General features: G+C 36.0%; 80 protein-coding genes and 1 tRNA gene (1 of these 81 running past the window's edge). 43 read left to right on the top strand and 38 right to left on the bottom strand.

The features are described 5' to 3' along the window. Positions 1-1,005: 1,005 nt before the first annotated feature. Positions 1,006-3,798, bottom strand: coding sequence for an excinuclease ABC subunit UvrA (uvrA, locus tag BLR30_RS05440; protein ID WP_089855873.1), 2,793 nt, complete (start codon positions 3,796-3,798; stop codon positions 1,006-1,008). Positions 3,799-4,244: 446 nt separating this feature from the next. Here uvrA (BLR30_RS05440) and BLR30_RS05435 point away from each other — a divergent pair, with 446 nt between their 5' ends. Next, the gene (locus tag BLR30_RS05435; protein ID WP_089855870.1) at positions 4,245-6,056 is read left to right on the top strand and encodes a TonB-dependent receptor plug domain-containing protein; all 1,812 of its coding nucleotides are present in this window, start codon (positions 4,245-4,247) and stop codon (positions 6,054-6,056) included. A gap of 75 nt (positions 6,057-6,131) precedes the next feature. Beyond that, the gene (locus BLR30_RS05430) at positions 6,132-6,854 is read left to right on the top strand and encodes a DUF2490 domain-containing protein (RefSeq protein WP_089855868.1); all 723 of its coding nucleotides are present in this window, start codon (positions 6,132-6,134) and stop codon (positions 6,852-6,854) included. Here the strand turns inward: BLR30_RS05430 and BLR30_RS17855 are convergent. The 13 genes from BLR30_RS17855 to BLR30_RS05370 form a co-directional block, all read right to left on the bottom strand. Next, positions 6,851-7,735 carry a hypothetical protein gene (locus tag BLR30_RS17855; protein WP_228400720.1) on the bottom strand — a complete coding sequence of 295 codons (885 nt, stop codon included), beginning with the start codon at positions 7,733-7,735 and terminating at the stop codon, positions 6,851-6,853. The genes BLR30_RS05430 and BLR30_RS17855 overlap by 4 nt on opposite strands. 24 nt (positions 7,736-7,759) lie before the next feature. Beyond that, the gene (locus tag BLR30_RS17850) at positions 7,760-8,902 is read right to left on the bottom strand and encodes a M48 family metalloprotease (RefSeq protein WP_228400719.1); all 1,143 of its coding nucleotides are present in this window, start codon (positions 8,900-8,902) and stop codon (positions 7,760-7,762) included. A gap of 7 nt (positions 8,903-8,909) precedes the next feature. Continuing rightward, entirely contained in the window at positions 8,910-9,356 is a 447-nt protein-coding gene (locus BLR30_RS05420) for a phosphohydrolase (RefSeq protein WP_089855866.1), read from the bottom strand. Between the two features lie 114 nt (positions 9,357-9,470). Then, a complete protein-coding gene (locus tag BLR30_RS05415; RefSeq protein WP_089855864.1) occupies positions 9,471-9,764 on the bottom strand; it encodes a hypothetical protein in 294 nt (97 codons plus the stop codon). Positions 9,765-9,924: 160 nt separating this feature from the next. Further along, positions 9,925-11,703, bottom strand: coding sequence for an acyl-CoA dehydrogenase family protein (locus BLR30_RS05410; protein ID WP_089855862.1), 1,779 nt, complete (start codon positions 11,701-11,703; stop codon positions 9,925-9,927). A 29-nt stretch (positions 11,704-11,732) separates the two neighbouring features. Then, positions 11,733-12,278 carry a hypothetical protein gene (locus tag BLR30_RS05405; protein ID WP_089855860.1) on the bottom strand — a complete coding sequence of 182 codons (546 nt, stop codon included), beginning with the start codon at positions 12,276-12,278 and terminating at the stop codon, positions 11,733-11,735. Between the two features lie 10 nt (positions 12,279-12,288). After that, complete coding sequence (locus tag BLR30_RS05400) at positions 12,289-13,467, bottom strand: thiolase family protein (protein ID WP_089855858.1); 1,179 nt, start codon at positions 13,465-13,467, stop codon at positions 12,289-12,291. Between the two features lie 186 nt (positions 13,468-13,653). Next, a complete protein-coding gene (tnpA, locus tag BLR30_RS05395) occupies positions 13,654-14,118 on the bottom strand; it encodes an IS200/IS605 family transposase (RefSeq protein ID WP_089855856.1) in 465 nt (154 codons plus the stop codon). 84 nt (positions 14,119-14,202) lie between these two features. After that, positions 14,203-16,596 (bottom strand): 3-hydroxyacyl-CoA dehydrogenase/enoyl-CoA hydratase family protein, encoded by a 2,394-nt coding sequence (locus BLR30_RS05390; protein WP_089855854.1) that lies wholly within the window; start codon positions 16,594-16,596, stop codon positions 14,203-14,205. Between the two features lie 20 nt (positions 16,597-16,616). After that, a complete protein-coding gene (locus BLR30_RS05385) occupies positions 16,617-17,066 on the bottom strand; it encodes a MarR family winged helix-turn-helix transcriptional regulator (protein WP_089855851.1) in 450 nt (149 codons plus the stop codon). A gap of 166 nt (positions 17,067-17,232) precedes the next feature. After that, positions 17,233-18,156 carry an ABC transporter ATP-binding protein gene (locus BLR30_RS05380; protein WP_089855848.1) on the bottom strand — a complete coding sequence of 308 codons (924 nt, stop codon included), beginning with the start codon at positions 18,154-18,156 and terminating at the stop codon, positions 17,233-17,235. A 91-nt stretch (positions 18,157-18,247) separates the two neighbouring features. Further along, entirely contained in the window at positions 18,248-19,219 is a 972-nt protein-coding gene (locus BLR30_RS05375; protein WP_175443606.1) for a FecCD family ABC transporter permease, read from the bottom strand. Between the two features lie 21 nt (positions 19,220-19,240). Next, entirely contained in the window at positions 19,241-19,795 is a 555-nt protein-coding gene (locus BLR30_RS05370; protein WP_089855845.1) for a TlpA family protein disulfide reductase, read from the bottom strand. Between the two features lie 31 nt (positions 19,796-19,826). Between BLR30_RS05370 and BLR30_RS05365 the strand changes: the two genes are divergently transcribed. Then, entirely contained in the window at positions 19,827-20,951 is a 1,125-nt protein-coding gene (locus BLR30_RS05365; protein ID WP_089855842.1) for a flavin reductase family protein, read from the top strand. After that, a complete protein-coding gene (locus BLR30_RS05360; protein ID WP_089855840.1) occupies positions 20,948-21,565 on the top strand; it encodes a SanA/YdcF family protein in 618 nt (205 codons plus the stop codon). Before BLR30_RS05365 ends, BLR30_RS05360 begins: the two co-directional genes overlap by 4 nt. On the opposite strand, the gene tamL is transcribed toward BLR30_RS05360, so the two are convergent. Further along, positions 21,562-24,159 (bottom strand): translocation and assembly module lipoprotein TamL, encoded by a 2,598-nt coding sequence (gene tamL / locus BLR30_RS05355; RefSeq protein WP_089855839.1) that lies wholly within the window; start codon positions 24,157-24,159, stop codon positions 21,562-21,564. The two genes, BLR30_RS05360 and tamL, sit on opposite strands and share 4 nt — an antisense overlap. Here tamL and BLR30_RS05350 point away from each other — a divergent pair. Continuing rightward, entirely contained in the window at positions 24,145-24,876 is a 732-nt protein-coding gene (locus tag BLR30_RS05350; RefSeq protein WP_089855837.1) for a TrmH family RNA methyltransferase, read from the top strand. The two genes, tamL and BLR30_RS05350, sit on opposite strands and share 15 nt — an antisense overlap. A 73-nt stretch (positions 24,877-24,949) precedes the next feature. On the opposite strand, the gene BLR30_RS05345 is transcribed toward BLR30_RS05350, so the two are convergent. From BLR30_RS05345 to porQ, 5 genes are all read right to left on the bottom strand, one after another. Next, a complete protein-coding gene (locus tag BLR30_RS05345; protein WP_089855835.1) occupies positions 24,950-25,447 on the bottom strand; it encodes a phosphoribosyl-ATP pyrophosphatase in 498 nt (165 codons plus the stop codon). Between the two features lie 3 nt (positions 25,448-25,450). Continuing rightward, positions 25,451-25,759, bottom strand: a complete 309-nt coding sequence (locus BLR30_RS05340) for a phage holin family protein (RefSeq protein ID WP_089855833.1) — start codon at positions 25,757-25,759, stop codon at positions 25,451-25,453. A gap of 79 nt (positions 25,760-25,838) precedes the next feature. Then, positions 25,839-26,186 (bottom strand): YtxH domain-containing protein, encoded by a 348-nt coding sequence (locus BLR30_RS05335; protein WP_042722316.1) that lies wholly within the window; start codon positions 26,184-26,186, stop codon positions 25,839-25,841. Positions 26,187-26,277: 91 nt separating this feature from the next. After that, the gene (gene cmk, locus BLR30_RS05330) at positions 26,278-26,952 is read right to left on the bottom strand and encodes a (d)CMP kinase (protein ID WP_089855831.1); all 675 of its coding nucleotides are present in this window, start codon (positions 26,950-26,952) and stop codon (positions 26,278-26,280) included. A gap of 174 nt (positions 26,953-27,126) precedes the next feature. Then, positions 27,127-28,119, bottom strand: coding sequence for a type IX secretion system protein PorQ (gene porQ, locus BLR30_RS05325; RefSeq protein WP_089855829.1), 993 nt, complete (start codon positions 28,117-28,119; stop codon positions 27,127-27,129). Positions 28,120-28,531: 412 nt separating this feature from the next. Between porQ and pyrH the strand changes: the two genes are divergently transcribed. After that, positions 28,532-29,239, top strand: coding sequence for a UMP kinase (gene pyrH, locus BLR30_RS05320; RefSeq protein ID WP_089855827.1), 708 nt, complete (start codon positions 28,532-28,534; stop codon positions 29,237-29,239). A gap of 149 nt (positions 29,240-29,388) precedes the next feature. Beyond that, complete coding sequence (gene frr, locus BLR30_RS05315; protein ID WP_089855825.1) at positions 29,389-29,943, top strand: ribosome recycling factor; 555 nt, start codon at positions 29,389-29,391, stop codon at positions 29,941-29,943. Between the two features lie 52 nt (positions 29,944-29,995). Here the strand turns inward: frr and BLR30_RS05310 are convergent, their stop codons facing one another. The 4 genes from BLR30_RS05310 to BLR30_RS05295 all read right to left on the bottom strand — a co-directional run bounded on the left by BLR30_RS05310 (position 29,996) and on the right by BLR30_RS05295 (position 35,580). Next, positions 29,996-30,634, bottom strand: coding sequence for a hypothetical protein (locus BLR30_RS05310; RefSeq protein ID WP_089855823.1), 639 nt, complete (start codon positions 30,632-30,634; stop codon positions 29,996-29,998). 103 nt (positions 30,635-30,737) lie between these two features. Further along, positions 30,738-32,198, bottom strand: coding sequence for an LptF/LptG family permease (locus BLR30_RS05305; protein ID WP_089855820.1), 1,461 nt, complete (start codon positions 32,196-32,198; stop codon positions 30,738-30,740). Between the two features lie 140 nt (positions 32,199-32,338). Next, complete coding sequence (locus tag BLR30_RS05300; protein ID WP_089855818.1) at positions 32,339-32,986, bottom strand: outer membrane lipoprotein periplasmic chaperone LolA1; 648 nt, start codon at positions 32,984-32,986, stop codon at positions 32,339-32,341. 74 nt (positions 32,987-33,060) lie between these two features. Beyond that, positions 33,061-35,580, bottom strand: a complete 2,520-nt coding sequence (locus BLR30_RS05295; protein ID WP_089855817.1) for an FtsK/SpoIIIE family DNA translocase — start codon at positions 35,578-35,580, stop codon at positions 33,061-33,063. 421 nt (positions 35,581-36,001) lie between these two features. Here BLR30_RS05295 and ccsA point away from each other — a divergent pair, with 421 nt between their 5' ends. The 3 genes from ccsA (at position 36,002) to BLR30_RS05280 (ending at position 40,611) form a co-directional block, all read left to right on the top strand. Continuing rightward, positions 36,002-39,247: a cytochrome c biogenesis protein CcsA gene (gene ccsA, locus BLR30_RS05290; RefSeq protein WP_089855815.1), complete on the top strand. Its 3,246-nt coding sequence runs from the start codon at positions 36,002-36,004 to the stop codon at positions 39,245-39,247. Positions 39,248-39,440: 193 nt separating this feature from the next. Beyond that, positions 39,441-40,307, top strand: coding sequence for an SPFH domain-containing protein (locus tag BLR30_RS05285; protein ID WP_089855812.1), 867 nt, complete (start codon positions 39,441-39,443; stop codon positions 40,305-40,307). Positions 40,308-40,425: 118 nt separating this feature from the next. Then, entirely contained in the window at positions 40,426-40,611 is a 186-nt protein-coding gene (locus tag BLR30_RS05280; protein WP_089855810.1) for a type II toxin-antitoxin system antitoxin, read from the top strand. Between the two features lie 70 nt (positions 40,612-40,681). On the opposite strand, the gene BLR30_RS05275 is transcribed toward BLR30_RS05280, so the two are convergent. Further along, on the bottom strand, positions 40,682-40,876 hold the full coding sequence (locus BLR30_RS05275; protein WP_089855808.1) for a hypothetical protein: 195 nt from the start codon (positions 40,874-40,876) through the stop codon (positions 40,682-40,684). Between the two features lie 136 nt (positions 40,877-41,012). On the opposite strand from BLR30_RS05275, the gene amaB reads away from it, so the two are divergent. The 24 genes from amaB (at position 41,013) to hisIE (ending at position 64,833) form a co-directional block, all read left to right on the top strand. Further along, a complete protein-coding gene (gene amaB / locus BLR30_RS05270; protein WP_089855806.1) occupies positions 41,013-42,563 on the top strand; it encodes an L-piperidine-6-carboxylate dehydrogenase in 1,551 nt (516 codons plus the stop codon). Between the two features lie 124 nt (positions 42,564-42,687). Then, the gene (gene lat, locus BLR30_RS05265; protein ID WP_089855805.1) at positions 42,688-44,013 is read left to right on the top strand and encodes an L-lysine 6-transaminase; all 1,326 of its coding nucleotides are present in this window, start codon (positions 42,688-42,690) and stop codon (positions 44,011-44,013) included. A 61-nt stretch (positions 44,014-44,074) separates the two neighbouring features. Continuing rightward, positions 44,075-44,305, top strand: coding sequence for a DUF2007 domain-containing protein (locus BLR30_RS05260; protein WP_089855803.1), 231 nt, complete (start codon positions 44,075-44,077; stop codon positions 44,303-44,305). A 157-nt stretch (positions 44,306-44,462) separates the two neighbouring features. After that, positions 44,463-44,975 (top strand): GNAT family N-acetyltransferase, encoded by a 513-nt coding sequence (locus BLR30_RS05255; protein WP_089855802.1) that lies wholly within the window; start codon positions 44,463-44,465, stop codon positions 44,973-44,975. Positions 44,976-45,090: 115 nt separating this feature from the next. Further along, on the top strand, positions 45,091-45,546 hold the full coding sequence (locus BLR30_RS05250) for a transcriptional regulator (RefSeq protein ID WP_089855800.1): 456 nt from the start codon (positions 45,091-45,093) through the stop codon (positions 45,544-45,546). 1 nt (position 45,547) lies between these two features. After that, positions 45,548-46,735 carry an efflux RND transporter periplasmic adaptor subunit gene (locus BLR30_RS05245; RefSeq protein ID WP_089855799.1) on the top strand — a complete coding sequence of 396 codons (1,188 nt, stop codon included), beginning with the start codon at positions 45,548-45,550 and terminating at the stop codon, positions 46,733-46,735. A 3-nt stretch (positions 46,736-46,738) separates the two neighbouring features. After that, positions 46,739-49,885: an efflux RND transporter permease subunit gene (locus BLR30_RS05240; protein ID WP_089855797.1), complete on the top strand. Its 3,147-nt coding sequence runs from the start codon at positions 46,739-46,741 to the stop codon at positions 49,883-49,885. An 80-nt stretch (positions 49,886-49,965) separates the two neighbouring features. Beyond that, positions 49,966-51,381 (top strand): TolC family protein, encoded by a 1,416-nt coding sequence (locus BLR30_RS05235; protein ID WP_089855795.1) that lies wholly within the window; start codon positions 49,966-49,968, stop codon positions 51,379-51,381. A gap of 197 nt (positions 51,382-51,578) precedes the next feature. After that, positions 51,579-51,652, top strand: a tRNA-Ala gene (locus tag BLR30_RS05230). Positions 51,653-51,676: 24 nt separating this feature from the next. Continuing rightward, positions 51,677-52,054, top strand: coding sequence for a hypothetical protein (locus BLR30_RS05225; protein WP_089855793.1), 378 nt, complete (start codon positions 51,677-51,679; stop codon positions 52,052-52,054). Positions 52,055-52,199: 145 nt separating this feature from the next. Further along, on the top strand, positions 52,200-52,769 hold the full coding sequence (locus tag BLR30_RS05220) for a C40 family peptidase (RefSeq protein ID WP_089855791.1): 570 nt from the start codon (positions 52,200-52,202) through the stop codon (positions 52,767-52,769). A gap of 96 nt (positions 52,770-52,865) precedes the next feature. Further along, on the top strand, positions 52,866-53,678 hold the full coding sequence (locus BLR30_RS05215) for a 2,3,4,5-tetrahydropyridine-2,6-dicarboxylate N-succinyltransferase (protein ID WP_089855788.1): 813 nt from the start codon (positions 52,866-52,868) through the stop codon (positions 53,676-53,678). Between the two features lie 28 nt (positions 53,679-53,706). Next, the gene (locus tag BLR30_RS05210; protein ID WP_089855785.1) at positions 53,707-54,876 is read left to right on the top strand and encodes a glycosyltransferase family 87 protein; all 1,170 of its coding nucleotides are present in this window, start codon (positions 53,707-53,709) and stop codon (positions 54,874-54,876) included. Positions 54,877-54,883: 7 nt separating this feature from the next. Further along, on the top strand, positions 54,884-55,813 hold the full coding sequence (locus tag BLR30_RS05205; protein ID WP_089855782.1) for a glycosyltransferase family 2 protein: 930 nt from the start codon (positions 54,884-54,886) through the stop codon (positions 55,811-55,813). Between the two features lies 1 nt (position 55,814). After that, positions 55,815-56,591, top strand: coding sequence for a polysaccharide deacetylase family protein (locus BLR30_RS05200; RefSeq protein WP_089855779.1), 777 nt, complete (start codon positions 55,815-55,817; stop codon positions 56,589-56,591). Beyond that, positions 56,588-57,685, top strand: coding sequence for a glycosyltransferase family 4 protein (locus BLR30_RS05195; protein WP_089855776.1), 1,098 nt, complete (start codon positions 56,588-56,590; stop codon positions 57,683-57,685). The genes BLR30_RS05200 and BLR30_RS05195 overlap by 4 nt, the downstream gene beginning before the upstream one ends. A 254-nt stretch (positions 57,686-57,939) precedes the next feature. Further along, positions 57,940-58,797 (top strand): ATP phosphoribosyltransferase, encoded by an 858-nt coding sequence (hisG, locus tag BLR30_RS05190; RefSeq protein WP_089855938.1) that lies wholly within the window; start codon positions 57,940-57,942, stop codon positions 58,795-58,797. Then, on the top strand, positions 58,797-60,074 hold the full coding sequence (hisD, locus tag BLR30_RS05185) for a histidinol dehydrogenase (protein ID WP_089855773.1): 1,278 nt from the start codon (positions 58,797-58,799) through the stop codon (positions 60,072-60,074). Before hisG ends, hisD begins: the two co-directional genes overlap by 1 nt. A gap of 2 nt (positions 60,075-60,076) precedes the next feature. Further along, complete coding sequence (hisC, locus tag BLR30_RS05180) at positions 60,077-61,108, top strand: histidinol-phosphate transaminase (protein WP_089855770.1); 1,032 nt, start codon at positions 60,077-60,079, stop codon at positions 61,106-61,108. Then, the gene (hisB, locus tag BLR30_RS05175) at positions 61,105-62,196 is read left to right on the top strand and encodes a bifunctional histidinol-phosphatase/imidazoleglycerol-phosphate dehydratase HisB (protein WP_089855768.1); all 1,092 of its coding nucleotides are present in this window, start codon (positions 61,105-61,107) and stop codon (positions 62,194-62,196) included. The genes hisC and hisB overlap by 4 nt, the downstream gene beginning before the upstream one ends. A gap of 1 nt (position 62,197) precedes the next feature. Next, the gene (hisH, locus tag BLR30_RS05170; RefSeq protein WP_089855765.1) at positions 62,198-62,782 is read left to right on the top strand and encodes an imidazole glycerol phosphate synthase subunit HisH; all 585 of its coding nucleotides are present in this window, start codon (positions 62,198-62,200) and stop codon (positions 62,780-62,782) included. Continuing rightward, positions 62,779-63,501, top strand: coding sequence for a 1-(5-phosphoribosyl)-5-[(5-phosphoribosylamino)methylideneamino]imidazole-4-carboxamide isomerase (gene hisA, locus BLR30_RS05165; protein WP_089855762.1), 723 nt, complete (start codon positions 62,779-62,781; stop codon positions 63,499-63,501). The genes hisH and hisA overlap by 4 nt, the downstream gene beginning before the upstream one ends. Beyond that, positions 63,494-64,246, top strand: coding sequence for an imidazole glycerol phosphate synthase subunit HisF (hisF, locus tag BLR30_RS05160; RefSeq protein WP_089855759.1), 753 nt, complete (start codon positions 63,494-63,496; stop codon positions 64,244-64,246). Before hisA ends, hisF begins: the two co-directional genes overlap by 8 nt. Further along, positions 64,243-64,833: a bifunctional phosphoribosyl-AMP cyclohydrolase/phosphoribosyl-ATP diphosphatase HisIE gene (hisIE, locus tag BLR30_RS05155; protein WP_089855756.1), complete on the top strand. Its 591-nt coding sequence runs from the start codon at positions 64,243-64,245 to the stop codon at positions 64,831-64,833. Before hisF ends, hisIE begins: the two co-directional genes overlap by 4 nt. A gap of 81 nt (positions 64,834-64,914) precedes the next feature. On the opposite strand, the gene BLR30_RS05150 is transcribed toward hisIE, so the two are convergent. The 6 genes from BLR30_RS05150 to BLR30_RS05125 form a co-directional block, all read right to left on the bottom strand. Then, positions 64,915-66,090, bottom strand: a complete 1,176-nt coding sequence (locus BLR30_RS05150; RefSeq protein ID WP_089855753.1) for a M28 family metallopeptidase — start codon at positions 66,088-66,090, stop codon at positions 64,915-64,917. 86 nt (positions 66,091-66,176) lie between these two features. Continuing rightward, complete coding sequence (gene rplT, locus BLR30_RS05145; RefSeq protein WP_089855750.1) at positions 66,177-66,521, bottom strand: 50S ribosomal protein L20; 345 nt, start codon at positions 66,519-66,521, stop codon at positions 66,177-66,179. A gap of 120 nt (positions 66,522-66,641) precedes the next feature. After that, positions 66,642-66,839, bottom strand: a complete 198-nt coding sequence (gene rpmI, locus BLR30_RS05140) for a 50S ribosomal protein L35 (RefSeq protein ID WP_002979658.1) — start codon at positions 66,837-66,839, stop codon at positions 66,642-66,644. A gap of 211 nt (positions 66,840-67,050) precedes the next feature. After that, positions 67,051-67,611, bottom strand: a complete 561-nt coding sequence (gene infC / locus BLR30_RS05135) for a translation initiation factor IF-3 (protein WP_083862283.1) — start codon at positions 67,609-67,611, stop codon at positions 67,051-67,053. A 78-nt stretch (positions 67,612-67,689) separates the two neighbouring features. Then, a complete protein-coding gene (thrS, locus tag BLR30_RS05130) occupies positions 67,690-69,609 on the bottom strand; it encodes a threonine--tRNA ligase (protein ID WP_089855747.1) in 1,920 nt (639 codons plus the stop codon). A gap of 162 nt (positions 69,610-69,771) precedes the next feature. Continuing rightward, entirely contained in the window at positions 69,772-71,316 is a 1,545-nt protein-coding gene (locus tag BLR30_RS05125; protein WP_089855744.1) for a hypothetical protein, read from the bottom strand. A gap of 147 nt (positions 71,317-71,463) precedes the next feature. Here BLR30_RS05125 and BLR30_RS05120 point away from each other — a divergent pair, with 147 nt between their 5' ends. From BLR30_RS05120 to leuB, 4 genes are all read left to right on the top strand, one after another. Next, positions 71,464-72,627, top strand: coding sequence for a 2-isopropylmalate synthase (locus tag BLR30_RS05120; protein WP_089855740.1), 1,164 nt, complete (start codon positions 71,464-71,466; stop codon positions 72,625-72,627). A 34-nt stretch (positions 72,628-72,661) separates the two neighbouring features. Continuing rightward, positions 72,662-74,044: a 3-isopropylmalate dehydratase large subunit gene (gene leuC, locus BLR30_RS05115; RefSeq protein ID WP_089855735.1), complete on the top strand. Its 1,383-nt coding sequence runs from the start codon at positions 72,662-72,664 to the stop codon at positions 74,042-74,044. A gap of 221 nt (positions 74,045-74,265) precedes the next feature. Next, positions 74,266-74,868, top strand: a complete 603-nt coding sequence (gene leuD, locus BLR30_RS05110; protein ID WP_089855731.1) for a 3-isopropylmalate dehydratase small subunit — start codon at positions 74,266-74,268, stop codon at positions 74,866-74,868. Further along, the gene (leuB, locus tag BLR30_RS05105) at positions 74,858-75,979 is read left to right on the top strand and encodes a 3-isopropylmalate dehydrogenase (protein WP_089855729.1); all 1,122 of its coding nucleotides are present in this window, start codon (positions 74,858-74,860) and stop codon (positions 75,977-75,979) included. Before leuD ends, leuB begins: the two co-directional genes overlap by 11 nt. 157 nt (positions 75,980-76,136) lie before the next feature. Here leuB and BLR30_RS05100 read toward each other — a convergent pair whose 3' ends face one another. The 6 genes from BLR30_RS05100 to BLR30_RS05075 form a co-directional block, all read right to left on the bottom strand. Beyond that, a complete protein-coding gene (locus tag BLR30_RS05100) occupies positions 76,137-76,325 on the bottom strand; it encodes a hypothetical protein (RefSeq protein WP_089855727.1) in 189 nt (62 codons plus the stop codon). A gap of 12 nt (positions 76,326-76,337) precedes the next feature. Continuing rightward, on the bottom strand, positions 76,338-76,943 hold the full coding sequence (locus tag BLR30_RS05095) for a DUF4230 domain-containing protein (RefSeq protein WP_089855724.1): 606 nt from the start codon (positions 76,941-76,943) through the stop codon (positions 76,338-76,340). A 3-nt stretch (positions 76,944-76,946) separates the two neighbouring features. Further along, positions 76,947-77,513, bottom strand: coding sequence for a TlpA family protein disulfide reductase (locus BLR30_RS05090; protein WP_089855719.1), 567 nt, complete (start codon positions 77,511-77,513; stop codon positions 76,947-76,949). A 1-nt stretch (position 77,514) separates the two neighbouring features. Further along, a complete protein-coding gene (locus BLR30_RS05085) occupies positions 77,515-77,982 on the bottom strand; it encodes a pyrophosphohydrolase domain-containing protein (protein WP_089855716.1) in 468 nt (155 codons plus the stop codon). Between the two features lie 219 nt (positions 77,983-78,201). After that, on the bottom strand, positions 78,202-81,132 hold the full coding sequence (locus BLR30_RS05080) for a reprolysin-like metallopeptidase (protein WP_089855713.1): 2,931 nt from the start codon (positions 81,130-81,132) through the stop codon (positions 78,202-78,204). 214 nt (positions 81,133-81,346) lie between these two features. Then, entirely contained in the window at positions 81,347-82,486 is a 1,140-nt protein-coding gene (locus BLR30_RS05075; RefSeq protein WP_089855710.1) for an acyl-CoA dehydrogenase family protein, read from the bottom strand. A gap of 192 nt (positions 82,487-82,678) precedes the next feature. Here BLR30_RS05075 and BLR30_RS05070 point away from each other — a divergent pair, with 192 nt between their 5' ends. Next, entirely contained in the window at positions 82,679-84,541 is a 1,863-nt protein-coding gene (locus BLR30_RS05070) for an endonuclease (RefSeq protein ID WP_089855707.1), read from the top strand. 79 nt (positions 84,542-84,620) lie between these two features. Here BLR30_RS05070 and BLR30_RS05065 read toward each other — a convergent pair whose 3' ends face one another. Then, the gene (locus tag BLR30_RS05065) at positions 84,621-85,001 is read right to left on the bottom strand and encodes an HU family DNA-binding protein (protein WP_089855705.1); all 381 of its coding nucleotides are present in this window, start codon (positions 84,999-85,001) and stop codon (positions 84,621-84,623) included. Between the two features lie 642 nt (positions 85,002-85,643). Between BLR30_RS05065 and BLR30_RS05060 the strand changes: the two genes are divergently transcribed. The 4 genes from BLR30_RS05060 to uvrA (BLR30_RS05045) form a co-directional block, all read left to right on the top strand. Beyond that, complete coding sequence (locus BLR30_RS05060) at positions 85,644-86,084, top strand: GPW/gp25 family protein (protein ID WP_089855702.1); 441 nt, start codon at positions 85,644-85,646, stop codon at positions 86,082-86,084. Between the two features lie 24 nt (positions 86,085-86,108). Beyond that, a complete protein-coding gene (locus tag BLR30_RS05055) occupies positions 86,109-87,986 on the top strand; it encodes a type VI secretion system baseplate subunit TssF (protein WP_089855699.1) in 1,878 nt (625 codons plus the stop codon). 34 nt (positions 87,987-88,020) lie between these two features. Then, complete coding sequence (locus BLR30_RS05050; protein WP_089855696.1) at positions 88,021-88,947, top strand: DUF3829 domain-containing protein; 927 nt, start codon at positions 88,021-88,023, stop codon at positions 88,945-88,947. A 189-nt stretch (positions 88,948-89,136) separates the two neighbouring features. Beyond that, on the top strand, positions 89,137-90,277 hold the 5' portion of the coding sequence (uvrA, locus tag BLR30_RS05045; RefSeq protein ID WP_089855693.1) for an excinuclease ABC subunit UvrA. It continues 1,688 nt past the right edge of the window; the window shows 1,141 of its 2,829 coding nt (coding positions 1-1,141); its start codon is at positions 89,137-89,139; the stop codon falls past the right edge of the window.

Genomic DNA, 90,277 nt, shown 5'->3' with positions numbered 1-90,277 from the left:
ATCAAATTAACTACCTGACACAAAATATTTCTTCTGTCTCTTAGCTTTTTGTTATCCTATGTAAAACGTAAATCTTTCTTACGCAAACATACGAGTCACAAAAGATGAGTTTAACTTATATTTAAAGTAGATGACTAGAAATGAAAAAGATCTCAATAGCTTAAAAAATCTTCGATTTTTATTCTTTTGAAAACTTTGAATATTCTGATTACTGCTTTATCGTTATCTTTTGTGACTTTTGACTCCGTCGAACCTTTGGTTTGTGGTTAATTCTGAAATTAGTTTAAACAAGTTTTTAAATAAATTATAAGGCGAAAGAATTCACTGTTTAATTTTTTTAAGATGCAGACGGTTACTATTTTGCTCCGGTCATTTAAATAGAAAACCAGTAATTCAAATTCATTAAAATTTTGGTGAAAAATCTTAGTTTTCACTTTTTTTATTACTCTGGATTTTATTGTATTTCGGAATTAAAAGATTTCTGTTTTAAATATTTGTATTTCAATGTGATATATCGTATTTTGAAGAGGAGTCAAGATAGTTCATAAAATTTATATGGATAAATTGTCTGATTTATCCATATAAATTTTATAAATGATGCAGGTAATTTTGCCAATTCATACGCATTATTTTTTATAATGATCTTTATGAATTAGAAAAAATAGATTAGATAAGTGTCCAAAATAGTCGAAAAATTAACTGAAATGGGAGGATTTTTTTTAGAAATTTTGAAGCAATAAGTTTTAAAAATTGGCAGACTGTTTAATTTTTTTATGCTTAAAAGTTCATTGTTTGTTTTTTTAAGAAGAAACTTTTTATTGAAAGCATTGATTCTCGATACAAAATTCTTTCAGAATTTCACTCGAATAGACGTATGTAAAATACTTTGATGCAGTTCAACAAGTATTAAGAATGAACAATAGGCTATCAACCATCAACGAAAAAACCATCAGCTGTTCTAGCATCCTCTAAAGAAAAAAGAGAGCCTTGCGACTCTCTTTCAGTTTATTTTTCCAGCTTTTCTTTAATGTATTTTGCGGTTTGAGACTTGGTATTTTTTGCCAGCTTTTCAGGAGTTCCTGCAAATACGACTTCGCCTCCGTGTTTTCCGGCTTCCGGACCAATATCGATAATATAATCCGCACATTTGATGATATCCGGCTGATGTTCAATAACAATCACAGAATGCCCAAGATCAATTAAAGCCTGCAATGATATCAGCAATTTCTTAATATCGTGAAAATGAAGCCCGGTGGATGGTTCATCAAAAATGAAAAGTGTCTTATCAGTAGTTACTCCTTTTACAAGGAATGATGCCAGTTTTACCCGTTGCGCCTCACCTCCCGAAAGGGTAGATGAGCTCTGACCCAGCTGAAGATATCCCAAACCTACTTCGTGTAAAGGTTTCAGCTTGGTTACGATTTTGGTTTCATCATTATCTGTGAAAAACGCCAATGCTTCATCTACAGTCATATGAAGAATATCCGAGATATTTTTTTCATCATATTTCACATCAAGAATTTCACTCTTGAAACGGGTACCTTTGCAAACTTCGCACTGTATTTCTATATCCGCCATAAACTGCATCGATACACTGATTACGCCTTCACCTTTGCACTCGTCGCATCTTCCGCCATCTACATTAAAAGAAAAATGTTTAGGCTTATATCCCATCATTTTCGCTACTTTCTGTTTGGCAAACAGATCCCTGATATCGTCATACGCTTTCAGATAGGTTACGGGATTGGAGCGTGAAGATTTTCCGATCGGATTCTGGTCAATCAGTTCAATATGTTTAACCAGTTTGTGTGGAAATTCAACCGAATCATAATCACCTTTCTTACCGCCCATTCCGAGTTGTAACTGGATGTCATTGGTAAGAATTTCTTTCATTAAAGTGGATTTTCCACTTCCGGAAACTCCTGATATAACCACAAGACTTTCGAGAGGGATGTCTACATCAATGTTTTTAAGATTATTCTGGCGTGCTCCCTTTATATGAATCCATTCTTTTGTTTTTCTTCTTTTTTCAGGAACCTCAATTTCCAGCCTTCCGGTAAGGTATTTTGAAGTGAGCGTATCGGCATCTTTTAATTCGTCATAATCTCCTGCGAAAACGAGTTCTCCACCGAGATAGCCCGCTTCGGGACCAATATCGATGATGTAATCTGCCGCTTTCATTACGTCTTCATCATGTTCTACAACAATCACGGTGTTTCCGAGATCGCGGAGGTTTTTCAGTACTTCAATAAGATTTTCCGTATCTCTGGAGTGTAATCCGATGGATGGCTCATCAAGGATATAAATAGAGCCTACAAGTGAACTTCCCAAGCTTGTCGCGAGATTTATTCTCTGGCTCTCACCACCGGAAAGCGTGTTGGAAGTACGGTTCAGGGTTAAATATCCCAAGCCAACTTTTAAAAGAAACTCAAGGCGTGTGGTGATTTCATACAGTAATCTCTTGGCCACTTCCTGATCGTGTTCAGATAATTTTAAGCTGTTCATTAAAGGAAATAGTTCATCTAAAGGCAGCTCGATCATGGACTGTATGTTGTGTCCGTCGACTTTTACCCAACTTGTTTCTTCACGTAACCTGAGTCCTTCGCAGGTAGGGCAGAGGGTTTTTCCACGATACCTGGAAAGCATTACCCTATACTGTATTTTGTACAGGTTTTCCTCAAGCATTCTGAAGAAATTGTCGATAGAAGGAAAGGTACTTTTGCCGTCACCTTTCCAGAGATATTTCTTCTGTTCTTTTGTTAACTGATGGTAAGGTTTATGAATAGGAAAGTCTTTGGCTTTTTTAATGAAATCTTTCTTCCATTCACTCATGCTTTCTCCTCTCCATGATGCAACAGCATCTTCGAAAATAGATAAGGCTTTGTTGGGAATGACGAGGTCTTCATCAATCCCTATTACTTTACCATATCCTTCGCACGTAGGGCAGGCACCGTAAGGATTATTAAAGCTGAAGAAGTGAACGTTGGGTTCCAGGAATTCTATTCCATCCAGTTCAAATTTATTAGAAAATTCTTTAATGGTTCCGGTATCTGTATTTTTTAAAGAGCAGTAACCGCGTCCTTCATAAAAAGCCATCTGAATAGAATCTGCAAGACGTTGCAGGAAACTTTCGTCTTCTTCGTAAGAGAAACGGTCGATCACAAGATTCATAACCATTCCTTTTTCGGGAGTGAATCCGAAGCTTTCCAGATCTTCGATGCCGGCTATATTTCCGTTGATCTCAAGCCGGGTAAATCCTGCGAGTTTAAGAACATTGAGGGTTTCTGCAAAGTTGTCGGCATTGTATTCCAATGGCGCTGTCAGTAGAAATGAAGTTTCTTTTTTGGAAGATTTAATGAAATCTACAACATCAGAAACCGAATCTTTCTTTACTTCCTCACCGGAAACCGGAGAAAATGTTTTACCGATTCTGGCAAAAAGAAGTTTCAGATAATCATAAATTTCCGTTGAAGTACCGACGGTTGAACGAGGGTTTGAGGAAATGACTTTTTGCTGAATGGCAATAGAAGGTGCAAGCCCTTTAATATCATCAACTTTAGGTTTTTCAAGTTTACCTAAAAACTGACGTGCATATGAGCTAAGACTTTCTACATATCTTCTCTGTCCTTCTGCATAAATGGTATCGAAAGCTAATGAGGATTTTCCGCTTCCGGAAACTCCCGTAATGACGATCAGTTTGTTTTTAGGGATGAGAACATCTATGTGTTTCAGATTGTTAAGATGTGCATTCTTAACGAAAATCTGTTTTTTTATATCTATATCTGTTGTATTGGCCATAGTAAAATTAAGACTAACAAAATTACGAATTTTTTGGCGGACTTTATGTTAATAATTCCGGCTAAGTTAGGCAGATTGTTTTTGTTGATAACAGGCTTAATTTTACACTAATACTTAAAACATTTCATTCAAAAACCTGATGAAATACAATCTATTCCTGATTAATATTATTATACAGTATTTTGATTTTTTAACATTATTTTATTTGAATACTATTGTTTTATTTGATAAAATTCTATAAAATTGCAATAATGAATTTGTAATACAGAAATGGAAGAAATTTTAAAAAAACTGTTTTACATTTTCAATTAAGGAAAAAATAATGAAATTACTTCCTGAAATGCAGTTTCCCCAACTGCATTTTTTTTATGACAACTATCATTTGTATGTGTTGTAGAAGTCTGTTACTTTTGGACTCATTAAATAATCGACTATAATTCTGACATATGATTAAAAAAGCAGGAAGTATTTTTTTTCTTGGAATATTGTTTTTTGCAAAGGCACAGGAGAATTCAACGGATATCGAAACTATTGAAATTCAGGGAAAACTGTTTTCGACACCTTATAAAAGTGCCAATCAAAATATATCTGTTATTACCCGAGAAGAAATCATCAATTCTCCTGCAAAAAGTATCGATGAAATACTGCAGCAGGTGACCGGAATGGACATCAGAAGGAGAGGAGCAAATGGTGTACAGAGTGATATAGGTTTTCGGGGAAGTTCTTCGGAACAGGTTCTTTTACTTTTAAACGGTATCAGAATGAATGATTCCCAAACGGGACACAATTCCATGAATCTTCCTTTGGATCTGGATGATGTAGAACGAATTGAGATTATAAAAGGACCTGCTGCCAGACGTTTTGGTCAAAATGCTTACGCCGGAGTCATCAATGTAATTACTAAAATCAATCCCGGAAAAAGAGTAAAGATCAATGCAGAAGCCGGAGATTATGAAACGTATGGTTTAGGGCTTAATGCTCAGCTGGGAAATGAAAAATTCTCGAATTCTTTACAAGTCAATTCTTCAGCTTCACAAGGATATATGCACAATACCGATTATGAAATCAGAAATATTTTTTACCAGAGTAAGCTGAATATAAAAGACGGAAACATAAGACTTCAGGCCGGTTTTTCTGAGAAAAAATTTGGTGCTAATGGTTTTTATGCTTCAAAAGCGGCAACAGAGCAATATGAGGAAACTCAGGCTTCAGTAATAAGCGTCTCGCATCAGCAGCAATTTGGAAGTTTAAAACTTAATTCAAATGTCTACTGGCGAAGAGGGCAGGATATGTACCTTTATAACAGGGAAAAGCCCGAAATCTACCGAAATATGCATATTGGAAATAATGTTGGCGGAGAGGTAAATTCTGCTTACAACTGGGGATTGGGAACAACAGGAATCGGAGTGGAGCTGCGAAAAGAATTTCTGGCAAGTAATAATCTTGGAGAAAGAAACCGTTTTGTTTCGCAGGTTTTCTTTGAGCATCACTTTTCTTTATTAGATAAAAAATTAAATATCAGCCCGGGAATTTCGTGGGCAAATTATTCTAAAGAAGGAAATTTTTTCTATCCGGGTTTAGATGTGGGATATAATTTTAACTCTAACAATAAGATTTACGGAAATATCGCAAAAGTTCACCGTATTCCGACATTCACAGATCTTTATTATGTAAGTAAAACGGAACATGGAAATGAAAATCTGTTACCTGAGAATGCATTGTATGCAGAAATCGGTTATCAATTTCAAACGAAAAGTGTTTTAGCCAAAATCAGTGGATTTTTAAGGGATTCGAATGATGCAATTGACTGGACGAAAATAGATACCAATGACGCTGTATGGTACGCACAAAATATCGGAGAAACAAATATTAAAGGAATTGAAGCGGAAGTAAATCACAGGATGAATGATTGGCTGAAATACACCGTTGGCTATACTTATCTTGACAATAAACTCAAAAAACCGGGAGATTTTGTGGCAAGATATCTTTTGGATAACCTGAAACATCAGTTCATTACAAAACTGGAAACAAAATTCCTGAAAAGCTTTACCAATGAAGTTATTTATCGCTATAATGAAAGATTAAATAATGGCAGCTATAATCTTCTGGATGATAAATTAAGTTTTGTTAAAAAAGACTTTTCGATATATATTCTTATTAATAATTTAACAAATACTTCATATACAGAAACATTTGATGTTCCGATGCCACAAAGATGGTTCCATATTGGATTATCTTATAATCTCAATATTAAATAATTGTTAATTGTTGGTGAATTAAAGTTAATATTAACAAATTGTTAATTCATTTACATTTGCAAAAATTTTTTTTGAATGAAATTACTATTAGGTTTAAGTTTGAGTTTATTTTTAAGTACAACATTTTTTAAGGCACAGGAACATATTTCAAGTTTTAATGCAGTAACGATAACCTATAAATTTCATCCCAAATTTTTTCTTTACGCTGAAGGGCAGTCCAGAGGAATTGAAGAATATACTTACCCTGATTATTACGAAATAAAGGGCGGATTAGGATATAATCTTACTAAAAATCATAAACCTTTTGTAGGGTTAGGAAGATATGCAACCTATAAGGAACATAGCATTAATAAAGAAGAATTCAGAGTCTGGCTGCAGGATGTTATTGATTTCAAAAAAGGAATTGTAAAGTTTGAGAATAGATTCCGAGTTGAAAAATCGTGGTTTTATGAGCCGCAGACTGATAAAAACTCTCAGAGAATGCGTTACCGTTACCGTCTTAATGTTTCTGTTCCTTTAAATGCAAAGAAAATTGGTCCTAAGACTTTATTTGCCAATGCTTATGATGAGATTTTTATTGTATCGCCTATAAAGCCTGCCTTTGCAAGAAACAGAGTCTATGGCGGACTTGGATATCAGATAGACGAAACCTTCGGAGTTTTAGGAGGATATCTTTGGCAAAGAGAGTTTGAAGCTAAAGGAAATAAAAACTTTCATTTCGTTTATCTTGCATTGAATATTAACATTGATGATACGAATCCTCCGGTTAAAACCTACCAGTTTCCGGGAGCGGATTAATCAACTTTCATAATTTTTACCTGAAAATCTATAAGCTGTTCTTTGTAATCTGTATAAGCCTTATGTAGTATCGTATGGTATTCGTTAATAAAAGTGAATATAGCATCTACTTCTTTTTGAATATACCTGTCATTATTGAAATAAATATATTCTGACTGAATAAAATTATTTATCAATTCTCTATTCTCTAATGTCAGAAGATCTTTGTATGCGGATTCTTCGATAAACTGTCTGACTGTCTCTTTAAACGGTTTTTCGTTTTTTAATAATGTATATCTGTGCTTGCGGATTTCATCGACAGGCAATGTGACAAGCATAAACTGCAGTCTTGGGATAAACTGGCTGATAGCATTTTCAAATGTATCATACTCCCGATCTATAGAAGCAAATTTGAGATATTTGTTTTTAAGTGTTTCTTTATCTACATCATCTGCAATGCTGTAATAATATCTGAAAATTTTCATATCGTTTGTTGCAAGACTGTTTTTCAGGTCATTTAATTCTCTTGAAAGCGCTGGAATTAAATTTTTTGCATTTTTTGATTTATAAAGAGTCCCGTTATATTTGAATGTTTTGACAATTTTTGGATTTGCAGCAATCTGATTTAAAGTAAAAAGATCTGATTCTGCTCCATTTTTCTCATGAATAAGAGATATCATTTCATCGCTAAAGAGTTCATCATATACTATATTTTCTGGAGTTTGCAATAGGTCTTCAATACTATCTAAAACAGGATTATGGTTTTCATAATAGCTGTTAAAGTACAGACTTACTTTCTGTAGAGGATATTTTTCATTATAAAGTTCAATAAATCTTTGATTATCAGTAATTACTTCGCCTACATTTTTAATGTTATTCAGGGTCAGATATTTGCTCGTCATTATTTTACCAATCTCATCGTAGCCTCAGATCAGGATACTTGCCAGTTCATTATTTTCAGGGCTGCTTTTTGTTTTGTTCTTACGGATTCTCTCAATTCTTCTGTGCGTTTCAGGATGAGATGCCCACTGATCTTCAATTTCTACTTTTGTTTTGTTGTAACGTGTAAGATCATCTTCATTAATTTTAGGTAGCCCATTTTCATATTGATGGTTATTCCTTTCACTGAAAATTTTCATTAAAGCAGTCTGATTCTCAAATAAATTTTCCGGAAGATATTTTCCATTACTTTCGGTGTAGAACAGAAATGAGCTATTGAACGCGGCATTGCTAAGATCAAGTCTTAGTAAAGAGGATATTTGCTCTTTGGGATTGGTGACATAGGTTGCAACTGCATCAGCGTGAAATTCCATTTCTCTTCTTAGAGAGGCATTATTTTGAAAGATAAAGTCTGAAGAGAACTTCAGGATATATTGAAATACACTGATAAAACCAACGGAGATCATTCCCGAAAGCTGAAATGCCCAATATCCGGACCCGTTTTTAATTGTCTGCTCATATTCTCTATTGTTGTAAACAGTATCAAAAATAATTTTTTCAGCCTGGTTTACATATCCTCCGATTTTCATACTTCTCTGCGAAAAATGCCCGAACTCATGTGCTAAAACAGCTTTAAGTTCACCCACTGTTGTAGAATTTATCAATCCGACTCCGATGGTCAGATTTTTTTTAACCGGTAAAAACATACTCCAGAAAAGGGAATTATAACTTACACTGGCATTCACATCCGGAGATAGAAATACTTTTCCAGGCATTTTTACTGATGTTTCAGCTACAATCTCATCAATAAGAGCAAAAAGTTCAGGCTGTTTTCTGCGATCAACTTCAACCAGATGGCGATTACTGTAATTATTTTTAATGAAAATAAATTTTATCAAAAAATAAAACACCACAAGTCCAATACTAAATAGTCCTAATGCAAGAACAATTGTCAGGTAATTAGCATGTAAGGTAATGATTTTTACGGCACCATATCCCAATAAAAAGATTAAGGCGAGAGAGATCAGAATTAAAATGAAATATACAATAAAAAATACTGTTATTGAGATAATTGCAGAGATCAACTTAGTTCGGTAAGCCGTAGAAATTGAGGGTAAGTTATTAGTCATTTTGTTTTTAATATTTTTCTATCAGATAATGATATGCTTTTAAGTATTTATTAAATCTCTTAATATCTTTTGGAGTAAGCTCCCGGTTTACTCTTCGCAAATCCATATTATCACGAAGGTCGTTTAGCTTTACAGCAACGGCAAGAGGAGAGCGTTCCGTTCTTCTTATAAAATCATCATATTCTTCTTCAGGATCAAATTTTGTAAGACAACTGATGGCGAAAATTATATACTCGGGAAATCCTTCGTTTCGGAGATAATCCAGACTGAATTCCTGCGGATGATCTTCAACAACATCATGTAGTACGCCCACAATTTTTTCGTCTAATGTTTTGCCGTATTCCATTACGCGCATTACGTGGCCGATGTATGGAACGTGATATTTGTCGGTTTGGCCTTTGTGTGCCTTGTCGGCTATTTTTATGGCTCGGTTGAGCAGTTCTTCTTTTGTCATTTTATCTAAAGTAGACTGCAAAAATAAAAAATGCCTACAGATTTTCAGACATTTTTTGATGAATTATTTTTGATATATTTTTAATCCGTTTTTCTTTACAGAAATCTTATTTTACTATTCTTTTTTAGGAGGCAATTCGGGCTCTGGTTTCTCAGGCTTTAATGAGTTGAGCATTTTATAATCTGTAGTATCTTTTCTTTTGTCTTTAAGGCTTGAATACATCGATTCATCGGGTTTTACAGAAGGTATTTCATACATTTTCTTTCGATGATCCTTAGGTTTCATATTCTGATTGCGGGGATCAAATGTGTGTACTTCCGCAGTATCCTTTTTAGGTAATACAAGTTTCTTTTGTTGTGCTGAAATCGACACTGAAATAATTATAAATGAAGCTAATACTATTTTCATCACTAAAAATTTTAAATAAAATGATACTTATAAATGATACGACAATTCAAGGTTTTATTTTATTACATTTAAAAATGATTTAGATGAAATTTTTCTTACAACAAAATAAAAGCGTCCCAAAAAATTGAGACGCTTTGAAATCAAATTTATATATAAAAGACTAATAAGCTCCTTTTTCGATATAATGAGCAGCAATTTTCTCTGTCAATGCCACGATATTAGGATGGTTGGTGTATTTCGTAAACCTTCTTAAACCTGAAAGCATCATTCTCTGTTCATCGCCTTCAGCAAACGAAACAATTCCTTCTTTTGCAGCAACAATTATTTTTTCTACTGCTTTATAAAGGTTTAATTGAGCCATTGCAGCTTCCACAGATTCAGGAGAGAAATGTTTTTCTGCTCTTAAAACAGCAGATTCTGCCATATAAATCTGGTTAAGAATTTCAGAAGCATTTAATAATAAATGTTGCTGTTTCTCAATATCCATCATATATTTTTGAAGCGCAGCTCCGGAAACCATTAAGAAAACTTTTTTAAGATTTGCAATAATTGATTTTTCCTCACTCATAAAAGCAGAATAGTCAGGAACATCAAATGAAGGAATTCCCATCAATTCTTTGCTGATCGCCATTGCCGGAGATAATAAATCTAATTCTCCTTTCATCGCTCTCTTAATCAGCATTCCAACCGCTAGTAATCTGTTGATTTCATTAGTTCCTTCATAGATTCTTGAAATTCTTGAATCTCTCCAGGCAGCTTCCATTGGGGTGTCTTCAGAGAATCCCATCCCGCCGTACACCTGAATTCCTTCATCAGCTGTATGTTGTGCTAAATCTGAAACGAAAACTTTAAGAATTGAACATTCCACTGCAAATTCTTCAACACCCTTCAGTTCTGCAGCCTGATGATCCATTCCACCGGCAACCAGTTCATCAATTTTATCCTGAATGTTTTTTGCTGCTCTGTAAGAACCAGCTTCGCTTACGAAAACTCCCGTTGCCATTTCAGCAATTTTCTTTCTGATTGCTCCAAAGGTTGAAATAGAAACTCCAAACTGTTTTCTCTCGTTGGAATATTGAATAGAATGGTTTAAAATTCTTCTTTGAGCATCCAGACAAGCTGCTGCTAATTTGATACGGCCAACGTTCAGCGCATTCAAAGCGATTTTAAACCCATTGTTTCTTTCTCCTAAAAGATTTTCGACAGGAATTTTCATATCATTAAAGAAAACCTGGCGGGTAGAAGAGGCACGAATACCCAGTTTATGTTCTTCCTCACCAAAAGTAAGACTTTCAGGATTTTCCAGTTCAGAACGATTGATTACAAAACCTGTGATATTTTTATCATCATCAATCTTTGCAAACAAAGTAAAAGTATCTGCGAATCCTGCATTGGAAATCCACATTTTCTGTCCGTTGATGATGTAATGTTTTCCATCTTCAGAAAGTTTGGCTCTTGTTTTCCCTGAGTTGGCATCAGAACCTGCATCCGGCTCAGTAAGGCAATATGCTCCGAATTTTGTTCCTGTTGCCAGATCCGGAAGGTATTTTTGCTTCTGAGCTTCCGTTCCGTAAAGAACAATTGGCAACGTTCCGATTCCGGTGTGTGCTCCATAAGCGGTAGCCAATGAACCGGTCACACCTGAAAGGTAATCGCAAGCAAGCATAGTTGTTACGAATCCCATTCCAAGACCGCCATATTCCTCAGGAACCGCAATTCCCAGCATTCCCATTTCACCTAGCTTACGCATTACTTCTTCCGTAAAGGCATAATCTTTTTTCTCGAAACGTTCTTTTTGTGGAACTACTTCTCTGTCTATAAATTCCTTCGCAGAATCGCGAAGCATTTTTTGTTCTTCATTCAGTTCTTCAAGACTGAAGATTTCGTTTGCAGGAACTTCCTTGATTAGGAATTCGCCACCTTTTACTATATTTCCCATTTAATACTTGATTTTTTATTATGTTTTATTTATTCTAAGATTTCAAACATATCAGGATGTTTTGACGAATACTTAAGTTTAATTTTTTGATTTAATTTATATTTTGAATTTTTATTTTCCAGTTCAAATTCAAACTTTTTTTCTTTAACACTATAATTTAAATACGCCACAGGTCTCTTGCCATATCTTTTAGGGATACTGTCAAGCTTTGCAATGAATCCAGTAATTTTATCGGTTTCTTTTGAGTCTAAAAATTTATACTTTCTTTGTTTTGACAATTCAAGTGAAATAAACAGCGTACCGAAAATCAATATAATTAAGAAGATTGTCATGAAACCACTTAGAAAAACATATTTTATTTTTTTCCAGGGATACCAGAAGAATTTTCCGGGATTTTCACCTGCCACCTTTTCATATATAGATAATGTTAGACCAACATAACTAAATAAAATTAAGACAAAGAATAACATTGACATCCAATAACTATTACCATAATCATAATTGTATCCAAAAAAATAGATAATTAATACGATTGAAATAATAATGAAGAGAGAAATTTTCTTGCCTATTGACATTCAATATAAGTTAAAGCAATTCAAAAATACTTGCTGCTCCCTGTCCTGTTCCCACGCACATGGAAACCATTCCGTATTTATTACCTCGTTTACGCATTTCATCAAGTAGTTGAACGGTCAGTTTTGTTCCGGTGCATCCAAGTGGATGTCCCAAAGCAATTGCACCTCCGTTTACATTTAAAATATCAGGATTTAAGCCTAATTCTTTTTTAATGGCAACAGATTGTGAGGCAAATGCTTCATTTAACTCGATTAACTCAATATCTTTTAATTCTAAACCAGCCTGTTTCAAAGCTTTTGGAATGGCATAAATTGGTCCCATTCCCATGATTCTCGGCTCTAATCCGGCAGCTGCGTAGGCAACTAATCTTGCTTCAGGTTCAAGACCTAATTCTTTCACCATCTCTTCACTCATCACCATCACAAATGCTGCTCCGTCGCTCATTTGAGAAGAATTTCCGGCTGTTACACTTCCTCCATTAGCGAAAACCGGTCTTAATTTAGCCAAGCCTTCCAGAGAAGTGTCTGCTCTTGGACCTTCATCTACTGAGAAGTCGAACTTCTTAGTCTGCATTTTCTGGTTTTCATCTAAGAAATTATACTCAACAGGAATCGGAACGATTTGATTTTTAAATCTGCCTTCCTGATTGGCTCTTAAAGCTTTCATGTGAGATTCAAAAGCAAATTGATCTTGCTCTTCCCTTGTGATATTGTACTGTTTTGCAACTTCTTCAGCTGTGTAGCCCATTCCCCAGTAATAATCCGGGTTGGTTTTAGCAATATCCGTTTCCGGAACCGGTTTGTAACCACCCATCGGAATATAAGACATAGATTCTGTACCACCTGCAATAATGCAATCTGCCATTCCGGCCTGAATTTTTGCAGAAGCAATAGCAATCGCCTCACTTCCTGATGCGCAATACCTGTTTACCGTAACTCCCGGAACTTTGTCTGTATTTAATCCCATTAAGGAAATTAATCGGGCTACGTTCAAGCCTTGTTCAGCTTCAGGCATTGCATTTCCTACGATGAGATCATCAATTCTATTTTTATCTAATTGCGGAAGTTCAGCCATTAATTTTTCAATCACGGTTGCCGCCATTACGTCGGGTCTTGTAAATCGTAAACTTCCTTTTGGAGCTTTTCCAACGGCAGTTCTGAAACCCTTTACTATATATGCTGTTTTCATATGTAGACTTTATTTTTTATAATGTCATATGGAATCGTCTAATCGTAATTATTATTTGTTGAAAAACCCATTAAGTACGATTTCATATTTTTTGTTTAATTAAATTTTTTGAGAGTTTGCCTCGTAGAGGTAAACTGTTCATAGCTTTTTGTTTTGTAAATCGTGGAGCTCCGTAGGAGCGACCTGTTAATTTTCAATCCATTCAAATAAATATTTTGAATCATATTCAATCGCAAATTTTTGTAATAGATCTAAGTATTCTTCTTTAAATGTTTTCTTTTTATGATGTTCTTCCTGATTTAAAATATATTTAACAACAGAATCAACACTGCTTTTAGAATAAGAAAATGCACCATAACCCTCTTGCCAGTTGAACTTTCCTCGCATCCATCCCTTTTCATTAATAAATTTTGATGAAGCAGCTTTTATATCTCTAACCAAATCTGAAATTAAAACTGTTGGCCCAATGCTTACAAGAATATGAACATGATCCGGCATTGCAAAAACAGCAAATAATTTTTGATTTCTATTAGTGACAATACCTGTTATGAACTTGTGCAATTCTTCTCTATTTTGCTTTGAGATTAGATTTTGTCTTCCTTTAACGGCGAAAACAATTTGAATATAAATTTGTGTGTAGGTATTTGCCATAAAAACTAACAGGTCGCCTCTACGAGGCTCATCAACTTTATAAATTATTATGATATTAACAGTTCGCTCCTACGGAGCTCTCTATTAGTTCCTCAACGGTTTACCATTCTGTAACATATACTGAATTCTCTCCAACGTTTTTCTTTCACCGCAAAGCTGTAAGAACGTTTCTCTTTCGAGGTTCAATAAATATTGTTCCGTTACAACTGTCTCTTCTGAAAGATTTCCTCCCACCATGACATTAGCTAATTTATCAGCAATCTTTTTGTCGTGTTCAGAAATATAATTTCCGGTTAACATTTGGTCGGTTCCAACATAGAACATTCCCAAAGCATCTTTACCCAGAACTTTCACTTTCTGTTCGATTGGCTGAGTATAACCGTGTTCTGCTAAACTTTTTGCCAGCATTTTTGCGGTCATGATCTGAGTTCTCTTATCAACGGCGACAATATCTTTTCCGTGCTCAAGAATTCCCATGTCGTAGGCTTCGTAAGCCGAAGTAGCCACTTTACCCATTGCGATATTCATGAAAGCTTCACGAAGACGGTTGTTTTTCACGTCATCTTTATGAAATTCCCTTGAAGTTCTCAGTGTTAATTCTTTTGTACCGCCACCGCCAGGGATTACACCAACTCCTGTTTCTACAAGTCCGATGTACGTTTCTGCTGCTGCAACCACTCTGTCGGCGTGCATCGTCATTTCACAGCCTCCTCCAAGCGTCATTCCGTGAGGAGCAACTACGACAGGAATAGAAGAGTAACGAACCCTCATCATTGATTTCTGGAAATAAGCAATCGCCATATTTAGATCATCCCAATCCTGCTCAATCGCCATCATGAGAATCATGGCTAAATTGGCTCCTACAGAGAAATTTGTGCCCTGATTTCCAACAACCAATCCGTCATATTCTTTTTCGGCTAAATCAATCGCTCTGTTCAATCCGTCTAAAACTTCGCCTCCTAAAGAATTCATTTTAGAACGGATTTCAAAGTTGATAATTCCGTCACCCAAATCTTCAATCGCAGCACCTGAATTACTCCAAAGTGTTTTGTTTTTTCTGATATTATCTAAAATAATGAAAGAATCTTGTCCTGGAATTTTATTGTATTCACCTGAATTTTTATCAACATAAATGCTTTGTCCTTCTTCATTAACTTTGTAGAACGTTTCTACATTTTTCACCCAGTCTGAAACTTCGTATCCTGCTTCTTTTGCCAGTTCAATACCTTTTTGAACGCCAACAGCATCCCAGATTTCAAACGGACCATTTTCCCAGCCGAAACCAGCTCTCATCGCATCGTCTATTTTATATATATCATCGGAAATTTCAGGAACTTTATTTGAAACATAAGCGAATAATGCACCCAGAGATTTTCTGTAGAGCTCTCCGGCTTTATCTTTTCCACCAATCAATACTTTAAATCGATCAATTGGTTTATCAATATTTTTAGTTAATTCTAACGTAGGGAAAGAAGATTTACCTTGAAGTTCGTATTCTAAAGTGTCAAGATTTAGTCCGTGAATTTCAGATTTTCCTTCTGCATTTTTTACCTTTTTATAGAAACCTTGTTGTGTTTTTGAACCTAGCCATTTATTATCAACCATTTTCTGGATGTAATCAGGAAGCGCAAAAACATTATTGAAATTATTGGCTTCAGCACCGCTTTGACGAACGCCGTTGGCAACCATTACCAAAGTATCCAGTCCTACAACATCTGCTGTTCTAAATGTCGCCGATTTTGGACGACCGATTACCGGACCAGTCAATTTATCAACTTCAGAAACCGTTAAACCTAATTTCTGAACATTGTGAAGCAAATCCATCATAGAAAATACCCCGATTCTGTTGGCTATAAAAGCTGGAGTGTCTTTTGCCAAAACAGTTGTTTTTCCTAAGAATTTCGCCCCATAATTCATGTAAAAATCAATTACTTCAGGAGCTGTATCATTTGTCGGAATAATCTCTAAAAGTGGAAGATATCTCACCGGATTAAAGAAATGCGTTCCTGCAAAATAATGTTTGAAATCGTCACTTCTTCCTTCTGTTAAAAGATGAATAGGAATTCCTGAAGTATTGGACGAAATTAATGTTCCCGGTTTTCTGAACTGTTCAATTTTTTCATAAACGGATTTTTTGATGTCTAATCTTTCAACAACAACTTCAATGATCCAGTCAGTATCTTTTATTTTCGGTAGATCGTCATCGAAATTTCCGATCTTTATTCTATCCGCAAATTTTGGGGAATAGAGTAGAGCCGGACTTGCTTTTTTCAGTTTTTCAAAGTTTTCAGAAGCGATTCTGTTTCTCACCGCTTTGTCTTCTTTCGTCAAACTTTTTTTCTGTTCTGCTTCAGTAAGTTCAAAAGGAACGATATCCAGCAATGACACCTGAACGCCAATATTGGCAAAGTGCGCCGCAATACCGCTTCCCATAATTCCTGAACCAAGAACTGTAACGTGTTTGATTCTTCTTTTCATTTGATTTATTGATTTGTTTATTATTTTCTGTTATTTAAATTGGTGGCAATTTTCATGATCTCGGTCATCACCTCTTTGAAAATTTCAAGTTTTTCAGGATCGATTTTCTCCATGATCTTTTTATTGAAATTAACAACCACTTCTTTAGACATATTTCTTGAATGCAATCCTTTATCGGTAAGTTTTATGATAACTTCCCGCTTATCGGTAGTCGTTTTTTCTTTATAGATATATCCGTTATCTTCAAGAAGCTTGATAATTCTCGTGAGAGACGTGGGTTCAATAGCCATTTTAGGTCCCAGATTGGTACTTCTGGTTCCTTCTTTTGGATCTATTTTAAGGAGAGTAAGCGCCTGAACAGCCGTAGAATCGTGTTCCTGAGCCATTTCCGTGTACATCTTAGAAACAGCCAGCCAGGTCTGCTTCAAAATTAAATCGACGTTTTCTATTTTCTCTTTCTTGTTATCCATTAATTTTCTATATCAAGGTTTTACCCAAATTTAGCAAATATTATGCATGCATAATATTTATTTACGTTAAAATTTGTTAATACCCTGAAAATAAAATGATTAATTAATATGATTAGCATAATACTATGCATGCATAGTATATTGAATTAATAAAAAAATAGAAAAATTAATAAATGGTTTTTAAAAATATAATGATTTCTTCAAATGATTCACATCGGTGGATTGACGAAAATCCTGAAATATTCCAGTACATATCGTTGAATTCAAAAGTAAAGGCAGAAAGATCTGCAGAGAAGTTTTTCTGAAGTAAAGAAAAAAGCATTTCCTTATAAACATAAGGAGCAATGATTTTCGGAGAAACAAAATTTTCATTGATTTGAAACAAAGTCGGACTTGTAAGTTCTTCATGCTGTACCAAAATATCTTCTACAATACCTGTATGTAGTTGGCTATCTTTGATATACCATATTTTATCTGCGAATTCCTTAGCCAGACGCCAGTCATGAGATGAAAACAGGATAAGTTTATTATGTTCCAACGCTAATTTCCGCAGAGTTTTAAGGATCATAACTTTATTCTTCTCATCAAGGTGTGTGGTCGGTTCATCCAAAATGATGAACGGAGATTGCTGAGTTAATGCTCTTCCTATAAATGCTTTCTGCAGGTTTCCGTCCGACAGATTTCTAAGTAAAGTATGCTTGTATTGATTTAAATCTAAATCTTCTATGATCTGAGAAACTTCTTCACGGTCTTCTCTTTTAAGCTCAAAATAGAAAGGGTAATGAATATATTTTCCTAAAGAAATCAAATCTTCAACCGTGTAATTCTGTGGAATCACAGCTTTTGAGAACACAGCGGCAATATTTTCCGCTATTTCCTTGACTGAAAGTTTTTTGATATTTCTACCACCAAGAGAAATTTCTCCTTTTAAAAGTGGAATCTGATGTAAAATAGATTTGATTAAAGTTGTTTTACCTACACCGTTATTACCAATCAAAAGACATACTTCTCCTACATTCAAATGTGCATTTGCATCTGAAATTAATGTTGTGCCGTAGCCAATATTTGCCTGTTTGATTTGTAGATGCATATTTTTAATCAGAGATAAAAATAGTTAATAAATTAAAAAGAAATTCAGCAGAGATTTAAATTAACAGTTTTAGATATATTTGCCTTATTACTCACACTTTATTCTGTCTCAAAAGCATTGTCAAAATTACAGGAATTCCAAAAACTGAGCTTATTACATTCAATGGAATTTGTGTTTTCTCGGCAATAATAGAGAAAAACAACATAATTAACATTCCTAAAAACATATTTAAAATCCATTGCTGCCAAAGCTTTGAGGGGTTGTAAATCAATCTGCAGAAATGAGGAATAATAATGCCAATGAATAAAATAGGACCTAAAAATGCCGTTACAGAGGCAGAAAGCAGGGAAGAGGATAAGATAATCAGTATTTTCAACCGGTTCAGATTAACTCCGAGACTGTGTGCATAAGAAGTTCCCAATGAATTTCCGATTAAAGGTTTTATGGTTTTAAAAGAAATAAATAAACCAGCTAAAACAAGCGCTGACAACACATAAATCTGATTCCTTGAAACCATGTTGTTAGCTCCGAAAGACCATAAAATATAATTTTTTAAACTTTGATTTTCGGCATAAAACTGAAGCAGCGAAACAATAGCTCCGGCAAAGGCAGACACCAGAAATCCAAATATCACCAGGTAAGATTTATCCTGAAATTTACCCGCTACTGACAATATAACAAGCATTAAAGCCATACTTCCCAAAATAGAAGATAAGCTCAGAAAAGTATTCTGAAGAAAATCCGGAAGTGAAATGTTGTAGGAAAAAAAGATGTAAAAGGCCACCGAAAGACTTGCCACTGAAGTAATCCCTAAAATATCGGGGCCGGCAAGCGGGTTTTGAAAATATTCCTGCATCAGAAAGCCCGAAGTAGGAATGGATATTCCCGCTAAAAGCATGACTAAAACCCGGTTGATACGAATTTCAGCGATAAGGCTATGAGGTGTTTCCGTAAAAAAATCCTGTATTCTTAACGTTAAAAATCCTGTGTTCAGATTAAAAATTGCAGTAAAGATTATTGCAATCAAAAACAGTAAACACAGAATTTTAAATTTTTTCGACATTATTTAAAACAGAAATTCAGCTTACTTTAGGAAAGAGTTAATCTTAGAATTCAGTACATCTTCAGTCATCATTCCCAACGTTTCATCTGTTTTATCACCTTTTCTCATGTAGGTAAACGGAATGGCGCTACCATCCCATTGTTTAAAATTTCCTGCAAAAAAGTCTCCTCCTAGAGCTTGGCCATCCAATAATACTGTATTACTACGGATTCCCTGCTCATCAACAAACTGAGGAACTTTTGTATTCCAGTCTTCTTTATTATCTAAGCTTATGAATGTAATTTTAACAGGTTTTCCGTTTAGTTCCTGTATTTTATTTTTAAAATGAGGAATTTCCTTTACACAAGGCCCGCACCAGGTTGCGAAAAAATTGGTAACGTACAGTGTATCATTGTTTTTACCTAAAAATGCAGACGTTTCTTGCGGGGTCATCATCTTCAATGCTGCCGGAGCATTTGAATTTTCTGATACGGAAGCAGAATCTGCCGTCATATTGCCGTCTTCGGTTTTTGGGTTCTCTTTTTTACAGCTGACAAGAGAAACGAAGAAAAGCATTGGTAAAATTATCTTTTTCATAATTATTTTTTATCTATTTTTGAATTGAAGTATGGAACAACAAATCTATAAGGGGAAACTTACAAAGTTTCATTGGCTAAAAATAACGAAAAAGGAAGAACTGACCAAAAATACTTTCTCACTGGAGTTTGAAATTCCTGAGAGCCTGAAAGAGAATTTTAAGTTTGACGCAGGGCAGTTCGTAAGTATAAAATTTCATTCCCACACCAAAGATGTTATCAAAGATTATTCGATGACTTCGGCGCCATTTGAGGAAAAGATTGCTTTAGGGATTAAAATAAATTCTCCGGAAAGCGATGCTTCAGCATTATTCAGAAATTATAATATTGGTGATGAATTACTGGTGAGCGAGCCGGGCGGAAGGTTTACGCTTGTTTCAAAACCAAGTGAGTTCAGAACTATTGTAGGTTTTGCTGCAGGAATAGGAATTACCCCGATTTTAAGTCATTTTAAAAATATTCTTCATAACGAACCGAGAACGAGACTTTTTCTTTTTTTCAGTAATAGAACCCGTGAAGATCTGATTTATCGGGAACAGCTGGACAATCTTGCCAGAAACTGTGGCGAAAGGCTTCAGATATTTTACTTCTATTCACAGGAAAAAACGTCAAACACTTTTTTTCACGGAAGGCTTGATGATAAAAAATTAAGCCTGATTATCAATCAAATCCTTCATCTGGATGATACGGATGAAGAATCTACCATCTGGGATGCTGTAGATGATGTTCTGATTTGCGGGAAAGGCGATATGATTAAAAAGCTTGCCAATGCGTGCTATCACCACGGAATTCCTAAGAAAAATATTCATTTCGAGCTTTTTGAGGAATATAATGACGATATTTACCCTGTAGAAAAAGAATTTCCACTTATCGAAAATATCAAAGTGGAATTTAAAATGTTTAATAAGGAATATTGTACAGAGCTTCCGGATAATAACGATAAAATTCTCCAACAATTACTGATTCAAAAATTTGACGTACCATATTCTTGTAAATCAGGTATTTGTGGAAGCTGTGAATGTGTTCTTGAGGAAGGGGAAGTAGAACTATTAGAAAACGAATATCTGACAGAAAAAGAAGAGAAAAAAGGACATATTTTAGCCTGTATGTCGATTGCAAAAAGCAAAAAAATAAAGCTTAACTTTGATCTTAGTTGAGAATAATTAAAAACATATTTAATCTTATATTCATATCAGCGGAAATAATGATTCTGCTGATATGTCTTGCTAATGCGTGGGTATTTGCACTCACGGATGGCAGAACTTATAATAAAATATCCAAAATTCCGCCAAGAGAAGTTGCGCTTGTTTTAGGTACTTCACCGAAAATGAGATCAGGCTCTTCTAATCCTTATTTTACAAAAAGAATGGATGCCGCTGCCTTGCTTTATCATCACGGAAAAATCAAAAAAATTCTTGTAAGCGGTGAAAAAAGCAGAGGATATGATGAACCTGCCGCCATGAAAAACTATCTGATCTATCAGGAAGGGGTGCCTGAAGAAATTATTATGGAAGATCCTAAAGGATTTAATACCTACAGAAGTATCCTGCGATGTAAAGATGTTTATAAAAAAGACAATGTAATCATTGTTTCCCAGGGATTTCATAACCTCCGGGCATTGCTTTTCGCAAGAAACAATAATATGAATGCTCTTGGATTTGATGCTCAGGATGTCACAAAGCCTGAGAGCTACTACAGAAACCAGTTCAGAGAGATATTGGCCAGAACAGTCGCCGTTGTATATTTTGCTTTGGGTATTTCTCCTGATTAGAATGGATAACCGAACGCGATATTCAGCGTAGGTTTAAACGGCTGGAAATATTTCAGTCTCCAACGGTCTCCTTCCGGTTTATTTGGGTCGTATATCTTATAAGCAAGATCAAGCCTTAACGTTATATAAGCAATATTTACCCTTAACCCAAAACCACTTCCGATGCCGACCTGCTTCAGGAATTTATTAAATTTGAATTCATCACCTGATCCTTCATTAGAGTTTTTTAAAGCCCAGATATTCCCGATATCAGTAAAAAGGGCACCTTCATAAGTATCATTAAAAGGAACTCTGAATTCGACATTAGTTGTCAGTTTCATGTTTTCTGTCATGAAAGTTCGAACCCGCTCGTCAATCTGCGAGTCTGCAGGACCAAGTCCGCCGAAAGGAACCCAGGCTCTGATATCATTGGCACCTCCGTTAAAGTATGATCGTATCACTGGCATACTGGAAGAATTTCCATAAGGAATGCCAATCCCCACAAACTGACGGAGAACCAGCGTGTTTTTATTGAATTTAAAGTATTTTCTTACATCAAAATCAAATTTTACAAACTGTGCGTATGGAACTCCGAAAATCGTTTTTTCTGGGCTGGTGACAACTCCTCCGTCGTTTCTTTTTTGATTAAAAATGCTGAAAATATTTCCGGCAAGCTCTACTTTTCCATTAAAATAGAAGGAATTCGGATAATCTTTTTTACCAATTTCGTTATACACAAAATTGTAGATGAAGGATGAAATTAGAACGTCCTGTGTCTGACGGTCTTTGTTTACCAATGTTCCCAAGAACGCTATAAAACGGTCAGCACCCTGCTGATCCAGGCCTGAAATATAATTTTGGTCAAGAATAATCAATCTGGAAACCTGATCTATGGTAAGTTGTCCGGCATTGAACTCCTGTGCTATACTCGGGTTTGAAACAAAGTAATCAGAGAATATTTCACTTCGAACAGCCTCGTCATTTACAAAATAATCGTAGTAAGCATCTTTGTTTTTCGTTAAACTGAGTTGTGTGTTAAACAGCGTCAGTCTGTGAGAGACCTTATCATTTACCGTGGCGAGATAATTTAATCCTGTGTTAAAATTTACCCTTCCCAAGCCAATATTATTCTGTACTGAAGCTCCCAGAACAATAGATGAAGTCGGGCTATATCTCTTAGGTAATAATTTGTAATAATCGAACGGCAGCAATAATCTTGGGAAATTCAAAGAAGCCTGGGCAGACAATTCATAAGCCAGAACTCTGCTGCTGATATCCTTTGTACTTCTTATGGACCCGAATGTTCCGGCTATACTGGTGGAAAGGTTTTCTGCACCTCCGAAAACATTTCTCGTCGTAAGATCTACGGAAGGAGAAACTCCGAGATTCAACAACTGGGAATAATTGATGTCTGTACCTACTTTCAGTTCGTATTTCGGAAGAGGTTTAAGAACATACATTACATCGATAATACTGTCGTTGGGAGAAGTTCCGCCGCCACGTCTTAAAGAATCTCTTGATTTAAGAATACTGAAATTATTCATAGCCAAAAGATTTCGCCTTGTAAGATCAAATTTTTTCTGATCATACACTTGTTTGTTTCCAATAGTAATAGCGCGCCATATTGCCCTCGAATCATATTGATTGTCAACCTTATGGAATCTTATGCCTCTTAAGCTGTCTTTCTTTGTATTTTTGGGATAATCTCCTACTTCATCCACAATAGCGACATCTATATTTCCGATAGTGGAAACTTTATAAGGGCTGTCAAGAGAGTCTTTATGAATTTCGAGAGTTAAAGGAACCTGCTTTCTGCTTTTAAGAGAATCTGCAACAAAATATATTTCGTCACCAAGATTATTGAATTTGTAATACCCATAATCTTTCATCAACTCATTGATTCTGTTCACTTCTTTTTCAAGAACCGTCTGATCCAGTATTTGTCCTTGTCTTACAAGACTTTCTTTTATTTTCTGCTGATAAATGTTTTTTACGCCCGGATCTGTGATATTGTAATAATATTCTTTAATGTAGGTAGGATCTTTGTGGGTGATAAAATAAGTTACGGCAGCCTTTTTGGCAGCAGAATCAAGATTATGCTTAAACTTTACTTCTGAATCCCAATATCCGCGGTATGTAAGTCTTTTTTCAATAGATTCTGCACTTTTTTCTGTCTTTGCCTGATCCAGAATAACAGGTGCCGATCCCCAATTGTGGTGCAGTCTGTCGAAAAACAGACTCTTGCCTACGCTGCTTTTCATATTGTATTTAACGAAAAGAGAATCCCTTAGTTTTTGATTTCTCAATTCATTAGGATAGGTCATATATTCGTTAAGCAAAGTATCATATTTCGGATTGGCAGCATTGTACAGCCACAAACTCAACGGCATAAAAAGAAACTGTCTTTTGTTGGGCTTTTGCTGTACATAGTTTTTAAGCTCACTGTCAAAAGGAGCCTTTTTATCTTCAAACTGAAAGTTATTGGAAACAAGCAGATATTCTCCGTCAGGAACTTTCTTAGTAGTACTACAAGCATAAAGGAGACCTACAAATGTTGCAAATGATATAATTTTATAATACTTTTGAGGAGAATTCTTATAATGCTTACAGCTCATACAATAAAAATTTTACAATCTTTGGATAGAAAAAAGTTCAGGCAAAAATACAATTTGTTTTTGGTTGAAGGTAATAAAACAATCACTGAACTTTTTAATTCAAACTTTAAAATTAAAGAAATATTTTCTACCGATCCTCAAAAATTGGACCGTCAGGATATTCCCGTAACTCATATCTCTGAAAATGAGTTGAAAAAAATCAGTTTTTTGCAAAATCCGAAAGATTCTGTAGCTGTTTGTTATCTGAGAGAAGAAAAAAAATTAGAGGACAGCGATCTGCAGTTGGTTCTTGACGGAATCCAGGATCCGGGGAATATGGGAACTATTATACGTCTGGCAGACTGGTTTGGTATCAAGCAGATTATCTGTAGTAAAGATACTGTAGATTTTTATAATCCGAAAGTCATTATGTCGAGTATGGGATCGTTTACAAGGGTTAATATTGTTTACGAAGATCTTACGGAATATCTTTCTCATACAAAAAATGTAAATATCGGAACGGATATGGAGGGAGAGAATATCTATTCTTTCGCAAGGCCTGAGAAAATGAATCTTATTCTAGGCAATGAGGGTAACGGAATGCGACCTGAAACAGAAAAGCTGTTAGAAAAAAGTGTTACGATCCCAAGGTTTGGAGAATCTCAGTCTACTGAAAGCCTGAATGTTTCTATGGCGGCCAGTATTATTTTAGGACAATTATTCAGAGTGAGAGAGTAATAAAGTTGGAGGGTTTGAGCGTAAAGTGATCGATATCAACTCTAAAACACTATAACTCTCCAACTTTAAAACTTCAAATAAGTTGTTCCATGCTTGAAACACTTTGATTTTTCTGGTAATTTTCTAGTTTCTTTCTTACAAACCTTAAGGCAATTGGAGCAAGATAAATTAAAGCGACTCCTGCTACTTTTCTTTTCCAGTTTGAGCTTTTAAGGCTTTTCCTTGCATAATTACCTACAATGGCAGTTACTCCGAGTTTAATTAAAGTATCAACGGCATCTCCTTTGAAGGCTGAACCCGCAATCCCCATTGCTGTATTTTTATTGATGAAGACATCTTTTATTTCTGAAGTGATCTGTTTAGCAATTACATCTTTTCTCAATACCACTTTTTCATCACCATCTTCATCTATTTTCTCCTGCAGATACTGATCGGTTAAACCATTGGTGAACGCACTCAAACTTTCCTTGGTATTTTTGAATGTCAGAAGATCTTCAAGTCCGTCTATTTCCTGCTTCAACAGCTTTTTCTTTCTTCTTAATTCTTCTAAGCTTTCATACTTTCTGCCCATAGTTTAATGATTTAAAAATTTAATAACCTGATCTGCCACATAATTTACGAGTTTCTTTTTAAATATCATAATCATAATCATTACGACAAGATAAAATGCCGCTACAATCAGAAACCCATACGAACTATTTCCTAATGCCTTCCCAATAAGAAATGCGATCCCAAAATTGAACAGGATAATGAAAAAACCAAAGGCCACCAGCATTAAGACAAGGTATGTGATAATTCCTGCCGAAAGAGACGATTTTTCCGTCGCTTCAATTTTCAGAAGGTCAATTCTTTTTGATGCGTATTCTTTAATAGTTTCAATCATTGTTTTTGTTTAAAGTTACAAAAAAAGGAACTTTCGTTCATAAAGTTCCTTCTTATAATTTATCTGGAAAATAAATTATTTATGATTTTAGATCATTCAATTCAGATTCTACATTTTTTACTACGTCTGCAGTTTTTGAAACAATCTGATCTTTATATTTGTCATATCCGTCTTTCACTGTGTGAGCAACGTTATTTGCTGTTTCTTTGAAAGTAGAAGAAATATTTCCGTACTGATCTTTTACTTTTTCAGAAACTTCTCCGTATTTGCTTTTAGCCTGATCTTTAAGATCATTAGCTTTATCTTTAATTTTTTTTCTGGTTTCCTTACCTTCTTCCGGAGCATAAAGCATTCCCAAAATTACACCCGCTGCAGCACCAGCAAGAAGTCCTGCTAAAATACCCGCTGTATTGTTTTTCTTAGACATTTTCGTTTTTTTTAATTAGTTAATAATACTAGTTTACTTGCACAGAAATGTACAATTAATATACCAAAGCAGCGGCAGATCTATTAAAATGTTAAAATTTTTTGATATGTGACAGAATACTTTCTATTGTCCCTTCTTTGGAAAGGTTAGTGTTGTCAATAACAATGGCATCATCTGCCTGCTTTAAAGGAGCTATTTCCCGTTCACTATCAATCTTATCACGGATAAGAAGGTTTTCTTTTACCTGTTGTTCATCTGCATCAATTCCCAGACTGATAAGCTCTTCGTAACGTCTTTTTGTTCTTTCTTCGATACTTGCCGTCATGAAAAATTTATAGTCCGCATGTGGCAGAACTACTGTCCCGATGTCACGTCCGTCCATAATAATGCCTCCTTTTTCTGCCAAAGAGCGTTGCGACTGTAAGAGGAAATCTCTTACTTCTTTCTGTTTTGCGACAAAACTTACATTTTCTGACACTTCATTTGTCCTGATTGCTTTCGATATATCGATATGATTAAGGAAAAGTACGAGTTCTCCATTGTCATTCTTAAATTCAAGATCAATTTGATCAAAAGAAGAAAACAACTTGTGTGTATCGATAGATCCTTCTTCATTCAGGCAGTTTTGAAGCGCAAACCAGGTAACTCCTCTGTAAAGCGCACCTGTATCAAGATGGATAAGCCCCAGCTTTTCGGCAATGATTTTTGATATAGAACTTTTTCCGGTAGACGAGTACCCATCAATCGCAATTACAGGTTTTTTCATACTGCAAATTTCAAGAATTTTTCTTAAAAATCAAGCAACCCTAAGACATTTCTTAGGGTTGCTGGTTTTATTTTAAATTAACTTGTTTAGATTTAAAATCTTACGATTTTATTTTGTTGCATAAAATACACTGTTTACGGTGATTAAAAAATCTAAAATTTTTTATTGGTTAAACTAATATCCGGCGTGGCTGGTAAGGTCTATAGAAACACCGATCTGATTGACATTGGAAGAATTATGATATCTTACATGGGCATAATCGATACGGAATCTCGATAATTTAATTCCGAAACCGGCAGAAAGCCCTGAAAAATTCCTCTGATCTGCGACCGCAAGTTCATTACCTCGCTTTACATTATATCCCAGCCTGATATTGAATCCTTTTTCAGGAAAAAGCTCTGCACCAAGAGAGAAATGGTCTGCGATTTTTCGTCCTGCATTGACTTCTTGGCCATTGACATTGTACTGAGAAGAAATGTCAAATTCCTGGAGATCGTGCGCCGTAATGGTAATCGCTAACGGAATAGTCTTTAAAATTCTCGTATATCCTAAATCTACTCTGAAAGGAAGGTTCTCTCTTGTTCCGTTGAAAGATTTAAACTGATACCCGAAGTTTCTGAATACTAAAGAGGCCGTTTCTTTATTCTTTTTATTATGATAGGTAATCCCGGCATTTCCCGAAATAGCAGAAGAGGTATAGCTGTCAATCTTGGAAGTGATAAAATTCAGTCCGCCACCGATCGTCCAGTCTTCTTCAAACTGATAAGCATATCCTGCTCCTATAGCAACATCGGACGCTTTAAAGGTGCCGTTTTCAAAACCGCTTTCATCGGTTCTTGGGATATCTCCATAGCTCATATAGCGTGCATTGATGGTTGCCATATGACCGTTGTCAAAATCTCTGGCATAAGCTATTGTTCCGTATTTTGAGTCTGCAAGATATGCCGTAGCATTTACAGAAAGCTGGTTGTCGGAATCTTTGTTCAGCAAAGAAGGGTTTGCAATTGCAAAGGAAACATCATGATCTCTTACAGAAATAGCATCACCGCCCAACGCAGCCTGTCTTGCAGATACAGGAATATTCAGAAACGGATAAACGTTTGTTCCTGTTTGTGCATAAGAAACAATTCCTGACAGAAATAATGAAAAAATGATAATTTTCTTCAATTCAGTTTATTATTAATGCAAAAATAATCCTTTTTCGTACTTGTCAAAATATTTATCGCACTATTTACTGGTAAATTTTAAGTTTTTTGAAAATAGTAAAAGGTTTCTGTTATTTAGTTATTCTTTGAATTCATTTCGTAGAATACTTACAAGCATTGAATAAATGTAATTAATCCTAGCCCGTATCCGAAGAGGTATAATATTTCGACAGGCTCAGCAGAAGTTGCAAGCGGGAAAGACTTCATAAAAACAGATACCGTTTTCGATGTAATTAAATTTTCCCCCTAAAAAAACAGCTTACCGCGCAAGATTTAAAAATTTAATCCAGAATTAAAAATCAACCTTATTAATGATTATATTTGCAAAGTCAAATTTCTGACCAACCAATAAATAAAGTTATTTAAAAATAAAGATGAAATATAAAAGAATCCTTCTGAAACTTAGCGGTGAGGCCTTAATGGGAAACAGACAATATGGTATTGACAATGACAGGCTTCAGGAATACGCAGCTGAGATCAAAAAAGTAGTAGACAAGGGCTGTGAGGTAGCTATTGTTATTGGAGGAGGAAATATTTTCCGTGGGGTAGCAGGAGCCGCAAAAGGAATGGACAGAGTGCAGGGAGATTATATGGGAATGCTCGCAACGGTAATCAACGGTATGGCTTTGCAGGGTGCTCTGGAAGATGCAGGAATTAAGACAAGACTTCAGTCGGCCATAGAGATGGATAAAGTAGCAGAGCCTTTCATCAAAAGAAGAGCAGTAAGACATCTTGAAAAGGGCAGAGTAGTGATCTTCGGAGCAGGAACAGGCAATCCTTATTTCACCACAGATACTGCGGCAACATTAAGAGCTATTGAAATTGGAGCTGATGTAATCTTAAAAGGTACAAGGGTAGATGGAATCTATGACAGCGATCCTGAGAAAAATGTAAATGCGGTAAAATATAATTCATTATCTTTCGACGAAGTTTATGCTAAAAATCTTAAAGTGATGGATATGACGGCATTTACTTTAAGCCACGAAAATAAATTGCCGATCATTGTTTTTGATATGAACAAAGACGGAAATCTTGAAAAAATTGTAGACGGAGAAAATGTAGGTACTTTAGTTGATTTGTAATTAGGTTGCAGGTAATAGATGTTAGGGCTTAGGTCGGGGATTATTTAAAAATTTAATTTATTTAAAGATTTAAGCATTAAAAAATATTACTCATTACCCATTACTTATCGCTTATAAAAATGTGTAACTTATCAAATTTTTATTATATAATGGAAGAATTAGATCTTATAGTAGAATCTGTACAACACGATATGGAAGCAGCTGTTAAGCACCTGGATCATGCATTTCAGAGAATCAGAGCGGGGCGTGCGTCCACTAATATGGTTCAGGATGTAATGGTAGAATACTACGGAGCCCTGACACCGATTAACCAGGTTGCGAATGTTTCTATTCCGGATGCGATGACGATTTCTATTCAACCTTGGGATTCTAAAGCGATTAACGATATTGAAAAAGCGATTATCAACTCTAATTTGGGGTTTGCGCCTTCCAACAATGGAATCAATATTATTCTTAACGTTCCGCCATTAACGGAGGAAAGAAGAAGAGAGCTGGCAAAGCAGGCCAAATCAGAAACCGAAGATACGAAAGTCGTGGTAAGAAATGCCAGACAGAGCGGCCTAAAAGAACTTAAAAGACTTGAGGGTGTATCTGAAGACGTAATTAAAGGTATTGAAGCAGATATTCAGGTTCTTACCGATAAATATGTGAAAATTTGTGATGAGCATCTGAAAGTAAAAGAAGCTGAAATTATGAAAGTATAATTTTCAGATTTTAAAAAAAATAATAAAGCGGCTTTTAGGCCGCTTTTGTTGTTTACAGGCAGTTAACGTCTTTTTTATCTTTATTTTTCAGAATCAGATCGTATTTTTTCATCAATTCCGAAATGTCACATTTTGTTTCTTTATTAGCAATACTTTTGGGATCCTGATTATTCCCTTTGGAAAGGATAGAATAATTTTTCTCAAAACACTGCGCCACTTTATAATCTAAAATATAAATTCTTTTTTCTTTAATATCGTCTTTCGTTTCGGGTTTTTCGGGCGTTCCTCCGTCAGCAAAATTCCAGACGGTTTCTTCGTTAAAAATAAAAAATACCTGATCGTCTTTTACAAAATACTTTGTTGCAGATGAAAAATGACTGTGTTCGGCGTAGAAATCCTTCACCATTTTAAGTTTATTATTCTGATAATAAAGCGTTACTTCACCTTCTCTTTCATTACAATTATAAGAAAATGTTGTTGAATCAAGCTTTTTTGAAGTCAGTAGATTATTGATATTTCCATATTCTTTTTTGATGTAAGCAATCGTTTTTACAGAGTCATTCTGAACCTTTAAAGAATCATTTTTTAGTAGTAAACTATCTCTTGAAGAATTACTATGTGACGTTTCTGTTTTTTCTTTTTTGCAGGAGACAATAAGTAGCAAGCACATACTAAGAATTGTAATTTTCATACTGTTCAATGTTTTGGTTGTGCCAATATATACAAAAAATATGCTGTTATAGTAAAAAGATCCGGAAAATTCCGAACCTTTTTAAGTAATATTTAAAATTAAATTACTGATATCTTTTATGTTCCTCTTTTTTAATGAACAATTTGGTGAGCGGTTTAAAGAATACCTTATATTTTTCTACATCAAACAGCTGAGAGTCTGTAAGCGCCTTGTATGTCATCCAGATTCCGAAAGGGAAAAGAACAAGATTAGGAACCCATGCGGCGAGATAAGGATTTATTTTTCCCGACCATGCCATGTTTTCAATTCCTACATTGATGACATAAAATATAATGAAAATGACAATTGCAATAATCACAGGAAGTCCCATTCCGCCTTTTCTGATAATAGAACCAAGACTTGCTCCGATAAGAAAGAAAATAATACAGGTGAAAGAATAGGTAACGATTCTCTGCTGGTAAATTACTACTTTACTGTAATATTTCACACCGGGATCGATTTCATTATTCTTAGATTCCAGCGTACTTTTAAGATTATCCAGTCTGCTGTAGGCATTATTGATGATATCAAGCTTTTTGTCACCTTTTACGGTGTCAAGTTTTATAATTTGTTTAGGCTTGGCTTTTTGCTTATTTTGCTTGGCATCCATATATGTTATAATGGAATTTGTCTGGTTCAGAACATCATTATTGATATTTGTAAAGAATTTATCATTGTCCTTTTTTGTTTTGTCAATTGTATTATTTAACTGATTGAATGTTTGAAAACGATAGTCATCCGTTATTTTTTCCTCTTCAATCGCCTTATTAATAATTTCACTCACATCAAAATGCGATGTCAGGGAATCAAATTTTATTGCCTGATCCGGTTGTTTCTGACGTACATTTTCAGCTTTCCCAGCAAAATTATCTTCATAAATATATCCGTTAAAAAGGACAAGCTTTAAGTAATTATTATTGGCAGCTGGAACAAATTTTCCTTTTTCTGCTACGATAGATCGCTGATTTTCATAATTTGTTGCTTTTTTATGGATAAAGACCCCTTCGATATTTTCCCCGTTTTCCCCGGATATTTTATCAAACTTCACCATATAACCCGGAATCTGGTCAATGAATTGTCCCGGCGTAAAGTTGAGTGCGGGTTTTGTCTGGGCAATATTGAAAAGCATATTTTTCGCTTTCCGCTGGAAATCCGGGATAATATTGTTGGAGAAAAAATAAAGCATGATCGACAGGACGGTCGTCACACCAAGCAAAGGAACCATGACTCTTGTCAGTGAGATTCCCGCGGCTTTCATGGCAGCTAGCTCATACCGTTCTCCAAATTCGCCGAAAGACATAATGCTCGCAAGAAGAATGGTAAGTGGCAATACCATACTGATAACGCTTACCCCGAGATAAAAAAGCAATTTCAGGATTTGAAAGCTGCTGAGCCCTTTTCCTATAAATTGTCCCAGCTGAACCCAGATGATATTCACAATAAATATGAAAAACAGCACGCTGAATATAAAGAAAAACGGTCCGAAGAAAGTTTTTATGATATATCGGTCTAGTATTTTTAACATTCGCCAAAATTAATGAAAAAGCCACAAAGTTTCCTTTGCAGCTTTCATATTTTATGAAATTTTTATCATATTTAAAATTGTTAAATTATTAACCATAAACTTTAAAAAACTTATAGTCTTATCTAATTTACAATTTGTTTTTAAAGTTCGGTAATAAGATAATTTTTAAATTTATTCTTATCAAATACAAACATTCCGGGATCAAGATTCTGATTTTCTTTATAATCTTTAATAGCAATTACTGCAACATCCTTGTTTGTGCCATGTTGCTCAAGTTTTACCATCTGCTTTTTTGTAGAGTCCACAAAAAGATATACATATTGTATTCCGTTTGCTTTCACGGGAGTAAGCTTAATAAAATCGGTATTTACACCATTTATTTTTTTCTTACCGTTATAAGTAACATTATAATCATTTCTGTAGGTCGAAAGATAATTGATAGGGGAGAACATAGAACCGCTTCCGTTTGGTTTGGCCACTGTTACTTCCATATCCTCAGTGTTGATGTTGTAGATCTTATTTCCGTCAAAAATCTGTTCGGTTTCCATGATCTTCAATTTGTACTTATCTCCTGCAGAGTAATAAATTCCGGGTTCCGTTTTTGAAACCTGTCCATTGGTTCCTGTTCCGAAAGAGAATTTAAAATATGAATTCTTTTTTGCATTATAGTTTGCGGTAACATCATCTAATATTTTTTTAGCCTTTGCATCAATTTTCTGTGCGTTGGTGAACCCTGCGGCACCAACAACCAGGCTCCCTACTATAATTTTTGAAACAATATTTTTCATTTTTTATTTAAATCTTTATAATCTTTAGACATTTTCAAACACTAAAAGTTAAACTGAAATACCCGTTTGTTCTTTTAGCTGCGCAAATCTTCCAAAAATTGTTCCAAAGAATGAAGATCACTAATCAGAACCTCCCTTGCCTTCGCTCCGTTAAATCCGCCTACGATTCCACTTGCTTCCAGCTGATCCATAATTCTTCCCGCTCGGTTGTATCCTAATTTCAACTGTCTCTGCAGCATAGATGTAGAACCCTGTTGTGTGGAAACGATAATTCTCGCTGCTTCTTCAAACAAAGCATCTTTTTCATTAGGGTCAAAAGCAGCAACACTTCCTGAAGAATCTTCAGAAGTATATTCAGGAAGGATAAATGCCGAAGCATAACCTTTCTGCTCACCGATATATTCAGCCAGTCTTTCAACTTCAGGGGTATCTACAAACGCACACTGAAGCCTTAATATTTCATTTCCGTTAAAATAAAGCATATCTCCTTTACCGATCAGCTGATCTGCACCTGGAGAATCGAGAATTGTTCTTGAATCTACACTGGAAATCACTCTGAATGCTGCTCTCGCAGGGAAATTTGCTTTAATCATCCCCGTGATAACATTTACAGACGGTCTTTGTGTGGCAACAATCAGGTGAATTCCCACGGCTCTGGCCAGCTGCGCAAGTCTTGCAATTGGTAATTCAACTTCTTTTCCTGCGGTCATGATAAGATCCGCAAACTCATCCACCACCAAAACAATGTAAGGTAAGTAGCGGTGCCCGTTTTCAGGATTAAGTTTTCTTTCAGTGAATTTTTTATTATATTCTTTTAAATTTTTACAAAATGCATTCTTAAGAAGATCATATCTTGTATCCATTTCAATACAAAGAGAATTAAGGGTATTGATTACCTTATTCGTATCAGTAATAATCGCTTCTTCAGCATCCGGAAGTTTTGCAAGGTAATGTCTTTCTATTTTTGAATATAAAGAAAGCTCCACCTTTTTAGGATCTACCATTACGAATTTCAATTCGCTCGGATGTTTTTTATAAAGCAGCGACGTTAAAATCGCATTAATTCCCACCGATTTCCCCTGACCTGTTGCTCCTGCCATCAGCAAATGCGGCATTTTTGAAAGGTCGGCCATGAAAATTTCATTGGATATCGTTTTCCCGAAAACCACAGGAAGATCCATATCCGTATTTTGGAATTTTTGGGAGGCAATCACAGAACGCATGGATACCATCGTAGGATTTTTCCTCGGAACTTCAATACCGATGGTTCCTTTACCAGGCATCGGAGCAATAATACGGATTCCCAATGCGGAGAGGTTCAGTGCAATGTCGTCTTGAAGTTTTTTAATGGCCGCAACACGAATTCCCGCTTCAGGAACAATTTCATATAATGTTACTGTCGGGCCGATGGTCGCTTTAATTTCTGCAATTCCTACGTTAAAGTTTTTCAGGAGTCCGACAATTTTATTTTTATTTTCTTCTAATTCTTCCTTATTAATAGAAATTTCCTCGTTTCCGTAATCTGTCAGAAGATCAACAGGTGGCATCTGAAAATTGGCAAGATCAAGCTTATGGTCATAAAGACCGTGCTTTTCTACCAATTCCTGGGATTTTCTGTCAGAATCATCCAGAATATCAATTACTGGAGCAACTTCTACTTTAAATTTAATATCATCGTCTGTCGTAACTGCTGTAGAAGTTGTGGATTTAACATCAAAAGCCTGCTCCGGACTTGAAACAGGAACCGAAGGCTTCGTATTAAGATTCAGATGCAAGGGTTGTGAAAAATCATTTTTATCTTCTTCAAAAGAAGTTTTGTTCGGTGTTACAATTGTTTCCACATCCGTAGAAAGAGGGGTGTCGACCGTTTCCCGATTTGACTTAGGGTTTACAATTTCCGTTACCGTAATCTTAGAAGGATTAATTTTTGTATTTTCAGCTTCTTCAATAAGTTCGTCATCCGCTTCAAAGTTTTCATCGGAATTAGGAAACATAGATTTTACTTTTCCAATCGTATTTTCATTAATGTCATTCAATTTTGACTTGATAGAACTTGGACGAAGATTAAATTCTAAAATAAAATATAAAGAAATACTTGCTACCAAAACAAGCCAAAGCCCGATTGTACCGATGATGGCGTTGAGGGAATCCATAATCTGATATCCATACACTCCGCTGAGAACGCCTTGTCCTTTGGTAACTGCACCGAAAAAAATAGGCAGCCAGCAGATGAAAAACAATGAATGTCCAACAGTTTTCCAGGGCTTAAACATTTTCTTTTTAAGAATGACTGTTCCGAAAACTAAAAACAAAAATGCAATGATAAATGAGGCTACACCAATGCTTTCGAAAATAAAAAGATTCCCGAGCCAGTCGCCGAGTTTACCGAAAAGATTCGAAGATTTTATGCTTTTATCCAGCATCGTTCCTGCCTGGCTCTGATCTGCCTTCCAATTCATCAGGTACGAAACGAATGAAAAGGTAAGAACTACGGAAAAAAGTATGAAGGTAAGCCCGAAAAATACCCGCGGCTTCGATAAAAATTTGCCTTTTTCAGGCGATTCCTGTTGCTTTTTTTGTGTGTTTTTATCCATAATATGTTGTGGCAAATTTAATGTTTTTCGACATTAAAAGAGACGGTTTAACGAAAAGAAAATTTATTTCTTTTGCTTGAAGAATTATTAATCGATTCACTGTTTTCTGTTACTAAAATATTTAAAAATAATAAATGTGATTTAATTTTTTAACCAACCTTCTATTACAATAAAACAATATAGAATATCAGTTTTTAGAGCGTAATTGCCGTAAAATTGCTTTAAAATATTGTAATTGTATTAATCATCATCAATTTTAAAAAGTAATCTGTGAATTGCTTGGTTTTTATCAATGAAAAAATTATTATTAAGAATCTTTCAAAATAACGATTCTGTGTCTTAAAGTGACAAAAAACAGTTTTTTTTAACGGCTTTGTTGTTTATCATCCTTATTTTTGCCTATCAAGTATATATTATTATCATGAAGAAGATCCAGGATATTCTTATCTCGACCAGAACAATGGCTGTGTTGCTGCTGGTGTACGCATTTGCGATGGCATATGCAACGTTCCTAGAAAACGACTACGGAACTCCAACAGCAAAAGCATTAATCTATGAAGCGTGGTGGTTTGAGCTTATCATGCTTATGCTTATCCTCAATTTTATAGGAAATATCGGAAGATACAGACTGTGGAAAAGAGAAAAATGGCCGATTTTGGTTTTTCACCTTGCATTTGTATTGATATTCATCGGAGGGGCTATTACACGTTACATCAGTTTTGAAGGAATAATGCACATCCGGGAAGGGGAAACTTCCAATGAAATCGTAACGGACAAAAATTTCCTTAAAATTCAGATTGAAGAAAAAGGCGATGTTTTAAATTATCAGGATATCCCTTATCTAATGTCACCTTTACATAAAGATCTGCAGGCAACGTATGATTTTCACGGAAAAGAAGTGAAAGTAATTGCAAAAGAATATGTTCAGCGAAAAAAAGACAGTCTTCTTGCTGATCCGAATGGTGCAGAATACCTTCATCTGGTATCCACCGGACAAACCGGAAGACAGAATATTTTCATCAAGCCGGGTGAAACCAAGTCAATTAACGGAACTCTGGTAACTTTTAACAGACCTATCGAAGGCGCGGTGGAGTTTAAAAATGAAAACGGTAAGTTATTCATCAAAACGCCTGTTGATGCAAGTTATATGACCATGGCAACTCAGGCTACGGGAAATACAAAAAAAGATGAATTCCAGCCTTTGGCTTTAAGAAGCTTATATTCAATTAATGAGCTAAAACTGGTTGTTCCTGAAGGTCTTAAAAAAGGAAAATTAATGGCAATTGAAGGTGACAGAAAGAAAGATCAGAATGTTCCCGATATGCTGACGGTAGAAATTCAGGGACCAAAAACAAAACAGCTCGTAGATCTTTCAGTAGAAAAAGGAAATCCGAATGCATACAAACAGGTAACGATGGACGGACTGAATATTATGATCGGTTTCGGACCCAAAATTTACAATACACCTTTCTCGCTTAAATTAGATGATTTCGTGATGGAAACCTATCCGGGAAGTTCATCTCCGAGTGCTTACGAAAGTCATATTAAAATTATTGATGAAGGAAAACAGACTCCTTTTAAAATCTATATGAACCACGTTTTGAATCATAAAGGTTACCGATTTTTCCAGTCAAGTTTTGATCCTGACAGAATGGGAACGGTACTTTCCGTAAACCACGATTTCTGGGGAACACTGATTTCTTATATAGGCTATACTTTTCTGTTCGGCGGAATGTTCTTTATGTTCTTCTGGAAAGGAACACATTTCTGGAAACTGAATAAAATGCTGAAAGATGCCAATAAAAAAAGAGTGGTGACCGTACTTTTATTGTTATTAAGTTTCGGTCTGAATGCACAGAAAATAGAAACACACGGAACTTCTGACGGAAGCAGAGAGCATATTCATGTAGAAGGTGAAAATCACAACCACGCTCAGGCTTCGGAAACTGTTAAACCACAAGGAGCGCAGCCATTCACAAAAATGAAAGTGGTTTCAGCAGATGAAATTATTGCAAGAAATAAAATCAGTGCAGAACATGCTGATAAATTCGGATATCTTTTAGTTCAGAATTTTGAAGGTAGAATTGTTCCTATCAATACAGAAGCTCTTGATATTTTAAGAAAACTGTATAAAAAAGACGAGTTTAAAGGGACAGACGGAAAATCTTTAACGGCAAACCAATGGTTTTTATCAGTGAATATCGATACTCCAAGCTGGACGATGGTTCCGATGATTAAAGTGGGAACAAAAGGTGGAGACGAACTGAAAAATAAAACAAAGGCAGACGATGAAGGATACACTTCTCTGATGAATCTTTTCCCGGCGGATGCCAACGGAAATTTAAGATATATTCTTGAAAGCGATTATAATACTGCCTTCCGTAAAAAACCGGCTGATCAGACAAATTATGACAAAGAAGTTATCGCAGTAAACGAAAGAGTTCAGATTTTCAACGAGTTTTTCAGCGGTCAGTTTATGAGAATAGTTCCCGTGAAGAATGATCCGAATCATACATGGCATTCTTGGCTGGATCAGAAAATGGAACCTGATGTAGAATCTCAGGAGGTGATGGGACCATATTTCGCGGAAGTTTTGCAGGCTCAGCAATCAGGAAACTGGTCAAAAGCAGATGCACAGTTGAAAAAACTTTCAGATTATCAGCAGAAATGGGGAAAAGCTGTAGTTCCTGCAAAATCTAAAGTTGATCTTGAGGTTTTCATGAATAAAGTAAATATCAATTTCAAATTATTGATTTTCTATACTATAATTGGAGGTTTGTTATTGATTTTAGGCTTTGTTGAATTATTTAAATCTAATAAAGTTTTAAATAAATCGATTAAAGTAATCATTGTTATAGGAATTGTAGGATATGTTTTCCATTTCTTAGGATTGATTGCCAGATGGTATATTTCAGGCCACGCACCTTGGAGTAACGGTTATGAAGCAATTATTTTTATTTCATGGGTAGGAATTACAGCAGGTTTATTACTGTACAGAAATTCAAATGCACTGATTCCGGCAGCCGGATTTATGGTAGCGGTTATCATGATGGGATTTGCGCACGGAGGATCAGCACTTGATCCGCAGATCACGCCGCTTGTTCCTGTGTTGAAATCGTACTGGCTGATCGTACACGTAGCGATTATTACATCAAGTTACGGTTTCTTTGCATTATCCATGATTATTGCAGTAATCAGTTTAGTATTCTACATTATTTCAAATAAGAGTACTTATAAAATTCATCACGATACGACTTTAAAGGAACTTGCAATTGTTTCTGAAATGTCTCTTACAATTGGTTTATTCGCCCTTACAGTCGGTAACTTTTTAGGTGGAATCTGGGCTAATGAATCATGGGGTAGATACTGGAGCTGGGATCCGAAAGAAACATGGGCTTTCATTTCCATTATGATATATGCGTTTGTACTTCACATGAGATTAGTTCCGGGGCTAAGAAGCAGATGGGCTTTCCATGTTGCAACCATGTTCGCATTCTGTTCGATGGTAATGACGTATTTCGGAGTAAATTATTACCTGAGCGGACTTCACTCTTACGCAGCAGGGGATCCAGTTCCTGTTCCGGCTTGGGTGTACATCGGACTTGGAACCATGCTGGCACTAGCCATTGCATCTTATGTTAAATTTAAAACTCTGACTAAAAAATAATTTTTTAATTTATAAAACAGAATCCCGGAAAGCAATTTTCGGGATTTTTTTGTTAAATCTTAGCCATTAGGGTTTTCATTTAAAATTAAGGTTTAATTTTTTTTTAATCTGAAACTTAAAAAAACATTAGACAATAAAAATTTTTACATATCTTTATGATATCAAAATAATATCAAATAAAAAAATCTATATCATGGAAAAAATCTTAAAACCAATTTCAGGATACCTTATGTTGGTAATCTGTCTGATATTGTTCATTGCTTCGGCTTATCTTTTTATTACAGGCGTTGAATACAGTGTTACCTTCGTGATTCTTGCATTCCTGGTATTTATTACCTCATGCTTTTTTTTAAAAGGATTAATGATTATTCAGCCCAATCATTCAAGAGTACTGAATTTCTTTGGAAAATATGTCGGAACGGTAAAAGAAAACGGCTTGTTCTTTATCAATCCGCTGTATTCATCACAGAAAATAAGTCTTCGTTCAGAAAATCTTCAGGGCCAAACATTAAAGGTAAATGACAAGATGGGAAACCCGATTGAAATTGCCGTGGTTATCGTATGGAAAGTCGGAGACACATATAAAGCAGCTTTTGATGTTGAACGTTATATGGATTTTGTAAGAATGCAGAGTGAAGCTGCAGTTCGACATCTGGCAATGAGTTTTCCTTATGACAATCTGGAAGACGATCATGCGCCGATTACACTAAGGGAAGGCGGAGACAAAATCAATGCTATCCTTGAGCAGGAACTTACAGAACGGCTTTCAAAAGCTGGCATTGTTATTCAGGAAGCAAGAATCTCGCATCTTGCCTATGCTTCAGAAATAGCGGGAGCAATGCTTCAGAGACAGCAGGCAACAGCAATTGTGGCAGCAAGAACCAAAATTGTGGAAGGCGCTGTAGGAATGGTAGATTTAGCTTTGAAAAAGCTTTCCGAAGAAAATATTGTTGAGCTTGACGACGAAAGGAAAGCTGCGATGGTAAGCAATTTAATGGTAGTACTGTGTGGTGAAAAAGCCGCAACTCCTATCTTAAATGCAGGAACTTTGTATAATTAGTAGTGAATAATTAATAATTAAAATTTTCGCAAAGTTTGTCATTTGATGAAGAAGAGATTCATTTACTTCGTTCTATTCAGAGTGACAGTGCGACAAAAAAGCATTAGAAACAAAAATAATGAAATCAGAAAAAACTCAGACTTCTTCCGAAAATAAAGGCAAAAAATCTTTTGTTTTAAGGATAGATGAGCCTACATACAAGCTTCTGGAAAAATGGGCAAATGATGAGTTCAGAAGTGTAAACGGGCAGATTGAGTATTTGCTGCATCAGAGTCTGGTCGATTCCGGAAGAAAAAAGAAATAATAAATCCAATGTTATTAACCTTAATAAAATGAAAAAGCAGAGAATTCTCTGCTTTCATTTTTCAATTATATTAATCAAATATCGTACTAAAATAGTTGCTGATTACCGTCCAGAAATTCTTTCCGAGAAAATAAATAAGCGTGGAAGTAATAATTCCTTTAACGGTAAAAAATATAATTCCGCCTATCCCAAACTTTTTAACAAGACTCTTCCATTTAGAGTTTTTCTTTTCGTCGTCAGGTTTTATCGACTTATTAGTTTCCATTTCTGAAATTCAAAAGATTACTATACAAAGATAAGTATGTTTATAATTAGTCCAAATAAAAAGTCGTTAAAAAAAATTAAATTTTGCAGTTCGCTTAATATTTTTAACTTTAGGGAAAACGAAAAGTAAATTTTTTATGTCTAAAAAAGTAAAGGATTTTGGGATTGAAAAAACACTCAAAAATCTAGGAATTAAGGATGAAAATAAGGGAACTTCAACAGGCGGAAAATACTTTGCAACAGGGAAAACGATAGAAAGTTATTCTCCGGTCGACGGAAACCTTATTGCTAAAGTAAAAACTTCCGGAGAGTCGGATTACAACAAAGTTCTTGAGGCTGCAGAAAAAGCTTTTAAGGAATTCAGACTCATTCCCGCTCCCAAAAGAGGGGAAATTGTACGGCAGCTTGGCCAAAAATTAAGACAATATAAGGATGATCTGGGAAAGCTTGTTTCTTATGAAATGGGAAAATCGCTGCAGGAAGGATTGGGTGAAGTTCAGGAAATGATCGATATCTGTGACTTTGCTGTAGGCGTTTCAAGACAACTTCATGGCTACACCATGCATTCGGAAAGACCGGGTCATAGAATGTACGAACAATATCATCCGCTGGGAATTGTGGGGATTATTACCGCGTTCAATTTTCCGGTAGCCGTATGGGCATGGAACACCGCTCTGGCATGGATCTGTGGAAACGTTACCATCTGGAAGCCATCAGAAAAAACACCACTTTGCGCAATTGCCTGTCAAAATATTATGAATGAAGTTTTAAAGGAAAACAATCTTTCTGAAGGAATTTCAAGTGTTTTGGTTGCGGATCATGAAATCGGACAAAAACTGGTAGATGACAAAAGAGTTGCATTGGTTTCATTCACAGGCTCTACAAGAGTAGGAAGAATGGTTTCTACCAATGTTGCCCAACGATTCGGAAAATCGATTCTTGAGTTGGGAGGAAATAACGCAATTATCATCTCAAAAGATGCAGACATCGATATGTCTATTATCGGTGCCGTTTTCGGTGCTGTAGGAACAGCGGGACAGAGATGTACTTCCACGAGAAGGCTTATCATTCATGAAAGTGTTTATGACGAAGTGAAAAACCGTTTGGTAAAAGCATATGGACAACTGAAAATCGGAAATCCTTTAGACGAAAATAATCACGTTGGGCCGCTTATTGACACAGATGCTGTAAATATGTATCAGGAAGCGATTAAAAAAGGTAAAAAAGAAGGGGCAAAATTCATCGTGGAAGGTGAAGTGCTGAAAGGAAAAGGCTATGAATCCGGATGTTATGTGAAGCCATGCATCGCAGAGGTGAAGAATTCTTACGAAATCGTACAGCATGAAACTTTTGCTCCGATTTTATACCTAATCAAATACAAAACTTTAGAAGAAGCCATCGCCATTCAAAATGATGTTCCTCAAGGTTTATCGTCAGCTATCATGACCCAAAATTTAAGAGAAGCGGAATTATTCCTTTCTCATGCAGGATCAGACTGTGGTATTGCCAATGTAAATATCGGAACTTCAGGAGCCGAAATCGGTGGTGCATTCGGTGGTGAAAAAGAAACCGGCGGCGGAAGAGAATCTGGTTCAGACGTTTGGAAATACTATATGAGAAGACAAACGAATACGATAAATTATACAACAAACCTTCCTTTAGCACAAGGAATTAAGTTTGACCTTTAAACAAAACATTACGAAATTCAGAGATTTTTAAAAATTAAAAATTGTCAATTTTTTTAACATAATAATCTCTTTGTTTCTGCATTATTAAAATTTTTATTATTAATCAACCCTAAGATTAATTAAAATGGAACAAACAATTGATATACAAGTAAACAAAGTAAAAGAAACAATAGGAAAGCATGTTTTAGCAGACGGATTCGACTTCGTGATGGATATTGAAAAATCGCACGGATCATGGCTTTACGACAAGCTTACAAACAAAGAATATCTGGATATGTTCTCCATGTTTGCCTCAGCATCCATCGGTTATAATCATCCTTATCTGGTTGAAAAATCGGACTGGCTGGGAAAAATGGCAGTTAACAAACCAACTCTGGCAGATGTCTACTCTGAAGAATATGCGCATTTTATCGAAGTTTTTGAAAGAGTAGTAATTCCTGAAGAGCTGCAATACGCTTTTTTCATCGAAGGAGGAACATTAGCTGTTGAAAACGCCATGAAAGCATGCTTCGACTGGAAAACCCGCAAGAATTTTGAAAAAGGCCTGGATGTAGAAGCCGGAATATGTATCCATTTCAGACAGGCTTTTCACGGAAGAAGCGGATATACTTTAAGCCTTACCAATACTTCTGATCCCAGAAAATATCAGTATTTCCCGATGTTCGAATGGCCGAGAATCCTTAACCCTAAACTTACATTCCCGATCACTGAGGAAAATCTGGAAGAAACCATCAAAAATGAAAGATTAGCTTTATTAAATATCGAAGAAGCCATTCTGATGAATCCTGACAAGGTTGCATGTATCATCATTGAGCCGATTCAGGCAGAAGGTGGCGACAATCATTTCAGAGATGAATTTTTATTAGGATTAAGAAAAATATGTGATCAGAATGAAATCCTTCTTATTTTTGATGAAGTGCAGACCGGAATCGGAATCACCGGAAAAATGTGGGCTTTCCAGCATTTTACAGCAAAACCGGATATCATTTCTTTCGGTAAAAAAACACAGGTTTGCGGAATTTTAGCCAATAAAGAAAAGTTTGATGAAATTCCTGATAATGTTTTCCATGAAAGCTCAAGAATCAATTCTACCTTCGGAGGTAACTTTATCGATATGCTACGTTTTCAGCTGGTAATGGAAGTTATCGAAAAAGAAAATCTTGTAGAGAATGCAAAAATTGTCGGAGAATACTTACTTGAAGGTCTTAAAAAGCTTTCGGAAAAATATCCTGAAAAATTAACCAACGCAAGAGGAAGAGGACTAATGTGTGCTATCGATCTTCCGACTCCTGAACAAAGAAATGCTATGAGAGATGAGCTTTGGAAGGACGGAATGATAATTTTATCCTGCGGTGATCTGTCTTTACGTTTCAGACCACATCTGAATGTTACGAAAGAAGAAATTCAGATTGCATTGGACAAAATAGAGAATAACATTCATAAAATTTAAATTGCGGATTTGTAATTTTCAAAAAAATGTCATAAATTTAGATACTCAAACGTAACAGAACATGGAAAGAAGTACAAGAGTATCAGTTTTTGAAAGTGACAAACCTGCAGAAATTCAGCTTATTAAGTCGAAACTGGATGATGCACAAATTAAAAATTCAGTAGAAAACAATTACCTTACTTTTACCACTACGCCTACGGCAACATCGCTGAAAGTAATGGTGAAACTGGAAGATGAGAAAAAAGCATTTGAAGTAATTGATGCTTATCTCCAGCAAAGTGAAAATCAATAAAAAACAATTTCATAATTTTAAATTTTACTACTTCGAACCGAAAATTAACTTTAATTAATTTTCGGTTTTTTTAGTGAATGAACTTTAAAAATATTACAAGATTATATTTAATTTATATTCTTAATAATTCTTTATTCTAAATAAAATAGTTGTAGCAATGGATTCAGAAATCAAAATGAGAAAGGCAGAAACGGAAGACAGAGATATAATCTGGAATATCTTGCAACAGGCCATAGAAAGAAGACGGAAAGACGGAAGTATGCAATGGCAGGAAGGATATCCCAATCTCAATACTGTAGAAAAAGATATTGAAAATGGTTTCGGATATGTAATGACTGTAAATGGAGAAATTGCCGTATATGCTGCATTAATTTTAAATGACGAACCTGCTTATGATAATATTGATGGCGCATGGCTCAGTAATGGAGAATTCGTTGTTGTACACAGAGTTGCTGTTGATGAAAAGTTTGCCGGACAGGGAATGGTAAAAAAACTGTTTGACCACATCGAAGATTTTACCCGATCTCATGGAATCCGGAGTGTAAAAGTAGATACAAATTTTGACAATATTGCTATGCTTAAAATTCTTGAAAGTAAAAGCTATACTTATTGCGGAGAAGTCTTTCTTGCCGGTGGAATGAGAAAAGCCTTCGAGAAGATTATAATTTAGCCCAAAAGTTAAATCTATTCTCATTGATTGTTTTTAAAGCAATAGATTTATAAACTCTATTATGTTTGTTCGTTTAGTTCAGAACTAATTTTTATTTTTGTCAAAATTTTATACAATGCATAAGAGTATAGAAATTGACGAAAAAATTTTTCAGGATGCCGTAAAATTCTACGGTGTAATTTTCAATTTACCCCCTTTAGCATCAAAAATATATGCGTATCTTTTATTTGATTATGAAAAGGTGGGTATAACTTTTGACGAATTCGTGGAAGTGCTGTCTGCAAGCAAAAGTTCTGTATCAACAAGTATTTCACTTTTACTGAATGCCGAACTCATTGTAGATCACAATAAAATGGATGAACGGAAAAGATATTTTTTTATCAATGACGGTTACAAGAAAATCAGATTTGAAAAAATAGTACAGAAAATGAAAGACGAACTTAAATTATTGGATGATCTCGATAATTTCAAGAAAAATAATGATGATGCTTACAATGAAAAAATAGAAGCTTACAAAGCGCTTTTAAATAAAAATATAATTAATATTCAGGAATCTCTTAATAAACTATAAAATGAATAACAAGCTGATTATACTTTCTGTTGCAGCCCTTTCTTTGGTGGCCTGCAAAAAAGAAGCTCCTAAGCAGGATGGCCCTAAACCATATCCTGTCGTAAATGTGGAAGCGAAAAATATAGTAGGTTATCAGATGTTTCCGGCAACCGTTCAGGGGAAGGTAAACAACGATGTACGTGCTAAAATTCAGGGATATATCACACAGGTTTTGGTAGATGAAGGACAATATGTAACCAAAGGACAGCCTTTGTTCCGCCTTGAAACCAATATTCTGAACGAAAATGCCGCTGCTTCCAAAGCTGGCATCGGTGCTGCTGAGTCTAATATCGCTGCTGCACAGGCTGCTGTAAATGCTGCAAATGTAGAAGTAAATAAACTAAAACCTCTTGTTCAGAAAAATATCATCAGTAATGTTCAGCTCCAGACCGCTCAGGCCAATTTAGCCCAGGCTCAGGCTCAGTTGAAACAGGCTCAGGCAGCTAAAAGCCAGGCTGTCGCCAATTACAAAGGCGTAGAAGCAAACATTCAGTATTCCATTATCCGTGCACCTATTTCTGGTGTGATCGGTAAGCTCCCTTTGAAAGTGGGAAGTCTTGTCGGGCCTTCAGATCAGACTCCTCTGACTACAATTTCAGATACTTCCGAGATCTACGCATACTTTTCAATGAACGAAAAAGAATATTTCGATTTCCTTGAAAAATCTCCAGGAGCTACCATGCCAGAAAAAATTAGAAATCTGCCGATGGTAGAACTGCAACTTGCAAACGGAAGCATTTATCCTGAAAAAGGAAGAATAGAAGCGATCACAGGACAAATTGATCCTACAACGGGGACTATACAATTCAGAGTAGCTTTTACTAATGCGCAGAAACTTCTAAGCAATGGTAACAGCGGAACGATAAGATTCCCTCAACGTTATGACAATGTATTGGTCGTTCCGGAAAGTGCAACCTACGAACAACAGGGGATTGTTTATGTATATAAAGTCGACAAAAGCGATACGGCAAGAAATGTTGTCATCAATGTGATCGACAGAATCGACAATATGGCTTTAATTAAATCCGGAGTTAATAAAGGTGAAACTGTAATCGCAGCAGGTATCGGAGGATTAAAACCCGGAACTGCCGTTAAAAGACAACCTGTAAAAATGGATAGTCTCGTTCAATCTATAAAACCGAAATTCTAAAAAATGATTAAAAATTTTATAAACAGACCGGTTTTATCCACGGTAATCTCAATTTTGATTGTGATTCTCGGGGTGTTAGGACTGATCGCGCTGCCGGTGACGCAGTATCCCGATATTGCTCCTCCTACAGTAAGTGTTTCGGCAAATTATACAGGAGCCAACGCAGAAACTGTTATGAAAAGTGTTGTAGTACCTTTGGAAGAACAGATCAATGGAGTGGAGGGTATGGATTATATCACATCCAGTGCAGGAAATGACGGTTCAGCTAGTATTCAGATATTTTTTAAGCAGGGTATAAATCCTGATATTGCTGCAGTAAACGTGCAGAACCGTGTAACAAGAGCAACACCATTGTTACCGAGCGAAGTAACGCGTTCTGGGGTTGTTACGCAGAAACAGCAGACCAGTGCTTTGATGTATATGTCATTCTATTCTGAGAATAAAGATTTGGATGATGTGTATCTTCAGAACTTTTTGAATATCAATATTATTCCGAACTTAAAAAGAATTAACGGAGTAGGTGATGCCAATGTTTTCGGGGGCAAAAATTATTCTATGAGAGTATGGCTGGATCCTGCAAAAATGGCTGCCTACGGAATAACTCCAACTGACGTTACCAATGCGATCAATGAGCAGAGTAGAGAAGCTGCTGCCGGCTCTATCGGGCAAAACAGCGGAAGCTCTTTCGAGTATATCATTAAATATGTTGGTAAATTTAACGATAAATCTCAATACGATAATATCATTATTAAATCTCTTGGTGACGGACAAAATCTGATGCTGAAAGATGTTGCAAAAGTTGAACTGGCAGGCCAGTCTTATACAGGAATAGGTGAGAATGGAAACAATCCTTCGATCAGTATGGGTATTTTCCAGACACCGGGATCAAATGCACAGGAAATTATTAAAAATATTAAAACGTATCTGAAATCAGCAGAAGGAAGTTTTCCGGAGGGGGTTAAATATACCTTTAACTTCGATACCAATGAATTCCTTGAAGCCTCGATTGATAAAGTAGTACATACATTGATTGAAGCATTTATCCTGGTATTCATTGTCGTATATATTTTCCTTCAGGATTTCAGGTCGACACTTATTCCGGCTATTGCCGTTCCGGTTTCTATTGTGGGAGCATTTTTCTTCCTGAATTTGTTCGGATATTCACTAAACTTATTAACTTTATTCGCATTGGTTTTGGCCATCGGTATTGTGGTGGATGATGCCATTGTCGTCGTTGAGGCCGTTCATGCCAAGATGGAACATGGAATTTCCGATGCAAAAAAAGCTACGGTAGAGGCGATGGATGAGATTACAGGAGCAATTATTTCAATTACATTGGTAATGGCATCTGTATTTATTCCGGTAACCTTTATTACTGGTCCAACAGGAGTTTTCTATCAACAGTTTGGAATTACGCTTATTGTGGCGATCATTATTTCAGCGATTAATGCATTGACTTTAAGTCCGGTTTTATGTTCATTATTCCTAAAACCTCATGATGCTCATCATACAGAATATAAAAATTTAAATTTCATTCAGAAGTTTTTTTATAAGTTCAATATTGCTTTCAGAACAACTACAGAACGTTACGGAAGAGGTTTTGTCTTTCTGTTAAGACATAAATGGGTGACTCTAATTATTTTTGCCGTTACCGGTGGAATATTATATTGGGCGAGTACCACAATGAAAAAAGGTTTCGTACCAACAGAAGACCGTGGAATTATCTTTACAGATGTTCAGCTTCCTCCGGGGGCTTCCATGGAAAGAACCTATAATGCTTTAAAAACGCTTCAGGCTAAAGCTTTAAAAGTTCCAGGCGTACAAAATGTTACCATTTCAACAGGTAGAGGTTTCCTTTCCGGAAACGGTAGCAACAATGGTCTTGCTTTTGTTAAATTAAAACCTTTTGACGAAAGAAAAAAGGACGGACAAACTTCGGAAGATATTACCAAGAAACTATTCGGTATTACAGGAGCGGTTCCTGATGCTAAAGTGGTATTTTTCCAGCCGCCGAGTGTACCTGGTTTCGGTAGTAGTGCAGGTTTCGAGATGGTTCTGCTGGATAAATCCGGTGGTGAATATGCCGATCTGGATAATAAAACCAACGAATTCATCGGTAAACTGATGCAAAGACCGGAAATTGAATTTGCGCAGACTTCATTTAATACAAAATATCCGCAGTATGAGATGCAGATCAACGTACCTTTGGCAAAACAGCTAGGTGTTTCTGTAAGTGATATCCTGGCAACAATGCAGGGCTACATCGGTGGTATTTATACAGCTGACTTTACCAAATATGGAAAGCAGTTCAGGGTAATGGTTCAGGCACTTCCTGAAAACAGACAGAATATCGACAATCTGAACGAATTGTACGTAAAAACAGGCTCAGGATTAATGTCTCCGATCTCTCAGTTTGTGACTTTGAAGAAAGCCTATGGCCCACAATCTGTAAGTAGATATAACTTATTTACTTCCGTAAAAATTACCGGTGCCAACTCTGCGGGTTATAGTTCCGGAGATGCCATTACGGCAGTGCAGCAGGTAGCAAAAGAATCTTTAAATCAGAACTATGACGTTCAGTTTACAGGATTAACAAGGGAAGAATTAAACTCCGGATCACAAACAATTCTGATCTTTGCTTTAAGTTTAATCTTCGTTTATTTCATTCTTTCAGCACAGTATGAAAGTTATATTCTTCCGCTGATCGTAGTTATATCTCTCCCTCTTGGGGTAATGGGAGCTTATTTCGGACAGAAAATAATGGGCTTGGAAAACAATATTTACTTCCAGATTGCCCTTATTATGTTGGTAGGTTTATTAGCTAAAAATGCCATTTTGATTGTCGAGTTTGCGGTTCAGAGAAGACATCACGGAGAGACAATTGTTATGTCTGCCATTAATGCGGCAAAAGCAAGATTAAGACCTATCCTGATGACATCATTTGCATTTATCTTCGGTTTATTGCCTTTGGTTTTAGCAAGCGGAATTGGTGCTGTAGGAAACAGATCAATTGCAACAGGTGCGGCCATAGGACTTTTAATAGGTACCGTGCTGGGACTATTTGTAATTCCTGTCTTGTACGTTATTTTTGAATATCTGCAGGAAAAGGTGAAACCTATCAAAAAAGAAGAAATCAATTTAGCAGAATAAATTAATTGGACAAGTTAGAGGTTGGATATTAAGTTTAATCTAACTTCTAACCTCTGATTTCTAACTTCTAATTAAAAGAAATGAAGAATATTTTAAACATCATAAAAGGACTTACTTTTTCAGTCTTGATTCTTTCTGCCATATCATCATGTATGGCCAGAAAAGAGTACAACAGACCCAATAATGCGGTAGACGAAAAGTTGTACCGTACCGATATGCTGCCTTCCGATAGTACAAATATTGCCAATGTTTCGTGGAAGGAAATTTTTACTGATCCAATACTTCAAAGACATATTTCAAAAGCGTTGGAGAACAATCTTGATATCAGAATTGCACTGCAAAGTATTGCTTCTGCTGAGGCTTATTTAAAACAAAGCAAAGCAGCTTATCAACCGACATTAGCGGTTGGTCCGAATTATACGTTCCAGACTCAGTCGATTAATACTCAGTTTGGACAGATCATCGGAGAAAGAAGATATGTTAATCAGTTTGACATCACGGCAAGTATCGGTTGGGAAGCAGATATCTGGGGAAAACTTAAATCGCAGGAAAAAGCTCAGTTTGCCGCTTATCTTGGTACTGTGGCAGCACACAAAGCCGTAAAAAGCGATCTTGTGGCTTCTGTTGCTTCGGCGTATTATCAGTTGCTGACGTTTGATGCACAGAAGAGAATTATTAATGAAACTATTGCCGTTCGTGAAAAGAATCTTGAAACGACAAGAGCCTTAAAAACGTCGGGAACATTGACGGAAGTTGCTGTGCAGCAGAGTGAAGCATTGGTTTTTAATGCAAAATCTTTATTAATCGATATCGATACGCAGATCCAGTTGTTGGAAAACACCATGAGCCTTTTAATGGGAGAACCTTCCCATACGATAGAGCGTTCAACATTGGAAAGCCAAAGTCTTCCTATTGATGTAAAACTTGGATACCCTGCGCAGTTGTTGGCCAACCGTCCCGATGTGATGAGAGCAGAGTATAACTTAATGAATGCATTTGAATTAACGAATTCAGCAAAAGCTCAGTTTTACCCTACTTTAAAACTTACAGGAAGCGGAGGAATACAGTCTGTAGACATCGATCATTTATTCAGTGTAAATTCATTATTTGCCAATGTTGTGGCTGGTCTGGCGCAGCCGATTTTAAACAGAAGAGCGATCAGAACCAATTACGATGTGAGTTTGGCCAATCAGGAAACTGCTTATTTAAACTTCAGAAAAGCCGTTCTTACGGCTGGAAAAGAGGTTTCTGATGCAATACGCGTATTTTCTGTTCAGGATTCTTTTATAGAATTAAAACAGAAAGAACTTAACGCTTATAAAAATTCTGTTGAATATTCTCAGGAATTGGTAAACTATGGAATGGCTAATTATCTTGAGGTTTTGAATGCAAGTGTAAATTCATTAAATGCAGAGTTGAATATCGCCAATGCAGAATACAGCAAAATGAAAGCTGCCATAGATCTTTACCAGGCTCTCGGAGGAGGTTGGAAATAGTTTATAAAGATTAAAAAGTAAAAAAATGCACATTAAACAGTTAATGTGCATTTTTATTTTAAACTGAAAATGCCTGAAAAATTGATAATTAGCTATAAATTTTATATTCTGGTTAAAGAAAATTTAATAAAATGTTTGTATATGTAGTTTAAATACTTACTTTTGTACCGCTTCAGAAAATGATCTGAGGAAAGAAAGGGGAATTAGCTCATCTGGCTAGAGCGTTAGACTGGCAGTCTAAAGGTGACGGGTTCGATCCCCGTATTCTCCACAATTTGTTTATAAAACAAAAACTATGAAGAAAATATTTTTACTTTTATTCACCGCTTTTTTGTTTATTGGCTGCAGCAAAGATGAGGACACCATCTATGACTTCATAGGAACCTGGGCCGGAACTTATGAAGGGACAGAAAAAGGCAGCTGGAATATCGTAGTGGCAACCGACGGAAAAGTAACCGGAACATTAGATGCTGAGCAGACTTCAGAAAATTACCTTATTTCGGGGTATCTTAGCGAATCGGGAGAACTGACTGCCACCATAGGATCACCTTCTGACGGTGAATTCAGAGGAACTCTGACAAGAGAAGATAAAAAAGCAAGCGGAACATGGGTAAACGAAGTTCCGACACCTTCCAGATCAGGCACATGGAAAGGTGAGAAAACATCAAAATAATAAAAATCACACATTATACAAAGCTATTCGGTCGAATAGCTTTTTTTATTTTATAAAAGGGTATTTATTTTCATGTAATGAATTGAGAAAAATTTAGTCATAATTTATTTATATTTGTACTGGTATTGCCGTAAAATGAAAGTATATGAAGATCTTGAATGATAAAAAATTAAATTTAAAAACAATTCATGTTTTACTCATTACATCTTTAATTACAGTTTCCTGCGGAAGTTCAAAAAATGCAGTTTCAAATAAAAGAACCATTACAAAATCAGTTCCCAAAGCAGAAAACCTCAGAAATCTGGAATCTAAATTTAATGGCAAAATTTCAGGATCAATTAACGAAATTCTAAAAGATGCCGAAAAATACCTTGGTGCTCCTTATAAATTCGGAGGAAACACATCGTCAGGTTTCGACTGTTCGGGATTTACCCTAAAAGTCTTTGAAGAAAACGATTATAAACTTCCAAGAAGATCTTCGGATCAGGCAGAGGCCGGAAATACAATTGATATCAAAGACGTAAAACCGGGAGATCTTTTGTTCTTTGCAACCGCCGGTGGTACCAGAGTTTCCCATGTCGGAATCGTCCACGATATAGGAAATGACGGAGAGGTGAAATTTATTCATGCTTCCACTACAAAGGGAGTTATCATTTCATCTCTGAACGAAAAATACTGGAATAAAGCCTACCTTCACGCTAAAAGAGTACTTTAAATATTCGACAACAATACATTCCCGCTATTGCTACAGACAGAATATTTTCCTTAACTTTTTTTGTATCTTTGGCGCAAATAATTTTAAACTAGAAACATGTCGTTACAACAAACTATTGAAAACATTTGGGATAATAGAGATCTTTTGCAGAATGAAGACAGCCAGAAGGCCATCAGAGAAGTTGTGTCTTTATTAGATTCCGGAGAACTTCGTGTTGCAGAACCTATAGAAAACGGATGGCAGGTGAATGAGTGGGTAAAAAAAGCAGTGGTAATGTATTTCCCGATTCAGAAAATGGAAACCATTGAAGTTGGTCCGTTTGAATTTCACGATAAAATTCCTTTAAAGAGAAATTACGCTGAGAAAGGAGTAAGAGTTGTCCCTCATGCGATTGCAAGAGAAGGTTCTTTTGTAGCTTCAGGAGTTATTATGATGCCTTCTTATGTGAATATCGGCGCGTATGTAGATTCAGGAACGATGGTAGATACGTGGGCGACAGTTGGAAGCTGTGCGCAAATCGGTAAAAACGTTCACCTGAGTGGTGGTGTAGGAATCGGTGGAGTTCTAGAACCTCTTCAGGCTGCTCCCGTAATCATTGAAGATGATTGTTTCATAGGTTCAAGATGTATTGTTGTGGAAGGTGTTCATGTAGAAAAAGAAGCTGTTTTAGGAGCTAATGTTGTTCTTACGGCTTCTACCAAAATTATTGATGTTACAGGATCTGAGCCGGTAGAAATTAAAGGAAGAGTTCCTGCACGTTCTGTGGTGATTCCGGGAAGTTACACAAAACAATATCCTGCCGGAGAATATCAGGTTCCTTGCGCTCTGATTATTGGACAGAGAAAAGAATCTACCGATAAAAAAACATCTTTAAATGATGCGTTGAGAGATAATAATGTTGCTGTTTAAGAGTAAATTTTAAACTAATATTAAAATTTTGAAAGATAAATTTCTTAAAATAATTCTAAACCCTAAATATATATTTGGGGTTTATCTTATTATATCAGTCGTTACTGCCATTTCGAAATATCTGAGGGGAGATTACGCCATCAACAATTATCTGATTTTTAAAAATGTTTTTTTTAACACCATCAATCAGAAAAATCTGTTTATTCATTATCCCGATCTTTATTTTGATTTAAATCACTACGGTGTCTTCTTCAGTGCGCTTATTGCTCCTTTTGCCATGATGCCCGACTGGCTGGGGATTTCTCTCTGGAATGTTGCCAATACTTTCATCTTTGTTTACGGTATTTATAAACTTCCGTTTTCCGATGCGAAAAAAGCACTTTTCGGGTTATTCTGTCTGCAGGAATATATTACAGCGGCTTTGAGCTTACAGTTCAATGTTGCTCTTACAGGTCTTTTATTGCTGTCTGCAGTGTACATTTATGAAAGAAAAGAAGTAAAATCGGTAACAGCAATTTTAATTGGGGTTTTCGTAAAAATCTATGGAATTGTAGGGCTGTCGCAGTTCTTTTTCATTAAAAATAAAACGAAATTTATTCTTTCAGGATTACTTATTGCTGTATTATTTTTTGTTTTACCAATGGCATACTCAAGTCCGAAATTTGTAATTCAATGTTATACGGACTGGTTTCAGTCTATTGTAGAAAAAAATAATGAAAATCAGGTTTTAGGAAATATGCAGGATATTTCGCTGATGGGCTTTTTCAGAAGAATTATTGGCGACGCATCTATATCAAATCTTGTATTTCTTGCGTTCGGATTACCGCTTTTTGCAGCGCCATATATTAGAATTAAACAATATAAACATTACGCTTTCCAGTTGATGATTCTTGCTTCTACATTACTATTTTTGGTATTATTCAGTTCAAGTTCAGAGTCTCCCACATATATCATTGCAGTTGTAGGCGTACTGATCTGGTTTTTCCTTCAGAAAGAAAGAACGCCGCTTATTATAGGTTTGCTTGTTTTTGTAATTATTTTCACTTGCTTTTCCACATCAGATCTGTTTCCAAAATTTGTAAAGGAAAATTATATCATTAAATATTCTTTAAAAGCTGTACCTTGCATTGTAATTTGGCTGAGGGTAATTTATGAGCTTCTTACCAAAGATTTCGAGAAAAATTACAGCCTGAATTAGTATTGTTATGAAGAAAATTTCCATCGTCATTCCTGCCCATAACGAAGAGGGAAATGTTGCTTTGGTTTATGAAAAAATCAACGCCGTTTTTTCCGGATTAAGCGATTATGATTTTGAAATAATCTTTATAAATGACGGAAGCAGAGACAGAACTCAGCAAAAACTGGAAGAGCTTTCTCAAGAGCATGAAAAGGTAAAGTTTATTGAATTTTCCAGGAATTTTGGGCATCAGCCAGCTGTAAAAGCAGGAATGGATTTTGCATATGGAAATGCTGTTATTTCAATGGATGGCGATCTTCAGCATCCGCCCGAACTTATTCCGCAGATGATCCGGAAATGGGAAGAAGGATATGATATTGTATTTACAGTAAGAAAATATCCTAAAGAAATTTCAATGTTTAAAAGGAAAACTTCTGATTTTTTCTACAAAATTCTATCGAAAATGTCGGATGTTGACCTTACCAAAGGCGGCGGTTCAGATTTCAGACTGATGGATGCAAACGCTGTGGAAGTGATGCGAAATTTCAATGAAGACGATCTTTTTTTACGCGGGCTCACGAGTTGGATGGGCTTTAAACAGACAGGAATTGAATTTACCGCTAATGAAAGACTTTCCGGACAAAGCAGCTACAATCTTAAGAAAATGATCACTTTTGCTTTTACAGGAATCACCGCTTTCAGTGTAAAACCTCTGTATATCGCAGCTTATCTGGGATTTTTATTTTCAGGAATTTCGGTTATTGGTTATGGAATCTATGTGATCTACTCATTCATTGCCAAAACGGAGATTTCCGGTTGGGCATCGCTGATTATGACCATCGTTTTCTTTGGAGGATTACAATTGATTATCTTAGGAATTATCGGAATTTATTTAGGCAAAATATTCAAACAGGTAAAAGAAAGGCCAAATTATATCATTAAAAACAAAAATTTTTAACATGGTTTTATTAAGTTTTGACATCGAAGAATTTGATATGCCATTGGAATATCAGGGTGAAATTCCCTTCGAAAAACAGATTTCCGTTTCGCAAACCGGGCTTGAAAGAATATTGGATCTCCTTAAAAAACATCAGATAAAAGCTACTTTTTTTTCAACCGTAGTTTTTGCGGAAAACAGCAAATCGCTTATCAAAAGATTGCTGGAAGAAGGCCACGAACTGGCTTCTCACACCTGGTTCCATTCAGAATTTGAAGAAAAACATTTGAAGGAGTCCAAAGACAGGCTGGAAGAATTATTTTCCACTCACATAACAGGTTTGAGAATGCCACGAATGATGCCGGTAAGCAAAAACGCGGTAGAAGAAGCTGGTTATACTTATAATTCGTCCATTAATCCTACTTTTCTTCCGGGAAGATACAACAACCTGAAAGTCTCAAGAACTTATTTTAAAGAAGGAAATGTAACACAGATTCCGGCTTCAGTTTCTCCGAATTTCAGGATTCCGCTGTTCTGGCTGAGCTTTCATAATTTTCCTTTATCGTTATATAAAAAAATAGCATTACATACCTTAAAAAAAGACAATTACCTTAATGTTTATTTTCATCCGTGGGAGTTTGCTGAAATAAAAGATGAATCGTACAAGTTGCCCGGTTTTACGGTTAAAAATTCTGGAATAGATATGGTTAAGCGTTTTGATGATTTTATTTCATGGCTTAAACAAAAGAATTACACCTTCGGAACTTTTCAGGAATTTCAAAAACAAATTGGCTTATGAAAATAGCTTACGATGCAAAACGTTTCTTCCATAATACATCAGGACTGGGAAATTATTCCCGTGACCTGATAAGAATATTGGCAGAATATTATCCTGAAAATGAATACATTCTGCTCAATAAAAACAAATCTGAAAGAGGAGAAAATATTTTGAATCATAAAAGTATCCGTTTTGTTGAGACGTCCAGAGGCAATATGTCGAGACAATTCAAAATGGGAACAGATGCTCAAAATCAAAATGCTGACATTTTCCATGGCCTTTCGGGTGAACTTCCTTTAAAATGGAACAAAAAACCGATTCGGAAAATAGTGACCATTCACGACCTTATCTTTGTCCGCTATCCGCAGTATTATTCATTTTTTGACCGTAAAATTCATTTATGGAAATTTAAAAAGGCTGCTGCTTCAGCAGATAAAATTATCGCGATTTCAGAACAGACTAAAAGAGATATTATTCAATTTCTAAATGTTCCTGAAAGCAAAATTGAAGTGATTTATCAAGGGTGTCACCAGGCATTTAAAGAAGAGCAGTCGCAAGAGTTTATTCAAAAAACAAAAGAAAAATTCAATCTTCCGGAACGGTTCATTTTAAATGTCGGAACCATCGAAGAACGTAAGAATCTTCTGAATATTGTGAAAGCGATAAAAGACACGAAAATCCCTTTAGTAATAGTCGGAAGAAAAACAAAATATTGTAAAGCGATAGAAACTTTCATCCGGAAAAATAAAATGGAAAAACAAGTTTTTTTCCTTGAAGGTGTTTCAATGAATGAGCTGGCGGTACTTTATAAACTTGCAGATATTTTTGTGTATCCGAGCTTTTTTGAAGGATTCGGAATTCCCTTAATTGAATCTCTTTTTTCTAAAACAGCAGTCATCACAAGCAACGCAAGCTGTCTTCCAGAAGCCGGCGGCCCGGATTCTGTCTATATTGATCCTAAAAATTATCTGGATATTCAGGCCAAAATTAAGTTTTTATGGCAAAATGAATCAGAGAGGAAACGCCGTGCTGAAAAGGGTTTTGAGTTCGTTCAGAAATTTAATGATAAAAGTATTGCAGAACAGCTGATGAGTCTTTATCAAAAAATAATATAAAAAAATTTGCACGTCTCAAAAATAATCTCTTACCTTTGCAATACAAATTTCAACAATGAAACCGAATTTTTTAACAGTACATCATTATCATCATCATCTCTGCTAAGACGGAATTGATTGATCGATAATTTATGTTAAAAATCAAAATATTTAAAAACCGTCTGAGTAAATAGACGGTTTTTTTGTTTCTGAATATCCCGGGAATTTTCTTCAATTCAACCAGTTTTTATTTGCTCAGGCTCAAAACCATAAAAATGAGTATATTAAAAATTGCCATTCAGAAAAGCGGCCGGTTGTACGAAGATTCTCTCCAGCTTCTCAAAGATTGCGGCATAGATACCAACAACGGAAAAGACCAGCTGAAAGTTTCGGTAAACAATTTCCCCATGGAGATCATGTACCTGCGCAATTCTGATATTCCGCAATATCTTGAAGACGGCGTAGTAGATGTGGCCATAGTAGGCGAAAACCTGTTGGCTGAAAAGCAGAAAAACAGCAATATAGTTCAGAAGCTGGGTTTTTCAAAATGCCGTGTTTCCTTAGCAGTTCCGAAAGATGTGGAAACTGATGAGCTGAGCTATTTTCAGGGAAAAAAAATTGCAACTTCTTATCCTAATACCCTTAAAAAATTCCTTTCCGAACAGGGAATTAATTCTGACATCCACGTAATTTCCGGATCAGTGGAAATCGCTCCCAATATCGGACTGGCAGATGGGATTTGTGATATTGTGAGTTCAGGAAGTACTTTGTTCAAAAACGGACTAAGAGAAACTATTACACTTTTGCAGTCTGAAGCCGTATTAGCAAAGACTTCACTATTAAGTAAGGAGAAGGAAATCATCCTTGAAAAATTTCTTTTCAGGATCAAAGCTGTCCTGAAAGCAAAAAATTCCAAATACATCCTGATGAATGTCCCTGATGATAAAATTTCAGAAATTTCCGCAGTCCTTCCGGTTTTGAAAAGCCCGACTGTTATTCCGTTAGCAGAAAAAGGATGGAGCAGCATTCATTCAGTGATCGATGAGGACAGATTCTGGGAAGTGATTGATCAACTAAAAGAGAAAGGTGCGCAAGATATTTTAATTATTCCAATCGATAAAATGGTTATATAATGAGAACTTACAGATATCCGAAAAAAACGGAATGGAAAGAATTGACTCAGCGTCCAATGATTCAGAGAGAAGAACTCTCCGATGTTGTTCAGAATATATTCGAAGCAGTACAGCATAATGGCGACAAGGCATTGCTTGAATTCATCAAAAAATTTGAGCAGGCAGACCTGGAAACGGTTGTTGTTTCAGAAATTGAAATCGAAAATGCCGAGAAAGAAATAAGTGAAGAATTGAAAGTCGCTATTTTAAAAGCTAAAGAAAATATTACGCGCTTTCATGCTGCTCAGAAAAGTGAAATCGAAAAGATTGAGACTGTAGAAGGCGTAACCTGCTGGAGAGAAAGCCGTGCGATTGAAAAAACAGGAATCTATATTCCGGGAGGAAATGCACCTTTATTTTCAACCGTTCTGATGTTGGCTATTCCTGCACAGCTCGCCGGATGCAGTGAAATCATTCTATGCACACCACCGGATCAAAGCGGAAATATCAATCCTGCAATTTTATATGCAGCCAAACTTTGCGGGGTCAGCCGTATTTTTAAAGTTGGTGGTGCACAGGCCATTGCGGCAATGACATTCGGTACACAAAGTATTCCTTCCGTTTACAAAATATTTGGCCCTGGTAACCAATACGTTACATCCGCAAAAGAATATGCCCAGCGTTTCGGAGTGGCTATAGATATGCCTGCCGGACCTAGCGAAGTGCTTGTTATCGCCGATAAAAACTCAATACCGGAATTCTGTGCCGCAGATCTTCTTTCCCAGGCAGAACACGGAAGTGACAGTCAGGTGGTATTCATTGCAACGGATGAGGAAATTTTTATGGAGACTATTAAAGAAATTGAAAATCAGTTGAAAGCCCTTCCAAGAAACGAATTTGCGGGAGAATCTTTAAAAAACAGTTACTTCATTTTACTGAACAGCATAGAAGAGGCATTGGAATTCAGCAATCTGTATGCTCCTGAGCATTTGATTTTGACGGTAAAATCTTTCGAAAATTATATCCCAAAAATCCAGAATGCCGGTTCGGTTTTTCTTGGAAATTATTCCTGTGAAAGTGCCGGAGATTATGCCAGCGGAACCAATCACACATTACCTACCAATGGATTTGCAAAAAATTACAGCGGAGTTTCACTCGACAGTTTTGTTAAAAAAATAACCTTTCAGCACATTACTGAAAATGGACTTCAAAATCTTGGAAAAACTATTGAAATTATGGCCGAAGCAGAAGGTCTGCTGGCACACAAAAATGCCGTATCCATTCGTTTAAAATCATAATAATGACAACATTTACAATCAATAATTTAGTACGAAAAAATATCCTTGATCTACAGCCTTATACAAGCTACAGAGATCAGCAAAATCCTGAAAATCCAGTATTGCTGGATGCCAATGAAAGCCCTTTTGGAGCACATAATCGCTATCCGGATTCAACTCAGAAAAAACTTAAAAGCAAACTGGCAGATTACAAGAATATTTCCCATAAATGCATTGCTGTCGGAAACGGAAGTGACGAGCTGATCGATCTGATCATCAGGATTTTTTGTGAACCTAAAAAAGATTCCATACTGGTGATGGATCCTTCATTTGCGATGTATGGATTTTATGCCAGTGTCAATGAAAATAAGGTGATAAAACTGAATCTTAATAATGATTTTGAAATCAACAAAGAATATTTTTTTGATGAAATAAAAAATAGTTCATCAAAAGTTTTTTTCATCTGTTCGCCTAATAATCCTACCGGAAATAGTATCGGCAATCTTGAATTTTTTATACGGAATTATGACGGAATTGTTGTTGTAGATGAAGCATATATCGAATTTTCTAAAAAAGATTCTGCTCTTTTGCTCCTGGAAAAATATCCCAATCTTATCGTACTTCAGACCTTTTCAAAAGCCTGGGGAATGGCCGGTGCAAGGGTAGGCGTTGCCTGTGCTTCCGAAGAAATCATTAAATTAATCAATACCGTAAAAGCACCGTATAATGTCAATAGCATCAGTCAGGAATTGATTATTAATGCGCTTGACGAGCAGGAAATTTTTAATGAAAATCTTAAAAATATTCTTACTGAAAGAGAATGGTTGGAAAATGAGCTGAAATCTGTTCCATGTGTTAATAAAATATTTCCCACTGATGCCAATTTTTTCCTGATCAGATTTAAGGATACTGAGGGTATATATCAGGCATTACTAAATGAAAATATTTTCACGAGCAAAAGAACACCGCATATTCCGAAATGCATTAGAATCAATGTCGGTAGCCGGGATGAAAATCTGAAACTTATTAATGTTTTAAAAAATATTAACTCATGAAAAAAGTATTATTTATAGACCGCGACGGAACGTTGATTATAGAACCGGAAGATTTGCAAATTGATACATTGGAAAAACTTGAATTTTATCCCGGCGTTTTTCAAAATCTATCAAAAATTGTCAGAGAGTTGGATTATGAATTGGTTATGGTAACGAATCAGGACGGTTTGGGAACAGAAAGTTTTCCGGTGGAGGATTTTACGCTTGCGCATGAAAAGATGCTGAAAACATTTCAAAATGAAAATGTTGTATTTCAGAATATTCTTATCGACAAAAGTTTTGAATATGAAAATCTTCCTACCAGAAAACCCGGAACAGGAATGCTCAATCAATACATTTACGGCAATTATGATCTTAAAAATTCTTACGTTATAGGAGATCGTATCACGGATATTCAATTGGCAAAGAATCTAGAAACTAAGGTTATTTTCATCAGTGATTCGGAAAATAAAGAAGCCGAGTTAACGACCACAAAATGGGAAGATATTTATCAGTATTTAAAGCAAATTCCGAGGAAAGCAACAGTTTTTCGTAAAACTAACGAGACCGAGATTGAAATCGAAATTAATCTCGATGGTAAAGGTAAATCTGATATTTCAACCGGGCTGCATTTTTTCGATCATATGCTGGAGCAGATTTCAAAGCACGGAAACCTGAATTTGGAGATAAAAGTTAAGGGTGACCTTCATGTGGATGAACATCACACGATTGAAGATGTAGGGATCGTTTTAGGAGAAGCTGTTTTTAAAGCGTTAGGAAATAAAAAAGGAATTGAACGATACGGTTTTTTACTTCCTATGGATGATTGCCTGGCGCAGGTTGCTGTAGATTTTGGAGGAAGATCGTGGCTGATGTGGGAAGCAGATTTTCAGCGTGAGAAAATTGGTGATGTTCCGACTGAAATGTTTTTCCATTTTTTTAAATCTTTCACCGATTCCGCCAAATGTAACCTGAATATAAAAGCAGAAGGAGACAATGAACATCACAAAATTGAAGCCGTGTTCAAAGCATTTGCAAAAGCGGTAAAAATGGCTGTTCGACAAACTGATAATAATTTTACGATTCCATCTACAAAAGGAAGTTTATAATATGATTGCGATTATTAAATATAATGGAGGAAATGTCAGCTCTGTTCAAAATGCACTTAATCGGTTAGATGTAGATTCTGTAATAACCGATGATTTTGAAACCATCCGTAATGCTGATAAAATTATCTTCCCAGGAGTTGGTGAAGCCTCATCAACAATGGATCTTTTAAGACAAAAAGGACTTGATAAATTAATTCCCACTTTACAGCAACCTGTTTTGGGGATATGTCTGGGAATGCAGCTGATGTGCGGTAGAAATGAAGAAGGAAATACTTTTGGAATGGGTATTTTTGATATTGAAGTTAAAAAATTCCCGTCGCGAGACTTGGTTCCTCATATGGGATGGAATACATTTCATAACATCAATTCTCCACTTTTTGCAGAAATAGGAACAGAAAATGATGTCTACTTTGTGCACAGCTATTATTGTGAATTATCAGCTTATACAACTTCGGTTTGCGATTATATTTTACCTTTCAGTGCTTCATTGCAGAAAGATAATTTTTTCGCGGTACAGTTTCACCCTGAAAAATCGGGAAGTATAGGAAATAAAATTTTAACGAATTTCTTAAAATTAAACTCATGAAAATTATTCCCGCTATAGATATTATCGACGGAAAATGTGTCAGGCTCTCAAAAGGAGATTACAATACAAAAAAAATATACAACGAAAATCCGCTTGAAGTTGCCAAAGAATTTGAAGATTATGGTATCAAATACCTTCATTTGGTGGATTTGGACGGAGCAAAATCAAAGCATATTGTCAATCAAAAAGTTTTGGAAGCAATTGCTAAAGAAACTTCCCTGGAAATTGATTTTGGAGGTGGACTGAAAACACAAAGCGATATTGAAATAGCCTTTAATTCAGGAGCAAACCAAATCACGATTGGAAGCATTGCTATTCAGAATCCTGAATTTTGTTTTGATCTGTTAGAAAAATATGGTCCGGACAAAATAATTCTGGGAGCCGATTGCGAAAACCGGAAAATAAAAACTTCAGGCTGGCTGGAAGAAAGTACACTTGATGTGATCGATTTTATTCTCCAATACAAAAATAAAGGAATTAAAAATGTGATCTGCACAGATATTTCCAAAGATGGAATGCTTCAGGGCGCTTCGGATGAATTGTACAGAGAAATTTTAGAAAAAACAAAAGTTCAGTTAATTGCAAGCGGCGGGATTTCATGTATTGAAGATGTCGAACAGATGAAAAATATCGGTTGTTCCGGGACGATTATCGGAAAAGCTATTTATGAAGGTAAAATCAGTTTAACACAACTCCAGAATTTTATTGAAAATGCTTAAAAAAAGAATAATTCCGTGTCTTGATATTAAAGACGAGATCACAGTAAAAGGAATCAACTTTGAAGGTTTAAGAAATGCGGGAGATCCTGTAGAACTTGCCAAAAGATACGAAAGAGAAGGCGCAGATGAATTGGTTTTCCTTGATATTACCGCAACTTTGGAAGAGCGTAAAACTTTTGCCGAACTGGTACAGAAAATTGCATCGGAACTTAGTATTCCTTTCACGGTAGGCGGCGGAATTTCGACTGTGGAAGATGTACGGAGACTTCTGGAAGCCGGAGCAGACAAAATAAGCATCAATTCATCAGCAGTTAAAAATCCAACATTGATTTCTGTTTTGGCTAAAGAATTCGGAAGTCAGTGTATTGTGGTTGCCATTGATACCAAGTTGGTGAACGGATCAGATTGGGTTCACATAAAAGGAGGAAGGGAGATAACGGAACTTAAAACAACACACTGGGCAAAAAAAGTTGAAGAACTGGGTGCCGGAGAAATATTACTGACCTCAATGGATGGAGATGGCACCAAAAACGGATTTGATCTCAGAATTACTAAAGATATCTTAGATCTTATTAATATTCCGGTTATCGCTTCCGGAGGAGCCGGAAAAACCGAAGATTTTGAACAGGTGTTTATGAAAACGAAAGCCTCAGGAGCTTTAGCCGCAAGTATTTTTCATTTTGGGGAAATCGGAATTAAAAATCTTAAAAGAGAATTAAAATCAAAAAAAATATCCTTACGATGAATATCAATTTTAATAAAAATAACGATGGTTTGGTGCCTGTTATTATTCAGGATGACAGAACTTTACAAGTGCTGATGCTGGGCTACATGAACGGAGAGGCTTTTGAAAAAACTTCACGGGAAGGTATCGTAACTTTTTTCAGCCGTTCAAAAAACAGACTTTGGACAAAAGGAGAGGAGTCCGGAAATTTCCTTAAAGTAGAGAATATTGAGTTTGACTGTGATAATGATACCGTTTTAATTAGAGTTATTCCTGAAAATGTAGTTTGTCATACAGGAAGTTTCAGCTGTTTCGGGGAGAAAAATTCTAAAGGGTTTCTATATGAGCTTGAGGCTAAAATCAGTCAACGGATTGATGAAAAAACCGAAGGTTCTTATACGTATTCTTTGTTTCAAAAAGGGATCAATAAAATAGCTCAAAAAGTAGGAGAGGAGGCTGTTGAATTGGTCATCGAATCTAAAGATACTGATGATGAACTTTTTAAAAATGAGGCCGCAGATCTTCTATATCATTATTTAATTTTATTGAAAGCCAAAGGAATGCAAATGCAAGATATTGAAGAGATATTGATCCAACGTAATCGATAAAATTTAATTATTTACAGTTTATTAAACGGTTTCGGCGGGCAAAGCCCGCCGAAACCTCATTTTTTTTATTTCTAAATTGAATTATTTTTCGATAATAACTTTCCGTACCGCAGTTTTCTCATCTGCTTTTATGTTACATAAATAAACACCGTTTGTCAATCCAGAAACATTGATTTTATTCTCATTTTCTTTATTTAAAATTAAACGGCCATTCATATCTGTAATTTCAACATTAAACCTTTTAATTTCTTTCGGAAGCTCAATATTAAGGTAATCTTTTGTAGGATTAGGATATATTTTCACAGATTCCAAAGAATTTAAAGTTGATTCTTGTGTACCCAATGATGCTGTTGTAGCCGTAGCAAAATGCTGTAATGCCCCTACAGCTGCTTTTCCCACGTTAAATACGTAAGTCGGATCTACATTGGCAAAAGTGTCATTTACGGTATGTTCATTATAGCTCCTTACATTTTCATAAAAACCTGTAATGATATCACCGTTTTGCTCGAATGGGATATAATCTGAAGAATAAGCATTCGACATGACAGTTTGTAATGGAGAGTAGAGTGTCGTACAGTTAGCCAATTGTTGAGTAAAAGCAAGCGACTGTGCATTATTTGTTGTTAGGCCAGACTGATCGCTTTCACATTTTATAGCGTTATTATTATTCCCGATTTTACCGCCTACCTGATCTAAATTAAAAACCAGTCTTACATTTAGCTGTCGGGTATTATTCTGAAAAACTACATTATCGGCATAGTGCGCACTTCCCTGTAATCCCTGTTCTTCACCGGAAAAGTGAATAAATTTGATAGAATATTCCGTAGGGATATCTTTTAAAATTCTGGCGGCTTCAAGAATGATAGATGTGCCGCTTCCGTTATCGCTCACTCCCGGCCCGACAATGGTGTCATAATGTCCACAGATAATCACATAGATATTCGGGTAAAGTGTTCCTGTTTTAGTAATAATTAAATTTTTAGAACTAATATTATTTCCAAAAGTAAAAGGATCTTCCGTGATCTGGTTGGCAGAATAACCATAAGACTGATATTTTGCTTTTAACCAATTCAGCGCATTGGTATTAGCTGTTGAACCCGTTGTTTTTACCCCAAGATTTTCAAACTCTTGAAGAAGGGTAGTTATATTGGTTTGTGAAACCTGATTGGCTCTGTTCTGATAAGCCTGAATAAAACTTTGTCCACTGAATCCAAATGAAATCAAAGACAAAAACAAAACGGTAACTGATTTTTTCACGTATCTAAAATTAATAGAAAGCAAATGTATAAATAAAAAAATCCCGGGCAAAGCCTGGGATTTATATTGATAACAAAAATTTTACATTATTTTACTTGATCTACAACTGCTTTGAAAGCTTCAGGGTGATTCATTGCTAAATCTGCTAAAACTTTTCTGTTAAGCTCAATGTTGTTCTTTTTAAGAGCTCCCATAAACTGAGAGTAAGACATTCCGTGCTCTCTTGCACCTGCATTGATACGCATGATCCAAAGGGCTCTGAAATTTCTCTTTTTCTCTTTTCTACCACGGTAAGCATATTGCATTGCTTTTTCTACCGCGTTTTTAGCTACAGTCCAAACGTTCTTTCTTCTACCGAAAAAACCTTTAGCTTGCTTAAAAATTTTCTTTCTGCGAGCTCTTGAAGCTACGGCATTTACTGATCTTGGCATAATTTAAATTGTTTTTTTGAAAAGGGCGACAATCTGTTTCATTGTACTTGGCTGCACCGTTTCAGGGTTAAAATGTTGAATTTGTTTGAATTCTTATAAACCGGATTAGATTTATAAAAACTACTTGATTGCTAATTGACGTTGAACGCTTTTTTCATCCACTTTAGCTACGTAAGAAGTAGTAGTAAGATTTCTCTTCTGCTTAGTTTCTTTCTTCGTTAAGATGTGGCTTTTGTAAGCATTTTTTCTTTTGATCTTACCAGATCCGGTAAGAGCAAAACGTTTCTTAGCACCTGATTTCGTTTTTAATTTTGGCATTGTTCTGCTTTTTATTGTTTTGTTATCAATATCTTTTTAAACTATTCCGGAATAGTCCGGATAATAGTCTGCAAAATTACGAAAAAAATATGAATTGCAGAAGGATTTTATCAAACTAAAAGTATGAATACCTCTTTACAATACATAGAAAACCTCAAAGCAATTTGAGGTTTATTATTTTTGATACAGATCAAAACTGATCTGAAATTGATTATTTAGCCGGTTTTTTAGGACTCATCATCATAATCATTCTTTTTCCTTCAAGCTTAGGAAGCTGATCTACTTTTCCAACGTGCTCAAGTTCCTGAGCAAGTTTCAAAAGTAAGATTTCTCCCTGGTCTTTAAAGATAATCGAACGTCCCTTAAAAAAAACGTAGGTCTTTAATTTTGAACCTTCTTCAAGGAATTTTTCAGCGTGCTTCTTTTTAAATTCGTAATCGTGTTCATCAGTCTGAGGTCCGAAACGGATCTCTTTTACTACCACTTTTACCTGCTTAGCTTTCAGTTCCTTCTGTTTTTTCTTTTGCTCGTATAAGAACTTTTTATAGTCCAGTATTCTCGCAATAAACGGTTCAGCCTTATCAGAGATTACTACAAGATCAAGCTCTTGCTCCTGAGCAATTTGTCTTGCCTTATCTGTAGGATATACTCCCGGCTCTACGTTATCGCCCACCAAACGAAGCTCTCTCACACGAATTTTATCGTTGATTAAGTGTAAGTCCTCCTGTACAGGACGTCTTTGTGGGCCCCTGTTGTTAAATCTTTGTGCTATTGTATTATAATTTTATTGGTTAATTCTATTTATTATTAACTAAAAGATTGATTATTACTGGTAATCGTTTAGTTAAATCTATATTGCTGCTTCTTTTTTGAAATAAGATACGAAATCTTCAAGAGACATCGTTCCTAAATCTCCTTCACCACGTCTGCGTACAGAAATTGTGCCATCTCTCTCTTCATTTTCTCCTACAACCAGCATAAATGGTATTTTATTTAATTCTGCATCACGGATTTTCTTTCCTGTCTTCTCGTTTCTTTCATCAATCTGACCGCTAATATCGTGATTTTCTAATAATTGTGAAACTTTTTTAGAATAATCGACATATTTCTCACTAATTGGTAGAATTATAAATTGATCCGGACTCAACCACAATGGGAAGTCTCCTGCAGTATTTTCAAGTAAGATGGCGATGAAACGTTCCATAGAGCCAAACGGCGCTCTGTGAATCATTACCGGTCTGTGCTTTTCATTATCGTTTCCGATATAGTGCAGATCAAATCTTTCCGGAAGGTTATAATCAACCTGAATGGTTCCAAGCTGCCATTTTCTACCTAAGGCATCTTTTACCATGAAATCCAGTTTAGGACCGTAGAATGCGGCTTCACCATATTCTACAACTGTTTTCAAACCTTTATTATTAGCAGCTGTAATGATTGCATTTTCTGCTTTTTCCCAGTTCTCGTCGGAGCCTATATATTTTTCTCTGTTTTCAGGATCTCTCAACGAAACCTGAGTCATGAAATCTTCAAAACCTAAAGATTTGAAAACATATAAAACCAGATCAATTACCGCTTCAAATTCTCCCAACAACTGATCCGGAGTACAGAAAAGGTGAGCATCATCCTGAGTAAATCCACGAACTCTTGTCAGCCCATGAAGCTCTCCGCTTTGCTCATATCGGTAAACAGTCCCGAATTCTGCGTATCTTTTCGGTAAATCTCTATAGCTCCATTGTGAGGTTTTGTAGATTTCACAGTGGTGCGGGCAGTTCATCGGCTTCAGCATAAATTCTTCACCCTCATTCGGTGTTTTAATCGGCTGGAAGCTGTCTGCTCCATATTTATCCCAGTGTCCGGAAGTTACATACAATTCTTTTGAACCGATATGTGGGGTCATTACAAATTCATAACCTCCTTTTTTCTGAGCATCAGAAAGGAAATTTTCTAATTTTCTCCTCAAAGCCGTACCTTTTGGTAACCAAAGTGGTAAACCGGCTCCAACTTTTTCAGAGAAAGCAAAAATCCCAAGTTCTTTCCCTAGTTTTCTGTGGTCTCTTCTTTTAGCTTCTTCTAATCTTTCTAGGTATTCAGTAAGTTCTTTCTGCTTTGGGAAAGAAATACCATAAACTCTTGTGAGCTGAGGATTTTTTTCATTTCCTCTCCAGTATGCTCCGGCTGCATTTAAAATTTTAACAGCTTTTACAATACTCGTATTTGGAATATGCCCTCCACGACAAAGATCAGTAAAATCGTCATGAGTTACGAAAGTAATTTCTCCGTCATTAAGGTTAGAAATTAATTCTACTTTATACGGATTATCTGCATAAACTTTCAATGCTTCTTCTTTTGAAACAGGATATAATGAGAAAGTTGATCCTTTTTTAGCATTCTCTAATACCTTTTTTTCAATTTTTTCGAAGTCTTTTTCAGATAAAGTTTCGTCACCGAAATCTACATCATAATAGAATCCGCTTTCGATGGCAGGACCAATGGTCAACTTAGCATCAGGATAAAATTCAAGGATTGCCTGCGCCAAAAGGTGAGCAGAAGAATGCCAGAATGCTTTCTTTCCAAGATCATCATTCCAAGTCAATAGTTGTACCGTAGAATCCGTGGTGATAGGCGTGGTCGTCTCTACTTGTTTATCATTAACAATTGCGGAAATGGTATTTCTAGCCAATCCCTCGCTTATAGATTTTGCCACGTCTAGCGGAGTAACTCCCGCTTCGAATTCTTTGACACTACTGTCTGGAAGTGTAATTTTTATCATTGTTTACTAAGAAATTTTAAGATGCAAAAATACGATTTTTTTAATTAGTACGCTACATATAAACATATTTGGAGTCAGATTTAATACTAAAATGACATAAAAAACGTTTTAAATGTTTGTGAATTGCTCAAGGCTTTAATTATTAATAAGTTAAAAACAGATCTAATTCTTTCTCTTGTACCGAACTTTCTCTTTAATAATTTCAATAACATCTACATTTCTCATTTTAGATTTTACCCAACCGTGAATGTCAATGTATAAAAGGGATCTTCTGTAATACTCATTGCCGGAAAAAAGTTCCAGTTTTTTATCAAATTCATGAAAAGATTTTATCTGTTTATCGGGCATTGCATCATTTAAATCTTTAAAGAATTTAATACTTTCAAAATGAAATTCATCAGGCTTCTTCATCTTTTTTACAAATTTCGATGTTGCTTTAATAAATTCATCATAATCTTCATCATTTCCGGACTCGTGTTTTGCCATTAAGATCAAAATCCTTGTATGAAACAGCAAATCTTCCTGTACATTTCCTTTTGAATCAATAACCTTTAAAGAATATTTTATTGACTCCTTAAACTTTTTACTGCCAAAAAACATAGCCGCCATTTTCAGGTATAAAATCATAAAATGGTGTTCATCGATTTTGTCGCGAAGTCTCTCCATTTTCAGCTCAATTTCAGGAATCAGTTTTGAACCGGAAAAGAACTCACCCTTTACGAAGTGAATGTTCATTAATGTATTGTAATGTGTCAGAAAAATAAGAGATTGCAGATTTTCATTTTGAGCAAAACTTGAAGACCGTACCCTGTCATTGAATTCCTTGAAACTGTTTTCCAGAATATCAATATTTCCATAGAGAAAAAGGATTTTCAGGAGATAAGTATTTCCTTTGATATACCACACAGGATGACTGATTATCATTTCTGGATTCCTGTGAAATAAATCAACCCACTGAAACGCATATTTCAACGTATATTTATATTCCTGCAACAACTGATTTTTCCAGACATGAGCTTTAAAATACCACAGTTTTTCTGTAAAATTTAATTTTTCAAAAGTGATTTTCTGAATCTGAGTATTAAAAATTTCCATGATCTCGGCGCGATCCTCATCGTTTTTTACATAGCCGTGCGTTAGCATTTCGCTGTATAGTTTAAGGGAAAGGTTTGATAATTCTGTAGCATAATGATTTTGCTTGCTGATCTCCGTAGACTGACGGATGAGTTCTTCTGCGCGACCTTCAATACTTCTTGTAATGAATTGTGATTCAATAACTTTTTCTAAATCTATGATTTCCGAGGCAATTGTTTTTTCGTCAAGTTCTAATGCTGACTGTTTCGTTTTATCTAAAATTTTCAAAGCCTGTTTATAAAGACCTTTCTGATACAAGATGTTAGCAAAATCCAGTTGCTCACGCAGTTGTATTCTGTAATTCTGGTGACTTGGGTTAAGTCTTAAGCTTACCAGAATCTGTTTGTAAAGATGAGCTTTCAGGTTTGAAAGTTGTTGTTTTGTCGAAATTTTCTTGTCAATGATAATATTTTCATCGTATTCCTTCATCTTATCAATTTCTGAAAACAGAAGAAGAAACTTTGCATCAACATTAATTCCAAGACGATTTACATACAGCCTAAATTGCCTTTTTTCTGACGTAGTTAATGATTTAATCAAAACAAATAAAAAATCTTTATGCAATTCTGCCATTGTAAATTTATAGAATTTAAAATATTGATAATTAGATAATTGTAATTAAAAAATAATATTTTGAGTATTGTATTTTTTATAAACTTTGAAAAGAAAAAAACGTTTCAACTCTCTAGTTTTGATTCAAAATTAAGTAAAAACTTCATTATGAATTCCGAAAAAGTTGAAATTTTTGATACCACGCTGCGTGATGGAGAACAGGTGCCGGGTTGTAAATTGAATACGGAACAAAAATTAATCATTGCAGAGAAACTTGACGAGCTGGGAGTAGATGTTATTGAAGCGGGGTTTCCGATTTCGAGTCCCGGAGATTTTCATTCCGTTTCAGAAATTTCAAAACTGGTAAAGAACGCAAAAGTTTGTGGGCTTACAAGAGCCAATCAGAAAGATATTGATACCGCTGCGGAAGCTTTAAAATACGCCAAAAGACCAAGAATCCATACAGGTATCGGAACATCCGATTCTCATATCAGATATAAATTCAATTCAAACAGAGAAGACATTATCGAAAGAGCAGTTCAGGCTGTAAAATATGCTAAAACTTTTGTGGAAGATGTAGAATTTTATGCCGAAGATGCAGGAAGAACAGATAATGATTACCTGGCAAAAGTTTGTGAAGCGGTAATAAAAGCCGGAGCAACCGTGTTGAATATTCCTGATACAACAGGTTATTGTCTGCCCGAAGAATATGGCGCAAAAATAAAATATTTAAAAGAAAACGTAAAAGGAATTGATAAAGCAGTTCTTTCTTGTCACTGCCACAACGATCTTGGGATGGCAACCGCAAATTCTATTTCAGGTGTTATTAATGGAGCGCGACAGATCGAATGCACTATCAACGGATTGGGAGAAAGAGCAGGAAATACGGCTCTTGAGGAAGTCGTGATGATTCTCAGACAGCATCCGCATTTACAATTACATACTGATGTTCAATCTAAAATGCTTAATCCTATGAGTATTCTTGTTTCTGAGTTAATGGGAATGCCGGTACAGCCGAACAAAGCTATTGTGGGAGCCAATGCTTTTGCACACAGTTCAGGAATTCATCAGGATGGAGTGATTAAAAACAGAGAAACATATGAAATTATTGATCCTGAAGAAGTTGGTGTAAGTTCTTCAAGTATTGTATTGACGGCAAGAAGCGGGCGGTCAGCGCTGGCTTACCGATTCAAACATATTGGTTTTGATGTTACTAAAAATGAACTCGACTTTTTATATCAGGAGTTTTTGAAAGTTGCTGACCGTAAAAAAGAAGTCAACAACGATGATTTAAGTTTAATTATCGAAAATGTGACGAGAAAAATAGGGTAAAGGATTGATTTTCTTTTAGATATATATAATTAAAATGAGCAACTATAAAAAAACACTTTTTGACAAAGTCTGGGATGCGCACGTAGTAGAAACAATTCCCGACGGACCTCAAATTATATACATTGATAAACATCTGATTCATGAAGTGACAAGCCCACAAGCTTTCGCAGAACTGGAATCCAGAAGTTTAGAAATTTTCAGACCGAAGCAAATTGTGGCTACAGCCGATCATAACGTTCCAACGTGGGATCAGGATAAACCGATACGCGACGATTCTTCCAGAAATCAGGTTGAACAGCTAACTGAAAACTGTAAGAAAAACAATATCGAACTGTATGGTTTAGGTCATCCCTATCAGGGAATTGTTCACATCATCGCCCCGGAATTAGGTGTTACACAACCCGGGATGAGCATTGTCTGTGGTGACAGCCATACGTCTACTCACGGCGCTTTCGGTTCTATTGCTTTTGGAATCGGGACAAGCCAGGTGGCGCAGGTTTTTGCAAGCCAGTGCTTACTGTTGAATAAACCGAAATCGATGAGAATTACCGTAAATGGTAAATTAAATAAAAACGTTCAGCCAAAAGATGTTATTCTCTATATCATTTCTAAAGTCGGAACCGATGGCGGAACAGGGTATTTCTGTGAATATGCGGGAAATATTTTTGAAGAAATGTCGATGGAAGGCAGAATGACCGTCTGCAACATGAGTATCGAAATGGGTGCCAGAGGAGGAATGATTGCTCCTGATGAAACGACATTTAATTACGTAAAAGGAAGAACCTTTGCACTAAAAGGTGAAGGATGGGAAGAAAAAGTAGAATACTGGAAAACTTTGAAGACAGATGATGACGCAACTTTTGATGCAGAATTTTCTTTTGATGCTTCAGAAATTTACCCGATGGTTACGTACGGAACCAATCCGGGAATGGGAATTTCGATCAGTCAGAATATTCCGAATCCGCAGAATGATTCTGAGGAAAAGGCACTGAAATATATGGGATTAAAAGCCGGACAGGCACTTTCTGATATTAAGGTGAATTATGTTTTCATCGGAAGCTGTACCAATGCAAGAATTGAAGATTTCCGGTCTGCAGCAAATTATATTAAAGGAAAAAGAAAATCAGAACATGTGCAGGCTTTAATTGTTCCGGGTTCACAACAGGTTGTAAAACAGATTTTTGAAGAAGGCTTAGATCAAATTTTCAACGAGGCAGGCTTCCAGATAAGACAGCCGGGATGTTCAGCATGTTTAGCGATGAATGATGATAAAATTCCGGAAGGTGAATATTGTGTATCGACTTCCAACAGGAATTTTGAAGGACGACAAGGGCAAGGCGCAAGAACAATTCTGGCAAGTCCGTTGACTGCCGCAAAAGTCGCTATCGAAGGAAAAATTTCGGTTTTTGAAAACTGATGATAAAGTGAATTTTACTTCGTAAATGAATTGTCAATGGTGAATTTTTAGATTGACTATTGACTCACAAGTGAAATTCACGATTCACTTTCCTAGCCCCGATAGAAACGGTTACCCCACAGCAGGTGAAGGCAAAAGCCATGGAGCGAGGAGTATGAGTGGATAGCGGGATAAGCTCCTGAAAAATTAATAAATAATTAAAGCTAATTGATTCAGAAAAAATGCAAAAATTAATCACAATAAAATCCACGGCGATTCCTTTGCCGGTAGAAAATATAGATACGGATCAGATTATTCCGGCGAGATTTTTAAAAAGTATCAATAAAAAAGGGTTTGGCGAAAATCTTTTCAGAGACTGGCGTTATGATGTTCACACAAATGAACCCAACATCGATTTCGTTTTAAACAATCCGAAATATTCAGGAGAAATTCTGGTTGCGGGAAACAATTTCGGTTGTGGAAGCAGCCGTGAGCATGCAGCTTGGGCGCTGACGGATTATGGTTTTAAAGTCGTTGTTTCCAGCTTTTTTGCAGATATTTTTAAAGGGAATGCATTGAATAACGGTTTGTTGCCGGTAAAAGTTTCTGAAAGTTTTTTAAAGGAAATTTTAAATGATATTACAGCAAATCCTGAAAAAGAAATTTTTGTAGATGTTGAAAAACAAACGATTACTTTTAACGACAAAACAGAAAATTTTGAAATAGATTCTTATAAAAAAATATGCCTGTTGAACGGTTACGATGATATCGACTTTTTAATCAGTAAAAAACAGGCTATTAATGAGTTTGAATTAAAAAAAACACAAAAAGTTTATGAAAACTAACTTTAAAATTGCAGTGCTTCCGGGAGATGGAATCGGACCGGAAGTAGTAAATGAAAGCATTAAAATTTTAGATGCGATCGCGGAAGCTTTTCACTACGAATTTGAATTTAAGTACGGATTGATGGGTGCTGAAGCGATTTATAAAACAGGAAACCCGCTGCCGGATGAAACGCTGCAAATTTGTAAAGAATCTGATGCGGTGCTTTTCGGAGCGATCGGAGATCCTTCTTTTGATAATAATCCTGACGCAAAAGTACGTCCTGAACAGGGGTTGCTGAAGCTTCGTAAAGAACTTGGCCTTTTTGCAAATATTAGGCCTTTAAAAACATACAGTTCTCTGATTGAGAAGAGTCCTTTAAAAAAAGAAATTATTGAAGGGACTGATATTCAGATTTTCAGGGAATTAGTGAGCGGAATTTATTTTGGCGAAAAATTTACCGATGAAGAAGCTGGTTACGCTTATGATATTTGTAAATACAATCGTGATGAAATTTCCCCGATTGTTCACATGGCTTTTCAGGAAGCACAAAAGCGCAGGAAAAAATTGACTTTGATTGATAAAGCGAATGTCTTGGATACTTCAAGGCTGTGGAGAAAAATATGTAAAGAAATTGCAGTAGAATATTCTGATGTTGAACTTGATTTTATGTTTGTTGATAATGCTGCCATGCAGCTAATTCTGAATCCAAAACAGTTTGACGTTATTGTAACAGAGAATATGTTTGGTGATATTATTTCGGATGAAGCAAGCGTAATCGGCGGTTCTATCGGTCTCCTCCCATCGGCTTCGATAGGTAATGGAAATGCACTGTTTGAACCCATTCATGGTTCTTATCCGCAGGCAAAAGGAAAAGGAATTGCCAATCCGATTGCTTCTATTCTGAGTACGGCGATGATGCTTGATTATTTAAAACTTGAGCAAGCTGCAGAGAAATTGAGACAGTCTGTAGAACATGCCATTGAAAATAAATACGTAACGGTAGATCTGAATGCTGAACAACCTTATTCTACAAGTGAAGTAGGAAGTTTTATTGCAGATTTTATTAAATATTCCGAGAAATCATATTACAATTTTGAAAATGTAAAGCTCGGAAAATCTACGATTGTGTGATTTTATCAATACAAATTTCGCTTCGCTTAAAATTAGATAATAGTGAAGAAGTCCATAAATTCATAAGGCGGAGCGAATTTCTTTCGGTTTGATTTTTATTTGTATATTTTTTTTCTGAAAAAAGGTTCCGTTTCTTTTGACGCGGAACCTTTTATTTTTATTCTTCTGTATTGTCGGTCTTACCGGATGTATTGTTTTTTGAAGATTTCTGAACATCTTCTTTATCTACATCAGAAGGATTTGTCTTTTTTGATGATGCAGGAATATTAGGGAAATCCTGATTTTGTTTTTTTGTTTCTGCAGCGTTTGCAGATTCTTGCTTTTTGTCTTTTTCCTGTGAATCCATAGCTTTTACGTTTTACAATTTTAGAATACCCAGCTTTCCGGTCTGGTCTTCTATCTTGTAATTCAAAGCCTTTGCCAAAACAAAAATAGTATTAAGATTTTCCATTAATTGTTGGCGACCTTCGTTTCTCAGCTTGTTTTGATCGATTGAATTAATAGCTGTAGTCTTAGCCTTTTGCGTTACATTTTTAATGTCTTTTTCAGAAATTCGGTTAAAAAAAGAATCATCAAGAGATTGAATTTCAACACTTGGGGTAATTCTTATTTCTGCTTCCGGCAATTCTGTAATAATGAGTTTTTTATTAATCGAATCAACATCAATTTTCATCTTATTAAGATCATAAGAAACCTGCGCATTGGTTTTGGTGTAGGTAATAATGCTGTTGCTGGATACTTCCTTTCCGAAAAATTTATAACCCATTTTGGTTTTCTGTATTGATGAAGTATTTTGCTCAAGCACCACCATTTTATTCATCTTTGAAATCTGATTGGTCAGAATATAATAATCTGATTTTTCGGTTTTCTCAGCAGGATTCAAACAAGATCTGAAGCTGAAAAACAGGATGAGCATTAAAATGACACCCGCCAGAAACGGTAATATTATTTTTAAATTTCTCAAGATTTATTTGTTAAAAATTTCTTTGATTACTGATGTATCATCTTTTTTTAAAATTTCAACCAGATCCCTTTCAATATATCCGGTAGTAGGCATTTCTATGATTCTTCCGGCTTCTTTACCATATCTTTCTAAAATGATCGTAGGAACTTTCTGAATATTATAGCGTGCTTCATCTCCCGTAGGCGATTCTTTTTTGCGGTTTACAGCTATAATAGTAAGTTTACTTTCAGGATATTTAACCTCCTCAAGAATTTTCATCAGCCTTGGGAAATCTCTATGGCTGTCTTCGCACCAGGTTCCCATAAAAACGACAATATTATAACTATTAATTTTATGTTTTCTGAGTTCGCTGATAGCCTTCTGATCAAGCGCATACTCGTCATGTTCTTTCACGTACCAGTCTGCATACGGAGCTTCAAGAAATTTTTCTTTAAGCTGGTTTCCTAAAAGCATTTTACCATCGCTGGTGGTTTCCACTTCACGCCCGACAACAACTTTCTGTGCAGAAATTTGCTGAACTGTCATTAATAAAGCTGAAAAGACAACAAGATTTGTAATAATTTTTTTCATGTTATTTTTCAATAATGTTTTTTAAATCCGCCGGAGAATAATATTTATTTTTCAGAACCTTATGATCTGCTTTTCTGTAAACATTAAATTTTTCACCGGATTTTTCATAAAAAGATTCTACGTCTTTTGCTTTGTAGAATTCAACAGTTTCCTGGGCCTGCTCTTCATTATCACACGCTTTCGACATATTGGATCGCTGAACTTCGTTGAAAAGCTCTACAAATTTATTGCCAAGCCCGAATTCCAGAACCGCACCGCTTAAAACATACTGCAAATCACACAATGCATCGGCAATTTCTACGATATTATTATCGGCAATAGCCTGTTTCAATTCGTTCAGTTCCTCCTGTAAAAGTTCTACTCTCAGATTGCATCTTTCAGGTGAAGGAATTTGCGGAGTTTCTAAAATAGGGGCTTTAAAAGTGGTGTGGAATTCTGCTACCTGGTTCAGACTGTCAATTTTATCCATGAATTTTTTTTATTTATGGCAAAGATAAAAATAAGGTTTCAGAAATATGGATTCATGACTTAGGTTTTTACGATTTAATGAAAAATGATTAGTTGTCAATTGTCAATAATGAACTTTTATTTTTAGTCATTAAAGAAATACCATTTATTACTCATTACCCATAAAAAAGACTGCCCGTTTCCGGACAGCCTTTTTCTCAAGGTTTAATTGAATAAGCTATTAGTTTTTAATGAATCTCTTGGAAGTTCCGTCGATCTGAATCAAATAAGCCCCTTTGATAAGGCCGCTCACATTTACAGAACCTCTTTCAAGTTTTCCTGAATTGATTAGTTTTCCACCCATGTCGAAGATCTTGTAATCTTCCGCTTTCGTATTTGAGATATATAAAATGTCTTTTACAGGGTTAGGATACAATTTAATATCTGTGATGAGATCTTTAGTATCTGTTTCACTTCTTCCGGATGATACAATATTTAAAGTATAATCTTCTACCTGTCCGTAGGTGTAATTACCGCAAGACGATGAAGGAAGAGAACTGTATTTCATCATGACGCGCATTCTTGTAGTTCCCAATGTTGCTGTTGAAGGAATTGTGATAGAACCAGTTGCCGGACTTGTGGTTGATCCTGTTTTAGACCATGCCAGTTCTCCGCTGTCTGAAAAATCTCCATCTCCGTTGTAATCGATATAAACAGCGTAAGCTTCACTGTAGATAGTTGATGTCCACACTGGAGTTACAGAAATGGTGTAAGATGTCCCTCTGGTAACACTTGTAGAAACTGAAGTAAAGTCTTCATAACCGGATGTTCCTGTGGAAGTATTATTAATTGTTCCGAATTTTACGTTACCGATTCTCTCATCTGCTGTATTGGTAGCTGAGGCTGAGCAATAAGAAACCGTACTTCCTGCGAGTGTTGTTACGCTTACAGTATTGCTGGAAGATGAAATATTTCCCGCTGCATCTTTTGCTCTTACAGAGAAACTGTATGTTGTAGAAGGAGTAAGGCTTGTTACGGTATAAGAAGTTGATGCTGTAGAACCGATCAGTGAAGTTCCCTGGTAAACATTATAACCTGTCACCGCCACATTATCCGTTGCGCCAGACCATGATAAATTTGTGCTTGTTGAAGTAGTCCCTGAAGCAGTTAAAGTTGGTGCTGTCGGAGCGGTTGTGTCTGCTGTTCCGGATCCTGCATTTACTGTGATATTGGCGTTATTAACATCAAAGAAAATATGATTGGATCCTTTTACCATAATTCTTCCGGTCGTAGTAGACGAATTAGGAATCGTTACTGCCTGAGAACCATCGTTAGGCGTTCCTGCGAGTAGAGTAGTCCAGGTATTTCCGCTGTCTGTAGACCAAAGAATATCAACATTAGCAGCATTTACACCGTTTGCGGTAGTTCCTGCTACGTTCCATGTTACCGTTTGTGAAGTTCCTCCGGTATATGTTGTTGCTGAATTTTGTGAGCTTACACTGAAAGGTCCTGCTGTTCCGTTTACGGTAATTACCGCATCATCCGAATTGTTTCCGGATCCGCCGGCTCTGTTGTCGCGAACGGTAAATCTAAAATTATAAGTTCTTGCAACATTAGACAGAGCTTCCACAGTAATTTCCGAGCCGGCTGTTGTCGTAGCTCCGGCTAGCACAGATGCCATTCTTGGGAAATATCTTACCGGACTTGTTTGTGGAGTCCATGATCTAAAAGTTGGCCCTGAAGATTTGGTGGCGCTCGCTGCTGAACTCGATCCCGTTTGAGATGACGAAGCATTATCCATCTGCTCCCAGATATAAGTTAAAGAATCACCATTGGCATCCGTTCCCGTTCCTGTTAACATAAATGGCGTTCCTTTCGGTATGGTATAATCTGATCCTGCATTGGCTGTAGGGATTGAATTCCCGGTATTTGTACTGACAGGACAGGTTTTAGCTTTAATATTATTGGTAATCTGCTGAATACTGATCGCATGAAAGAAAGCATCAGAATGCTGCTGAATATCCTGACTTGTAATTCCTGCATATCCCATAATGGTTGATCCTGATCCTGGTTCCATATTGGCACCGGTTCCTTCATTACTCATAGAGAAAGTATGGTTTCCTCCAAACTGATGGCCCATCTCATGTGCTACATAATCAATATCGAAATTATCCCCCGAAGGAATTCCGTCTGCCGGAGAAGTGTATCCGCTTCCTTTAGATCCGTTGGTGCATACGCAACCGATACATCCCGCATTTCCACCACCACCTGTAGCTCCGAAAAGGTGACCGATGTCGTAGTTGGCTTCACCAATAACGGATGTTAAAGTAGACTGTAATTGAGAATTCCAGTTATTCATTTGTGAAGCTGAAGAGTAGGGATCTGATGATGCGCTGGTATAGATTACAGAATCATTATTGGAAATCAGAACCATTCTTGCCGAAAAATCTTTTTCAAAAACTCCGTTTACACGGGTCATTGTATTGTTCATTGCGGCTAAAGCATTTGCTTTTGTCCCTCCGAAGTAGGCTGTGTATTCTCCTGTACAGGATAATGCCAGTCTAAAAGTTCTTAATTTAGCATCATCAGCATTAGGTCTTGCTGTTATGTCGCTTGACGTTGCAGCTCCTTTCTGGGCAACATCAAGAACGGTGCATTCGAATTTATCAAGATTATCCTTTTTGTCAGATTTTTTATAAACGACATAAGTAGAAAGATCTTTTGTGTAGGGTTCAATGAAAACCGCAGATTTGTCACCGTAGATTTCCATGGATGAAAGTCCTAGCGGAGAAACGCTGAAATAAACGGTTGAAGAAGAATTTTCCAGGCCTTCTCCAACATATGATTTAATATCAGGATATTTGGCTGCAAGCTGAGGATCGAAATTGGAGTTTTCTCTGATCTTGAAATTTTCCATCTTTCCTTCAGCATTCGGAAAAGAAATGATTATTTCTGATTTCTCTCCGGCTGCAAGTCTTTTAGGCGCTTTAGCGAGTACATTTTTTAATCCGTTAATATCGAGACTGTAAATTCTGGGATTAATGATATTGCTTTTATTCTCAAAGATCTCAGAAGTTGTTTTTTCTGAACCTGCTGACCATAGACGGTCTGTCTGACCGAAAGAAATACCGGAAAGGAATAGCATTCCTAACAATGATAATTGTTTTTTCATATATATTCTTTTTTGATTGTGGAATAACAAATCTAATAAAAATTATATTACGAAAAACAAAATTTTTTAAGATAATTTTAGATATTAGATATAAATAATTATGTATTACATTGAATAATAACCATAAATACTCTATTGTTTAAATAAAAATAACACACGCTAAATGCGTGTGCTATTCACTTTTTAATGATATAATTCTAATTTTTTAAGTCACCTATTTGGTGATATCTCTTCCAATGACCAAACGTTGAATTTCCGAAGTTCCTTCACCGATTGTACACAATTTAGAATCTCTGTAGAACTTTTCCGCAGGGAAATCTTTTGTATATCCATAGCCTCCGAAGATCTGAACTGCATTATTAGCAATTCTTACGCACGCTTCGGAAGCATAAAGTTTAGCCATTGCGCCTTCTTTAGTCATTTTCTGTTTGGCATTTTTTAATGTAGCCGCTCTTTGGATCAACAGTTCTGATGCATCAATTTCAGTTGCCATATCAGCAAGCATAAAGTTGATAGCCTGGAATTCTGAAATTGATTTCCCAAACTGATGTCTTTCTTTAGCATATTTTAAAGCTGCTTTATAGGCTCCTCTTGCTGTTCCTAAGCTTAAAGCCGCGATAGAAATTCTTCCTCCGTCAAGGATTTTCATGGCTTGTTTGAAGCCTTCACCTACTTCTCCCAAACGATGAGAATCCGGAACGCGAACGTTGTCGAAGATTAATTCTGCGGTTTCGGAAGCTCTCATTCCCAGTTTATTTTCTTTTTTCCCGGAAGAAAAGCCCGGCATTCCTTTTTCTAATACAAATGCGGTAGAGTTGTTTTTCGCACCCTTTTCCCCTGTTCTTGTCATCACCACAGCAATATCACCGGAAATAGCATGCGTAATAAAGTTTTTAGCACCGTTGATAACCCATTCATCACCGTCTTTTACGGCAGTCGTAGACATTCCTCCGGAGTCGGAGCCTGTATTATGTTCCGTTAATCCCCACGCACCGATCACTTTTCCTGATGCCAGCTGCGGAAGCCACTTATTTCGCTGCTCTTCATTTCCGAATTCATAAATATGATTGGTACAAAGTGAATTGTGTGCTGCTACGGAAAGTCCGATAGAAGGATCAACCTGGGAGATCTCATCCAGAATGGTAACATACTCGTGATATCCAAGACCGGAACCACCATATTGCTCAGGAATAACAATTCCCATAAACCCCATTTCTCCTAACTCATGAAACAAATCTTTTGGGAAAGTCTGACTTTCATCCCACTCCATAATATTAGGCCTAATATTCTTTTCAGCAAACTCTCTTGCTGTTTCCGCTATCATTTTAATGTTGTCAATAGTCTCTGTATTCATATAGATATATAGTTAGTTCCCAAAGATAACCAAATTGACGGAACGTCCAAAAAAATTATTTTATGCATGGTAAGTTATTCACAAATTTTTAGTTTTCAGTTTTTTATATTCTAATAATTAATCATTTTTTAATAAAAAATCCTGAACTTTAGGCAAATTAATTTACTATTTTAGCCATCCAATTTTTATAGCATGAAAAAAATTCTACTTCCTATAATTCTTATATCATCATATTTTGCAGCCCAGGCACCTGTAGGATATTACGACGGAACATCAGGTTTATCAGGATATGCCTTAAAATCAAAACTCCATGATATTATCTCGGAAAAAAATATAAACTGGCATTATGGAGATTTGCCCGATTTTTATAATCAGACAGACTTGGATAAATATTACGATCACGGTTCTGAAAATACAACCTTACTATTAGATATCTATTCTGAAATCCCAACCGGTCCGGATGCTTATGAATATACTTCCGCGCAGATCATCGGCAGCGCCGGAGCAGAAGGTGCTGGCTGGAACAGGGAACATATGATGCCTCAAAGTACATTTTACAGTAATTACCCGATGTACTCTGATCTATTTTATGTAGTGCCTACCGATGCCAAAATCAATCAGCTTAGAAGTAATTATCCTTACGGAATGGTGGGTTCTACGATATATTATACCTTCACCAATTCATCGAGAATCGGCAATTGTGCTATTCCCGGTGTTGCTTATACAGGACGTGTATATGAGCCAATTGATGAATTTAAAGGTGATGTTGCCAGAAGTCTGCTTTACTTTGCCGTAAGATACCAAGGAAAACTTGACACTTTTAACTTTAACAATAATACCAATCCTGCTTCTGACACTAATCCGTTGGACGGAACAGAAGAACGTGCTTATGACCCTGCTTATATCGCAATGCTTCTTCAGTGGCATCAGCAGGATCCTGTTTCTCAAAGAGAAATCGACAGAAATAATGCGGTATATGCATTACAGAAAAACAGAAATCCCTTTATAGACAATCCTTCATGGGTAAATGCCATTTGGAATCAGACTCCCGATACGGTGGTACCTCAAAGTCCTTCAAATCTTACCGTCACACAGAACAGTGCTTACTTTACTACGGTAAGCTGGTCGCCGAGTGCAAGCACAGACGTTATCGGATATAAGATCTACCAAGACGGAAATTTAGTAGGAGCAACAGGAAATACAACGTTTACCGTAGACCACCTGAGTCCTTCCACAACCTATAACTTTACCGTAAAAGCATACGACAATGGCTATCTGCTTTCTTCCGACAGCAATACGGCTTCTGCAACAACATTAGCTTCAGATATGTATGCTAAAGATCTTTATATTTCCAAATATCTTGAAGGGAGTTCAAACAATAAAGCCTTAGAGATTACCAACAAGACAGGTCATGCCGTAAATTTAAATAACTACAGGCTTTCTATTCAGTTTCCAAGCGGAAGCAATTATTATTTCCCTGCGCCATACGAACTTGAAGGCATCATTCAGAACAATGAAACGTTTGTTATTTTAAATCCGAATGCCAACTTCTCATGTTACACAACCAGTCAGGCAAAATTTGCAACAGCAGCACCGCAGCTTACTTTTTCAGGAAGCCAGTATCTGGAATTACGATATAAAAGTTCAACGGTAGATGCCCTGGGGGTTACTAGTACCAACAATTCTTCAGCGTTAGCCAATGTTTCTTTATACAGAAAAGCCAACATCAGCCAGCCTACTGCTACATTTAACAGCAATGAATGGGATTCTTATCCGAGTGATTATTGCCAGAGCTTAGGAACGCTTTCCACTTCTGATCTTACTTCATCGGTAAGCGCATTCAGAATGTATCCAAATCCTGTCCAGGATCAGATTTTTATAGATGGAAAAACGGAAAATATACAATCTGCACAAATTATAGATTTTTCAGGAAAGCAGGTGTATTCTGAAAAACAACCTTTCAGAAATAAAAAGAGTATTTCTGTTCAGAATCTTGTGCCGGGGTCTTATCTTCTGAAAATTGATGATAAAGTATATCAATTCATTAAAAAATAGGATTTTTAAGTAAAGTTCACCCATTACAAATACAAAACCGGCAGAAGTCTCAGACTTCTGCCGGTTTCTTTTTTCCTTATTATTTCTTTTTAACCTCTGCAAGCTTCATGGCATCTTTGATGAGCTTACCCGGGCGAAAGATTGTTTTCAGAGTGGTGATGCATGAGGCATTTACTTCTGCTTCGGTCTCTTTTCCAATACTGGAGCCTCCGGCTTGCAGTGTGAAATACTCACCAACGTACACTATTTTGCCATCGGCAACATCATCGGCTATTTTGGAAAATGTACTTTCCAGCACGGCTAAGATATCAGCTTTGGAAACCGTAGAAATGGTAGATGCATATTTCGCAAGATCGTCTAAGGTCGTTTGTCCGTTTCCTACAATGTCGGCGTAAAATTTCGGAGGGTCACTAGGAGACATGGGATTCTTTCTTGAAATAACATTAAATGTAATAGGCATTTTTTTTCATTTTAAAAAGTTAAACAATTTGTATTTTGAGTACGAATGTATAAAAAAAACAGATACCACAAAATTATTCCTGACAAAAAATAAGGCTTCGTTTTTTCATACTTATTTGCATAAGCCCGGAAATTTACCTGTATGATTTCGGAAATTTATATGGATAACTTTGTCAATTTATATGGATGATTTTTACAATTTATCCATATAAATTTTGGGGAGAATAAAGCGAACAACTTTTTTTTATTCGGTTAAATCATCCAAAGTAGCCTGAAATAGGCTTATGTGAAGGTTTTTGTAAAGATTGACAGACACTCGAAAAAGCAATAACAGCATTATCATTTTCTTTTTACTCCAAAAAAGAAATTGCGGCTCCGTTTATTTAAAAAAAATGTCTTCTCCTGTCTTGTTTTTTTATTAAAGTCAAAAGCATTTTAAACATTCAAAAAAATTAAACACCCATCTCAAAACAAATAAAAAAATGGGTTACATCATTGAGGCTTTTAAAAAAGATCTTATATCATTTTTTTTAGAAATATTAATCAATTTTACCATACGAGCATATTATATTTCGTGAAAAATGATTAATTTGGTATTCTGTTCTAGCAATCGGCTATTATGAAGTAATAAAGAAGCAGAATTATGGACACACCAAATTACAGAATGCCTTTCGTTCCGTCTACCTTAATGACGGAGGGAGGAAGTATCGACACCTGCGACATGGGAGAAAGTATTGCCCATAATATTATGCTGTTGATTACTACCAAGAAAGGCGAAAACAGATATGATGAAAATTACGGAAACGACGTTTGGAATCTGGAATTTGATAACGGAATTACCAGCGCTGTCTGGGAAAATGTTTTCATCAAAAGCCTCAAAAGGCAGATACTGGAATACGAACCCAGGATCATTCATCCACAGATCGATGCCCATATTCAGATTGTGGAGCATACTTACGATACAAAAGAACATACCGAAATCAAAAAGAAAGTAAAAATTGCCATCAATGCCAAAATGGAGGCGACAGGAGAGCGTTTCAGCTTTTCGACAGAGTTATTCCTGAGCCCGATGTCAATTGATTAATTCCATAAACTGCAACCAGAATCTATGAATTTAGACCAGAATATTTATTCCAAAGAATCGGTAAAAGCGAGAATGCTTCAGAATGCCACCAAAGTATGGGGGCTGAAAAGCCCGCAGTCACTCGATCCTTTTGTGAAACTGCTGATTGATGCTTTCAGTACTGAAGTTTTCAAAGCCAACAACGAAATACAGACCGTTAATGCCAGAATCCTGGAAAAGCTTGCGAAATTATTAACGCCGTCTATTTATACACACCCGGTGCCGGCACACGCCATCGCATTTACGCAACCTTCCGATTCATCTGAAATTCTTTTGGAGCATACTGAATTTTTCTTCAGAAAGCACATTACTTCAACGATAAAATCTGAATCGGATAAGCAGATTAACATCCCTTTTACTCCTGTCGGAAACGTGAGGATCAATAAAGTACAGACATCCGTAATGTTTGTAGGAAATACCTGCTATAGTATTGATGAACGTCTGAATAAGATTCCGGTCGCCAGATTTCAAGGGAGGCCAGAAGATTACAGAAAAGTCACAATAGGCATTGATATCAGTAAATATTCTCAGGAAACATTTCCTAAATATTTAAGCATTTACTGCTCCAATCCGGCATTCGAGCATCTTGATTTTACGTATAAATTATTACCGTACATTACGGTTACAAGCAACGGAAATCCTCTTTTTGTAAAGGAAGGATTAACCTATTATCAAAATACACAGGCTGACGGTTATGAACAGATATTTCATGAGCAATCAATCCATAATAAAATTATACAAGATGTTAAAAGCATCTACAGGCATAAATTCATTGAAGTAAGCGGAATTTCAAGCTCATTATTTTCCGAGCCGGGCAAGCTTCCTGATAATCTGAGTTTTGTTGATTATAAAGAAGAAATTTTAAAACATATTGACGGTAAACGTTATTTGTGGCTGACATTGGAGTTTCCGCCGCAGTTTTCCGCTGAAATCCTGGATAACTTTTCATTTGTATTGAATGCTTTCCCGATCTATAACCGCGGCTGGAAAAAAACAGAATACAGTCTGGATATTATGGGAAATAATATCCCGCTGGTTACCGATGAAGGTGAACATTTTTTATATGTAGATGAAGTTCAGGACGGAGACGGCAGGCGATATACCGAGATCCCTTTTACCCCAAATGATGATCTTAAGAAAGGATTATATACCGTAAGAAAAGGCGGAATGGAACGCTTCACCAACAGAAATGCCGTTGATATGATTGCCAATGTCCTTGAACTGACACGCGATGAAATTGCGGCTTTCTCCTTACTGAACAGGGATAATGTAAAAGGTATGCTGAGCGAAATGTCTGATAAAATGAAGTCTATGGTTCAGAAAGTGAACAATGCGAGAAGAACCGTTAAGCAGGAACTTAACTATGTCATCATGGAACCGGTAGACAAAACAGATCACACCTACGCATCTTTTTGGATCACACATTGTACTTTGGCCAATCATTTGCGTCCGGGAACAGAGTTATCCAATCAGTTGAAATCGCAGGTTTTGGTACTGCTTTCGGAAACCATCGGCGGTGCGGAAGAGCAGAAGGGGACAGACAGTATTCAGGCTTATAAATATGCTTTAACGACAAGAGATAAAATTATCTCTCTGGAAGATGTTAAAAATTACTGCCGGATGATGCTGAAAGATGAACTGAAAGAAGTGCGGGTGAAGCGCGGAACGATGATTAGCAATAAACCAAAAGAAGGCTTTATCAGAACAGTTGAGGTGGAAATTATCCCTAATAATTACTCGTTCTACGGAAGGCTCTATTGGGAAAATATGGCTAATATTCTTCGCAACCAGATTATTTTAAAGGCAATCGACGGTATAGAATACCTGGTAAAAGTAACGAATGAGGATACCGATTTTGCCTGATAAAAACAATACATACATATCAACTTAATATAATATGAAAAAAATGATGATGATTGCACTTGCTTTATCGGTGAGTGTAACGGTAGTAAGCTGCAAAAAAGGTCTTGACAAAATTGAAAATGCAGTGGCACAGGCTGGGGAAGACCAATCTCAGGCTATTATTGATTTTAATAATAATTTCCTGGAATCTTACAAAAGCTCTTCGAGACATGTGGAGAATATCATAGATTATGCTGAATCAGCAGTCAAAAAATCAAAAGGTGAAACGGTCTACAGTATGCCTATGGTTATTAATACAATGGATTATTCTTTAAGTAAAATCAAAGGAGTGCCTTCCGGTTTCGACAGTGAGCAGAAAATTATTGAAGCGGAACTGAATACCTATAAGGTGAAGCGCGAAAACATCGATAAAAAATACGATGAACTAAAATCTTACATCACTTCCGAAGATTACAAAGACGATCAGGGCGCTAAAGCCTTGGCTTTGCAGAAAGATATTGAAGCCGAAGCAAAAGCATTTTTTACGGCAGGTGAAAATATTGTAACTAAAATAAAACCTGCTACCGAAGCCGCAGAAGAAGTAATTCTGAAAGATCATCCGTTGAGAGATTATATTATCTCATCAAAATCGGTGATGAATGATCTTGATGCTGTAATGGATGTTCTCGATAAACAATACGCACAAGGTTTCAATGAAGCAGAAGCACAGAAAAAATACAACGAACTTGAAAAAGCGGTGGATGTAAATGCAAAAAAAGAATTTGACGTAAAAGGACAGCAATATGCTTACAAGAAAAGCCTGTTTGAAAACTTCAACAAGAGGGCTACAGAATTTCTTGATAAATACAGAAAGCTGATACGCGATTCAAAGTCCTCTAATAAGATTCCGGATAGCAATATTCAGGAGATCAGCTCATCTTATGATTCTGTGTTGAATTCTTATAATTCTTTCGTACAGTAAATTTGTTTATCTTTAAAATAAATCAATGCCGGTGAAATTTTCATCGGTATTTTTTTTGTAATATAAATGGTCTGAATGTAAATCAAATAAGAATTGCGGCAGATAATCTAACATTTTTTAAGACAGGAAATTCCATAAAAATTCCGTAATTTTGCACATCGTGATTTTCATGTAAAATCATCCCAAATTATGAGTGAATCAACAGAATATATTGAAGTTTACGGAGCCCGTGAACACAATCTTAAAAACATCAATGTCAAAATTCCGCGCAACGAACTGGTGGTAATCACCGGACTCTCGGGAAGCGGTAAATCATCACTTGCTTTTGATACTATTTTTGCTGAAGGCCAGCGACGCTATATCGAAACATTTTCTGCGTATGCCAGACAGTTTTTGGGGGGATTGGAACGTCCCGATGTCGATAAAATTGAAGGTTTATCGCCGGTAATTGCGATTGAACAGAAGACAACCAACAAAAATCCCCGCTCAACTGTAGGAACAGTTACAGAACTGTATGATTTTCTGCGTCTTCTTTTTGCAAGAGTATCAGATGCATATTCTCAGACTACCGGAAAAAAGCTGGTAAGCTATACGGAAGAACAAATTCTTGACACCATTAAAGAAAATTATAAAGGAAAAAAAATCATGCTGATGGCACCTGTTGTCCGTTCAAGAAAAGGTCATTATCATGAACTTTTTGTACAGATGGCAAAGAAAGGATACGGACAGGCAAGGATTGACGGAGAATTGCAGGATATTGAATATGACCTGAAGCTTGACCGCTACAAAACCCACGATATCGATATTGTTATCGACCGCTGGATTATCGGGGAAAGTGCTTCCGAATCGAGAATGGAAAAATCATTGCGTACAGCCTTGGAAATGGGAGAGGGTTTAATAGGAATACAGCAGCTGGGAAGTACAGATATTGAATATTTTTCTAAAAACTTAATGGATGCCGAAACCGGTCATTCACTCGCTTTACCGGAACCCAATACCTTTTCTTTTAACTCTCCGAAAGGAAGCTGCCCAAACTGTAAAGGATTGGGAACCATCAAAAAAATCAACACCGATTATTTCGTAGAAAATCCGGCGCTTTCTATTAATCAGGGAGGTTTATTGCCGTTGGAAGATCTTAAATCTAACAAATGGATTATAGCCCAGATCAAAAGCATTCTTGAAATTTTCGGATTGGGACTGGCGACACCAATTGAAGCTATTCCTGAGGAAGCATTAGATTATATTTACAATGGCTGCAGTAAAGAATTCAATAAAGATTTAAAATATGCCGGAATCAGCAAGAAAGTTAAAATTAATTTTGACGGACTGA

It is taken from the genome of Chryseobacterium taeanense, from assembly GCF_900099685.1.
Taxonomy (GTDB): Bacteria; Bacteroidota; Bacteroidia; order Flavobacteriales; family Weeksellaceae; genus Chryseobacterium; species Chryseobacterium taeanense.
This window is presented reverse-complemented; position numbering and strand designations above follow the sequence as displayed.

Excerpts from the sequence above, each read along its gene's own strand:
- BLR30_RS05235 (WP_089855795.1), top strand. The coding sequence starts at position 49,966 with ATGAAGAATATTTTAAACATCATAAAAGGACTTACTTTTTCAGTCTTG.
- BLR30_RS05225 (WP_089855793.1), top strand. The coding sequence starts at position 51,677 with ATGAAGAAAATATTTTTACTTTTATTCACCGCTTTTTTGTTTATTGGC.
- BLR30_RS05195 (WP_089855776.1), top strand. The coding sequence starts at position 56,588 with ATGAAAATAGCTTACGATGCAAAACGTTTCTTCCATAATACATCAGGA.
- BLR30_RS05070 (WP_089855707.1), top strand. The coding sequence starts at position 82,679 with ATGAAAAAAATTCTACTTCCTATAATTCTTATATCATCATATTTTGCA.
- hisH (WP_089855765.1), top strand. The coding sequence starts at position 62,198 with ATGATTGCGATTATTAAATATAATGGAGGAAATGTCAGCTCTGTTCAA.
- tamL (WP_089855839.1), bottom strand. The coding sequence starts at position 24,159 with ATGAGCTGTAAGCATTATAAGAATTCTCCTCAAAAGTATTATAAAATT.
- BLR30_RS05125 (WP_089855744.1), bottom strand. The coding sequence starts at position 71,316 with ATGGCAGAATTGCATAAAGATTTTTTATTTGTTTTGATTAAATCATTA.
- BLR30_RS05435 (WP_089855870.1), top strand. The coding sequence starts at position 4,245 with ATGATTAAAAAAGCAGGAAGTATTTTTTTTCTTGGAATATTGTTTTTT.
- BLR30_RS05060 (WP_089855702.1), top strand. The coding sequence starts at position 85,644 with ATGGACACACCAAATTACAGAATGCCTTTCGTTCCGTCTACCTTAATG.
- BLR30_RS05065 (WP_089855705.1), bottom strand. The coding sequence starts at position 85,001 with ATGCCTATTACATTTAATGTTATTTCAAGAAAGAATCCCATGTCTCCT.
- BLR30_RS05430 (WP_089855868.1), top strand. The coding sequence starts at position 6,132 with ATGAAATTACTATTAGGTTTAAGTTTGAGTTTATTTTTAAGTACAACA.
- BLR30_RS05220 (WP_089855791.1), top strand. The coding sequence starts at position 52,200 with ATGAAGATCTTGAATGATAAAAAATTAAATTTAAAAACAATTCATGTT.
- hisF (WP_089855759.1), top strand. The coding sequence starts at position 63,494 with ATGCTTAAAAAAAGAATAATTCCGTGTCTTGATATTAAAGACGAGATC.
- BLR30_RS05085 (WP_089855716.1), bottom strand. The coding sequence starts at position 77,982 with ATGGATAAAATTGACAGTCTGAACCAGGTAGCAGAATTCCACACCACT.
- BLR30_RS05075 (WP_089855710.1), bottom strand. The coding sequence starts at position 82,486 with ATGAATACAGAGACTATTGACAACATTAAAATGATAGCGGAAACAGCA.
- amaB (WP_089855806.1), top strand. The coding sequence starts at position 41,013 with ATGTCTAAAAAAGTAAAGGATTTTGGGATTGAAAAAACACTCAAAAAT.
- BLR30_RS05345 (WP_089855835.1), bottom strand. The coding sequence starts at position 25,447 with ATGGGCAGAAAGTATGAAAGCTTAGAAGAATTAAGAAGAAAGAAAAAG.
- BLR30_RS05055 (WP_089855699.1), top strand. The coding sequence starts at position 86,109 with ATGAATTTAGACCAGAATATTTATTCCAAAGAATCGGTAAAAGCGAGA.
- leuD (WP_089855731.1), top strand. The coding sequence starts at position 74,266 with ATGCAAAAATTAATCACAATAAAATCCACGGCGATTCCTTTGCCGGTA.
- BLR30_RS05365 (WP_089855842.1), top strand. The coding sequence starts at position 19,827 with ATGGAACAACAAATCTATAAGGGGAAACTTACAAAGTTTCATTGGCTA.
- BLR30_RS05080 (WP_089855713.1), bottom strand. The coding sequence starts at position 81,132 with ATGAAAAAACAATTATCATTGTTAGGAATGCTATTCCTTTCCGGTATT.
- hisC (WP_089855770.1), top strand. The coding sequence starts at position 60,077 with ATGACAACATTTACAATCAATAATTTAGTACGAAAAAATATCCTTGAT.
- tnpA (WP_089855856.1), bottom strand. The coding sequence starts at position 14,118 with ATGGCAAATACCTACACACAAATTTATATTCAAATTGTTTTCGCCGTT.
- BLR30_RS05350 (WP_089855837.1), top strand. The coding sequence starts at position 24,145 with ATGCTTACAGCTCATACAATAAAAATTTTACAATCTTTGGATAGAAAA.
- hisB (WP_089855768.1), top strand. The coding sequence starts at position 61,105 with ATGAAAAAAGTATTATTTATAGACCGCGACGGAACGTTGATTATAGAA.
- BLR30_RS05310 (WP_089855823.1), bottom strand. The coding sequence starts at position 30,634 with ATGAAAATTACAATTCTTAGTATGTGCTTGCTACTTATTGTCTCCTGC.
- BLR30_RS05420 (WP_089855866.1), bottom strand. The coding sequence starts at position 9,356 with ATGACAAAAGAAGAACTGCTCAACCGAGCCATAAAAATAGCCGACAAG.
- hisA (WP_089855762.1), top strand. The coding sequence starts at position 62,779 with ATGAAAATTATTCCCGCTATAGATATTATCGACGGAAAATGTGTCAGG.
- BLR30_RS05255 (WP_089855802.1), top strand. The coding sequence starts at position 44,463 with ATGGATTCAGAAATCAAAATGAGAAAGGCAGAAACGGAAGACAGAGAT.
- BLR30_RS05400 (WP_089855858.1), bottom strand. The coding sequence starts at position 13,467 with ATGAAAACAGCATATATAGTAAAGGGTTTCAGAACTGCCGTTGGAAAA.
- frr (WP_089855825.1), top strand. The coding sequence starts at position 29,389 with ATGGAAGAATTAGATCTTATAGTAGAATCTGTACAACACGATATGGAA.
- BLR30_RS05415 (WP_089855864.1), bottom strand. The coding sequence starts at position 9,764 with ATGAAAATAGTATTAGCTTCATTTATAATTATTTCAGTGTCGATTTCA.
- rplT (WP_089855750.1), bottom strand. The coding sequence starts at position 66,521 with ATGCCAAGATCAGTAAATGCCGTAGCTTCAAGAGCTCGCAGAAAGAAA.
- leuC (WP_089855735.1), top strand. The coding sequence starts at position 72,662 with ATGAGCAACTATAAAAAAACACTTTTTGACAAAGTCTGGGATGCGCAC.
- BLR30_RS05300 (WP_089855818.1), bottom strand. The coding sequence starts at position 32,986 with ATGAAAAATATTGTTTCAAAAATTATAGTAGGGAGCCTGGTTGTTGGT.
- BLR30_RS05410 (WP_089855862.1), bottom strand. The coding sequence starts at position 11,703 with ATGGGAAATATAGTAAAAGGTGGCGAATTCCTAATCAAGGAAGTTCCT.
- thrS (WP_089855747.1), bottom strand. The coding sequence starts at position 69,609 with ATGATAAAAATTACACTTCCAGACAGTAGTGTCAAAGAATTCGAAGCG.
- BLR30_RS05370 (WP_089855845.1), bottom strand. The coding sequence starts at position 19,795 with ATGAAAAAGATAATTTTACCAATGCTTTTCTTCGTTTCTCTTGTCAGC.
- BLR30_RS05390 (WP_089855854.1), bottom strand. The coding sequence starts at position 16,596 with ATGAAAAGAAGAATCAAACACGTTACAGTTCTTGGTTCAGGAATTATG.
- BLR30_RS05245 (WP_089855799.1), top strand. The coding sequence starts at position 45,548 with ATGAATAACAAGCTGATTATACTTTCTGTTGCAGCCCTTTCTTTGGTG.
- leuB (WP_089855729.1), top strand. The coding sequence starts at position 74,858 with ATGAAAACTAACTTTAAAATTGCAGTGCTTCCGGGAGATGGAATCGGA.
- BLR30_RS05375 (WP_175443606.1), bottom strand. The coding sequence starts at position 19,219 with ATGTCGAAAAAATTTAAAATTCTGTGTTTACTGTTTTTGATTGCAATA.
- BLR30_RS05295 (WP_089855817.1), bottom strand. The coding sequence starts at position 35,580 with ATGGATAAAAACACACAAAAAAAGCAACAGGAATCGCCTGAAAAAGGC.
- BLR30_RS05260 (WP_089855803.1), top strand. The coding sequence starts at position 44,075 with ATGGAAAGAAGTACAAGAGTATCAGTTTTTGAAAGTGACAAACCTGCA.
- pyrH (WP_089855827.1), top strand. The coding sequence starts at position 28,532 with ATGAAATATAAAAGAATCCTTCTGAAACTTAGCGGTGAGGCCTTAATG.
- BLR30_RS17855 (WP_228400720.1), bottom strand. The coding sequence starts at position 7,735 with ATGACGAGCAAATATCTGACCCTGAATAACATTAAAAATGTAGGCGAA.
- cmk (WP_089855831.1), bottom strand. The coding sequence starts at position 26,952 with ATGAAAAAACCTGTAATTGCGATTGATGGGTACTCGTCTACCGGAAAA.
- BLR30_RS05285 (WP_089855812.1), top strand. The coding sequence starts at position 39,441 with ATGGAAAAAATCTTAAAACCAATTTCAGGATACCTTATGTTGGTAATC.
- BLR30_RS05380 (WP_089855848.1), bottom strand. The coding sequence starts at position 18,156 with ATGCATCTACAAATCAAACAGGCAAATATTGGCTACGGCACAACATTA.
- rpmI (WP_002979658.1), bottom strand. The coding sequence starts at position 66,839 with ATGCCAAAATTAAAAACGAAATCAGGTGCTAAGAAACGTTTTGCTCTT.
- lat (WP_089855805.1), top strand. The coding sequence starts at position 42,688 with ATGGAACAAACAATTGATATACAAGTAAACAAAGTAAAAGAAACAATA.
- uvrA (WP_089855873.1), bottom strand. The coding sequence starts at position 3,798 with ATGGCCAATACAACAGATATAGATATAAAAAAACAGATTTTCGTTAAG.
- BLR30_RS05280 (WP_089855810.1), top strand. The coding sequence starts at position 40,426 with ATGAAATCAGAAAAAACTCAGACTTCTTCCGAAAATAAAGGCAAAAAA.
- BLR30_RS05215 (WP_089855788.1), top strand. The coding sequence starts at position 52,866 with ATGTCGTTACAACAAACTATTGAAAACATTTGGGATAATAGAGATCTT.
- hisIE (WP_089855756.1), top strand. The coding sequence starts at position 64,243 with ATGAATATCAATTTTAATAAAAATAACGATGGTTTGGTGCCTGTTATT.
- BLR30_RS05090 (WP_089855719.1), bottom strand. The coding sequence starts at position 77,513 with ATGAAAAAAATTATTACAAATCTTGTTGTCTTTTCAGCTTTATTAATG.
- BLR30_RS05240 (WP_089855797.1), top strand. The coding sequence starts at position 46,739 with ATGATTAAAAATTTTATAAACAGACCGGTTTTATCCACGGTAATCTCA.
- BLR30_RS05305 (WP_089855820.1), bottom strand. The coding sequence starts at position 32,198 with ATGTTAAAAATACTAGACCGATATATCATAAAAACTTTCTTCGGACCG.
- BLR30_RS05385 (WP_089855851.1), bottom strand. The coding sequence starts at position 17,066 with ATGGATAACAAGAAAGAGAAAATAGAAAACGTCGATTTAATTTTGAAG.
- BLR30_RS05120 (WP_089855740.1), top strand. The coding sequence starts at position 71,464 with ATGAATTCCGAAAAAGTTGAAATTTTTGATACCACGCTGCGTGATGGA.
- BLR30_RS05340 (WP_089855833.1), bottom strand. The coding sequence starts at position 25,759 with ATGATTGAAACTATTAAAGAATACGCATCAAAAAGAATTGACCTTCTG.
- BLR30_RS05335 (WP_042722316.1), bottom strand. The coding sequence starts at position 26,186 with ATGTCTAAGAAAAACAATACAGCGGGTATTTTAGCAGGACTTCTTGCT.
- BLR30_RS05250 (WP_089855800.1), top strand. The coding sequence starts at position 45,091 with ATGCATAAGAGTATAGAAATTGACGAAAAAATTTTTCAGGATGCCGTA.
- hisD (WP_089855773.1), top strand. The coding sequence starts at position 58,797 with ATGAGAACTTACAGATATCCGAAAAAAACGGAATGGAAAGAATTGACT.
- ccsA (WP_089855815.1), top strand. The coding sequence starts at position 36,002 with ATGAAGAAGATCCAGGATATTCTTATCTCGACCAGAACAATGGCTGTG.
- BLR30_RS05405 (WP_089855860.1), bottom strand. The coding sequence starts at position 12,278 with ATGTCAATAGGCAAGAAAATTTCTCTCTTCATTATTATTTCAATCGTA.
- BLR30_RS05050 (WP_089855696.1), top strand. The coding sequence starts at position 88,021 with ATGAAAAAAATGATGATGATTGCACTTGCTTTATCGGTGAGTGTAACG.
- BLR30_RS05100 (WP_089855727.1), bottom strand. The coding sequence starts at position 76,325 with ATGGATTCACAGGAAAAAGACAAAAAGCAAGAATCTGCAAACGCTGCA.
- BLR30_RS17850 (WP_228400719.1), bottom strand. The coding sequence starts at position 8,902 with ATGACTAATAACTTACCCTCAATTTCTACGGCTTACCGAACTAAGTTG.
- BLR30_RS05275 (WP_089855808.1), bottom strand. The coding sequence starts at position 40,876 with ATGGAAACTAATAAGTCGATAAAACCTGACGACGAAAAGAAAAACTCT.
- BLR30_RS05200 (WP_089855779.1), top strand. The coding sequence starts at position 55,815 with ATGGTTTTATTAAGTTTTGACATCGAAGAATTTGATATGCCATTGGAA.
- BLR30_RS05205 (WP_089855782.1), top strand. The coding sequence starts at position 54,884 with ATGAAGAAAATTTCCATCGTCATTCCTGCCCATAACGAAGAGGGAAAT.
- hisG (WP_089855938.1), top strand. The coding sequence starts at position 57,940 with ATGAGTATATTAAAAATTGCCATTCAGAAAAGCGGCCGGTTGTACGAA.